Source organism: Burkholderia anthina, assembly GCF_902498995.1.
In the GTDB taxonomy this organism is placed as follows: Bacteria; Pseudomonadota; Gammaproteobacteria; order Burkholderiales; family Burkholderiaceae; genus Burkholderia; species Burkholderia anthina.
This window is the reverse complement of the sequence record NZ_CABVLY010000014.1, coordinates 1-114,967: the sequence shown is the minus strand read 5'-3', so window position 1 is coordinate 114,967 and position 114,967 is coordinate 1. Positions and strand designations below refer to the sequence as shown.

At 66.8% G+C, this 114,967-nt stretch carries 96 protein-coding genes and 2 pseudogenes; 44 read left to right on the top strand and 54 right to left on the bottom strand.

Annotation, left to right across the window (positions count from 1 at the left end):
- Window positions 1–479: 479 nt before the first annotated feature.
- Window positions 480–935 (bottom strand): DUF1269 domain-containing protein, encoded by a 456-nt coding sequence (locus tag BME24068_RS18895; protein WP_096509049.1) that lies wholly within the window; start codon window positions 933–935, stop codon window positions 480–482.
- Window positions 936–1,027: 92 nt separating this feature from the next.
- The gene (locus BME24068_RS18890) at window positions 1,028–1,501 is read right to left on the bottom strand and encodes a phosphate-starvation-inducible protein PsiE (protein ID WP_174927007.1); all 474 of its coding nucleotides are present in this window, start codon (window positions 1,499–1,501) and stop codon (window positions 1,028–1,030) included.
- A 491-nt stretch (window positions 1,502–1,992) separates the two neighbouring features.
- Between BME24068_RS18890 and BME24068_RS18885 the strand changes: the two genes are divergently transcribed.
- From BME24068_RS18885 to BME24068_RS18865, 5 genes are all read left to right on the top strand, one after another.
- Window positions 1,993–3,078 (top strand): Dyp-type peroxidase, encoded by a 1,086-nt coding sequence (locus BME24068_RS18885; protein WP_174927006.1) that lies wholly within the window; start codon window positions 1,993–1,995, stop codon window positions 3,076–3,078.
- Window positions 3,071–3,886, top strand: coding sequence for a family 1 encapsulin nanocompartment shell protein (locus tag BME24068_RS18880; protein ID WP_174927005.1), 816 nt, complete (start codon window positions 3,071–3,073; stop codon window positions 3,884–3,886). Before BME24068_RS18885 ends, BME24068_RS18880 begins: the two co-directional genes overlap by 8 nt.
- 100 nt (window positions 3,887–3,986) lie before the next feature.
- The gene (locus BME24068_RS18875) at window positions 3,987–4,256 is read left to right on the top strand and encodes a hypothetical protein (protein ID WP_174927004.1); all 270 of its coding nucleotides are present in this window, start codon (window positions 3,987–3,989) and stop codon (window positions 4,254–4,256) included.
- A 602-nt stretch (window positions 4,257–4,858) separates the two neighbouring features.
- Window positions 4,859–7,705: an ATP-dependent Clp protease ATP-binding subunit gene (locus BME24068_RS18870; RefSeq protein WP_174927003.1), complete on the top strand. Its 2,847-nt coding sequence runs from the start codon at window positions 4,859–4,861 to the stop codon at window positions 7,703–7,705.
- 123 nt (window positions 7,706–7,828) lie between these two features.
- A complete protein-coding gene (locus BME24068_RS18865; protein ID WP_174927002.1) occupies window positions 7,829–10,108 on the top strand; it encodes an FdhF/YdeP family oxidoreductase in 2,280 nt (759 codons plus the stop codon).
- A gap of 118 nt (window positions 10,109–10,226) precedes the next feature.
- On the opposite strand, the gene BME24068_RS18860 is transcribed toward BME24068_RS18865, so the two are convergent.
- Window positions 10,227–11,648: a purine-cytosine permease family protein gene (locus tag BME24068_RS18860; RefSeq protein WP_096508839.1), complete on the bottom strand. Its 1,422-nt coding sequence runs from the start codon at window positions 11,646–11,648 to the stop codon at window positions 10,227–10,229.
- Window positions 11,649–12,012: 364 nt separating this feature from the next.
- Here BME24068_RS18860 and BME24068_RS18855 point away from each other — a divergent pair, with 364 nt between their 5' ends.
- Window positions 12,013–12,936, top strand: a complete 924-nt coding sequence (locus BME24068_RS18855; RefSeq protein ID WP_096508841.1) for a LysR substrate-binding domain-containing protein — start codon at window positions 12,013–12,015, stop codon at window positions 12,934–12,936.
- Window positions 12,937–13,031: 95 nt separating this feature from the next.
- On the opposite strand, the gene argE is transcribed toward BME24068_RS18855, so the two are convergent.
- The 4 genes from argE to BME24068_RS18835 form a co-directional block, all read right to left on the bottom strand.
- Window positions 13,032–14,195: an acetylornithine deacetylase gene (argE, locus tag BME24068_RS18850; protein WP_174927001.1), complete on the bottom strand. Its 1,164-nt coding sequence runs from the start codon at window positions 14,193–14,195 to the stop codon at window positions 13,032–13,034.
- Complete coding sequence (locus BME24068_RS18845) at window positions 14,188–14,865, bottom strand: DUF1028 domain-containing protein (protein WP_174927000.1); 678 nt, start codon at window positions 14,863–14,865, stop codon at window positions 14,188–14,190. Before BME24068_RS18845 ends, argE begins: the two co-directional genes overlap by 8 nt.
- Window positions 14,862–15,311: a RidA family protein gene (locus BME24068_RS18840; RefSeq protein ID WP_174926999.1), complete on the bottom strand. Its 450-nt coding sequence runs from the start codon at window positions 15,309–15,311 to the stop codon at window positions 14,862–14,864. The genes BME24068_RS18845 and BME24068_RS18840 overlap by 4 nt, the downstream gene beginning before the upstream one ends.
- A 127-nt stretch (window positions 15,312–15,438) precedes the next feature.
- Window positions 15,439–16,785 (bottom strand): flavin-containing monooxygenase, encoded by a 1,347-nt coding sequence (locus tag BME24068_RS18835; protein ID WP_174926998.1) that lies wholly within the window; start codon window positions 16,783–16,785, stop codon window positions 15,439–15,441.
- Window positions 16,786–16,886: 101 nt separating this feature from the next.
- On the opposite strand from BME24068_RS18835, the gene BME24068_RS18830 reads away from it, so the two are divergent.
- The 5 genes from BME24068_RS18830 (at window position 16,887) to BME24068_RS18810 (ending at window position 20,194) form a co-directional block, all read left to right on the top strand.
- Complete coding sequence (locus BME24068_RS18830; protein ID WP_174926997.1) at window positions 16,887–17,213, top strand: hypothetical protein; 327 nt, start codon at window positions 16,887–16,889, stop codon at window positions 17,211–17,213.
- Window positions 17,214–17,553: 340 nt separating this feature from the next.
- Complete coding sequence (locus BME24068_RS18825) at window positions 17,554–17,709, top strand: hypothetical protein (RefSeq protein WP_172441956.1); 156 nt, start codon at window positions 17,554–17,556, stop codon at window positions 17,707–17,709.
- Between the two features lie 205 nt (window positions 17,710–17,914).
- Window positions 17,915–18,928: a tryptophan--tRNA ligase gene (gene trpS / locus BME24068_RS18820; protein WP_174926996.1), complete on the top strand. Its 1,014-nt coding sequence runs from the start codon at window positions 17,915–17,917 to the stop codon at window positions 18,926–18,928.
- A gap of 317 nt (window positions 18,929–19,245) precedes the next feature.
- Entirely contained in the window at window positions 19,246–19,581 is a 336-nt protein-coding gene (locus tag BME24068_RS18815) for a DUF1493 family protein (protein WP_239007992.1), read from the top strand.
- A gap of 172 nt (window positions 19,582–19,753) precedes the next feature.
- On the top strand, window positions 19,754–20,194 hold the full coding sequence (locus tag BME24068_RS18810; RefSeq protein ID WP_174926995.1) for a nuclear transport factor 2 family protein: 441 nt from the start codon (window positions 19,754–19,756) through the stop codon (window positions 20,192–20,194).
- 33 nt (window positions 20,195–20,227) lie between these two features.
- Here the strand turns inward: BME24068_RS18810 and BME24068_RS18805 are convergent, their stop codons facing one another.
- The 4 genes from BME24068_RS18805 to BME24068_RS18790 form a co-directional block, all read right to left on the bottom strand.
- On the bottom strand, window positions 20,228–20,614 hold the full coding sequence (locus tag BME24068_RS18805; protein WP_174926994.1) for a VOC family protein: 387 nt from the start codon (window positions 20,612–20,614) through the stop codon (window positions 20,228–20,230).
- A gap of 49 nt (window positions 20,615–20,663) precedes the next feature.
- On the bottom strand, window positions 20,664–21,584 hold the full coding sequence (locus BME24068_RS18800; protein ID WP_174926992.1) for a bestrophin family protein: 921 nt from the start codon (window positions 21,582–21,584) through the stop codon (window positions 20,664–20,666).
- Between the two features lie 171 nt (window positions 21,585–21,755).
- Window positions 21,756–22,763, bottom strand: coding sequence for a cytochrome d ubiquinol oxidase subunit II (gene cydB, locus BME24068_RS18795; RefSeq protein WP_096508828.1), 1,008 nt, complete (start codon window positions 22,761–22,763; stop codon window positions 21,756–21,758).
- Between the two features lie 3 nt (window positions 22,764–22,766).
- Window positions 22,767–24,167: a cytochrome ubiquinol oxidase subunit I gene (locus BME24068_RS18790; RefSeq protein WP_174926991.1), complete on the bottom strand. Its 1,401-nt coding sequence runs from the start codon at window positions 24,165–24,167 to the stop codon at window positions 22,767–22,769.
- A gap of 408 nt (window positions 24,168–24,575) precedes the next feature.
- Here BME24068_RS18790 and fdhD point away from each other — a divergent pair, with 408 nt between their 5' ends.
- The 5 genes from fdhD to moaD all read left to right on the top strand — a co-directional run bounded on the left by fdhD (window position 24,576) and on the right by moaD (window position 28,912).
- Complete coding sequence (gene fdhD / locus BME24068_RS18785; RefSeq protein ID WP_174926990.1) at window positions 24,576–25,448, top strand: formate dehydrogenase accessory sulfurtransferase FdhD; 873 nt, start codon at window positions 24,576–24,578, stop codon at window positions 25,446–25,448.
- Window positions 25,445–26,659: a molybdopterin molybdotransferase MoeA gene (locus BME24068_RS18780; RefSeq protein ID WP_174926989.1), complete on the top strand. Its 1,215-nt coding sequence runs from the start codon at window positions 25,445–25,447 to the stop codon at window positions 26,657–26,659. Before fdhD ends, BME24068_RS18780 begins: the two co-directional genes overlap by 4 nt.
- Before the next feature lie 184 nt (window positions 26,660–26,843).
- On the top strand, window positions 26,844–27,974 hold the full coding sequence (moaA, locus tag BME24068_RS18775; RefSeq protein WP_174926988.1) for a GTP 3',8-cyclase MoaA: 1,131 nt from the start codon (window positions 26,844–26,846) through the stop codon (window positions 27,972–27,974).
- Between the two features lie 46 nt (window positions 27,975–28,020).
- Window positions 28,021–28,584 carry a molybdenum cofactor biosynthesis protein MoaE gene (locus BME24068_RS18770; protein WP_174926987.1) on the top strand — a complete coding sequence of 188 codons (564 nt, stop codon included), beginning with the start codon at window positions 28,021–28,023 and terminating at the stop codon, window positions 28,582–28,584.
- A gap of 70 nt (window positions 28,585–28,654) precedes the next feature.
- Complete coding sequence (gene moaD / locus BME24068_RS18765; RefSeq protein ID WP_096508822.1) at window positions 28,655–28,912, top strand: molybdopterin converting factor subunit 1; 258 nt, start codon at window positions 28,655–28,657, stop codon at window positions 28,910–28,912.
- Window positions 28,913–28,970: 58 nt separating this feature from the next.
- On the opposite strand, the gene BME24068_RS18760 is transcribed toward moaD, so the two are convergent.
- Complete coding sequence (locus tag BME24068_RS18760) at window positions 28,971–29,633, bottom strand: glutathione S-transferase family protein (RefSeq protein WP_174926986.1); 663 nt, start codon at window positions 29,631–29,633, stop codon at window positions 28,971–28,973.
- Window positions 29,634–29,744: 111 nt separating this feature from the next.
- Here BME24068_RS18760 and BME24068_RS18755 point away from each other — a divergent pair, with 111 nt between their 5' ends.
- Window positions 29,745–30,722 (top strand): helix-turn-helix transcriptional regulator, encoded by a 978-nt coding sequence (locus BME24068_RS18755; protein WP_174926985.1) that lies wholly within the window; start codon window positions 29,745–29,747, stop codon window positions 30,720–30,722.
- Between the two features lie 165 nt (window positions 30,723–30,887).
- Entirely contained in the window at window positions 30,888–31,535 is a 648-nt protein-coding gene (locus BME24068_RS18750; RefSeq protein ID WP_174926984.1) for an HNH endonuclease, read from the top strand.
- Between the two features lie 39 nt (window positions 31,536–31,574).
- On the opposite strand, the gene BME24068_RS18745 is transcribed toward BME24068_RS18750, so the two are convergent.
- Window positions 31,575–31,955, bottom strand: coding sequence for a nucleotide pyrophosphohydrolase (locus BME24068_RS18745; protein ID WP_174926983.1), 381 nt, complete (start codon window positions 31,953–31,955; stop codon window positions 31,575–31,577).
- A 165-nt stretch (window positions 31,956–32,120) separates the two neighbouring features.
- On the opposite strand from BME24068_RS18745, the pseudogene BME24068_RS18740 reads away from it, so the two are divergent.
- Window positions 32,121–32,273: pseudogene (locus BME24068_RS18740) on the top strand (WCX domain-containing protein); the annotation flags it as partial.
- A gap of 94 nt (window positions 32,274–32,367) precedes the next feature.
- Here the strand turns inward: BME24068_RS18740 and BME24068_RS18735 are convergent.
- Entirely contained in the window at window positions 32,368–32,991 is a 624-nt protein-coding gene (locus tag BME24068_RS18735; protein ID WP_174926982.1) for an ABC transporter ATP-binding protein, read from the bottom strand.
- A gap of 9 nt (window positions 32,992–33,000) precedes the next feature.
- The gene (locus tag BME24068_RS18730) at window positions 33,001–34,197 is read right to left on the bottom strand and encodes a DUF6136 family protein (RefSeq protein WP_239007989.1); all 1,197 of its coding nucleotides are present in this window, start codon (window positions 34,195–34,197) and stop codon (window positions 33,001–33,003) included.
- A gap of 439 nt (window positions 34,198–34,636) precedes the next feature.
- On the opposite strand from BME24068_RS18730, the gene acnB reads away from it, so the two are divergent.
- The 5 genes and pseudogenes from acnB to BME24068_RS18705 form a co-directional block, all read left to right on the top strand.
- On the top strand, window positions 34,637–37,222 hold the full coding sequence (gene acnB, locus BME24068_RS18725) for a bifunctional aconitate hydratase 2/2-methylisocitrate dehydratase (RefSeq protein ID WP_174926980.1): 2,586 nt from the start codon (window positions 34,637–34,639) through the stop codon (window positions 37,220–37,222).
- 270 nt (window positions 37,223–37,492) lie between these two features.
- A complete protein-coding gene (locus tag BME24068_RS18720; protein WP_174926979.1) occupies window positions 37,493–38,740 on the top strand; it encodes a PIN domain-containing protein in 1,248 nt (415 codons plus the stop codon).
- Between the two features lie 377 nt (window positions 38,741–39,117).
- Entirely contained in the window at window positions 39,118–39,825 is a 708-nt protein-coding gene (locus BME24068_RS18715) for a hypothetical protein (protein WP_174926978.1), read from the top strand.
- Between the two features lie 342 nt (window positions 39,826–40,167).
- Window positions 40,168–42,195 (top strand): RNA polymerase sigma factor RpoD, encoded by a 2,028-nt coding sequence (gene rpoD, locus BME24068_RS18710; protein WP_239007988.1) that lies wholly within the window; start codon window positions 40,168–40,170, stop codon window positions 42,193–42,195.
- 105 nt (window positions 42,196–42,300) lie between these two features.
- Window positions 42,301–42,528 (top strand): annotated as a pseudogene (locus tag BME24068_RS18705) (LysR substrate-binding domain-containing protein); the annotation flags it as partial.
- A gap of 269 nt (window positions 42,529–42,797) precedes the next feature.
- On the opposite strand, the gene BME24068_RS18700 reads toward BME24068_RS18705, so the two are convergent.
- Window positions 42,798–43,721, bottom strand: coding sequence for a LysR family transcriptional regulator (locus tag BME24068_RS18700; protein ID WP_174926977.1), 924 nt, complete (start codon window positions 43,719–43,721; stop codon window positions 42,798–42,800).
- Between the two features lie 67 nt (window positions 43,722–43,788).
- Here BME24068_RS18700 and BME24068_RS18695 point away from each other — a divergent pair, with 67 nt between their 5' ends.
- Window positions 43,789–44,406 carry a LysE family translocator gene (locus tag BME24068_RS18695; RefSeq protein ID WP_174926976.1) on the top strand — a complete coding sequence of 206 codons (618 nt, stop codon included), beginning with the start codon at window positions 43,789–43,791 and terminating at the stop codon, window positions 44,404–44,406.
- A gap of 21 nt (window positions 44,407–44,427) precedes the next feature.
- Here BME24068_RS18695 and BME24068_RS18690 read toward each other — a convergent pair whose 3' ends face one another.
- Complete coding sequence (locus BME24068_RS18690) at window positions 44,428–45,564, bottom strand: succinylglutamate desuccinylase/aspartoacylase family protein (RefSeq protein ID WP_174926975.1); 1,137 nt, start codon at window positions 45,562–45,564, stop codon at window positions 44,428–44,430.
- Window positions 45,565–45,618: 54 nt separating this feature from the next.
- The gene (locus tag BME24068_RS18685) at window positions 45,619–46,767 is read right to left on the bottom strand and encodes a succinylglutamate desuccinylase/aspartoacylase family protein (protein WP_174926974.1); all 1,149 of its coding nucleotides are present in this window, start codon (window positions 46,765–46,767) and stop codon (window positions 45,619–45,621) included.
- Window positions 46,768–47,051: 284 nt separating this feature from the next.
- Between BME24068_RS18685 and BME24068_RS18680 the strand changes: the two genes are divergently transcribed.
- Together BME24068_RS18680 and BME24068_RS18675 are read left to right on the top strand one after the other, a co-directional pair.
- Window positions 47,052–47,834 (top strand): ABC transporter substrate-binding protein, encoded by a 783-nt coding sequence (locus BME24068_RS18680; RefSeq protein WP_174926973.1) that lies wholly within the window; start codon window positions 47,052–47,054, stop codon window positions 47,832–47,834.
- Between the two features lie 85 nt (window positions 47,835–47,919).
- Window positions 47,920–49,044: an aminotransferase gene (locus tag BME24068_RS18675; RefSeq protein ID WP_174926972.1), complete on the top strand. Its 1,125-nt coding sequence runs from the start codon at window positions 47,920–47,922 to the stop codon at window positions 49,042–49,044.
- An 85-nt stretch (window positions 49,045–49,129) separates the two neighbouring features.
- Here the strand turns inward: BME24068_RS18675 and BME24068_RS18670 are convergent, their stop codons facing one another.
- Window positions 49,130–50,554 (bottom strand): aminotransferase-like domain-containing protein, encoded by a 1,425-nt coding sequence (locus tag BME24068_RS18670; protein ID WP_174926971.1) that lies wholly within the window; start codon window positions 50,552–50,554, stop codon window positions 49,130–49,132.
- A gap of 375 nt (window positions 50,555–50,929) precedes the next feature.
- On the opposite strand from BME24068_RS18670, the gene BME24068_RS18665 reads away from it, so the two are divergent.
- Complete coding sequence (locus BME24068_RS18665) at window positions 50,930–51,310, top strand: helix-turn-helix domain-containing protein (RefSeq protein ID WP_174926970.1); 381 nt, start codon at window positions 50,930–50,932, stop codon at window positions 51,308–51,310.
- Window positions 51,303–53,477 (top strand): DUF4132 domain-containing protein, encoded by a 2,175-nt coding sequence (locus BME24068_RS18660; protein ID WP_174926969.1) that lies wholly within the window; start codon window positions 51,303–51,305, stop codon window positions 53,475–53,477. The genes BME24068_RS18665 and BME24068_RS18660 overlap by 8 nt, the downstream gene beginning before the upstream one ends.
- 10 nt (window positions 53,478–53,487) lie before the next feature.
- Here the strand turns inward: BME24068_RS18660 and BME24068_RS18655 are convergent, their stop codons facing one another.
- Window positions 53,488–54,900 (bottom strand): aminotransferase-like domain-containing protein, encoded by a 1,413-nt coding sequence (locus tag BME24068_RS18655; protein WP_174926968.1) that lies wholly within the window; start codon window positions 54,898–54,900, stop codon window positions 53,488–53,490.
- Between the two features lie 231 nt (window positions 54,901–55,131).
- Between BME24068_RS18655 and BME24068_RS18650 the strand changes: the two genes are divergently transcribed.
- Entirely contained in the window at window positions 55,132–56,361 is a 1,230-nt protein-coding gene (locus BME24068_RS18650; RefSeq protein ID WP_174926967.1) for an NAD(P)/FAD-dependent oxidoreductase, read from the top strand.
- A gap of 36 nt (window positions 56,362–56,397) precedes the next feature.
- Window positions 56,398–57,549, top strand: coding sequence for a branched-chain amino acid ABC transporter substrate-binding protein (locus tag BME24068_RS18645; protein ID WP_174926966.1), 1,152 nt, complete (start codon window positions 56,398–56,400; stop codon window positions 57,547–57,549).
- Window positions 57,550–57,590: 41 nt separating this feature from the next.
- Here BME24068_RS18645 and BME24068_RS18640 read toward each other — a convergent pair whose 3' ends face one another.
- The 9 genes from BME24068_RS18640 to BME24068_RS18600 form a co-directional block, all read right to left on the bottom strand.
- Window positions 57,591–58,502, bottom strand: coding sequence for a hypothetical protein (locus BME24068_RS18640; RefSeq protein WP_174926965.1), 912 nt, complete (start codon window positions 58,500–58,502; stop codon window positions 57,591–57,593).
- Window positions 58,503–58,559: 57 nt separating this feature from the next.
- Window positions 58,560–58,883 (bottom strand): TfoX/Sxy family protein, encoded by a 324-nt coding sequence (locus BME24068_RS18635; protein ID WP_098553782.1) that lies wholly within the window; start codon window positions 58,881–58,883, stop codon window positions 58,560–58,562.
- 89 nt (window positions 58,884–58,972) lie between these two features.
- Entirely contained in the window at window positions 58,973–60,709 is a 1,737-nt protein-coding gene (locus BME24068_RS18630; RefSeq protein ID WP_174926964.1) for a site-specific integrase, read from the bottom strand.
- A gap of 122 nt (window positions 60,710–60,831) precedes the next feature.
- On the bottom strand, window positions 60,832–62,097 hold the full coding sequence (locus BME24068_RS18625; protein WP_174926963.1) for an MFS transporter: 1,266 nt from the start codon (window positions 62,095–62,097) through the stop codon (window positions 60,832–60,834).
- Between the two features lie 15 nt (window positions 62,098–62,112).
- Window positions 62,113–62,901, bottom strand: a complete 789-nt coding sequence (locus tag BME24068_RS18620) for a peptidylprolyl isomerase (protein ID WP_174926962.1) — start codon at window positions 62,899–62,901, stop codon at window positions 62,113–62,115.
- A 9-nt stretch (window positions 62,902–62,910) separates the two neighbouring features.
- Window positions 62,911–63,594, bottom strand: coding sequence for a respiratory nitrate reductase subunit gamma (narI, locus tag BME24068_RS18615; protein ID WP_174926961.1), 684 nt, complete (start codon window positions 63,592–63,594; stop codon window positions 62,911–62,913).
- A 24-nt stretch (window positions 63,595–63,618) separates the two neighbouring features.
- Window positions 63,619–64,314 carry a nitrate reductase molybdenum cofactor assembly chaperone gene (gene narJ / locus BME24068_RS18610; RefSeq protein WP_174926960.1) on the bottom strand — a complete coding sequence of 232 codons (696 nt, stop codon included), beginning with the start codon at window positions 64,312–64,314 and terminating at the stop codon, window positions 63,619–63,621.
- Complete coding sequence (narH, locus tag BME24068_RS18605; RefSeq protein WP_174926959.1) at window positions 64,311–65,840, bottom strand: nitrate reductase subunit beta; 1,530 nt, start codon at window positions 65,838–65,840, stop codon at window positions 64,311–64,313. Before narH ends, narJ begins: the two co-directional genes overlap by 4 nt.
- Entirely contained in the window at window positions 65,837–69,610 is a 3,774-nt protein-coding gene (locus BME24068_RS18600; RefSeq protein ID WP_174926958.1) for a nitrate reductase subunit alpha, read from the bottom strand. The genes narH and BME24068_RS18600 overlap by 4 nt, the downstream gene beginning before the upstream one ends.
- Before the next feature lie 446 nt (window positions 69,611–70,056).
- Here BME24068_RS18600 and BME24068_RS35050 point away from each other — a divergent pair, with 446 nt between their 5' ends.
- Window positions 70,057–70,707 (top strand): hypothetical protein, encoded by a 651-nt coding sequence (locus BME24068_RS35050; protein WP_239007987.1) that lies wholly within the window; start codon window positions 70,057–70,059, stop codon window positions 70,705–70,707.
- On the top strand, window positions 70,662–71,114 hold the full coding sequence (locus tag BME24068_RS35045) for a tetratricopeptide repeat protein (RefSeq protein WP_244110682.1): 453 nt from the start codon (window positions 70,662–70,664) through the stop codon (window positions 71,112–71,114). Before BME24068_RS35050 ends, BME24068_RS35045 begins: the two co-directional genes overlap by 46 nt.
- 34 nt (window positions 71,115–71,148) lie before the next feature.
- On the opposite strand, the gene BME24068_RS18590 is transcribed toward BME24068_RS35045, so the two are convergent.
- The 5 genes from BME24068_RS18590 to BME24068_RS18570 all read right to left on the bottom strand — a co-directional run bounded on the left by BME24068_RS18590 (window position 71,149) and on the right by BME24068_RS18570 (window position 76,137).
- On the bottom strand, window positions 71,149–71,340 hold the full coding sequence (locus BME24068_RS18590) for a DUF2964 family protein (RefSeq protein ID WP_096508537.1): 192 nt from the start codon (window positions 71,338–71,340) through the stop codon (window positions 71,149–71,151).
- A gap of 15 nt (window positions 71,341–71,355) precedes the next feature.
- A complete protein-coding gene (locus tag BME24068_RS18585) occupies window positions 71,356–71,835 on the bottom strand; it encodes a universal stress protein (RefSeq protein ID WP_096508538.1) in 480 nt (159 codons plus the stop codon).
- A gap of 195 nt (window positions 71,836–72,030) precedes the next feature.
- Window positions 72,031–73,836 carry a right-handed parallel beta-helix repeat-containing protein gene (locus tag BME24068_RS18580; protein WP_174926957.1) on the bottom strand — a complete coding sequence of 602 codons (1,806 nt, stop codon included), beginning with the start codon at window positions 73,834–73,836 and terminating at the stop codon, window positions 72,031–72,033.
- Entirely contained in the window at window positions 73,833–74,966 is a 1,134-nt protein-coding gene (locus BME24068_RS18575) for a 2-dehydro-3-deoxygalactonokinase (RefSeq protein WP_096508540.1), read from the bottom strand. The genes BME24068_RS18580 and BME24068_RS18575 overlap by 4 nt, the downstream gene beginning before the upstream one ends.
- Window positions 74,967–75,015: 49 nt before the next feature.
- Window positions 75,016–76,137 (bottom strand): porin, encoded by a 1,122-nt coding sequence (locus BME24068_RS18570; RefSeq protein WP_096508541.1) that lies wholly within the window; start codon window positions 76,135–76,137, stop codon window positions 75,016–75,018.
- Between the two features lie 308 nt (window positions 76,138–76,445).
- Between BME24068_RS18570 and BME24068_RS18565 the strand changes: the two genes are divergently transcribed.
- On the top strand, window positions 76,446–77,432 hold the full coding sequence (locus BME24068_RS18565) for a LacI family DNA-binding transcriptional regulator (RefSeq protein ID WP_240327449.1): 987 nt from the start codon (window positions 76,446–76,448) through the stop codon (window positions 77,430–77,432).
- 100 nt (window positions 77,433–77,532) lie between these two features.
- On the opposite strand, the gene BME24068_RS18560 is transcribed toward BME24068_RS18565, so the two are convergent.
- From BME24068_RS18560 to BME24068_RS18525, 8 genes are all read right to left on the bottom strand, one after another.
- Window positions 77,533–79,914: a glycosyl hydrolase family 95 catalytic domain-containing protein gene (locus tag BME24068_RS18560; protein ID WP_174926956.1), complete on the bottom strand. Its 2,382-nt coding sequence runs from the start codon at window positions 79,912–79,914 to the stop codon at window positions 77,533–77,535.
- Window positions 79,915–80,050: 136 nt separating this feature from the next.
- On the bottom strand, window positions 80,051–80,950 hold the full coding sequence (locus BME24068_RS18555) for an SMP-30/gluconolactonase/LRE family protein (protein ID WP_174926955.1): 900 nt from the start codon (window positions 80,948–80,950) through the stop codon (window positions 80,051–80,053).
- A 70-nt stretch (window positions 80,951–81,020) separates the two neighbouring features.
- The gene (locus BME24068_RS18550; protein WP_096508545.1) at window positions 81,021–82,100 is read right to left on the bottom strand and encodes an ABC transporter ATP-binding protein; all 1,080 of its coding nucleotides are present in this window, start codon (window positions 82,098–82,100) and stop codon (window positions 81,021–81,023) included.
- A 31-nt stretch (window positions 82,101–82,131) separates the two neighbouring features.
- Window positions 82,132–83,277, bottom strand: a complete 1,146-nt coding sequence (gene dgoD, locus BME24068_RS18545; protein WP_174926954.1) for a galactonate dehydratase — start codon at window positions 83,275–83,277, stop codon at window positions 82,132–82,134.
- On the bottom strand, window positions 83,274–84,062 hold the full coding sequence (locus BME24068_RS18540) for an SDR family NAD(P)-dependent oxidoreductase (RefSeq protein WP_096508547.1): 789 nt from the start codon (window positions 84,060–84,062) through the stop codon (window positions 83,274–83,276). The genes dgoD and BME24068_RS18540 overlap by 4 nt, the downstream gene beginning before the upstream one ends.
- Before the next feature lie 4 nt (window positions 84,063–84,066).
- Complete coding sequence (locus BME24068_RS18535; protein ID WP_096508548.1) at window positions 84,067–84,969, bottom strand: carbohydrate ABC transporter permease; 903 nt, start codon at window positions 84,967–84,969, stop codon at window positions 84,067–84,069.
- Window positions 84,966–85,835, bottom strand: a complete 870-nt coding sequence (locus BME24068_RS18530) for a carbohydrate ABC transporter permease (protein ID WP_096508549.1) — start codon at window positions 85,833–85,835, stop codon at window positions 84,966–84,968. Before BME24068_RS18530 ends, BME24068_RS18535 begins: the two co-directional genes overlap by 4 nt.
- 70 nt (window positions 85,836–85,905) lie before the next feature.
- Window positions 85,906–87,141, bottom strand: a complete 1,236-nt coding sequence (locus BME24068_RS18525; protein WP_174926953.1) for an ABC transporter substrate-binding protein — start codon at window positions 87,139–87,141, stop codon at window positions 85,906–85,908.
- 381 nt (window positions 87,142–87,522) lie between these two features.
- Between BME24068_RS18525 and BME24068_RS18520 the strand changes: the two genes are divergently transcribed.
- Window positions 87,523–88,284 carry a 2-keto-4-pentenoate hydratase gene (locus BME24068_RS18520; RefSeq protein ID WP_174926952.1) on the top strand — a complete coding sequence of 254 codons (762 nt, stop codon included), beginning with the start codon at window positions 87,523–87,525 and terminating at the stop codon, window positions 88,282–88,284.
- Window positions 88,285–88,515: 231 nt separating this feature from the next.
- On the opposite strand, the gene BME24068_RS18515 is transcribed toward BME24068_RS18520, so the two are convergent.
- On the bottom strand, window positions 88,516–89,433 hold the full coding sequence (locus BME24068_RS18515) for a LysR family transcriptional regulator (RefSeq protein WP_174926951.1): 918 nt from the start codon (window positions 89,431–89,433) through the stop codon (window positions 88,516–88,518).
- A gap of 109 nt (window positions 89,434–89,542) precedes the next feature.
- On the opposite strand from BME24068_RS18515, the gene BME24068_RS18510 reads away from it, so the two are divergent.
- Window positions 89,543–90,142, top strand: a complete 600-nt coding sequence (locus BME24068_RS18510; protein WP_174926950.1) for an NAD(P)H-dependent oxidoreductase — start codon at window positions 89,543–89,545, stop codon at window positions 90,140–90,142.
- A 141-nt stretch (window positions 90,143–90,283) separates the two neighbouring features.
- The gene (locus BME24068_RS18505) at window positions 90,284–91,699 is read left to right on the top strand and encodes a 3-deoxy-D-arabino-heptulosonate 7-phosphate synthase (protein ID WP_174926949.1); all 1,416 of its coding nucleotides are present in this window, start codon (window positions 90,284–90,286) and stop codon (window positions 91,697–91,699) included.
- 153 nt (window positions 91,700–91,852) lie between these two features.
- Here BME24068_RS18505 and BME24068_RS18500 read toward each other — a convergent pair whose 3' ends face one another.
- Together BME24068_RS18500 and BME24068_RS18495 are read right to left on the bottom strand one after the other, a co-directional pair.
- On the bottom strand, window positions 91,853–92,689 hold the full coding sequence (locus tag BME24068_RS18500) for an alpha/beta fold hydrolase (RefSeq protein WP_174926948.1): 837 nt from the start codon (window positions 92,687–92,689) through the stop codon (window positions 91,853–91,855).
- 347 nt (window positions 92,690–93,036) lie between these two features.
- Window positions 93,037–93,870, bottom strand: a complete 834-nt coding sequence (locus BME24068_RS18495) for an oxidoreductase (protein ID WP_174926947.1) — start codon at window positions 93,868–93,870, stop codon at window positions 93,037–93,039.
- A 94-nt stretch (window positions 93,871–93,964) separates the two neighbouring features.
- On the opposite strand from BME24068_RS18495, the gene BME24068_RS18490 reads away from it, so the two are divergent.
- The 3 genes from BME24068_RS18490 (at window position 93,965) to BME24068_RS18480 (ending at window position 97,033) form a co-directional block, all read left to right on the top strand.
- On the top strand, window positions 93,965–94,936 hold the full coding sequence (locus tag BME24068_RS18490; RefSeq protein ID WP_174926946.1) for an AraC family transcriptional regulator: 972 nt from the start codon (window positions 93,965–93,967) through the stop codon (window positions 94,934–94,936).
- Between the two features lie 190 nt (window positions 94,937–95,126).
- Entirely contained in the window at window positions 95,127–95,984 is an 858-nt protein-coding gene (locus BME24068_RS18485; protein WP_174926945.1) for a PhzF family phenazine biosynthesis protein, read from the top strand.
- A gap of 371 nt (window positions 95,985–96,355) precedes the next feature.
- Window positions 96,356–97,033, top strand: a complete 678-nt coding sequence (locus tag BME24068_RS18480; protein ID WP_174926944.1) for a hypothetical protein — start codon at window positions 96,356–96,358, stop codon at window positions 97,031–97,033.
- 28 nt (window positions 97,034–97,061) lie between these two features.
- On the opposite strand, the gene BME24068_RS18475 is transcribed toward BME24068_RS18480, so the two are convergent.
- The gene (locus tag BME24068_RS18475) at window positions 97,062–98,351 is read right to left on the bottom strand and encodes an MFS transporter (RefSeq protein WP_174926943.1); all 1,290 of its coding nucleotides are present in this window, start codon (window positions 98,349–98,351) and stop codon (window positions 97,062–97,064) included.
- Window positions 98,352–98,513: 162 nt separating this feature from the next.
- Entirely contained in the window at window positions 98,514–99,659 is a 1,146-nt protein-coding gene (locus BME24068_RS18470) for a mandelate racemase/muconate lactonizing enzyme family protein (RefSeq protein ID WP_096508570.1), read from the bottom strand.
- 394 nt (window positions 99,660–100,053) lie between these two features.
- Here BME24068_RS18470 and rbsK point away from each other — a divergent pair, with 394 nt between their 5' ends.
- From rbsK to BME24068_RS18455, 3 genes are read left to right on the top strand one after another with little or no spacing between them, the layout of a single operon-like run.
- The gene (gene rbsK, locus BME24068_RS18465; RefSeq protein WP_174926942.1) at window positions 100,054–100,980 is read left to right on the top strand and encodes a ribokinase; all 927 of its coding nucleotides are present in this window, start codon (window positions 100,054–100,056) and stop codon (window positions 100,978–100,980) included.
- A 43-nt stretch (window positions 100,981–101,023) separates the two neighbouring features.
- Window positions 101,024–102,400, top strand: a complete 1,377-nt coding sequence (gene fucP, locus BME24068_RS18460) for an L-fucose:H+ symporter permease (RefSeq protein WP_174926941.1) — start codon at window positions 101,024–101,026, stop codon at window positions 102,398–102,400.
- Window positions 102,401–102,402: 2 nt separating this feature from the next.
- Complete coding sequence (locus BME24068_RS18455) at window positions 102,403–103,473, top strand: aldose 1-epimerase family protein (RefSeq protein ID WP_174926940.1); 1,071 nt, start codon at window positions 102,403–102,405, stop codon at window positions 103,471–103,473.
- A 22-nt stretch (window positions 103,474–103,495) separates the two neighbouring features.
- Here BME24068_RS18455 and deoR read toward each other — a convergent pair whose 3' ends face one another.
- Window positions 103,496–104,266: a DNA-binding transcriptional repressor DeoR gene (gene deoR, locus BME24068_RS18450; protein ID WP_096508562.1), complete on the bottom strand. Its 771-nt coding sequence runs from the start codon at window positions 104,264–104,266 to the stop codon at window positions 103,496–103,498.
- A 146-nt stretch (window positions 104,267–104,412) separates the two neighbouring features.
- On the opposite strand from deoR, the gene deoC reads away from it, so the two are divergent.
- Window positions 104,413–105,093: a deoxyribose-phosphate aldolase gene (gene deoC, locus BME24068_RS18445; protein WP_174926939.1), complete on the top strand. Its 681-nt coding sequence runs from the start codon at window positions 104,413–104,415 to the stop codon at window positions 105,091–105,093.
- 132 nt (window positions 105,094–105,225) lie between these two features.
- On the opposite strand, the gene BME24068_RS18440 is transcribed toward deoC, so the two are convergent.
- From BME24068_RS18440 to BME24068_RS18415, 6 genes are all read right to left on the bottom strand, one after another.
- Window positions 105,226–108,747 (bottom strand): pyruvate carboxylase, encoded by a 3,522-nt coding sequence (locus BME24068_RS18440; protein WP_174926938.1) that lies wholly within the window; start codon window positions 108,745–108,747, stop codon window positions 105,226–105,228.
- Window positions 108,748–109,211: 464 nt separating this feature from the next.
- Window positions 109,212–109,634, bottom strand: a complete 423-nt coding sequence (locus BME24068_RS18435; protein WP_174926937.1) for a hypothetical protein — start codon at window positions 109,632–109,634, stop codon at window positions 109,212–109,214.
- 131 nt (window positions 109,635–109,765) lie between these two features.
- Window positions 109,766–111,022, bottom strand: coding sequence for an aromatic ring-hydroxylating oxygenase subunit alpha (locus tag BME24068_RS18430; RefSeq protein WP_174926936.1), 1,257 nt, complete (start codon window positions 111,020–111,022; stop codon window positions 109,766–109,768).
- A gap of 153 nt (window positions 111,023–111,175) precedes the next feature.
- Window positions 111,176–112,102, bottom strand: coding sequence for a LysR substrate-binding domain-containing protein (locus tag BME24068_RS18425; RefSeq protein ID WP_174926935.1), 927 nt, complete (start codon window positions 112,100–112,102; stop codon window positions 111,176–111,178).
- Between the two features lie 125 nt (window positions 112,103–112,227).
- Entirely contained in the window at window positions 112,228–113,373 is a 1,146-nt protein-coding gene (locus BME24068_RS18420; RefSeq protein WP_096508567.1) for a porin, read from the bottom strand.
- Window positions 113,374–113,557: 184 nt separating this feature from the next.
- Window positions 113,558–114,559, bottom strand: coding sequence for a LysR substrate-binding domain-containing protein (locus BME24068_RS18415; protein ID WP_096508568.1), 1,002 nt, complete (start codon window positions 114,557–114,559; stop codon window positions 113,558–113,560).
- Window positions 114,560–114,967: the final 408 nt, after the last annotated feature.

Genomic DNA, 114,967 nt, shown 5'->3' with positions numbered 1-114,967 from the left:
CGGCGGCACGCGGCGTTCTCGTGTGTCGTCCGTTTCTGCAGCGTGCATGCTGCTGTCGAAACGTGGCGCGACGTCGCAACGTCGTGCCCTGTCATCGTGCGGCATCGATCCGTGCGTGCCGCGTCACGCGCGAATCGATGCGCGGCATTCCCGATCGTCGTGTCGTGCAACGGCGACGCGATGCGCGCGCGGGCATTCGAAGTGTGCGAATGCGCACACTTCGGCGATGTCGTCGACGCGAAGATCGATCGGCCGCGCTCATTCATCGACAACGCGCGTCGGGAATGAACGCCGTGGTTCGATTCGATCGGCTCACGGCTCTACGGTCGATCGCCCGCACCCGGCCCGGCAACGCGAGCGGGATCGCAGGCCGCCGCATCGACGCTCACAGCCGCGATTGCAGGAAGCACGGCGGTAGCGTCACCGCGATGCCGGGCGCAATGCGCGGCACATTCGCGCCCGGCTCGAACGCGCCCCGCCTACCCGAGCGCGTGACGCACGACCTTGCCGCCGAACCCCGTCACGACGTTGTCGACCGAGAACGGCGTGGCCTCCTCCGCCTCGAGAATGACCGCGGCGCTGCCGGGCACGAGCTGCGTCGCGACCGATTCGACGAACCGGCCGTCGAGCAGCGCGTGGCCGGCCGCATCGGCGACGGTGCCGAACCCCGCGCCGGCCGCCATGCCGGTCGCGACACCGAGCGGCCCGGCGAGCATCCCGAGCAGGCCGCCCGCGATCGCGCCGATCAACCCGCCCTTGAACGGCGGCGCTTCGGCGTCGAGCACGGCGAGCTTGCCGGCCGCGTCCTTTTCAACGGCGACGCCGTTATCGATATGAAATCCTTCGTGCTTCTCCGACAGCGCGTCGAAATCGTTCGCCGCGCGACGGGCCGTGTCGGCATTGCCGAACACGGCGACGATCAGTTGCCTGGCCATTCGAACCCTCCTGCATTGGCGATCCGGGCGACCGCCGCCGATCGACGGTCATCCGCGGACGATTCGTGCCGCGTGCGTTGCGCACCCGGCATTCAAGCATTCCACTCCCCGTCCCGCAGTCGGGCCCCGCGCGCCTGCGCATCGAGGCCGGCGTCGTCGGCCTCGATCGGGAATCGGTGCTGCCCGAAACTGAGGATCAGCACGCCCACCGCGAGCAGCACGATCCCGAAGGTGGTCATCAGCATCCGCTCGGGGCTGTCGGTTGCGCCGCGCAAGATCAGATCCCGCGCGAGCGACGTCATCGCGATGAACAGCGGAAAACGCACCGGCAAGCGGCCGAGCCGCAGATAGCGCACGTCCATCGCGAGCACTTCGAGATACAGGAACATCAGCAGCAGGTCCGTCAGCGACACCTCGCCGGCGAGTATCACCTTCCACGCCTCCTGCGCCATCGCGAACACCGTCGCGAGCCCGATCACGATCAGCCCGCCCAGCTCGGCGGCGTGAAGGAAATGACCGAAGCGGCGGCGCAGGTGTTCGGCCGGCGGCCAGGAAGCGGTGGACATGTTCGACGTGTCGGGCGATGGAATGACGGGGACCGGAAAACAGCGTTGCCGCCGATTTCACCGGCGCGCGCATCGTCGCGAATCGTCACGCATCGCGAGCGAACCCAATCTACCGCGCACGCCACGCGGCCTCAAGAGCACAGCGTCGCACGCGTCAGGAGCACAGCTGCGCGAAGCCCGCACAAACCGTTCGTTGTTTGACCCATTCGAATGACAGATTGACGATACGTGTTCCAAAGACCCGCCGAAGCTGCTAGATTGCATGCTCGACGACGTTACGCGGTGCGGACAGGTCACGCGCCGGGCGAACGCGCGGCCACCCTGCCTGCCTGCCCTTTTCGCGCCCGGGCGGCAGGCCGCCGCCGCTGCGGCCCGTTGCGCGATGCCCGCGCAACGTCCTTCATCCGCATGTCACACAGAGAACAGTCGCATGACACAGTCCTACCGTTCGCCCTCGCGCGCCGCGGCATCCGCGGGCCGTTCGTCCCGACATGACTGACCGGCAGGCCGCGATGCAAACCCGTCCCCCGCTTTCCCAGGCCGTCCACGACACGATCACGCGCAGCGCGATCTTCCTCGTCGCCACCGTCAACCCCGGCGCCGACCGCGCCGACACGATCCGCGGATGGTGCGGCGACATCGCCGCGCTGGTGCGCTCGGTCGGCAAGCGCGTGCCGGGCGGCAACCTGTCATGCGTCTGCGGCTTCGGCGCCGACGCATGGGATGCGCTGTTCGGCGCCCCGCGCCCGGCGTCGCTGCATCCGTTCCGTGAATTCGGCGCCGGCCAGCGCGTCGCGGTCGCGACACCCGGCGACATTCTGCTGCACATCCGCGCCGACGCGATGGACCTGTGCTTCGAGCTCGCGACGCAACTGCTCGGCGCACTCGGCGACGCGGTCACGGTCGTCGACGAAGTGCACGGCTTCCGCAATTTCGACCAGCGCGCGATGATCGGCTTCGTCGACGGCACCGAGAACCCGGAAGGCCGCGAAGCGGTCGACTTCACGGTGATCGGCGACGAGGATGCCGAATTCGCGGGCGGCAGCTACGTGATCGTGCAGAAGTACCTGCACGACATGGCCGGCTGGAACGCGCTCGCGGTCGAGACGCAGGAGCGCATCATCGGCCGCACCAAGCTGTCCGACATCGAGCTCGCGCCGGACGTGAAGCCGTCGTGCTCGCACAGCTCGCTGACCACGCTCGACGAAAACGGCCAGGAAGTGAAGATCCTGCGCGACAACATGCCATTCGGGCGGCCCGGTTCCGGCGAATTCGGCACCTATTTCATCGGCTACGCGCGTTCGCCGGCGCCGATCGAACAGATGCTCGAGAACATGTTCGTCGGCCGCCCGCCGGGCAACTACGACCGGCTGCTCGACTACAGCCGCGCGGTTACCGGCTCGCTGTTCTTCGTGCCGTCGGCCGACCTGCTGGAAGCGCTCGCCGATCGCCCGGCGCCGGCCGCTGCCGACGCCGACGCTGCCCCGACCGCCCAGCCTGAACCCTCATCACCCGAGTCGCGCCGTGACGGCTCGCTGAACATCGGATCGCTGAAAGGAGCCAAAGCCTATGAATAACCTGCATCGCGAACTCGCACCGATCTCGTCGCCGGCCTGGGAACAGATCGAGGAAGAAGTGGCACGCACCTTCAAGCGCTCGGTAGCCGGGCGTCGCGTGGTCGACGTCGAAGGCCCGGCGGGTCCCGAGCTGTCGGCCGTCGGCACCGGGCACCTGCTCGACGTGGCCGCCCCGCGCGAGCAGGTCGGCGCGCGGCTGCGCGAAGTCCGCACGATCGTCGAGCTCACGGTGCCGTTCGAACTGAGCCGCGACGCGATCGACAGCGTCGAGCGCGGTGCGCGCGACGCCGACTGGCAGCCGGCGAAAGACGCCGCGCAGCGGCTGGCCTTCGCCGAAGACGGCGCGATCTTCGACGGCTACCAGGCCGCGGGCATCGTCGGCATCCGCGAAGGCACGTCGAACCGCAAGCTCACGCTGCCGGCCGACGTCGGCGCGTACCCGGACGCGATCAGCGACGCGCTCGAAGCGCTGCGGCTCGCCGGCGTCGACGGCCCGTACTCGGTGGTGCTCGGCTCGGACGCGTACACGGCGCTCAGCGAGGCGCGCGACCAGGGCTATCCGGTCCTCGGCCACATCAAGCGGATCGTCAGCGGCGAGATCATCTGGGCGCCGGCGATCAGCGGCGGCTGCGTGCTGTCCACCCGCGGCGGCGATTACGAGCTGCACCTCGGCGAAGACGTGTCGATCGGCTACACGAGCCATACCGACAAGGTCGTCCGCCTGTACCTGCGCGAAACGTACACGTTCCTGATGCTGACGAGCGAGGCATCGGTGGCCGTGGCGCCGCAGGGCAACGCGGCGGCCTGACGTCCCGCTCGCGCGCGATGCCGGCCGGGCGTCGCGCGCACCGGCCGCCTCGCCGGCCGCACGTTCGTCGCCGACCGAACCATCCCGCATGGAGCGCGAAATGAGCGAATCGAATGACGCATTACAGGCGCTGCAAGCGTCGATCGACAACCTGAAACAAGCCGTCGACGCCAACGCGAGCCGCCAGGCCGGCGACACCGCCGTGCTGTTCACCGTCGTGTCGCTGATGCTGGCCGAGCTGCCGCCCGACACCCGCAACCTGATCGAGGATTCGTTCTCCGTCTGGGCCAATGGTCTGCAGAATGCGGCACTGTCAACCGACGTGAAGCAGATCGCGCGGCAGCGGCTCGCGATGACGCTCGCGGACTGACACCCCACCACGGTCGCGCCATGTCCGGCCCATACCGTGCAACCCGCCCTCCCCGTCATCGGCGCCGCGCCACGCACCGGTGGCGGTGCGCGCGCGGCGCAACGTAACGCCCCCTCGTACGCTGCCGCACCGCACCGTCGCGCCGATGCGTGCGCACCGCGTTTCCTCCCGCCTCCGCCTTCCCGTTTGCCGACTGCCGGCGCCCTGCGCGCCGATGCCGCACCGCGCTTCGCGCGTGTCGCGCGCCGGCATTTTTCCGCATTGCGCACGCCGCAGCCGCATGCGCGCGCCGCTGTGCTCCTTGCCGCACGCGCACGCACGCATGTGAGGGTGCAATTCGCGGCCGGGCCGGCGCGGAACTGTGTCTTGGAGGCCCCCGGCCGATTCGCTATTTTGAACGCAGTCGCAGTGATGTTGCGGGCTATGCGCGGCACCGGTGCCGCCGGCGTCGGCCACGGCCGTGCGCCGCACCGGCGCGCGCTGCGCGATCGGGCGGGCGCGGCGCGCGCACCACCGGTCGCGGCGCGGCCGGTACGCCACGGCGTCGTACCGCATCGGCACTTCCCCTTCGATCCACGTTCATTGACAGGAGCCAGACCACCATGCCCGCACTTTGCGATATCTGTCACGTCCGGCCGGCCGTTGCGCGCGCCACCGTGATGCAGGACGGCGAGCGCAAGACGATCTCGATCTGCGACTACCATTTCCGTCAGCTGATGCGGCATCAGAGCATGCTGAACCCGTTCGATTCGCTGCTGGGCGGCGGCGGGTCGTCGCTGTTCGGCGAGCCCGGCGACGAATCGCCGCTCGCCGCCGAGATTCCGCGCGAATCGGTCGACCCGACCGACGCGTTCAGCGAGCAGACGCTCGAACTGCTGCAGCACGCGGCCGAAAAGGCACACGAGCTGCGCCGCACCGAACTCGACACCGAACACCTGCTGTACGCGCTCGCCGACACCGACGTATGCGCCGCGCTGTTGAAGGAACTGAAGCTGTCGCCGCAGGACATCAAGGCCTACATCGACGCGCACGCGCACACCGGCACCGCGTCCCCCGACGCGTCGCTCGACAAGCTGTCGATCTCGCCGCGCGTGAAAAAGGCCGTGCAGTACGCGTTCCAGGCATCGCGCGATCTCGGCCACTCGTACATCGGCCCCGAGCATCTGCTGATCGGCCTCGCATCGGTGCCGGACAGCATCGCCGGTACGCTGCTGAAGAAATACGGCGTGACGCCGGAGGCGCTGCGCCAGAAGGTCGTGAAGGTGGTCGGCAAGGGGGCGGAAGACGGCCGCGTCGATGCGCCGACCGGCACGCCGAACCTCGACAAGTTCGGCCGCGACCTCACCGCGATCGCGCGCCAGGGCAAGCTCGACCCGGTGCTCGGCCGCGCGCAGGAAATCGAGAGCACGATCGAGGTGCTCGCGCGCCGCAAGAAGAACAACCCCGTGCTGATCGGCGAGCCGGGCGTCGGCAAGACGGCGATCGTCGAGGGGCTGGCGCAGCGGATCGTGAACGGCGACGTGCCCGAGGTGCTGCGCGGCAAGCGGCTCGTCGAAGTCAACATCAACTCGATGGTGGCCGGCGCGAAGTATCGCGGCGAATTCGAGGAGCGCGCGAAGCAGCTGATCGACGAAGTGACTGCGAAGCATGACGAACTGATCCTGTTCATCGACGAGCTGCACACGATCGTCGGCGCGGGTCAGGGCGGCGGCGAAGGCGGCCTCGACATCGCGAACGTGCTGAAGCCCGCGCTCGCGCGCGGCGAGCTGAGCCTGATCGGCGCGACCACGCTCAACGAATACCAGAAGCATATCGAGAAGGACGCCGCGCTCGAACGGCGCTTTCAACCGGTGTTCGTGCCGGAGCCGAGCGTCGAGCAGACCATCGTGATCCTGCGCGGGCTGCGCGACAGCCTCGAGGCCCACCATCAGGTGACGTTCGCCGACGACGCGTTCGTCGCGGCCGCCGAGTTCGCCGATCGCTACATCACGTCGCGCTTCCTGCCCGACAAGGCGATCGACCTGATCGACCAGGCCGCCGCGCGCGTGCGGATCGGCGCGACCTCGCGCCCGGTCGACATCCAGGAAGGCGAAGCGCAGATCGCGCAACTGAAGCGCGAGCAGGACTACGCGACGTCGCGCAAGCGCTTCGACCAGGCGAAGCAGTTCGAGGAGCAGATCAACGAGAAGCAGCAGTCCCTCGACGAGAAGATGGAAGCGTGGCAGCGCAAGACCGGCTCGGAAACGCTCGAAGTGACCGTCGAATCGGTCGCCGAAGTCGTGTCGCGGCTGACCGGCATCCCGGTGTCCGAGCTCACGCAGGAAGAGCGCCAGAAGCTGCTGAAGATGGAAGAGCAGCTGCGCGAGCGCGTGGTCGGCCAGAACGACGCGGTGGTCGCCGTCAGCGACGCGGTGCGGCTGTCGCGCGCGGGGCTCGGCCAGACCCACCGGCCGATCGCGACGTTCCTGTTCCTCGGGCCGACCGGCGTCGGCAAGACGGAGCTCGCGAAGGCGCTGGCCGAAACCGTGTTCGGCGACGAGCAGGCGATCATCCGCATCGACATGTCCGAGTACATGGAGCGGCACGCGGTCGCGCGGCTGATCGGCGCGCCGCCCGGCTACGTCGGCTACGACGAAGGCGGCCAGCTCACCGAGCGCGTGCGGCGCCGGCCGTACAGCGTGATCCTGCTCGACGAGATCGAGAAGGCGCACCCGGACGTCTACAACGTGCTGCTGCAGGTGTTCGACGACGGGCGCCTCACCGACGGCAAGGGCCGCGTGGTCGACTTCAGCAACACGATCATCATCGCGACGAGCAACCTCGGCGCCGCGATCATCATGGACAACCTCACGCAGCCGGAAGCCGCACGCAAGACCGACAAGGCGATCCGCGAGCAACTGATGCAGGTGCTCAAGGGCCACTTCCGCCCCGAGTTCCTGAACCGGATCGACGAGGTGATCGTGTTCCATGCGCTGTCGAAGGAGAACATCCGTTCGATCGTGCAGATTCAGCTCGACCGCGTGGTGCGCACCGCCGCCGCCCAGGACATCACGCTCGTGATGGGCGACTCGCTCGTCGAACACCTGACCGAAGCCGGCTACCAGCCCGAGTTCGGTGCGCGCGAACTGAAGCGTCAGATACGCCAGATCATCGAGACGAAGCTCGCGAAGGAGATCCTCGCGGACAAGCTGAAGTCCGGCGATCGGTGCGAGGTCGATTACGACAAGGCCGACGATGAAGTGAAGTTCAACAAGCTCGCGCCGCCCGAAGCGAAGGACGCGAAGGACGTGAAGAAGGACGCCGACGGCAAGGAAAAGGCGAAGCCGAACGGCAAGGCGACCAGGGCATCGGACGATGCAAAGGATGGCGAAGCAAAATCCGACGCACCGCCGCCCGCCGCGAAGCCATCCGGCAAGAAGGCTTCCGGTACGAAGAAGGACGCGCACTGACACCGCGCAAGTGCGGATGCCCAGGCACGCATGACCGGCTCCGTCCACCGGACGGAGCCACCCCACGCCGCGATGCGGTGCAACCCGAGCCGCCGGCAGCAGAACCGGCTCAAGGAGATTCACATGACAAATCGACGCGAAGTGCCAGGCATCAGGAAGTACGATGGGCCCGCCGGCGGTTGGGGCGCGCTTCGCGCGACAGCCGAGGCCGTGCGCACGCAGATGGAAACCATCGAGGCGCCGATCGTGCTGATGCGGACCAACCAGCCCGACGGCTTCGACTGCCCGGGCTGCGCGTGGCCCGACAAGGAACACAAGTCGACGTTCCAGTTCTGCGAGAACGGGGCGAAGGCCGTCACCTGGGAGGCGACGACCAAGCGCGTGACGCCCGAGTTCTTCGCGGCGAACACCGTGGCGTCGCTGCTGCGCATGTCGGACTACGCGCTGGAGAACATGGGCCGGCTCACGCATCCGCTCGTCTACGACCGCGCGACCGACACGTTCCGCGCGGTCGCATGGGACGACGCGTTCGCGCGCATCGGCGAAGTGCTGCGCGCGCTGCCGCCCGAGCAGGTCGAGTTCTATACGTCGGGCCGCGCATCCAACGAAGCCGCGTATCTCTATCAGCTGTTCGCGCGCGAGCTCGGCACCAACAACTTCCCCGACTGCTCGAACATGTGTCACGAGCCGACCAGCGTCGGCCTGCCGCAGTCGATCGGGATCGGCAAGGGCACCGTCTCGCTGGAGGATTTCGACCACTGCGAGCTGATCATCTCGATCGGCCACAATCCCGGCACCAACCATCCGCGGATGATGGGCACGCTGCACGAGTGTTCGCGCCGCAACGTGCCGATCATCGTGTTCAATCCGCTGCGCGAGCGCGCGCTCGAACGCTTCGCCGATCCGCAGGACATGATCGAGATGGCGTCGTTCGGCTCGACGCGGATCGCATCGACGTACTACCAGGTCGATGCGGGCGGCGACGCGGCCGCGCTCAAGGGCATCATGAAGGCGCTGCTGCAGCTCGAAGCCGAGCGCGGCGACGTGCTCGACCGCGACTTCATCGCGCAGCATACCGAAGGTTTCGATACGTTCTCCGCCGACCTGCAGGCCACGCCGTGGAATGACATCGAGCGCGCGAGCGGCCTCGCCCAGGCGCAGCTCGAGCAGGTCGCGCTCGCGTATGCGAAGTCGAACGCGACGATCGTCACGTACGGGATGGGCGTCACGCAGCACAACAAGGGCACCGCCACCGTGCGCCTGATCGCCGACCTGCTGCTGATGCGCGGCAACATCGGCAAGCCCGGCGCGGGCGTGTGCCCGCTGCGCGGCCACTCGAACGTGCAGGGCAACCGCACGGTCGGCATCACCGAGAAGCCGTCGGCCGCGTTCCTGCAGAAGATCGAGGAGGTGTGCGGTTTCAAGCCGCCCGCGCATCACGGGCACGACGCCGTGCAGGCGATGCAGGCCATGATCGACGGCCAGGCCAAGGCGCTGCTGTGCCTCGGCGGCAACTTCGCGGTCGCGCTGCCCGATCCGGACCTGTCGTTCCCGGCGATGGCGAAGCTCGACCTGAGCGTGCATCTCGGCACGAAGCTGAACCGCTCGCACCTGCTGGTCGCGAAGGAAACCTACATCCTGCCCGTGCTCGGCCGCACCGAGCTCGACATGCAGGCGAGCGGCCGGCAGTCGATCACCGTCGAGGATTCGATGTCGATGGTGCACGCGTCGGCCGGCAAGCTGAAGCCTGCGTCGGACGAGCTGCGCTCCGAGCCCGCGATCGTCGCGGGGATCGCCCATGCGACGCTGCCGGCCAGCAAGGTCGCGTGGCTCGACCTGATCGCCGACTACGACCGCATCCGCGACCTGATCGATCGCACCGTGCCCGGCTTCGAAGCGTTCAACGAGCGCATCCGCACGCCCGGCGGCTTCCGGCTGCCGCTGCCGCCCACCGAGCGCGTGTGGCCCACGCCGACCGGCAAGGCGATGTTCTCGGTCTACACGGGCGTAAAGGAAGACGCGGACGTGCTCGGCGGCGAGCAGGTGCTGCGGCTCATCACGCTGCGCAGCCACGACCAGTACAACACGACGATCTACGGGCTCGACGACCGCTATCGCGGCGTGTTCGGGCGCCGCGACGTGCTGTTCATGAACGTCGCGGATCTCGCGAAGTACGGGCTCGAGCACGGCGACCTCGTCGACATCGAGACGATCACCGCGTCGGGCCGCACGCTGCGCCTCGAGAAGATCACCGCGATCGAGTACGACATCGCGCCGGGGTCGGTCGGCGCGTATTACCCGGAAGCGAACGTGCTCGTGCCGCTCGACTACATCGACAAGGAAAGCGGCACGCCGTCGTACAAGTCGGTGCCGGTGCGCGTCGCGCGCGCGGCGGTCGTCTGACCGGCGGGCCGGCTCGCAACGCACGCGAGCCGGCCCGCCGCATCCCTGCCCCTTCCCACGGCCGGCGCATCGTCATCGATGCGCCGGCCCTTTTGCATCGCGTCGCGAAACGCGCCGCTTACCGCGCCGCCGACGGCGGCAGATGCGCGCCGGTCTGACGACGCCGGTACGCGCTGTCGCGCGTCGCGAGCCAGTAGTACAGCGGCGACGTCAGCACGAGCCCGACGACCCACGACAAGTCCGCGCCGCCGAGATGCGCGGGAATCGGGCCCGCGTACATCGGCGTGTTCATGAACGGAATCTGCACGAGAATCCCGATCGCATACGCGAGCAGCGCCTGCGGATTGAAGCGGCCATACACGCCGCCGTCGGCCATGAAGATCGACTGGATGTCGTACTTGCCCTTGTGGATCACGTAGAAGTCGATCAGGTTGATCGCCGTCCACGGCACCAGCACGACCAGCAGCGCGAGCACCAGGTCGACGAGATTGCCGACGAAGTTCGTCGACGCACCGATCGCCGCGTAACAGCATCCGACGAAAATCACCACCGACACCACCGCGCGCGCTTTCGCGGTCGGAATCCACTTGTACGCGAACGTCTGCACCGACGTGATCACCGCGAGCACCGCGCCGTACAGGTTCAGCGCGTTGTGGCTGATCACGCTCAGCAGGAACAGCACGAGCATCAGCGGCCCGAGCGGGCCCGTCGCCTGCTTCACCGCATCCATCGTGTCCGCGCCGGCCGGCACCGCGAGCACCGCGACCGCGCCGAAGATGAACGCGAGCGTCGAGCCGATCGTGCAGCCGAGATAGGTCGCCCAGAACGTCGACGCGACGCCGACGTCTTCCGGCAGGTAGCGCGAATAGTCCGACACGTACGGCGCGAACGCGATCTGCCACAACGCCGACAGCGACACCGTCGCGAGCCAGCCCGCGAAGTCGAAGCCGCCGCGCGTGAGGAAATCGGCGGTGCTCACGTGCGACAGGATCATCCAGAAGCCGACGAGAATGCCGATGCCGAGCACCCACGTGCCGATCCGGTTCAGGATGTGGATGAACCGGTAGCCGACGATCCCGATCAGCCCCGAGCCCACCGCGCCGATCACGATCCCGACCGGCACCGGCACCGACGACGCGATGCCGTGCACCGACTTGCCGGCCAGCACGATGTTCGATGCGAAGAAACCGACGTACATCACCGCCGCGATCACCGTGACGAGCAGCGCGCCCCACGAGCCGAACTGCGCGCGGCTCTGGATCATCTGCGGGATGCCCATCTGCGGGCCCTGCGCCGAATGCAGCGCCATCAGCACGCCGCCGACCGCCTGGCCGACGACGATCGCGACGATTCCCCACATCAGGTTCAGGTGAAAGATCTGCACGCCGAGCGCGCCCGTCACGATCGGCAGCGGCGCGATGTTGCCGCCGAACCAGAGCGTGAACAGGTCGCGCACCTTGCCGTGGCGCTCGGCCGGCGGCACGTAGCCGATCGTGTGTTTCTCTATCATGGGGGACGCGTTGCGGTCCGCGGTGGTCATGGCGATGTCTCCTGTCTGGCGCGCGATGCGCGCTTTCCGTGTCAGCCGGCGCGACGGGATGCGCGCCTGCAAGCGGGTCCGGATACGCGGGCGACGACGTGCCGATCGCGCCCCGTGGCGCGATGCCTGCGGGGACGAATGAACACGCCGCCAGCGCGTGTGCGGCGCCGTTGCGATCCAGGTTGCAGACGATGGTGCGCCATGCATGAAGCGACCGGAAAATACTAAAAATATTTTCGGGACATACGAAAAAACTCTGTAGCGGAAATTCCGGCACGACGCTTCTTCGGGTAAGGTGCTACGCACGGAAATGGACAGATGCGCGCCGCGGCGTCATGCGGCGGCGCCGGTATCAGAGGTGCTCGTGGCTCACTACACTTTGCGGCAACTGAAATATTTCGTGACGACGGTCGAATCCGGCAGCGTCGCCGAAGCGTCGCGTCAGCTCTTCATCGCACAACCGTCGATTTCCAGCGCGATCAAGGGTCTCGAGGAAAGCTTCGGCGTGAAGCTGTTCATCCGCCATCACGCGCAGGGCGTGTCGCTGACGCCGAGCGGCACGCGTTTCTACCGGAAAGCGCAGGAGCTGCTGCGCATCGCGCACGAATTCGAACAGAACGCGCTGGCCGACAACGACGTCATCACCGGACAGATCGACATCGGCTGCTTCGAGACGGTCGCGCCGCTCTATCTGCCGCAGCTGATCGCCGGGTTTCGCGAGCGCTACCCCGGCGTCAACATCCGGCTGCGCGACGGCGACCAGCAGGAACTCGTGCAGGGGCTGACCGCCGGCACGTTCGATCTCGCGTTCCTCTACGACCACGACCTCGACGGCACGATCGAGACCGAACCGCTGATGCCGCCGCAGCAGCCGTACGTACTGCTGCCCGAAAATCATCGCTTTGCCGGGCAGGCGCACGTGTCGCTGCGCGATCTCAGCGTCGAGCCGATGATCCTGCTCGACGTGCAGCCGAGCCGCACGTACTTCGTCAGCCTGTTTCACGAACTCGGGTTGACGCCGAACATCGTGTTCGGCTCGCCGTCGATCGAGATGGTGCGCGGCATGGTCGGCCAGGGGTTCGGCTTCTCGCTGCTCGTCACGCGGCCGCATTCCGAATACACGTACGACGGCCGGCGCGTCGTGACGATCGGTCTGAGCGAAACGGTGAGCCCGTCGGGGCTCGTCACCGCGCGCCTGAAGCGCGGGCAGCTCACGAAGCAGGCGCAGTCGTTCGTCGATTTCAGCCGCGAGCGGCTTGCGCAGCTCATCGAGGCATCGGCGCGCTGACGACGGACGCAAAAGCAAAACCGCACGCGCCGCCAAGCGGCAGCGTGCGGTTTTTTGCGGCTTGATGCGGCCCGCCGCAGCCCGATGCAGCCCGGTCAGTCCGCTGAAGCGAGATACGTCACGAGACGCCCCAGCATCGCGTCGCATCCGTGCAGCTGATCGAGCGTGACGAATTCGTTGGGCTTGTGCCCCTGATCCATGCTGCCCGGCCCGCACACCACCGTCGGAATGCCGGCCTGCCCGAACAGCCCGCCCTCGGTGCCGAACGCGACGGTGCCGAACGCGTCGGAACCGCTCAGCATCGCGAGCAGCCGCGCGGCTTCGCTGTCCGGCGACGTCGCGAGCCCCGGGTACGCGCCGAGCGGCTGCAGACGGATATCGGTATCGGCCTGCACCGCGCGCATCGTCGGCAACAGTTCGGATTCCGCATAGTCCTGCAGTTTTCTCGGCACGTCGTGCGCATCGAACGCCGGCAGCGCGCGCACCTCGAAATCGAACTCGCATTCGGCCGGCACGATGTTCAGCGCGCGGCCGCCCTTGATCAACCCCGTCTGCACGGTCGAGAACGGCGGATCGAAGCGGCTGTCGTGATGCTCGGGCCGCGCGAGTGTCGCGCCGATCTCGCCGAGCCGGCCGATCAGCTTCGCCGCGTAGTCGATCGCGTTGACGCCGAGCGGCGCATACGCGGAGTGGCACGCCGCGCCCTTCACGTGACAGCGCATCGCCAGCTTGCCCTTGTGGCCGAGCACCGGCTTCAGCTCGGTCGGCTCGCCGATCAGGCACAGGCGCGGCCGGTGTTCGCGCGCAGCCAGCGCGTCGAGCATCGGCCGCACGCCGAGACAGCCGACTTCCTCGTCGTACGAGAACGCGAGATGCACCGGCAGGCTCAGCGGCCGCGCAACGAACGCCGGCACCGCCGCGAGCACCGACGCGATGAAGCCCTTCATGTCCGCCGTGCCGCGCCCGTACAGCCGGCCGTCGCGCTCGGTCAGCCGGAACGGCTCGACCGTCCACGCCTGCCCGTCGACCGGCACCACGTCGGTATGGCCCGACAGCGCGATGCCGCCGCGATCGCGCGGCCCGATCGTCGCGTACAGGCTCGCCTTCGTGCGTTCCGCGTTGTAGAACAGTTCGCTCTCGACGCCGAAGCCGTCGAGATAGTCGCGGATGAACGCGATCATCGCGAGGTTCGAATCGCGGCTGACCGTCGCGAAGCCGACCAGCCGTTCGAGCAGCGCGCGGCTCGATGGATCACTCATCGCCCGGCACTCCGTAGCTCGGCGCGACGGTCGGATTCAGCGCGCGCGTCTGGTAGTCCTGCATCTGCGGGCGATAGGCCTGCCACAGTGCATCGAGCTGCCCGATCGGGTCGGCATCCGCCCAGTCGATGCGCAGGTCGACGATCGGCCAGATCACGTCGCCCGCCACCTTCAGCGCGGCCGAATGCACCGGCCCCGCTTCGCCGCCCGCCGCGATCGCCGCATGCATCGCGGCCAGCAGGCGATCGGCGAGCAGCCCGGGCGCCTGCTCGAATGCGCGCGCCATGGCGTCGATCACGGCCGGCGCGGCCAGCAGGTTGCCCGCCGCCACGCATTGCTCGCCCTGCACCGCATGATGCGTGCCGAGCGCTTCCTTGCCCGTGAAGCACGCCGTCTGTCCCTGCCCGTCGATCACCGTGACCTGCCGGTACTGGCTCCAGCCGTTCGCGCTCAGCGCGCGGTCGAGCGCGGCGGCCGGCGCGAGCTGTTCGTGCTCGACCAGATCGAGGATCTGCGGGCCGAGCGCCGGCAGCGTGACGTTCTGCGTCGCGACCGCGCCAACGCCCGCGCGCACCCACGGACAGCGCGCGCCCACCGCGATGCTCGACGAACTGATCGCGATCCCGAGCTGGCCCGTTTCCGGGCAGCGCCCGACGATGGAGAAAGTCATCTCGCCTCCGATGCGCGGTTCGACTGCCAGTTGTCCGGGATCACCGCGATCACGTCGATCTCCATCAGCCACTGCGGCTGGCCGAGCGCCGACACGACGAGCCCCGTCGAAATCGGGTACACGCCCTTCAGCCACTTGCCGACTTCCTGGTACACCGGCTCGCGATAGCGCGGGTCGATCAGATAGGTCGTCGTCTTCACGATGTGCGTGATGTCGCTGCCGGCTTCGTCGAGCAACTGCTTCACGTTCTTCATCGCCTGCTCGGCCTGCGCGCGCGGATCGCCGAGGCCGATCAGGTTGCCGTCGAAATCGGTGCCGACCTGGCCGCGCACGTAGACGGTGTTACCGGCCCGCACGGCCTGGCACAGGTCGTTGTCGAGCGTCTGGTTCGGGTAGGTATCCTTCGTGTTGAACATGCGGATACGCGTGTGGGTAGGCTGGCTCATCGAGGTCCTTCGAATGTCGGTGGGTTCGCCCGCCGGGCCGGAAGCGGTCGCGGCGTGGCGGGGTTCGGGTTGGCGCGGCGTCGCGTCCGGGCGTCGTATCGGGCACGGGCCGCGGCGTGCATGCGGATCAGCCGATCGCGTCGACCAGCGGGCGGGCATCGGCCTGTGCCCCGTGCGTCGTGTCGTCCTGCCCCGTGCGCGTTTGCGCGCGGCGTTGCGACGCGTCGTGATAGTCGAGGTACTTGCGCTGCGTGACGATGTGGTCGGCGATGTGCTTTGCGTCGTGCCACACGCCCCAGATGAAGCTGGAGCCGCGACGCGACAGCCACGGCAGCCCGAGGAAATAGATGCCCGGCTCCTTCGACACGCCGCGTTGATGCTGCGGCTTGCCGTTCGCGGCGAACGCGTCCACCTTCAGCCAGTCGTAGTCGACCGCATAACCGGTCGCCCACACGATCGACGCGACGCCGGCACCGGCCAGGTCGAGCGCGAGGATCGGCTGCGTCACGCAGTCCGGATTCGGCAGGATGCGGCGTGCTTCCGGCTCTTCCGGCAGATCGAGGCCGTTGCGGGCCACATAGGCGTCCGCCGCGTCGAGCAGCGACAGGTAGTTCTCGTCGCCGCGCGCGAGATTGACTGCGAGATCGCGTTCGAACACCGCGACGCCGCCGTCGAACGACTTCGTCAGCCCGACGAGCGTCACGCCCTGATGCGCGAGTGCGCGGAAATCGACCGTGTGACCGCCACGCGCGCCGCTCACGGCGATCGTCACGTGCTCGCGGCCGGGCGTCGCGACCTCCTTGTCCCATTCGCCGAGCACGCCGAGCCACCAGCAGAAGTCGCGGCCGCGATAGGCGCGCGGCGGCCGGTCGTGCGGGCCGACCGACAGATAGACCTGCCGGCCCGCACGCTGCAGCTCGTCGGCGATCTGCACGCCCGACGAGCCCGCGCCGACCACCAGTACCGCGCCGTCAGGCAGTTGCGCCGGGTTGCGGTAGTCGGCGGAGTGGATCTGCACGAGGCTGGTGTCGTCCGGTGCGATCGGCGGAATGACCGGGCGCTGGAACGGCCCCGTCGCGACGACCACGCGGTTCGCCTCGATCGTGCCGTCGGACGTCTCGACGACGAAGCCCGGCTTGCCTGCGTTGCGCGTGACCTGCTTCACTTCGACGCCGGTGCGGATCGGTGCATTGAACTTGCGCGCGTACGCTTCGAAGTAGTCGGCGACCTGGTCCTTCGATGCGAACGCATCGGGGGCGAGCCCGTCGAATTCGAGCCCCGGGAAGCGGTCGTGCCACGCGGGGCCGTTCGCGACCAGCGAATCCCAGCGCCCGGTGCGCCAGCGTTCGGCGATGCGGTCGCGCTCCAGCACGAGATGGGGCACGCCGAGCTTGCCCAGGTGCTCGCTCATGGCCACGCCGGCCTGCCCGGCGCCGACGACCAGCGTATCGATTGAAGTTGTTTGCACTGCCACGGCTGTCTCCTTCTGAAGTGCGGCTCGCTGCGGCACGGGGGGTGCCCGTTATCGTGCGAGTGGGAATGGAGACATTCTGCTGACAGGCAGACCTGGGCGAAATGATGTTTTTTGTGGTTGTTGACGAGCAAAAAGCTGGGGCGGGTGCGCGTGGCAAATGGCGTCGGCATCCTGGCGCGCGGTGCGCCGCGCTTTCCACGACGATCGACGGCCGCGTTTGGCGGCATCACGACAGCCGCGCTGCGGCGTACGGAATTGCGCGTCCGGCAGCGCAGCTCGACGCCATCGCGGCGGGCAGCGAATTGCGCGAATACGTGACGACCCACTACTTGCTGCTCTACGCGCTGATCGAGGACACGGTGCATCTCCTCGCCATTCGCCATCAGCGGCAGGTGTCGTTCGATCCGGCCAGTCGCTGGCCGACGTGAGCCAAACGACACGGGAAACCCCTCCGCCAGTCGATCGGACACACCGATCGCGGCACCACGGCGATTCATGCGACACTGCCCCCGGCAGCCACGCCCCTCACACAATTCTTGACTGTGCCCGCCCCGCCGACCTGTTAGGATGCCGGTCTCCTGGCCTGGACCGCAGGCAACGGACCTTCGATCGTCCCCTTTTTTTGCACCTCCGACCGATCCGGCCGTCGCCCCGGTCGACAAGGCGCGCCGAACGGCCGCCTGCCCCGTAAAACCCGCAACACCCCGGCGCCGGCCCATCCGGCCCGTTGCAGCAACCGTTGGAGTGGCGCACGTTGCGCCAGCAAGCATGAAGAAACTGAAGCAGCACATCCGTACCCTGCGCGAGAAGGACAGTACGCCCGTGGTACGCGCCGGCGCGCTGCTGCTGATGGCCGGCCTGCTGTACCTGCTGTGGCCGTCCGCCGAAGTCGCGCGCCTCGCGCTGGAATCCGTCGTACGCTAACGCACGCCCGTCTCCGCTGCGCTATACTTTCGAGATGGAAACCAAACCCGCCTCGCCGAACGTGCATTGCTGGTGGCGCGCCTGACCCAGGCGGCCCGTTTCCTTTTGCATGTCCCGAACGTGATGCCGCCAGCCATGGCGGCATTGTCGTTTCTACGCTCATGTCATGGCTGGCGGCTTCGATAACCCGGAGCCCACCCATACCATGACGCACCCGACCCGACCGACCATTCTCACCGGCGACCGCACGACCGGCCCGCTGCATCTCGGCCACTACATCGGCTCGCTGCGCGCACGCGTGCAGATGCAGCACGAAGCGACGCAGTTCCTGCTGCTCGCCGACACGCAGGCGCTCACCGACAACATGGGCCGCCGCCAGCGCGTCACCGAGAACGTAATCGAAGTCGCGCTCGACTATCTGGCCGTCGGCATCGACCCGGCGATCTCGACGATCGTCGTCCAGTCGCAGGTGCCCGAGCTCGCCGAGCTGTCGCAATACCTGCTGAACCTCGTGACGGTCGCGCGCCTCGAGCGCAATCCGACCATCAAGGAAGAGATCCGACTGCGCGGCTTCGAGCGCGACATCCCCGCCGGCTTTCTCACCTACCCCGTGAGCCAGGCAGCCGACATCACCGCGTTCAAGGCGACGCACGTGCCCGTCGGCGACGACCAGTTGCCGATGATCGAGCAGACCAACGAACTCGTGCGCCGCTTCAACGCGACCGTCGACAAGCCGGTGCTGGTCGAATGCGAAGCCGTGCTGTCGGCGGTCACGCGGCTGCCGGGCATCGACGGCAAGGCGAAGATGAGCAAGTCGCTCGGCAACGCGATCACGCTCGGCTCGACGCCCGACGAGATCGCGCAGGCCGTGAAGGACATGTATACGGACCCGAATCACCTGCGCGTGAGCGATCCGGGCCAGGTCGAGGGCAACGTCGTGTTCACGTTCCTCGACGCGTTCGAGCCGGACGTGCAGAAGGTCGACGAGCTGAAGGCGCACTATCGCCGCGGCGGCCTCGGCGACAGCGTCGTGAAGCGCGTGCTCAACGAACGGCTGCAGGCGCTGATCGAGCCGATTCGCGCGCGTCGCCGTGAGTTCGAGGCGGACAAGGCGGAGGTGATGGCAATCCTGAAGCGCGGCACGATGCATGCGCGCGAGGTGGCGGGGGCAACGCTGGCGGAAGTGAAGGGCGCGATGGGGCTTACGTATTTCGATTGAGTGGGGAGGGTGACGCGCGTCGCCGTCTCGCGACGCGCGCTTCCGAAACGGGTGTCGGGGCGAGATGCGATCGTTGATGGTTGAAAACATTTCACGCCAACCACCCTTTCAACGGCAACGGTCGATTTCGCTGGCACCGCCATGCCGCTCGCCCCGCCACCACGCGGCAAGCGACCGCAATCCCGCCGCTCCCGGCCAACTCGTCTCCCGGCGCAAACGTCACCGGCGGCTTCTCGTGAAATTGACCGGCAACGAGCCATTCCTTAGATTGGCCCGTCAACGACAACGACGGCGATTCTGTAATGGACGATAGTCACATGTGGCGCGCGCTGGAAGCGTTCGTTCGCCAGGAAGCCGCCGTACCAGACACCCGCCGGATGACGGGTGAGACGTCGATATCGGACGACCTGGGGCAAACCGGAGACGACGCCGACATCTTCATGGCGCGTTTTTTCGCGCGGTTCGACGTAGCCCGTGGCGACTACGACTTCGGACGCTACTTCCTGATGGAAGGCGAAGGGTTCCTGTATCACGTCCTGAGAAAATATCTCCTCGGAAAACCCCATACGTTCAAGCGACACGCATTGACCGTCGGTATGCTGCACCGAGCCATATTGCTTGGAACCTGGGACACCGAGGCGATCGAGCAGTAGCCGTTCACGGGCATTCCGTGCCGCCCGCAATCCGTTTCCGGGCATTCACCTCCAACCTCGCCGATGCGCGCAACCGGCCGCGATCCGCGTGCGCCCTTAGTCCAACCCGCCGATGCCGCCTCCCCTTCCGCCCGCTATCGTTTCCCCGTCATCCACGCTCCCTCACGCCATCATGACGCCACAGGAAATGATCGACCGTCTCGAGATCCACGATCTGCTGACGCGCTACTGCCACGCCGTCGACCGGCGCGACTGGCACGAATTCGAGCGACTCTTCGCCGGCAACGCGATGCTCGACTACGCGGCGTTCGGCGGCCCCGTCGGCAACCGCGCGGACATCGCGGCCTACCTGAAACGGGTGACGGCGTCGATGCGCAGCACGCAGCACACGATCTCGACATCGCTGCTGATCGTCGACGGCGATGCGGCCACCGCGCGCACGGCCGGCCAGGTGATGATGGTGTCGGCCGACGATGCCGGCGACGATCGCGTCTGCTTCGTCGGGCTGTGGTATCGCGACCTGCTGGTCAGAAGCGAATGCGGGTGGCGGATCCAGCGCCGCATGCAGGAGCGCAGCTGGATGCAGACCGCGCCGCCGGTCGCGGCGCACTGAAACACGCATCGCCCGCCGCGCGTTCGCGCCGCATCACTTCATCTGCATCAGCTGCACGAGGTTCCCGCACGTATCGTCGAGCACCGCGACGCGCACCGGCCCCGCATCCATCGGCGCCAGCGTGAAGCGCACACCGAGCGCGTCGAGGCGCGCGAATTCCGCGTCGAGATCGTCGACCTGGAACGAGGCCGCAGGAATGCCGTCCTCGTAGAGCGCCTGTTTGTAAGGCCCCGCCGCGCGATGATGGCTCGGCTCGAGCAGCAGTTCGGTGCCGTCCGGCTGGTCCTTCGACACCACCGTCAGCCAGCGAAACGCGCCCACCGGCACGTTGTTCTTCAGCCTGAAGCCGAGCGTGCCGGTATAAAACGCCAGCGCCTTGTCCTGATCGTCGACGAAAATGCTCGTCACATAGATACGCATTCGTTCCTCTTCCGGATGATGCGCGCCGCCGCGCGCGTTGCTGTTCCGCTTACGTGATCTGATACGTCGACGCCGGCACGAACTCCTCCGGCATCGCGCGATCGCCGAGCTCCAGCACCGACCGCTCGACCGTGCGCGTCATCGCATCGAGCGCCAGCGCATTCGGCGCGAGACCGAACGGCTCCGCGACCTCGTTCGCGATCGCTTCGAGCGCGATCAGCGTGTACGAGATGAACACGCAGATCAGCGGCGTAAAGAACTCCGTCGAATCGACGAGACCGAACGGCAGCAGCACGCAGTACGCATACACGGTACGGTGCAGCAGCACGCTGTACGAGAACGGAATCGGCGTCGTCAGAATCCGCTCGCAGCCGCCCACCGACTTGCCCAGCTCGACGAGTTGCGCATCGAACATCCAGCACGTGGCTTCGCTGCCGGGTGCGCGACCGAGCGCGCGCACGATGCCGCCGCGCAACGCGTCGAGAATCGCGACCGGCTGGTAGCGCTTGTTCGCGAACGCGGCGGCACGTTCGGCGCCGAGGATGCGCTGCAGGTCTTCCGACGCATCGGTATGGCGAAGCTCGTGCTTCAGCGCATACGTGAACGCGATCAGCAGATCGGCGAGCCGGTTGCGTTCGGCTTCGCCGACGCTGTCGGGCAAGTAGCGCTGCAGTTGCGACGTGACGGTGCGCGCCGCGATCAGCAGGTTGCCCCACAGATGCCGCGCCTCCTTGAACCGTTCGAAGCTCGCGTTGTTGCGAAACGCGAGGAAGATCGCGAGCGCGAGGCCGAACAGCGTGAACGGCGCGGTATTGAGCGGAATCTTCTCGCCGAAGATGCGCCCGTTCGTGAACACCGCCAGCGTGCTGACGATCGCCATGAACACGAGTTGCGGAATGATCGATTGCAGCACCGAGCCGTTCCACACGAACAGCATCCTGAGCCAGTTTTGTCGTGGTCTGACGATCATGATCTTGTCTCGACTGCCCAAGGAATACGCAATACAAACGGCGCGCCCGATGCGAAACGGCCCGCGCGTGGCGGGCCGCTGTCGCGTCGATACCCGGCCTGACGACGGGATGCACGGCACTGCGCGTGATGATACGCCCGCACCGGCCGTGCCCGTCGCCGGGCGCACCGGTCAGTGATAGCCCGCGTCGCCCTCGCGCACCTTGCCGCGGAACACGCGGTACTGCATCGCGTTGTACACGAGGATGATCGGCAGCACGATCACGGTGCCGACGAGCGCGAACAGCTGGCTCGAATGGCTCGACGACGCATCCCAGATCGTCAGCGACGGCGGCACGATGTTCGGCCAGATGCTGATCACGAGCCCCGTGTAGCCGAGAAACACGATCGCGAGCGTCAGCAGGAACGGCGTCGCCTCGTGCCGCTGCTTCACCGTGTGGAAGATGCCCCACACGCATGCGACGACGAGCACCGGCACCGGCAGGAACCAGCCGAGATTGCCGCTGCCGAACCAGCGATGCGCGACGGCCGGCAGGCCGATCACGGTCCACAGGCTGACCACGCCCATCACGGCCAGCAGCACGCCCGTGAGCGGCTTCATCAGAAGCCGCATCTTGCGCTGCAGCTCGCCGTCGACCTTCAGGATCAGCCAGCCGCAGCCGAGCGTCGCATAGGTGACGAGCACGCCGATCCCGCAGAGCAGGCTGAACGGCGACAGCCAGTCGAACGGCCCGCCCGCGAACTGGTTGTTCTCGACCTTGATGCCCTGCAGCAGCGAACCGAGCACGATCCCCTGGCAGAACGCGGCGAGCGCCGAGCCGCCGATGAACGCGAGGTCCCACATGTGCTGCGTGCGGGTGGCTTTCGCGCGCAGCTCGAACGCCGCACCGCGGAAGATCAGGCCGACCAGCATCAGCACCAGCGGCAAGTAGTTCGCGGGCAGCAGCGTCGAATACACGACCGGGAACGCGCCATAGAGGCCCGCGCCGCCGAGCACGAGAAAGGTCTCGTTGCCGTCCCACACCGGCGCGACGGTATTGAGCATGACTTCGCGTTCGGCCTTTGCATCGAAGAACGGAAACAGCAGGCCGATGCCGAGGTCGAAGCCGTCCAGCATCACGTAGATGAACACGCCGAGGCCGATGATCGCGGCCCACACGACAGGAAGATCGATCTGCATGGCTTACTCCGCTTCGGTGACGTTCAGCGGCGTGGACAGCGCGCTCTTGCGCAGCCCCGGATGCCGGTGCATCTCGATATACCCGGCGTGCGCGGCCGGCCCGCGCTTCATCAGTTTCAGCATGTAGTAGATACCCGTTCCGAACACCAGGAAATACACGATCACGAAGATCAGCAGCGACACGCCGACCTGCTGCGCGCTGAGCGGCGCGACCGAGTCGACGGTACGCAGCACGCCGTACACCGTCCACGGCTGCCGCCCGACCTCGGTCGTGATCCAGCCGGCCAGCAGCGCGACGATGCCCGACGGCCCCATGCACACGACGAACCACTGGAACCAGCGCGTTTCATACAAACGTCCGCCCTTTCTGAGCAGCAGCCCGAGCAACGCGGTGAGCAGCATCAGCATCCCGAGGCCGGCCATGATGCGGAACGTCCAGAACACGATCGGCGAATACGGGCGGTCCTGCGGCGGGAATTCCTTCAGCCCGCGAATCTCGCCGTCCCAGCTGTGCGTGAGGATCAGGCTGCCGAGGTGCGGCACCTGGATCGCATAGCGCGTCGTTTCGGCCTGCATGTCGGGCAAGCCGACGAGGTTCAGCGCGGTGCCGCCCTTCTCGGTTTCCCACAGCCCTTCGATCGCGGCGATCTTCGCCGGCTGGTATTCGCGCGTGTTCAGGCCGTGCGCGTCACCGACGGCGATCTGGATCGGCGCGAGCAGCAGCAGCATCCACAGCGCCATCGAGAAGCTGCGCTTCACCGGCTCGTCGCGGCGCCCCTTCAGCAGGTGCCATGCGCCGCACGCGGCGACGATGAAGCCCGCGACGATGAACGCCGCGATCGTCATGTGCACGAGGCGGTACGGAAACGACGGGTTGAAGATGATCTTGAACCAGTCGACCGGCACGACGAGGCCGTTCTCGATCTTGTAGCCTTGCGGCGTCTGCATGAAGCTGTTCGACGCGAGGATCCAGAACGTCGAGATCAGCGTGCCGACCGCGACCATCAGCGTCGCGAAGAAGTGCGCGCGCGGACTCACGCGCTGCCAGCCGAACAGCATCACGCCGAGAAAGCCGGCTTCCAGGAAGAACGCCGTCAGTACTTCGTAAGTCAGCAGCGGGCCGGTGATGTTGCCCGCGACGCGCGAGAAGCCCGCCCAGTTCGTGCCGAACTCGTAGGCCATCACGACGCCGGAGACGACGCCCATCCCGAAGCCGATCGCGAAGATCTTCGACCAGAACTGGAACATGGATTTGTAGGCGGCGTCGCCGGTGACGAGATAGCGCCATTCCAGCACCGCCAGGAAGCTCGCCATGCCGATGCTGATCGCGGGAAACACGATGTGGAACGACACCGTGAACGCGAATTGCAACCGGGCGAGATGGAACGCATCGAAGATTTCCATGACCGTAATTTGCTCGTGGTTGTGAGGACGTCAGCTCGAAGCAGGAAATCGCGCGACGGCTTCGCGGCGGCACGTGCAAACACGGACGGATCGCACAGTGCACGGCAACGAAGCGTGAATGACGATATCGCGTTTCCGACGATACTCGCAATCGCGCAAACGTGCGCTGAAACTGTGCTTTTCCGGGGGCCGGAGATGTGTGTACGGAAAACACATTTCGGCGCCGCAAGGCCGTCAGCTGTACTGCTTTGCGCAGTGCAACGCTGTATATCCGCGGCATGGCCGCACGCTCGTACCATCGTCCCGAAGCCTGCCGATGGCAAACGAGCGCGACGTCGCGCCCCGCCCCGGCAGAATCCGTTCCCGCCGGCCGGCGCACGCGCCTGCCGATCCCCTGGAGAAAACCGCATGGAACCCGGCAACCGCCCCGACGAGCCCGCCGGCAGCAGCGCGTGTCAGGTGACGCGCCATCGCGCCGGCGACGCGCGGGACACCGTCGATCGCGTCGTCGACGAGACGCCGGTTGCACTCGTGTTCAACGGCATCGCGCACACGGTGATGATGGCGACGCCGATCGATCTCGACGCGTTCGGGCTCGGCTTCGCGCTGAGCGAAGGCATCGTCGAGCGCGCGTCCGACGTCTTCGACATCGAAAGCGAATGCCGGCCCGGCAGCGCCGAAGTGCGGCTCACCGTGTCGCAACAGGCGTTCATGGCGCTGAAGGCGCACCGGCGCGCGCTGGCCGGCCGCACCGGCTGCGGCGTCTGCGGAATCGAAAGCATCGCGCAGCTCGACCTGCATCCGCCGCGCATCGCGGCGGCCGGCGCGGCGGCGGGCATCGGCGCCGACGCCGTCGCGCGTGCCGCACGCGCGCTGCCGGAGCAGCAGATCCTGATGCGCGCGACCGGCGGCATCCACGCGGCCGCATGGTGCGACCGCGACGGTACCGTGCTCGACGTCTTCGAGGATGCCGGCCGCCACAACGCGCTCGACAAGCTGATCGGCCGGCTCGCGCGGCGGCGCGCCGATCTGCGCGCGGGCTTCGTGTTCCTGTCGAGCCGCGCGAGCTACGAGCTCGTGCGCAAGGCGGCACGGGTCGGCATCCCGATGATCGCGACGATCTCGGCGCCGACGTCGCTCGCGATCGACGTCGCGCGCGAGGCCGGCGTGCGGCTGCTCGGTTTCTGCCGCAACGACGGCTTCGTCGAATACGTGTCGCCCGACGCGCTCCCGTCACCCGAACCGACGCATGCACAACCGCGTGCGCTCACCGCTCGATGAAACCCCTGACCGATTTCGATACCGCCCAACGGCATTTCGCCGGCACGTTCGCGCCGCTGCAAACGACCGTCTCCATGCCGGTCGCGCAAGCCGCCGGCCAGGTACTCGCCGCGCCGCTCACCGCCGCGCTCGACCAGCCGCCGGCCGACCAGAGCGCGATGGACGGCTACGCCGTGCGCCACGCGGATCTCGCGCACGGCGAGCCGCTGCGCGTCGCCCAGCGCTGCTATGCGGGCGACACGCCGGCACCGCTCGCGCCGCGCACGGCCGCGCGCATCTTCACCGGCAGCGTGATTCCGCCCGGCGCCGACACCGTCGTGATGCAGGAACACGCGCGCGAGAACGACGGCTGGGTCGCGTTCGATGCACCGCAGCGCAGCGGATCGCATATCCGGCGCCGCGGCGAGGAAGTCCGCGCCGGCGATCTGCTGATGCCGGCCGGCGTGCGGCTCGGCGCGATGCATGTGGGCGTCGCCGCGGCACAGGGTTGCGCGCGCATCGACGTGCGCGCGCCGCTGCGGGTCGGCATCCTGACGACCGGCGACGAGCTCGTCCCGTGCGGCCAGCCGCGTGCGCCGCAGCAGATCTACAACAGCAATGCACCGATGCTCGCCGCGCTGGTCGCGGGCACCGGCGCCCTCGTCGCGGCGAACGAGCACGCGGCCGACACCGCGGCCGCGGTCGATCAGGCGCTGTGCGGGCTGGCCGCGCGCTGCGACATGGTCGTATGCGTCGGCGGCGCGTCGGTCGGCGACAAGGATCTGCTGCGCCCCGCGCTGACCGCGCTCGGCGCATCGTTCGTCGTATCGGGCGTGCGGATGAAGCCCGGCAAGCCCGTGGCGCTCGCGCGGCTCGACGCGCGGCCCGTCGTGCTGCTGCCCGGCAATCCGGGCGCCGCGATGATCGCGTTCGCGCTGTTCGTCGCGCCGCTGATCCGCCGCCTGCAGGGGCGCGACGATTGCGTGCCGGACGTACCGTCGCTGCCGATCGACATCGACGTCGAGCCGGATCCGCAACGCGAACGCTTCGTGCGCGTGCGCCGCAGCATCGGTTCCGGCGGCGCGCCCGTGCTCGACACGCTGCGCCAGCAAGGCGCCGGCACGCTGCAGTCGCTCGTGCAGGCGAGCGGGCTCGCGCGGCTGCCGGCGGGCCGGCGCATCGCGCGCGGCGACGCGGTGCCGTATTACGATTTCGCGCACTGGCTCGCATGAATCGCCGCACGCTGCCTGCTCGCCGCGCACGCAGGAGCACGAACTGTATTCCTGCATTTCGCGCGGGATTGTGTCTCTGCCGGGAAATTCCGGCGGACTATTCTCACGATGAGGCTCGCCACGACCTGTGCGCCGACATGTCGACGCAATCGCGGCCGATCGGCGACGCCACCCCGCTCACTTCATGCAGGCAGACGCACCGATCGTGAATGCCATCGTTTCCGCCGCACCGGCCGCCGCCGCTTCCGCTTCATCCGGCGGCAGTGCGCCCGGCACCTTCTCCCGCGCGCTCGACACGCTCGAGCGGCCGCTGCGCGATTTGCGGCTGTCCGTCATCGATCAGTGCAATTTCCGTTGCGGCTACTGCATGCCGCGCGACAGCTTCGGCACGGACTATGCGTTCATGCCGTCGTCCGAGCGGCTGTCGTTCGCGCAACTGGAGAAGATCGCGCGTGCGTTCGTCTCGCTCGGCGTCGAAAAGATCCGCCTCACCGGCGGCGAGCCGTTGCTGCGCCGCAATCTCGAAGCGCTGATCGAGCGGCTCGCGACGCTGAACACCGTCGACGGCAAGCCCGTCGAAATCGCGCTGACGACCAACGGCTCGCTGCTCGCCGCGAAAGCGCGCTCGCTGCGCGACGCGGGCCTGACGCGCGTGACCGTGAGCCTCGATGCGATCGACGACGCCGTGTTCCGCAGAATGAGCGACGCCGACGTACCCGTCGCGCGCGTGCTGGCCGGCATCGACGCCGCGCAGGCGGCCGGGCTTGCACCGGTGAAGGTCAACGCGGTGATCGAGCGCGGCGCGAACGACAACCAGATCCTGCCGCTCGTGCGCCATTTCCGTCATAGCGGGGTGGCCGTGCGCTTCATCGAATACATGGACGTCGGCGGCGCACACCGGTGGTCGGGCGACACGGTCGTGCCGGCCGCGCGGATGCGCGCGCTGATCGAAGCACGCTATCCGCTCGTGCTCGTCGGCGAGCCCGCGCACGACGCTACCGCGATCCGCTGCCGGCACATCGACGGCGCGGGCGAAGTCGGTTTCATCGCGAGCGTGTCGCATCCGTTCTGCGGCACGTGTTCGCGCGCTCGCGTATCGGCCGACGGCCAGCTGTACACGTGCCTGTTCGCGACGCAGGGCACCAACCTGCGGCCGTGGCTCGACGAAGCCGCGCCGATCGACCGCCTCGCCGCTGCCGTGCGCGATCGATGGATGCAGCGCGACGATCGTTATTCCGAGCGGCGGGCCGCGCGTGCGGCCCGGCCGTCGGGCAAGACCTATCCGACCGTGCGCATGTCGCTCGTCGGCGGCTGACGGGCTGCCGTGCGAAGCGCGACGCACCGCCTACTGGAGAATCGTCATGACGAGTTTCACCGAATCCCGTGCCGCGCCACCCGACGATCCGTCGCGTGCCGGCAGCCCTCCCGATTTCGCTGACCCGCACACCGAACTGTCGCCGTCGATTGCCGCCGGCTTCGAAGTGCGCGTGCAGCATGCCGCGATCGACGCCGGCGCCGAGCTCGCGCCGATCGTTCGCAATCCGAATGTCGGCGCGGTCGTGAACTTCCTCGGCGTCGTGCGCAACGAAGGCGACGTCGACGATGTGATCGCACTCGAAGTCGAGCACTACCCGACGATGACCGAGCAGGCGCTCTGGAGCATCGTCGAGGAAGCCAGCGCGCGCTGGCGGCTCGAAGCGGTGAAGATCGTGCACCGCGTCGGGCGCATTCCGCTCGGTCACGCGGTAGTCATCGTCGTGGTGGCCGCCGCGCATCGCGCATCGGCGTTCGACGCGTGCGAGTTTCTGATGGACTTCCTGAAGACGCACGCGCCGTTCTGGAAGAAGGAGATCCGGCACGACGGCGTGGCCGGCTGGGTCGAGCCGAAGGCGCACGACGATCAGGCGATGCGGCGATGGGGCTGAACGTGCCGGCCGTGTTCCTTCGGCTTGCGCCGCTTTCTCCGACTCCGTCGATCGGGCTCCGGACTTCGCCATGAAACTGACGATCAAATACTTTGCGAGCATTCGCGAACAGTTGCATACCGACGAGGAAATCGTCGAGATCGACGCGCGGGAACTCACCGTCGACGCGTTGCGCGGCACGCTCGCCGCGCGCGACGCGCGCAGCGGGGAAGCGCTGCGGATGGACCGCCCCGTGCGCGCGGCCGTCAATCTCGAGATGGTGACGGGCGGGTTCGTCGTGCGGGAGGACAGCGAGGTGGCGTTCTTTCCGCCGGTGACGGGCGGGTGATTCGCTCGCATCGGGCGGCGGCCGGCAGGTTGCCTGCTGCGCCAAGCATCGCGGACAGCTAGTACAGCCCGCGAAGAAAGCCCGGGACGGGATGGTCGATCGAGGCCAGATAACCGGCCATCGCGCCGGCCACTTTTCGCACGGCCGGACGCGCGGTCATCCGTTCTCGCCAGGCCAGCAGGTTCGGCGTCTCCGCCGTCATCGGCGCGCCCTTGCGCGCGCCGAACAACTGCGCCATGTAAAACGCGATGTCCGCGTACGAATAGGTTTCCGCGAGAAACGCCCGATCCGCCAGCACGCGTTCCATCCGTCGATAGTATTGCGCTGCTTCGTCGCGCGCGGCCTGCGCCGCCGGATGGTCCGGTGTGTCCTCCAGGCCCATCAACCGGATCACGTGCGGAAAATAGACTTCATCGCTGCAATGTTCGAGCTGACGCGCAACCGCGCGCGCCTTCGGCTGCGCGGGCCATAACGCGGGATCGGGCGTGCGGTCTTCGAGATACTCGAAGATCTGCGTCGAATCGAATATCTCCAGTTCGCCATCGATCAGCACCGGTATCTGACGCTTCGGGTTGATGCGTACGACGTCCGGATGCCTCGGTTCGTAGCCGCGCTGCTGGCTGAACGACACCATCACGCGCTCGAATGCGATACCCTTCTCGTGCGCTGCGATCTCGACTTTCGCGCCGAACATGCTCAACGGGCCGGTCATGATTTTCATCTGTCGCGCCTCCATGGATGTCGCTTCAAGCCCCGGACGCAGGGAATGCGACAGATAATAGGTCCGTTAACATGACAACCCGTGTCATATATTCGGAGCAAGGTGCCGCACATGAAAGCCAGCCGCCTGTTGTCGATCATGATGATGCTGCAGGCGCGCGGACGCATGACCGCGCCGGCGCTGGCCGAGGCGCTGGAGGTGTCCGAGCGGACGATCCTGCGCGATATCGACCAGTTGTCGACGGCCGGCGTGCCGATCTGGGGCGATCGCGGCCGCAACGGCGGCTTTCAGTTGCGGGATGGCTGGCGCACCGATCTCACCGGGCTCACCGAGCAGGAAGCGCACGCGCTGATCCTCGCGGGTTTGCCGGGGCCGGCGGGAGAACTCGGGCTGGACGGGATCGCCACATCCGCACGACTGAAGATGATCGCCAGCCTGCCGCCGGACTCGCGCGAACATGCGGATCGCGTCGCCAGCCGATTGCACGTCGATACCGTCGACTGGTATCGGGCGCAGGAAACGCCGGCATTTCTGCGTGAAGTGGCCGATGCGGTGTGGAATTCGCATCGGATCGACGTGACGTACGAAAGCTGGCGCGGCGTATCGCGTCGCGCACTCGATCCGCTCGGGCTGGTGCTCAAGGGCGGTGCTTGGTACGTGGTGGCGAAGATTGCGGGCAAGCGCGATCCGCTGACTTTTCGGCTTGCGAATATCCGCGAGCTCGGCGCATCGCGCCGCCGGTTCAAGCGGCCCGCGCGGTTCGATCTGGCAAAGCACTGGCGGGATGCGATGAGCCGGTACGAGACGGAGCTTTATCGGTTGACCGCGCATGTCGCGGTGTCGGCGCGCGGGGAGAACTGGCTGGTCAATGCGCGGATCAAGATCGCGCCGGTCGTGGAGCAGGCCGGGCGCGCCGCGGTGCCGCCAGGATGGAAGGAATACCTGATGCCGATCGAATCGATCGAGCACGGTGCGAGAAAGCTGCTGGGGTTTGGTGCGGAGGTGAAGGTGCTGGGGCCGCGGGAGCTCGTGGATGCGTTGAGGGCTCAAGTGGAAGCGCTGAAAGATCTGTATGAGCCGGATGTATAGTGGACAGCATGATCTCCCGGGGTCCTGCAAGCTAACAACCCGCGAAACGAGATTGATATCCCGACTCGATGGTATGGACAAAAGATATCAAACGACAAACAACACGCGTTATGTTAAATTTCCACCTCGCATCCCATCCATAATAAATCGATCGAGAAAAATCAAATGGCAACGTGGACCGAAGATATAGCACTCGCCTTAGAGCAGCTAGGCGGCATTGCCCCTCTTTCTGAAATTTATGAACGAGTTGCAGCTATACGACCTAAACCACATCCAGCAGATCTGGGTGCCTCTGTTCGAGGAGCTATTGAGCGAAACTCTTCAGATTCGACGGTTTTTTCCGGGAAAGATCTGTTCTTTTCCGTACATGGAATTGGCGGTGGAGTGTGGGGACTAAGATCAATGGAGAAGCCCACACCACTGGCTTCTGATATCAACGCTCTCGGAGACGAGACACCTCAAAGGCAACACCAGGAAACATATCGTATTCTTCGAGACACCGCACTATCTCGTCAAATAAAGCTTCTACATAAAAACAAGTGCCAGATATGCGGGGAATCGATCAGACTTCCTAGCGGAGACTTCTACTCCGAGGCACATCATATACAGCCCCTTGGAAATCCACACAAAGGACCAGACACATCAGAAAATATTATTGTTTTGTGCCCCAATCACCATGTAATGCTCGATTACGGCGTCATCTCAATTGACCCACTAAAAATCAAGCTGCACGAAAAACATAAAATTGGAGCCAATTTCATTACTTACCACAATGAAATTGTCATGAAACTCGAACGCAAAACAGGAAAATAGATATTCGTGTGGTCGATTTTCTACGACTCATACATCAAATCATTTATTTCGGTTTTTATACTCAGAATATTTTCGTGAATCGCCCCTCACTTTATCAGCAGGATACTTCGCTCGGTTGATTTCCATTTTCTCCAGCACCGCCTGAAAAAGGTCGACATCCATCTTATCCGCGAGGCGAACCAGATAAACCAATACGTCAGCCATCTCGTGACGAACGGCCATCAGGTTTGCCTCGCCAAGCTCACTCTTTTCACCTGAAACAAGCCACTGAAAGGGCTCCAGCAATTCGCTTGCTTCAACGCTAAGCGCTGTAGCCAGATTCTTTGGAGTGTGAAACTTGTCCCAGTCCCGTTCACCAACAAACTGCCGGACAAGTTCGCGCAACTCCCCTAGATCATTCCGCAACTCAGACTTTTCCACGTAGCGACTCCCTACTGCATATCAGGAACTATTGAGGCCGTCGAGGGCATGTGGGCATGAGAAATCTACTGCCCTGCTTGCAAGCACAGATACCCAGGACCGACTGCCGGAATGATATAGGAACCGGAACAGGCAGCGGATCGAGCAACACTATCAGGATGGAAGGAATACCTGATGCCGATCGAATCGATCGAGCACGGTGCGAGAAAGCTGCTGGGGTTTGGCGCGGAGGTGAAGGTGCTCGGGCCGCGGGAGCTCGTGAATGCGTTGACCGAAAATCTTGCAGCTATGAAGGCGATATACGAGCCGCAGATGTAGTTCGGCTGCGAGCCAAAGTGGGCGACCGCGGCCCTCATGCGGACGGTGTCCAGTCAACAGTCCTCGCGCCAACCGACAGCCGCCAACCCTCCCCTCACACCGACATGCCAAGCTCGGCGAAACCGATTTGCCTGGCGCCGCAGGCCTGAGCCAATTGCATATCGTGGCTCGAGAAAAACACCACGCGATCCTTCGACAACGTTTTGAACAGGTCGATCAGCACGGCGCGCGCACCGGCATCCAGTCCGTTGCCGGGCTCGTCGGCAATGACGACGGCCGGCTCGCCCAGCGAGACCGCGGTCAGGAATATCTTCTTGCGCGTACCGAGCGACATCTGCTCGAAACGCTTGTCGAGATGCGGCGCGAGTCCGAAGCGATGCGCGAGATCCAGCGTCCTGTCGTCGACAACCGTCTTTTTGGCCGACGCGACCAGTTCGAGAAACGCCCGCCCGGTCTGGAACGGGTACGCCATGCAGTCGTCGGGCACATAGGCGAGCACCGATTTCGCCTTCAGCGGCGCGGCGCGCAGCGAATGTCCGTCGAGCCAGACCTCGCCTTCGTCGGCGTCGACCGTGCCGGCAAGGATGCCGAGCAACGTGGTCTTGCCGCTGCTGTTTTCGTCGCAGAGCGCGACGCATCCTGCGCCGAGATCGTGGTGCAGTCCGTGGAAAATGACACGCTCGCCGTAGCGTTTCGAGAGGTTTTCGAATCGAAGCATGATGTATCGTCAGATGAAGATGGGCCACATGACGGCGACCCACAGTGCAGCCAGTGTCGCGCCGAGCAAGATCGCTTGCCGCGGCAGATGGCACTGCGGCAACCGCAGCAACGCCAACAGCGGCGCCCCGGACAACAGGATCGCGGCCGCGCGCGGGAGCGACAGCACGCCGTGCGCCGCCAGCATCATCGGCCCGACGGCCGCGAATGGCAATGCCAGCACCGCGACGGTCAATACATCGGCGCCGACCTGTGCGGCCCCCGCGCGGGGCAGCGACCGCATGAACGCGGCGGCATAAGCGTGGGCCGTACGCAGATCGCGAAAGGTCGTCGCGGCGATCGACGCGATGGCCGCTTGCGAGATCAGCGTCAACGGCACGACGCGCGCGTCGAAATCCCAGATTCCGTACAGGAAGCACGTCGAAATCGCAGCCGCGCCCATCATCACGCACCTGCCGAGGTTGGCGGCGGCGCCATGCCGGATGATGCCGGCCTGAAGCCTGACCCATGGCGGCAGGATGAAACCCGAACGGGCAAGCAAGTCGCCAGGCGCGCCCTGCGCGAACACCCGACGGCGTGCGCGCCGGGGCGACGCCGTCGGCACGCGGGCCACCGCGAACACCGCAACCGCCAACGCAATGGCCAGCAACGCGGCCCGCAATGCGCCATCCGCTTCCAGACCGCCGATCAGGATGACATTGGCGACGATCAGCACAGGCCCGTTGCGCGGCTCGCGCGACAGCGCCATCAACTGCGCGCCGAGCGTAATCAGCAGCAGATCGAGCACGTACAGATAGTTGGACAGTTGCTGCGGCAAGAACGCCAGCGCGATCGTCGCGGCCAGCACGGGCACCAGAAGCGGCGTACTCGCGATCAGCACGACGGCGGCATCGACGGCACGGCGACGCCCTTCGGATGTCGGCAGCGACTTGAGGTAAACGGCAAACGGGCCGCCGGTGACGGCCGCGCGCTGCGCCAGCACCCACAGCACGCCGACGGCTTCGAGCAGATGCACCCATGCGAACCGCCATTCGATCCCGTGTGCGGGCGCCAGCACGGCAAGCACCGGCGCGCCCAGCAGACGCGTCTGCGCAAACACGGGCATCGCGGGCAACAGCAGCAACGCGGACAGGAACAGCGCCTGCCAATGCCGATGCAGCGCGCGGGATGTCGCCAGTACGTACCAACGTAGTCGCCAGGACAGCATCGTTCTCCCACGCCTCCAAATGCAATGGCGCTAACGCGCCGATCGCCGAACTCGCTATCGTGTCACTTCTGCTGACACACGACAACCGCGTACCGTTTCCCGCGATGACGAAGCGGCCGCCCGCCCTCGCCCCGACAACCATCGCACGGCAACGTGTCGGCTACATGCCGCGAACCGCGCCGGATTCCGTGCGCTATCGCCGAAGTAAATCTGTCCCCTTATGGGCCGACGCGCTCCTGCAAACCGCCCGGACCGCCCCGCAAGGAACACGCCAATTTCCGGCATCTCTCCATCAAGTCTTATATAAGACATAAGACATTTGACGCTTCACCATATTGCGATTAGAATCCCGTCCAAAGCAATGAAGCAGTGTCCGGAACAGCAGCCTCGGCGTGCCTGGAAAGCCCTTCCCCTGAAACGCAATCTCAGCAGGTCCCCCATGCTTGAAAACTTTCGTGCTCACGTGGCCGCCCGCGCCGCGCTCGGTATTCCCCCCCTGCCGCTGACGGCTCAACAGACCGCCGAACTGGTCGAACTGCTGGCGAACCCGCCCGCGGGCGAAGAGCAGACGCTGCTCGACCTGATCACCCACCGCGTGCCCGCAGGCGTCGACGAAGCCGCTCGCGTGAAGGCCGGCTTCCTGGCCGCCGTCGCGAAGGGCGAGACCGCCTGCCCGCTGATCTCGCGCGAACGCGCGACCGAACTGCTCGGCACGATGCTCGGCGGTTACAACATTCAGCCGCTGATCGAACTGCTGTCCGACGAAGCCGTCGCGGCGGTCGCTGCCAACGCGCTGAAGAAAACCCTGCTGATGTTCGACCAGTTCCATGACGTGAAGGAACTCGCCGACAAGGGCAACGCACATGCACAGGCCGTGCTGCAGAGCTGGGCCGACGCGGAATGGTTCACGAGCCGTCCGGAAGTGCCGGAAAGCCTGACCATCACCGTGTTCAAGGTCACGGGCGAAACCAACACCGACGACCTGTCGCCGGCGCCGGACGCCACCACCCGCCCGGACATCCCGATGCACGCGCTCGCGATGCTGAAGAACGCGCGCCCCGGCATCACGCCGGAAGAAGACGGCAAGCGCGGCCCGGTCAAGTTCATCGAATCGCTGAAGGAAAAGGGTCACCTGGTCGCCTACGTGGGCGACGTGGTCGGCACCGGTTCCTCGCGCAAGTCGGCCACCAACTCGGTGCTGTGGTTCACGGGCGAAGACATCCCGTTCGTCCCGAACAAGCGTTTCGGCGGCGTGTGCCTCGGCGGCAAGATCGCTCCGATCTTCTACAACACGATGGAAGATGCCGGCGCGCTGCCGATCGAACTCGACGTATCGCAGATGGAAATGGGCGACGTGGTCGAACTGCGCCCGTACGACGGCAAGGCACTGAAGGACGGCAACGTGATCGCCGAATTCCAGGTCAAGTCCGACGTGCTGTTCGACGAAGTGCGCGCCGGCGGCCGCATTCCGCTGATCATCGGCCGCGGCCTGACCGCGAAGGCGCGTGAAGCGCTGGGCCTCGCGCCGTCGACGCTGTTCCGCCTGCCGCACCAGCCGGCCGACAGCGGCAAGGGCTTCTCGCTCGCACAGAAGATGGTCGGCCGCGCATGCGGCCTGCCGGAAGGCCAGGGCGTGCGCCCGGGCACGTACTGCGAACCGAAGATGACCTCGGTCGGCTCGCAGGACACCACGGGCCCGATGACCCGCGACGAACTGAAGGATCTGGCGTGCCTCGGCTTCTCGGCCGACCTCGTGATGCAGTCGTTCTGCCACACCGCCGCTTATCCGAAGCCGGTCGACGTGAAGACGCACCAGACGCTGCCGAACTTCATCAGCACGCGCGGCGGCATCGCGCTGCGTCCGGGCGACGGCGTGATCCACTCGTGGCTGAACCGCATGCTGCTGCCCGACACCGTCGGCACCGGCGGCGACTCGCACACGCGCTTCCCGATCGGCATCAGCTTCCCGGCAGGCTCGGGCCTGGTCGCCTTCGCGGCCGCCACCGGCACGATGCCGCTGGACATGCCGGAATCGGTGCTGGTCCGCTTCAAGGGCAAGATGCAGCCGGGCGTCACGCTGCGTGACCTGGTCAACGCGATTCCGCTGTACGCGATCAAGCAGGGCATGCTGACGGTGGCGAAGCAAGGCAAGAAGAACATCTTCTCCGGCCGCATTCTCGAAATCGAAGGCCTGCCCGACCTGAAGGTCGAGCAAGCGTTCGAACTGTCGGATGCGTCCGCGGAACGTTCGGCCGCCGGTTGCTCGGTGCGCCTGAACAAGGAACCGATCATCGAATACCTGAACAGCAACATCACGCTGCTCAAGTGGATGATCGCGCAGGGCTACCAGGATCCGCGCAGCCTGCAGCGCCGTATCGCCGCGATGGAACAGTGGCTGGCCGACCCGCAACTGCTGTCGCCGGACGCGGACGCCGAGTACGCGGCCGTCATCGAGATCGACCTCGCCGACATCCACGAGCCGATCGTGGCATGCCCGAACGACCCGGACGACGTGAAGACGCTGTCGGACGTCGCTGGCGCCAAGATCGACGAAGTGTTCATCGGCTCGTGCATGACCAACATCGGTCACTTCCGTGCCGCGTCGAAGCTGCTGGAAGGCAAGCGCGACATTCCGGTCAAGCTGTGGGTCGCGCCGCCGACCAAGATGGACCAGAAGCAGCTGACGGAAGAAGGTCACTACGGCGTGTTCGGCACGGCCGGCGCGCGTACCGAAATGCCGGGCTGCTCGCTGTGCATGGGTAACCAGGCGCAGGTGCGCGAAGGCGCGACGGTGATGTCGACGTCGACCCGCAACTTCCCGAACCGCCTGGGCAAGAACACGAACGTGTACCTCGGCTCGGCGGAACTGGCGGCGATCTGCTCGCGTCTGGGCAAGATCCCGACCAAGGAAGAGTACATGGCCGACATGGGCGTGCTCACCGCCAACGGCGACAAGATCTATCAGTACATGAACTTCGACCAGATCGAAGACTTCAAGGAAGTCGCCGACACCGTGCAGATGTAAGCATGCTGTCGCGCTGCGGCGGGCTGGGCCCGTCGTAGCGGCACGCAATGGCGCCGCGGGCTTAATGCCTGCGGCGCTATTTTTTTGGTTTGTCGTGGAATTTCGGAGGAACGCCGGGGAGGAGCGTCGGTATTCGGCCATGAGCGGTCATTCGAGGCCATTGGGTAGATTGTCGACAATGTCGGGAAACAAAATTCTGTTGAAATTGAAGGCGCCTCACCAACCGGAGGGCGTGGCAATATCACGGAAAACATCGCGCCGGAGTTGCTCATGGCAATGCACTTGTTCATCGACACGAACATCTATCTCAGCTTCTACCATCACTCCAAGGACGATCTTGGGAGCTTGGAGGACTTGATGATTGAGATCGTGGACGATCATATTGTGCTTCACCTCCCGCAGCAGGTATCCGACGAGATTGAGCGCAACCGTGACGTGAAGCTGAACACTGCCGTCAACGAGTTTAAGAAGATACCGCTAAATGTAGCTATCCCGCGCCATATGCAATCGATGGCGACGGCCGAGACCTATGCAACGGCGATCGCGGATGCCAAGCAAGCTCGCGACCACCTCATCGCGCAGGCCACGGCAAAGGCGCGCCTCCTAGAGCTCGACGTGGACATCTGGCTGAGTCACCTATATAGCGTTGCCAAAAGTCACGAACACGATGACGCACTTTTTGCGCGCGGCAAGCTCCGTGCCGAAAGAGGTAATCCGCCAGGGAAAAACGGCAGCTTGGGTGATCAATACAACTGGGAAATGCTACTGGAGAAGTTGCCCGACACTGACCTCTATATTGTCTCTAGAGACGGCGACTACATGTCCGCGTTCGAAGGGGGCGATAGCGCTGTCTATCCGAATGCCTTCCTGAAGCGCGAATGGGCAACGCGCAAAGGCGGAAAGGCTCTATACGTCTTTGAGACCATCAAGAGCGTCCTTGACCACTACACAAAGATCCTCGCGCAGGCCGAAGCGCCTAAGGACGCACCCGCAAAAGAGAAGGCGGGGGCCAAAGAACCAAAGGATGCGAAAGACCAATTGGAAGCGCATGGCGCTGCTGCAGTCAAAGCAACGTCCGACTTAAGTGACATCCAGAGCAGCTACAAGTCGAGCGTTTTCAAGACCCACTTCGGATCACAGGACGAATCCAAGCCGAAGCTTTTGAAAGAGCAGAATGATGAAAAAGAGGCAGCAATCAAGGCGCTCGAAATAAGCCCCAACTTTGCGACCACTCACGCCGTCATCAAAGAGCTTCAGAAGTTTGGTGACCACTTTTCCACCGATGAGGTGAATGCACTGTTTAAGACAGCCATCGCGAACAATCAGGTTGGGTGGATCATCGAAGACGACGATGTGAACAAGTTCTACCTTGGCTTGGTATCCAGCCACATCGCCGACGCCGACTCGGACCTCGTCGATGCCATCATTCACAAGCTCAAGCTCTCGACGGATGAGGAGAGTCCCGGTGAGGATCCGCAGCCCGATGACGGCACTTGGGGCGACCTCCTGAAGCCCTGAGCCGCAATCGATGGTGTTCATCGATTCTGCGCCAATACTGCCTAATGTGAACGTCTGCGTCGGGATGAATAAAGGACCGTTTCGGGTCGAACACGGTCGGCCGCCGTCCTACGATGCGCGACCGTCGCAGACCGGCCACAAGCCGTCGCTCGTCTGGACTGACGCTTCGCGTTCAGACGTCACTTCATCCGCAAGTCGTGGTTCCCGAATGGCCGTTGTAGTTTGGAAACCGCTGAATATGCGGTGCTGGATGGGATGTCGGAAACGGATCGGCAACGGTCGACCGCGTCGGGCGGCAATCGGCCAGGAACAGTCCGTCAAGCTATATTGATTGTCAGAGCGTTGCTCGGCGACCCACAAAAATAAGAAGGAGAATCATGGCGATCAAGCAGTGGCTTCATCTCAGCGAGCTCGGCAGCGATCCATGGGTGCTGCCCATCTATACGGCATGGAACAAAGCCGTTGACGAGAACCGTGTGGCGCCCCGCCCGGACGTGGTCACCGAGGCGGGATTGCACATCACTACCCGACTGAATCTGGTTCGCCACATCATGCGCCGTCTGAGGCGGGACTTCTTCACGTTGGTGAAAGAGGTCGACAAGTACGTTACAAAGGAGCACCAGTACACACCGGACCACGAAGGCATCGCGCTGTCAGTCGACGATCACATGAAATACCTGATGATTGCCGACTTTCACTCCATCATCTCGGAGGTCGACGCCTGTATCGACCGGATGAAGGTTTTCATGGAAGCGCTACACGACCATGTTGGCCAACACATCACAGACAAGCAGCGCATCGCGATGATCAATTCGTGGATGAAGGCGCGTGCCATCGACCCCACATGGTTTAACCGACTAGCCAGCGCCCGCAACTTCATCGCGCACGTTGGCGCGTTCTATCTAGCCCTAGATACATCCGAGGCCTCTTGGGACCTCCTGCTGGTCAAAGGGAATACCAAACAGTTCGATGACCCGAGCACCTACGTGCGGGTCTCCAGCGTGATGGATATCATCAACGGTTTCGTGGAGTGCCGAGACGCGATGCAGGCGCACCTCATCGCCTTGCTCGAAACCGCGAAGTGATCACACTTTCGTGCACTACCCACTGGTCATGGTGAATGTCCGCGCACTATTGATGGACATCGGCATTAAAACGGAAACCGTATGTCCGGAATGGGTCGACAGCACGCATTCACTGCCAGGGACAGGGGCGACTGCTCCCCCCTTTGTCGCAGCTAGAGCGGGCTACACCGGTAAAGTGGATGGAAGTGCAAGGGCTCCGTGTTGCACCGCACAATACATTCCGGTATCATTCACGCCCCCCACAAGCTGCGCATACGGATTTCGAGCGAGGCGTCCCGGCCTCGACCATCTGTGCGTATCACGATTCCGTTCGCATCCCGGCAGGCAACCCATTCTGGCGTCATGCTCGCGACGATCGTCGGCTCATCTGTCGAGGAGCATGTATTGGCAATTCCTGATCGAAACGATTCCACATCCCCTGAAATCACAGCCACGGCAAAAGCCGGCCGGCGTGTGTCAAAGGGAAAGGCCCAGGCCCCGACGCCGACGGACATCGCGTCACTGGCACGCCAGAATGAGGAGCGCCAGCACCAGATGCGCGCGTTGATCGCGCTCGGTCGTGAGCGCGGCTATCTCACCCACGCGGACATCAACGATCACCTGCCCGACAACTTTGCCCAAACGGCGGCGATGGACACCATCGTCAGCACGTTCAGCGACATGGGCGTGGCCGTGTACGAACAAGCGCCGGACGCCGAAGCGCTCCTGCTCACCGACGCTGCGCCGGCCGTGGCATCCGACGATCAGGCGGACGAGGAGGCGGAAGCTGCGCTATCGACCGTCGATTCCGAATTCGGCCGCACCACGGATCCGGTTCGGATGTACATGCGTGAGATGGGGGCCAGCGAACTGCTGACCCGCGCCGGTGAAATCGAGGTCGCGAAACGGATCGAAGAGGGTCTGCAGGACATGATTCAGGCGATTGCCGCGTGTCCGTCGATCGTGTCCACGATTCTTGCCGATGTCGACCGCATCGTTGCAGGCGAGCTCCGCATTGACGAACTCGTCGATGGCATCAGTGTCGACGCCGATGAAAGCGAAATGACGCAGGAGTCCCAGGAAGAGGATGCGGAAGCACTCGCCGCCGCCGATGATGCGGACGAAGACGACGTCGAAACGGACGCCGAGGATTCGGAGAAGGTGAACGCGGCACGCCTCGAAGAACTCACGAACGACAGTCTCGTGATTTTCGCGCGCGTGCGTGCGCTGTTCGAGCAGTTGCCGGATGTGGCTGTCACTGGCGATGCCCGTTCCGCAGCCGCTGCGCAAGTGCGCACGGCGATCCAGCGTGAACTCGCACCGATCCGCTTTACCGCCAAGACCATCGACCGCCTGTGCGCAATTGTGCATGGGCAAGTGACTGAGGTTCGCGCGATCGAGCGCAGTATCCTGGCGATTGCTGTCGACCGTTGCGGCATGCCGCGCGACGCGTTTGTCGAATCGTTCCCGGGCCACGAGACCGATCTTGAATGGACCACCCGAGCGGCGGCGACCTCGCAGCAGTTTGGCGCAGCGCTCGAGCGACATCAGCCGGCGATTCAGGCGGCGCAGCAGAAACTCGTCGACATCGAGTCCCAGGTCTCGTTGCCGCTCCAGCAGCTCAAGCAGATCAACCGCCAGATGAGTGCCGCGGAACTGAAAATGCGGCAAGCCAAGCGCGAGATGATCGAGGCGAACCTTCGTCTTGTCATTTCAATCGCCAAGAAGTACGTGAACCGCGGCATGCAGTTCCTGGATTTGATCCAGGAGGGCAATATCGGCCTGATGAAGGCCGTGGACAAGTTCGAATACCGGCGCGGCTGGAAGTTCTCGACCTACGCGACTTGGTGGGTCCGGCAGGCTGTCACGCGTGCGCTCGCCGATCAGGCGCGGACCATTCGCGTGCCGGTCCACATGATCGAAACGATCAACAAGCTGAACCGGATATCGCGCGAAATCTTGCAACAGACAGGGCAGGAAGCGCATCCCGCAGTGCTAGCAAAGCGCATGGAGATGTCCGAGGAGAAAGTGCTCGGTATCCTCAAGATCGCCAAGCAACCTGTCTCGCTCGAAACCCCGGTGGGTGACGACGCCGATGCAACGCTCGGCGACATGATCGAGGATGTCTCGGCGAGCTCACCGGCTGAGGCGGCGATTCGCGCGAGCATGCGCGCGGCGATCGACGAGGCACTCGGCGGGTTGTCGCCGCGCGAGGCCAAGGTTCTGCGGATGCGATTCGGGCTCGACACAAACTCCGATCACACGCTTGAAGAGGTCGGCAAGCAGTTCGACGTGACCCGCGAGCGGATCCGTCAGATTGAGAGCAAGGCGATGCGCAAGCTGATGCATCCCAGCCGTGCAGACAAGCTCAGGCCCTTTCTTGATCGCTGAGGCAAGGCAGGCGTAGTCTCCCTTCGACGCCCGACTCCGGACTTGCAGCGATCACGCGTCGGCCTGATCGTTGCCCTGACCGGACGTGTTCGCTGCAGGGAAAACTTACCCACTCTGCTCGACGGCCTCGCGATCGCCGAGCTGCCCGAAGTCATCGCCGGCGAATATCTGGCCGATGGCCGTCTCGAAGCGATCCTCACCGACTGGTCGTTAACGAAGGGCGGTCTTTACTTCGTCACGCCGTCGGCGCGCGCACGTCCTGCGAAGGTGGCTGCGCTGTCCGATTTCTTTGTGGAACATCTCTCCAAGCCATCGTGGCGATGGCCGAAGTAGCGCGCTGGCCGACGCAATGGCTACCAGGATGGCCAAAGCTGATAAGGGGCGCGCTCAGGTTTCTTTTCCGTCATCGCCATGCGCGGTTGTCCCGGTGGGCGGTCGCTCATGTACGCCAAGACACCTCAGCGCGTGATTGACAGGCCAGCGAACGGCTGCCTGCGAGCCACTTGAAAGACTGGACGGGGTCCGAAAGCGACGCCCACGGAAATCCACGAAGAACCATTTCTCGCATGTCGGCGGCGTCGCGCAACGCTCTGCCGCACCCGTCAGGCCATCGTCCTCAGCCAGTCGAGCAGATCCGACGGCGCGCTGCCGGCCGTCACGGGCTGCGGCGTCAGCAGGCAATATTGCGAACCGTCTTCGACGAACCCCATCGGCGCAACCAGCACCCCGCTGTCGAGATCATCGCGCACGAGATGCCACGGACCGATCGCAACACCCAGCCCCGCCACAGCCGCCTGCAGACTGAAATAGAAATGGTCGAACACCTGCCCGCGCCCGCTTCCCGCCGGCCGATGCGCCGCCGTCGCCCATTCCTTCCACGCATCCGGCCGTGTGCGGGTATGCAGTCGCGGCGCGCTCCGCTTCAACGCACGGTCGTCCCGACCCCCTGAAAACCACGACTCGACCTTGTCCGGCCGGCACACCGGCCCCACCCTCTCTACAAACAGCCTCTCCGCGTGATAACCGGCCGGCCAAGCAAAATCGTTGCGCCGGATCGCCATGTCGATGCCGTTGTCGAACGAGAATGAACCACCGGCCGCGGCGAGCTGGATATCGACGCCCGCGTAAGTCGCCTGGAAATCCGGCCAGCGCGGAATCAGCCAGCGCATCAGCAGCGTGGGCTCGCACGACAGCACCCAGCGCTGCGCGCGCGCCGCGTCGGCCCGCACCTCGTTTGCCGCCTGCTTCATCAGATGCAGACCGTCGTGAACGGCCTGCGCCAGCTTGCGCCCCGCGTCGGTCAGGAAGACACGACGGCTGCGCCGCTCGAACAACGCCACACCCAGATCGTCCTCGAGCAGACGCACCGCGCGACTGACGGCGCCGTGCGTCAGATGCAATTCGTCGGCCGCCCGGCTGAAATGCTCATGGCGCGCCGCGGCCTCGAAACAGCGCAGCGCCATCAACGACGGCAGATTGGTACGCGCCTCACGTGAGTCAAACTCACCATTCCGGTCAGAAATCATCGCTTTTCCTGGCGAATCAGGGTCCCTAATATTCGCTCATCACGATGAAAATCAAAAGGACGATGCAATGACGGAATGGATAGTCGTAGTCACCATCACTTTACTGGCCGTCATCAGCCCAGGGCCGGATTTCGCGATGGTCACGCGCAACAGCCTGATGCTGTCGCGCCGCTCGGGATTGCTCACCGCGTGGGGAATCGGGCTGGGCGTGACGATTCACGTGAGCTACACGCTGCTCGGCGTGGGCCTGCTGATCCGCCAGTCGCTGTGGCTCTTCAACGCCGTCAAGCTGGTCGGCGCGATCTACCTGATTTACCTCGGCGCGAAGATGCTCGCAGCCAAGTCCGCCGACGGACGGCCCACGACGCAGGCCGTGCCGCTGTCCGATCTGGCGGCGCTGCGCACCGGTTTTCTGACCAACGTGCTGAATCCGAAAACCACCGTGTTCATCGTCAGCCTGTTCATGCAGGCGGTGCGCCCCGACACGCCATTAGTCATCCAGATCGGCTATGGCCTGTTCATCGCGCTGGCGCATGCAGGCTGGTTCAGCCTGGTGGCCGTCTGTTTCTCCGCCGATGCCGTCCGGGATCGTTTGCTGTCCTTACGTCACTGGATCGACCGCACCTTTGGCATCCTGCTCGTCGGCTTCGGCGTAATGTTGGCCATCGCGCGCGGCAGTCGTTGAGCGGCGCGTTGCCGACCAACATCAATCCGGCAACAGCGCCCCGCTCACCCGCCCCGGTATCGCATCGCGGCCGGCAATCATCGCGATGCGCTGCCCGGCCAGCACGAAGGGCATGTGCATCCTCGCCACCAGCATGCCCGATGGGCGTGAGCGCACAGCCACGCGATGCTGCGCGCCGTCCGCCGCCGCGTCGACGATTTCCGCGATCACCGCATCGGCGTCGACGTGCTCGCCCACGGGCACCTTCCAGCACACGATGCCGGTACGATCGGCCTTCACGTGATCGACCGCCTCCAGCGCGGCCACGGCCGGCGCCGCATGCGCGAGCGTCGCACTGCGATCGGCAACGATCGCCTCGGTTCGCAGGAACTCGATCAACCCGTCCGCATCGCCGCGGGCGAGCGCATCGGATACGTCGCGCTGCCCGCGCAGTTCGACGACCGCCGAAAAACCCGGCCCCGCTTCATCGTCGCGCCAACCCGGCATGCCATGCTTGCGCAATTGCGCCCACGCATCATGAAACGCCTGGTCGAACGTGCCGCCGCCCGCATGGTCCTCGAGCAGCAGCATCGGCGCATCCAGGCAGCGCGCCAACGCCGTCGCGCGCGCCTCGTGCGCCCAGTTGCCGTACACGTGCATCACCGCCGTCTTGTCGCAATGCAGGTCGAGCGCGATGTCGTGCGCGAATGCACGATGCAGCAGCATCGCCTTCAGATAGTCGACCGGATCGGCGGCGTCAGCCGGCGGCGTCGATAACGCCGTCAGCCACGCCTTCGCGTCCGGCACGCTGCGCGGCACGTCGCCCGCCTCGATCCGCCGCGCGACCGCGGCCCGCATGTCGGGAAAGCGCCGATCGAAATTGCCGCTGCCCGCGCAATCGAAACGCCCGGTCAGCGCGCCGCCGATGCACTGCTGCATGCCGATCGGATTGGCCCACGTCATGACGGCCACGCGCCCGCCCAGCATGCCGGCACGCTCGAGCGCGGCGAGCCGTTCAAGCAGATGCTGGATGACCAGCAGCCCCGGTACTTCTCCGGCGTGCAGCGCGGCCTGAACGTAAAGCGAGCGCGCGGCGCCCGCAGCGCCGAACGTGTATTCGCGCAACGCGATGCGCATGCCCGGCACCGTTCCCGGCAGCGGGATTTCCAGCTGTTCCATCCGGCACTCCTGTCGTCGGATCGATACGATACGTGCGGATACGTGCGGCCGATCTCAGAAATCGAGCAGCAGGTTCCCGGGATCCCGCTCCGCGAGCACGGTGTCGCCGGCGATCAGCGCGGCCCGCTGCCCGGGCCGCACCAGCTTCTGTAGTTGCCGCACGACCATCACGCCGTCGATCGGGCTGACCACCGGCATGCGCGCGTTGATCCCGTCGCCGTCGAGACGCACGACTTCCGCGAACGTCTCGCCCGCGGCGATGCGCTCGCCCGGCGCGCGCCGATAGGCGATCACGCCCGCACACGGACACCGCACATGCGCGGCGCCCTGCAGCGGCAACACGGCCGGCGCGACGTCGGATCGCGCTTCGTCATCACCGGTTTCCGGCAGCGACAGGATCCCTTCGGCGTGCGCGAAGCGCAGCAGGTTGCGCGCGTCGCGCCGCGCCAGCGCATCGTCGACATCGGCCTGGCCGCGCAGCTCGATCGTCGCCGAGAAGCCGCCCTGCGCTTCGTCGAAGATGCCGGCCTGTTGCAGCGCGCCCCACGCGCTCGAATGCGTCTGGTCGAACGCGCCGCCGCCGGTGCCGTGCGGCTCCAGCATGACCACCGGCGCGCCGATCATCCGCGCGACCGTCTCGGCCCGCGTGCGCTGCAACGTCGATGCGTAGACATGCGCGATCGCGTCGGTGTCGCAATGCAGGTCGAGAACGATGTCGTGATCGACCGCCAGTCTCGCCAGCGCGAGCTTCATCGCGGCCGCCGGCGTCAGTTCGCTGCGCGTGCCGAGCAGTTCGCGGAAAAACTGCTTCCAGCCCTGCCGCGTCAGGTCGCGCGCGTCCGGCGCGTCGAGACGCTGCGCGACGGCCCGCTCCAGCAGCGGGAAATTGCGATTGAAGTTCTCCCCGTTCTCGAAGTCGAAGCGCCCGACGACCGGCCCGAACAGGCGCTGCGACATCCCGATCGGGTTCGCATACGGCACGACCGTGACGGCCCCGGCGATGCGTCCGTCGCGATCGAGCGCGTGCAATTCATCAAGCAGATGCTGGAGCACGAGCAACCCCGGATGTTCGTCCGCATGCAGCCCGGCCTGCAGATACAGGCTGCGCCCGGCGTCGGGATGGCCGAAACGGTGTGCGGTCAGATGCAGCGCGACGCCGGGTGCCGGCGACGGCAAAGGCAGTTCGATACGTTGATAGGTCACCTGCTGTCTCCTCGAACGGATTTCGGTGCGCAGTCGCGAGAGGCCCGAACGCGTGCTTCGCGGCACGCCGCCGACTGGCTCGACACGCGTCGGCACCCTCGCCACACCATCCAAAAACGTAGATTTTTAGTCTACTATGGACAATTCGTTTTTGAAAGAAGATACTTGGCAGCACCGTCCGTCATGGACGACCTGTCCCGCCTCAGGGTGCGCCGCAGCAGATTTCACGGCGCCGGCCGGCCTCGTGCGACGGTCCCCGTTCGATCACCCTTATCGGAGCTGGCATGAACCTCAAGCATCTGGTCGTCGCAGTCGCGTTGTCTGCGGGCCTGTCCGGGCTGGCGTGCGCGGACAACACCGCGACGCTCAGGATCGGCATCGAAGCCGCCTATCCGCCGTTCGAGAGCAAGACGGCATCCGGCCAGTTGCAGGGCTTCGACATCGACATCGGCAACGCGATCTGCGCGAAGATGAAGGTTCGCTGCGTGTGGGTCGAGAACGTCTACGACGGCCTGTTGCCGGCGCTGCACGCACGCAAGTTCGACATGGTCAACTCGGCGATGAACATCACGCAAAAGCGCAAGCAGATCGTCGCTTTCACGCCGCCGGTCTACGCGGTGCCGATGGTGTTCGTCGCGCGCAAGGATTCCGGGTTGCTGCCCGATCCGGCACGCCTGAAGGGCAAGCGCATCGGCGTCTTGCAGGCGTCCGCGCAGGAGGATTTCCTGAAGCGCAACTGGGAGCCGCGCGGCGTCGCGATCACGTCGTATTCGGACCAGAACCTCGTCTATGCGGATCTCGCATCCGGCCGCCTCGACGCCGCCGTGCAGGAATCGCAGACGGCGCAGGAAGGCTTCCTCGACAAGCCCCAGGGCCACGATTTCGCGATCCTCGGCGAGCCGATCCGCGATCCCGCGACGCTCGGCGAAGGCGTCGGGATGGCATTCCGCAAACAGGACACCGAACTGCGCGGCAAGGTCACCGCGGCGCTCGACGCACTGAAGAAGGACGGCACGCTGAGCCGGCTGTCGGTCCAGTATTTCAAGCGCGACATCGTCGTCCGGTAGCGCGCGCCGCCACCGGGCCTGCCCGTTTCCATCCCTATGCGGCGCGGACGTGCCGCACCCAACCCAACCCGACAAAGGAACGAACATGAAGATCAAGGAATTCGGCGTCGAACGCTGGATGGACCTGTACGAAAACCGTTGTACGTACAACCTCGCGGAAACGTGCGTCGAATCGCTGACGGTCGACCAGCTGCTGACCATGACCGGCAAGCAGGACACGCTGCTCGACGAGTTGCGTCCGATGAAGCTGACGTACGGCGCGATCGAAGGCACGCAGCGTCTGCGCGAAGTGATCGCGTCGACTTACGCGCGCCAGTCGGCATCGAATGTGATCGTCACGCACGGTGCGATCGGCGGCAATGCGCTGATCTACGAAACGCTGGTCGAACCGGGCGATACGGTGGTGTCGGTGTTGCCGACCTATCAGCAGCACTACTCGATTCCGGAAAGCTACGGCGCGAACGTGAAAGTGCTGAAGCTGCGCGAGGAAAACGCGTTCCTGCCGGATCTCGAAGCACTCGCGTCCCTCGTCGACGACAAGACGCGCCTGATCGCGATCAACAATCCGAACAACCCGACCGGCTCGCTGATGGACGAAGCGATGCTCGGCAAGATCGTCGAGATCGCGAAACGGTGCGGCGCCTACGTGCTGTGCGACGAGGTCTATCGCGGCACCGATCAGGTCGGCAGCGGCTACAGCGCATCGATCGCCGATCTGTACGAGCGCGGGATCAGCACGGCGAGCATGTCGAAGACGTACTCGCTCGCCGGGCTGCGCCTCGGCTGGATCGCGGGCCCGGTCGAGCTGATCCACGCCGTGAGCGTGCATCGCGACTACAACACGATCAGCGTCGGGATGATCGACGACTATCTCGCGACGCTCGCGCTCGAACACCGTGACGTGATCATGCAGCGCAATCACGACATCGTGCGCACCAACCTGGCCATTCTCGATGCGTGGGTCGAACGCGAGCCGGCGATTTCGTGGGTCAAGCCGAAGTCCGGCACGACGGCGCTGCTCAAGTATGCGTTCGACATGCCGTCGCGCGCGTTCTGCACGGAGCTGATCGAAGCGACCGGCGTGATGTTCACGCCGGGCAGCGCGCTCGACATGGAAGGCTACGTGCGGATCGGCTATGCGAACAACCGGACCGTGCTCGAGCAGGGGCTGGCGCACGTGTCGGCGTTTCTGCGCGCGAAGGCCGGCTGATCCGGGACTCGCGACGTTCGGGCCGGCAATGCGGCCCTGACGTCCGCGCGAAAAGGCCGGTCCGCCGCGCGTACCGGCCTTCGTTTTATCGCATGCACGACGCCGCGAGCTTGCCGACCGCGATCACCGCCTGCTCGATTTCCGGCGACCACGGGCTGCTGTAGTTCAGCCGGATGAAGTTCCGGTAGTTGTCCGTGATCGAGAACATGTAGCCCGGCCCGATCGTGATCCCCTGCTCCAGCGCAAGCTGGTACAGCCGCATCGCATCGACCTGCGCCGGCAACTCGACCCACAACACGTAGCCGCCCGCCGGGCTCGAGATGCGCGTGCCTTCGGGGAAGAACCGCGACACCATCGCACGCATCAGGTTCGCCTGCTGCGCATACGCCTTGCGCAACCGCCGCAGATGATGCTCGTAGCCGTCCCGTTCGAGAAACTCGGCGATCGCGAGCTGCGGGATCGACGGCGTCGCCAGCGTGTTCAGGAACTTCAGCTTCTCGACCTGATCCCGGTAGCGGCCCGGCAAGGCCCAGCCGATCCGGTACGCGGCCGTCAGGCTCTTCGAGAACGACGCGCAATGCAGCACGATCCCGCCGCGGTCGTAGGACTTCAGCGTGCTCGGATGCGAATCGCCGAAATACAGTTCGTTATACACACCGTTTTCGATGATCGGCATGTCGACACGGGTGGCGAACTCGACCAGTTCGCGCTTGCGCTCGTCGGGCATCTGGAAGCCGAGCGGATTCTGGAAGTTCGGCATCACCATGCACGCGGCGATCGGCTGCGACTTCGCGATCGCCGCCAGCGCCGCGATGTCGATTCCGTATTCCGGGTGCGTCGCCACCTCGATCGCCTTCATCCCCATCCGCTCGATCGCGTGCAGCATCGCGTAGAACGTCGGCGACTCCACCGCGATCGTGTCGCCCGGCTTCGCGACCGCCTGCAGGCACAGGTTGATCGCCTCGGTCGCGCCGACCGTCACGATGATCTCGTTCGGGTCCACCGACATCCCGTTTTCCAGATAGCGGCGCGCGATCTGCCGGATCAAGCGCGGATGGCCGGGCGGCAGCCCGTCCGTCACGCCCCATAACGACTTGTCGCGGCCGGCCGCGTACGCATAGCGGTTCAGCTTCTCGAACGGAAACAGGCTCGGGTCCGGATACGGCGAGCCGAGCGGCACTGCGTCGTCCGTGCCGATCGAGCGCAGCGTCGACAGCACGAGCCGGCTCATGTCGACCGACGACGACACCGCGATCGGCTTCGACGGCCGCAGGTCGCGCACCGGCGCGTGGCTGTCGTCGCGGCGCAGGTTCACGAAGTAACCCGACTGCGGGCGGCTTTCCAGCAGCCCGCGGCTTTCGAGCAGCAGGTACGCATGCAGCACGGTCGTAATGCTGATCCGGTGCTGCTGGCTCGCCTGCCGCACCGACGGAATCCGGTCGCCGTGCCGGTACACGCCCTGACGGATCAGGCGCTCGATGTCGTCCGCGAGTTTTTCGTAGAGCTTCATCGCGCGCTCCTTGCCGGCCTGCGCATGTACGCCGCCGCCTCGTGCGCGTCCGAAACGCGCGTGTTCTGCCCGCCGACCGGGCTGTCGTGATGCCTGATAGCTTCCTCCGGTTTTGCCTTTTCCATCGCAGTGGCTCGCTTTTGAAGATGCGCCGGGAGGCCCGTGACGTCCGGGTCCGCGGCACTGTGCACTTGATGGTTGAATCTTAAAAGCAGAACAGTTTGCCCGGAGTACACACATGGAACGCGCACACAAGAGTACAGTTCGGCGCCAATCGATGACTTCCGGCGAACTGTACGTCTTATGAAAAGGCGGCCGGATGGCGATCGGAGTGCAATACTGTGCGACCGCACGGTTTTATCGACGGAGTTCCGCATGCAGCACCCGATCGAACAGGCATCCGACCTCGGCGGCGTGATCCGCGCCGCCCGCAAGGCACAAAAATGGCGCCAGAACGATGCGGCCGAACGCGCCGGCGTCAGCGAGTCGTTCATGGTCAAGGCCGAACGCGGCGCGGACACCGTCCAGTGGGGCAAGGTGTTCGGGCTGCTGCAGCGGCTCGGCGTGCGCGTCCTCGTCGAACTGCCCGACGCGGGCGGCGAACTGCTCGAACGGGAAACGGCGCAGGCGCGTCGTCGCGCCGACGCGCGTGCGGCACGTACGGCACGTGCGGCCAAGGTCGATGCGCGGCCCGCGTCACGCGTCGCGGCCGCCGACGGCACACCGCGCGCCGGCCAGGAGCCGACGCATGACTGACGACACCCTCGTCGCGCTGCTCGTTGCGCGGCTGACCGACACCGCCGACCACCCGCGTTTCACCGGCACGCCGATCGACCTGTCGGCACTCGACGCGCATGCGCTCGGTGCGGTCTGGCCGGCGCTACGCCGCGCCGAGCGGCGGATCATCCAGCACGAACTCGCGTACGACGATCCGCGTGCCGGGTTCGTCCGCTGGCTGCGCGAGCAGATCGAAGCGCTCGGCATCGCGCCGCTGATCGGCGCCGATGCCGCGCTCGAACTGTTCCGCGCCATCCCGGCCGGCGCGCAGACGCTCGCGCTGCAGGAATTGCCGTACCTCGACGCACTGCCATCGCCCGCGCTGCAGGCCGAACTCGCACGCATCGCGGACGGGCCGCCGCAACCGGGCCTGCATGCCGGATCGCCGTACGGCGCCTATGCGCTCGACTGGTTCGCGGGCCGTCGCGACTTCTCGGCCCGGCGGGAAGCCTGCGCGCAGTCGCTCGCCGATTCGCCGTTTCGCGTGCGCGAGCTCGACGTGCTTCCCGAACTCGGGCCGGCATCGCTGCTTGCGCTCGCCGCTACCAACGACGGCTATTTCGCGCCGAAGCGGCTGTGGATCGATGCCGACGATCCGGCCGTCACGCTCGCGCAAGACGCGGCCTACGTCGCGTTCGCGCACGACGCGCTGGTCGAGGCCGCGCAACAGGTCGCCGCGATCCATGCCGGCACCGTTCCCTATCAGGCCGATCGCGCGTTCACGACCGACGATGCGCAGGTCGTCGCACGCGCGGCGCGCGTGGCCGCCTGGCGCGACGAAGTGTGGCTGCGTCCGCTGATCGGGCCGCTGCTGAGCGGCGTATGCGTCGCGCCCACGGCCGCGAAGACCGCGCCGTCGCAATCGCTCGCGATCGCGCTCGGCCACGCGATCGAGACGATCCCGACGCCGGAAAGCGTACGCGCGCTGCGCGACGCGCTGGCCGCCGTGCGTCATGCCGGCGTGCAGAAGAAGCTCGCGCGCAACGTGAAGCCGGCCGAGCGCGCGCTCGGCGAGCGGCCGCGCACCGCGCTGCGCATGACGCTCGGCGCGAAACCGGACAAGAAGCAGCTCGCGATGCTGGCCGTCTGCATGGAAGCGAGCTTCTGGCAGCCGATGACGCTCGATTACGCGGAATGGCGCGAACGCCTCGTCGATGCGCCGGCCGGCGCCGCATTCTCGACGCGGATGATCTGGCAGGCGCGCGCGCCCGACGGCACGCCGCGCTCGTTCATGCCCGACAGCGCGAAAGGCAACGTCGTGCTGCGCGACGCGGCCGGGAATCCGTGCGACATCGACACGAACGGCGAGATCCGGCTATGGCATCCGCTGCGCGCCGACGCGGCCGAACGGCTCGCGTGGCAGCACGCGATCGTCGGCCGTGCGATCCGGCAGCCGGTCCGGCAGGCGTTTCGCGAGTGCTACGTGCCGGCCGATAGCGACGTCGCCGCGAGCGAGTCCGCGATGTTCGAAGGCCACGTGCTCGCGACCCGGCCGCTGATCGGCGTCGCGCGCAGTGAAGGATGGGCGCTGCGGGCATACGACGACGGGCTCGTGCGCGAGTTCGGCGACGTGCGCGCGACCTTCGGCGTCGACGCCCCGCTCTATCCGGGCGCGGACAGCCACGGCACGTCGCGCCGGCTGCACGTCGAGCGCAGGCGCGAACGCCATTGGGCGCCCGTGCCGATCGGCGAGGTCGACCCTGTGGTGTTCTCTGAAATCGCGCGTGCAGTCGACCTGCTGGTGAGCGTCGCGGCCTTCGCGCTCGACGACGACGCCACGCACGCCGCGACCGCATCGCTCGCGCCGGACCCGGTGCGCCGCCGCGCGATGGAAGCGGAACGCTGGAATCGTCTGAACCGGCTGTCGGATCTGCCGCTGGGCGTGATGGCGGCGCATCGCCGGCACGTGCTGTCGCTCGTGTTCGCCGACGCGATCGCGCAAGGGCGGATCGCGCTCGACGAACGCCATGTGCGTGTCGGCGAATGGTCGGTGCATTGCGCAACCGGCCGCGTGATGCGTGACGGCAAGCCTGTCGATACGCCGGTCGAGCCACCAGCGTCGCCGCTGCGCGCGGTGCCGTGGCTGCCTTACGACGAAGCGCTGCTGCAGCGGATCGTCGATGTCGTGGCGGGGTTGCTGGACTAAGGCGCGAGCGTCAGATCGAACCGAACAGCGCGCGCGGCCGGTCCTTCAGCGTACCGGCCAGGATCCGCAGCCCGTTGACGAGCTCGTCGCGCGTCGCCGGACACGCGAGATTGATGCGCACGCCGTGCTCGATTTCCGCGCGATCGACCGCGAACGTCGACGACGGCATCACGATCACGCCGCGCGCCCTCGCGTTCGCGGCAAAATCGTCGGCGCGCCACGGCGGCGGCAGCCGCAGCCACACGAACATGCACGCGGGATCCGCCTTCAGTTGACCGGCCGGCAGCAGTTCCCGCGCGAGATCGACGCGCGCGCGGATCTCCGCCAGCTGCGCGCTCATGATCCGCGCGGCGGTGCCGTTCTCGATCCACACCGTCGCGATCAGCATCGAGGTCGGCGCGGGCATCCACGCGGTGGTGCGCACCGCTTCCGCGCACAGCGCGACGCTGTCGCGCGGGCAGCCGAGGTAGCCGAGGCGCAGCCCGGGCGCGAGAATCTTCGACGTCGCGCCGATATGGAACGTGAGTTCGGGACACAACCCCGCGATCGCTGGCAGCCGGTCGCGCACGAGCGGCCCGTACACGTCGTCCTCGATGATCGTCACGTGATGGCGGCGCGCGACGTCGACGAGCGCCATGCGGCGCGCGAGGCTCATCGTCGTCACGGTCGGGTTCTGCAGGTTCGGCACGACGAAGATCGCCTTGACGGGCATGCGCTGGCAGATCCGTTCGATCTCGTCGGGCAGCAGGCCGTCGTCGTCGGCCGGTGCGCTGACGATCTCGAACTGGAACACCGGCGCGAGCGCCTTCAGGCCGTAATACGTGAGGCGGTCGGCGACGATCACGCCGTCGGTACCGATCAGGCTGTTCAGCACCGCGTAGAGCCCGTGCTGCGCGCCACTCGTGACGACCACTTGGTCGGGCGACGGCGTGAAGCCGGGCGCGGCAAGCCATTGCGCGCCCGCCGCACGCGCCCAGTCTGGGCCCTGCGGCGGCTGGTATTCCTGCAGCGACGCGAAACGCGGATCGCCCGGCAGCGTACCGAACGTCTGCGCGAGGCTCGCGAGGAACTCGCCGGTCGCCGGCCGGTTCACCGTCAGGTCGATCACGCCGTTGCCCGCCGCGAGCGACGCACGGGCCGGTTCGATACTCGGCATCGCGCCGCCGGTGACGAGCGACCCGCGCCGCTTGCTGCCGATCACGAGGCCGCGCAGTTGCAGCTCCTTGTACGCACGCGACACGGTCGACACGTTGATGCCGAGTTCGGTCGCGAGCTGGCGCTGCGGCGGCAGGCGGCTGCCCGGCGGGTACATGCCGTTGCGGATTTCCGCCTCGATCGAGCTTGATACCTCGACATAGGTCGGCCGCTTCGCCTGCGCCGGCGCGCCGTCGTCGCGCGCTCCGGAAAATTTGTCTGCTGCCATGTATCGCCCACACCCACACAAAAAGCGTTTGTCTGCCGTTTAAACTTGCCCAGCGATTGTATATGACATCCCGCCCCGGTCAAACGTCTGCCAAAAAGTCTGCTGAATCATCTAGTTAGAATCGGGTAAACGCTAGCACCACACAATCGTTTTTTGATTGCATACAAAAAATTACTGTGTGATTCTTAATCCCATCTTTGTGTGAATCAGGTGTGCCGGAGGGGAGGCGTCATGGCGACCATCGCCATCGTGGGTGCAGGCTTCATCGGGCTCGGCGCGGCGACATGGCTGCAGCGCGACGGGCACCGCGTCACGCTGTTCGATCCGGCCGGCGTCGGTCACGGCGCATCGTTCGGCAACGCCGCGACGTTCGCGCCATATGGCTGCGTGCCCGTCAATGGCCCGTCCGTGTTCCGCGACATGCCGCACTTCCTGTTCGCCGCCGACAGCCCGCTGCGCATCCGCTGGCCATACCTGCTGCGCGGCGCGCCGTGGCTCGCGCGGTTCCTTGCCGCGTCGACGCCCGCACGTCACGCCCGCAGCGCCGGCGCGCTGGCCGCGCTGCTGTCGCGCGCCGCCGACGGCTATGCGCCGTTGCTCGCCACCACGCGGCTCGCGGCATACGTGCGGCCGCGCGAATGCCTGTACCTGTACGCACGGCAGGCGTCGTTCGACGCCGCGCAGCCGTCACTGGCGCTACGGCGCCAGCTCGGCGTGCCGTTCGATACGCTCGACGCGAGCGCGATCCGCCGGCTCGAGCCCGCACTCGCGCCGATCTTCGCGCGCGGCGTGCTGTTCCACGGAAGCTGGCATTTCTCCGATCCATGCGGGTTTCTTGGCGAATTGTTCGCGCACCTGTCAGCCGACGGCGCGACGCTCGAACGCGCGCAGGTCGACCGGATCGAACCGGCCGGCGACGGCGTGAACCTGCATGCGGGCGGCGCGGTGCGCACGTTCGACCATGTGGTGATCGCCGCCGGTGCCCGCTCGCGCGCATTCGCCACCGCGTGCGGCGACCCCGTGCCGCTCGATACCGAGCGCGGCTACCACGTGCAGTTCGCCGCGCGCGAGCAGATCGTCACGCGGCCGGTCGGCTGGGCCGAGCGCGGCTTCTACATGACACCGCTCGACGAAGGATTGCGCGCGGCCGGCACCGTCGAACTCGGTGGCTTCGAAGCGGGCATGAACCGCTCGCTGGTCGCGCTGCTCGCGCGTTCCGCGCGCGAAGCGCTGCCGTCGCTCGGCGCCCCGACACGCAACTGGCTCGGCTTTCGGCCCACGCTGCCGGACGGCGTACCCGTGATCGGCCGCGCGCGGCGCAGCGAACGCGTAATCCATGCATTCGGCCACCAGCATCTGGGCGTCACGCTCGCCGGCATCACCGGGCAAATCGTCGCTGATCTTGTCGCACAGCGCGCGCCGCCGCTGGATCTCACGCCATACCGGGCGACGCGATTCTGACGCGCGTCGCCACCCTCACCCCTGCAAGGAGGCATCATGAATCGTCGTAACTGGCTGGCATGGCTGGCCGTCTGCTCGATCGGCACGGTCGCTGCGTCCGCGCAGGCCGCGGATCCGGAAACCATCAAGATCGGCTTTGCCGGCCCGCTGACGGGGCCTGTCGCGCGTGTCGGCAAGGATCTGCAATACGGCGCGCAGCTCGCGCTCGACGAGGAGAACGCGAAGCATCCGACCGTCGGCGGCAAGCCCGTGCGCTTCGTGCTCGACGTGCAGGACGATCAGGCCGATCCGCGCATCGCGATTCAGGTTGCGCAGAAGCTCGTCGACGACGGCGTGGTCGGCGTGGTCGGCCACTACAACTCGGGCTGCAGCATTCCCGCATCGGCCGTCTACAAGCAGGCGAACGTCGCGATGATCACGCCCGGCTCGACCAATCCGCAACTGACGATGCAGGGCTTCAAGAACGTCTTCCGCACGATGGGGCACGACGGCGTCGGCGGCGTGGTCGCCGGGCGCTTCGCGGTCGAGCAGTTGAAGGCGAAGCGGATCGGCATCATCGACGATCGCACCGCATTCGGCCAGGGGCTCGCGGACGCATTCGAGAAAGGCGTGAAGGACGCGCACGGCAGCATCGTCGACCGCGAATACACGAACGACAAGGCCGTCGATTTCCGCGGCATCCTGACGACGATGAAGAGCAACAACATCGACCTGCTGTTCTTCGGCGGCCTCGACGAACAGGGCGCGATGCTCGTCAAGCAGATGCGCTCGCTTGGCATCCGCGCGCAACTGTTCGGCGCCGGCGCGCTGAAAAGCAACGCGTTCCTGAAGATCGCCGGCAGCGCGGGTGAAGGCACGCAGGATCTCGAACCGGGGCCGGCGCTCGACAAGCTGCCGTCCGCCGTCGCGTTCGCGCAGCGCTACAAGGCACGCTTCAACCAGGACGTCGAGCTCTATGCGCCGTTCGCGTACGACGCGGCGCTCGCGATGATCGCGGCGATCCACAAGGCCGATTCGGCCGATCGCGGCAAGATCGTCGCGAGCCTGCCGAGCGTGTCGGTCACGGGCGTGACCGGGAAGATCTCGTTCGACGCGCGCGGCGATCTGATCAAGCCGCCCTACACGCTGTTCCGCGTCGAACAGGGGCAGTGGCACAGCATTCGCACGGTCGGCGGCGCGTCGAACTGATCGGCGCCGGGCAGCCCGGCAGCAGGCGGCGCCTATCGCGCCTATCGCGCCGTCTGCTGCCGCTGCGCCTCCTGCGCCTTCATCTGCAGATACGCGCTCCGCTCGACCTCGTGCAGTTGCTGCGGATACTGCTCGGTCGCGTCGAACCAGCGCGCGAAGCGCTGGTCGAGCGGCTTGTCGAGCGTCGCGAGATACGCGTCGATCGCTAGGTAGTAGCGCATCGTGTTGCGCTCCAGCAGCCCGCGCACGCCGCCGATGTATTGCGGCTGCGCGGCCGACGCACCGCTCGCGAGCGTGAACCCGACCTTGTCGCTGCCGATCGTCGCGAGGTAGGTCTTCATCGCCATGCGGCCGACCGTGCCGAAGCCATACGCATACGTCAGGTGCAGGAACGTGCGCGACGCGCCGACCGGCACGGCCTCCAGCGCGATCCGGTAGTCCTTCGTGCCCATCGGGCCGCTGTCGGCGCTCAGGTCGACCTGGAAATAGTCGGACGTCGCGGCGGCCACGCGATAGCGGAACTGCACGCGATAGGTCTCCGACAGCTTCTGCTCGACCTTGCGGCCGAGATTCACGTCGAGCACCGGGCCGTTGCTGCCGGCCGATGCATGACAATACTTCGTGTTCAGGTGCAGGATCAGCACCGCGCACCAGTTCGCGGGGCCCTGCGCGGGATCGTCCAGCTTGCCGCTCACGACCGAGTACGGATAGTCGACGACCGCGTAGATATCGCCCTTCAGCGATGACGAAGCCTCGGACGATTCGAGGTACAGCGGACGATGGAACGGGTTGTTCTTCAACTGCTCGCCGAGGCTGTGATAGCGGTCGAGCAGCGCCGCGCCGCCGTTCGCGCCGAACGACAGCGCGCTCCAGCCCAGGCATAAGGCCGCAACGAGCGCGCGCCATGCGCGGCGCGCGTCGCGCGGGGCTTGCGGATCTGAGGACGTCTCCATTCGTGTGCTCCAGCGGGAGGCGCAGTGCGTGCGCGCATGGACGGAATACGCCGATCGCTATCGGCCCCGTTTCACCGGCACCGGCAATTGCGCGGCAGTGATCCGGATCAGCGTCGACAACCATTCGCGGTCATCCCAGCGCTCGCCTGCAATGACCAGATGCGGCTTCGCTGTCGGATACGGCGGCGCTTCCTCGCAGATGCCGAGAAACGCACGCCCATCGGGCGTCGGCTTGACGAACAGCCGATCGTCGCAGACCAGCGCGACCATCTTGCCGTCGCAGTAGACCCCGTATTCGCCGAACATCTTGCGGGCCGACACCGTGCCGGCCGCGGCCATCTGCTCGACGATGAAATCGACGGTTCCCTGACTCGATGCCATCCGCCCGCTCCGTTGTCGAATAAACGTTCTGACCGTCACCGATGCGGTGTCGTTCCGTTCAATTCCCGCGCAACCGCTCGCGCGCCGCGCTATTTGTCTGCCGAAAACGCGCTCGACATCTGCCGCGCCCGCTTCACATCGTCCCCGTGCAGATAGATCGACGTCGTCGAGATCGACGCATGCCGCAGGTTGTCGCGCACCGTCGTCAACTCCGCGCCTCGCGCGAGCGCATGCGTCGCATGCGTGTGCCGCATCCAGTGCGGGCTCGCCTGCCGCAGCTTCTGCGCGAGCGCCGGGTTGTCCTCGTCGACGAGCGCGGCCGTCTGCGCGAAGAAGCGCTGCATCACCTTCCACAGCCGCACACTCGTGATCCCGGCCGCACCGTCTTCCGCGAGGCTCGCGATCAGCGGCGTATCCGGGCGCCAGCGCACCGGCGTCACCGGCAGCCGCCGCGCGACCAGATGACGATCGAGCGCCGTGCGCGCGAGCGGCGGCAGCGCGACGCGCGCGGCCTTGCGGCCTTTGCCGATCACCTTCAGCCACGCATCGCCGTGCGCGTCCGTCTCGATGTCGCCGAGCGTCGCGCCGACCAGCTCGCTCGCGCGCAGCCCGGTCGCGTAACCGAGATCGAGGATGAAGCGCAGCCGTTGCGCGGCGGCCGGCGTCCAGCCTGACTGCGGCGCGCTCGACGACGTGTCCTTGCGGAACTCGAGCCCGTCCGCGATCGTGCGCACGAGCAGCCACTCGCCTTCGGTGAACGCGTGCGACGTGTCGAGCGCATTCGCGCCGCGCGTGTCGCGCACCTTGACGCCCGCGAACGGATTCGCGAGCAGGTAGCGCTGCTCGATCAGCCAGCGGAACAGCGCGCCGAGCACCGACAGCGTGTACGCGGCCGAACGCGCGGACAGCCCGCCCGAGAACGGCCGCCAGTCCGGCGCGCCGCGCGGCCGCACCGGGCCGACCCAGCGCGCGTGCGGCGTCGGGCTGCGCAAGAACGCGCGATACGCGACCGCATCCTCGGTCGTCAGCGACGACAGTGCGCGCCCGCGCTCGACGATCGCCCACAGGATCAGCCGCTCGGCCTCCTTCCGGTACGCACGCCGCGTCGCGGCCGATTCGTGCAGCGACAGCCATGCATGCACGGCCGCGTAATCGTTGTCCGCGTCGAGCGTGCTGGTCGCGCGCGGCGCGCGAAACGTGCCGGCCGACCCGTCGACTTCGTGCGGCAGCTTCAGGTGCTCCCACGGCACGATGCTGCCGCGCGGCGTGGCGGCAATCAGCGCGCGGGCGCGCTCGGTCAACTCGGGATGCGCGGCGAAGAACGCTTCGACGTGCCGCGCGCTCGCCACGCCGAGCCCCGCGATCGCGCGCCACCATTGACGCCGGCGCGGAATCCGCACGGTCAGGTCGGCCAGCGTCGCGATCCCGTGCGCGCGCAGCGCGACCACCGCCCGCGCGGGCAGCCACAGGCCGACGTCGTCGCTGATCTGCGGCACCGGCGCTCGCGCATGACGCAGCATGCCGATCGCCTCGGCCATCGCCCTGGCCATCTGCGTGCGTTCGCCGTCGGCATGACCGAGCTGCGCCGCGAGATCGGGCCGCCCCGCCTGTCGCGCGACGCGCACGAGGCGGCGGCGAATGCCGCCGATCACGCCGCGCGCCGAGCGCCCATCGCCAAGACGACCGGGCAGATAGCGCTCGACCGCCCGGCGCACGGTCATGCCCGCGTACCACGCGCGCAACGCGGCCAGTTCGTCGGCGTCGGGAAAGCCTGCGGGCGCAGGCGCGGAGTCGGAGGAAGGCGGCGAAGCGAGGCGCGGTTTCATGGGCGCCAGTTTGACAGAACTGCGCGCGGCAGAAAACGCCTGCGGGACGGTGAAACGCAGGCGAAACACCGGCGCGATGCCGGACACATCCGGCATCGCGCGAACCCGTCGAACGGAAACGGTCAGCCCACCACGGGCGTGCGCCGCACTTCGGACAGGTAGATGAGGATCAGCGACACCCACACGATCCCGTACAGGAACATGAAGCAGGTCGTGCGCACGCGCAGCAGGTCGAGCAGCGCGCCGAACAGGATCGGCAGCAGGAAACCGCCGAGCCCGCCCGCGAGGCCGACGATGCCCGTGACGACACCCATGTTGTCCGAGAAATCGTCCGCGACGTACTTGAAGGTCGACGCCATCCCGAGCGCGAACACCGCGCCCAGCACGAAGGTGAGCGCGACGAAGCCGGCAACCGGCATCGCGACGTTCAGCGTCGCGGTGCCGTCGATCGTGTGGATCACGAAGTCGGTCGCCGGATACGACAGCAGGAACAGCGCGATCCATGCGACCCACAGCCCCCACCACGTGACCGCATGCGCGCCGAAGCGGTCGGACAGCGCGCCGCCGAGCGCGCGCAGCACGGAGCCCGGCAGCGAGAAGCCCGCCGCGAACGCCGACGCCATCACGAGCGACATCCCGTATTCGCTTTTCAGGTACTGCGGGATCCACAGCGACAGCGCGGTGAAGCCGCCGAACGTGATCGAGTAGTACTGGCACAGCCGCCACACGCGCGGATCGCGCAGCACCTTGAACGATTCGAGCCACGAGCCGCCGCGCTTGCCCGCGCCCGGATCAGGCGCCGACGCGAACCAGAAGATCACGGCCGTGACCAGCAGCGCCACCGCGTACACGCGCGGCACGAAGCGCCAGCCGTATGCATCGAGCAGCAGCGGCGTGACGAACAGGTTCACCGCCGCGCCGCATGTGCCCGCGCCGAACACGCCCATCGCGAGACCGCGCCGTTTCGGCGGGAAAAAGCGCGCGACATACGGCGTGCCGACCGCGAACGATGCGCCGACGCAGCCGAGGAACAGCCCGATCGCGAGGAACTGCCAGAGCTGCGTCGCGTAGCTGACGATGTAGACGGGAATCGCGCACACGACGAGCAGCACCGTCATCACGATGCGCCCGCCGAAGCGGTCGGTCCACGTGCCGAGCGGCAAACGCATCAGCGCGCCGGTCAGCACCGGGGTCGACGTGAGCAGCCCGAACTCGGTGCTGTTCAGGCCGAGATCGGTGCGCAGCTGCACGCCGAGCACGCCGAACATCATCCACACGACGAAACACACCATGAACGCGAGTGTGCTCGCGGCCAGCACCGACCACGCGCGCAGCGGGATCGCCTGCGAATCCGCGGCCGACGCGGCGTTACCTTGTCGAATTGCCATACGCAAAACCCCGTTTCATTGGACCAGCGGCCCGTTCGCGCCGTCGAAGCTCACGCCTTCGACCCGCGCGCCGCCCGCGAGTATCGCCACGTACTGCCGCATCGCCCGCTGCCGCACGCGCTCCGACAGGTACGCGGCGATCTGGCCGGCCGCTTCGTCGAACGGCACGGCGTCGCCCGGCACGCGGCGCTCGATGCGCACGATGTGAAAACCGAAACGCGTGTTGACGAGTTTCGGCAGCACGCCGATCCCTTCCGTATCAAACAGCGCGGCCTCGAATTCCGGCACGGTGTCGCCGCGCAGCAATTGCCCGAGGCTGCCGCCGACCTGCGCCGACGGGCAGTTCGACGCGGCGCGCGCAACGGCTTCGAACGTATCGGGCGCGGCGACCACGTCGGCGAGCGCGCGTTCCGCGCGCTGCCGCAGCGGCGCGAGCGGCACGCGGTCGGTCACCGCGAACAGCACGTGGCTCGCATAGACGATGTCGTTGCGGCGAAAGCGCGCCGGATGCTGCGCGTAGTAGCGCTCGCAATCGGCGCGATCCGGTTCGGGCACGTGCGTGAGCTCGCGTTCGAGCAGCGCGTCGACCGCCGCATCGCCGAGCGGCACGCCTTCTTCGATCAGCGCGAGCGACACCGCGCGTTGCCGCAGCAACTCGCGCACCGCGAGCGCATGCCGGGCCGCGTCGAGCGGATCGGGGGCATCGTCGTGATGCTCGGCTTCGGCCGCGATCGACGCCGCGTCGATCTCGACATCGTTGACGATCAGCGGCGCCGTCGCGACTTCGGAGAGAACGTCGTTCATGCCGCCTCCTCAGCGCTTGCGCACGAGTTGATACGGCCGGATCAGGTACGCGACCGATGCGATGCCGCTCCAGATGTGCACCATCCGCGTGAACGGCGACACGAGGAAGATCGTGAAGCCGAGCAGGATATGCAGCCGGTACGTCAGCGGCACGCCGACGAGCAGGCTCGCGATGTCCGGCCGGAACGTGACGACGCCCTTCACGTAGTCGGTGAGCTGCTCGAACATCGCGCCGTCCATGTGGCGCGTCGACAGCACGACGGTGCCGAGCCCGAGCGCGAGCTGCACCCACAGCATCAGCACGATCAGGATGTCGGACTTGCGGCTGTTGTTGCGGATGCGCGCGTCGCCGAGACGACGCCAGATCAGGATCGTCAGGCCGATGATCGCCGCGACGCCGGCCGTGCCGCCCGCCACCATCGCGACGAGCTGGTGCCCGGACGCCGACAGGAACGGCGACACGAGCCAGTGCGGCGCGAGGAAGCCCGCGAAGTGCCCGAGCACGACGACGAGGATGCCCCAGTGGAACAGGTTGCTGCCGAGCCGCAGCATCCCGTGGCGCAGCAGCTGCGACGAATCGCTTTTCCACGTGTACTGATCGCGGTCGAAGCGGATCAGGCTGCCGATCAGCAGCACCGCGAGACAGATGTACGGGTAGATCCCGAACAGGAACTGATGCAGGTAAGCGTTCATGTCTTTCCCCAGTTGGGCCCGCGCTTACGCGCCGCGGGCCGGCCGCTTGTCGTGGAATCGCACCGTCTGCTCGGCCGGCGTGGCCGCGCCGACGAAGCGCACCGCTTCATCCGCATACGACGCGTCGAGCGCGCGGTAATCGTCGGCGCTCGGCCGCTCCGCGGCGACGTCGTCGTCCGCGGCGGCCGGCGCGTCGACCGGCGCGAGGCCGGCCATCGGCAGCAGCGCGCCGACGACGAAGCTGTAATGACTGCCGCGCTGCGCGAGCTGACCGGCCAGCGCGCGCAGGATCTCGCCGGTTTCGGCAAGCAGGTTGCGCGCGTCGGACGCCGGCAGCCGCGACAGGTATTCGAGGAACACGGGCAGATAGTCGGGCAGCTCGCCCGGGTTCAGCGCCAGCCCGTGCCGCTCGTACATCTGCAGCAGATCGACCATCGCCTGGCCGCGATCGCGCGATTCGCCATGCACGTGTTCGAACAGATGCAGCGACGTCGCGCGGCCGCGATCGAACAGCGCGACATAGTTCTCCTGCAACGTCAGCAGGTCGCGCTCGCGCACGTACGCGAAGAACCGGTCGAGACCCGCGCGCACCGCTTTCGGCACGCGCGCGCGTTCGCGGAGGTGGTCTTCGATCGAATCGAGCACGTCGACGAGCGCTTCGCCGGGATAGTCGAGCAGCGCCGCGAACGCCGCATAGGTCGGGTCGGGTGCGTTGCTCATCGGGATGCCTCGTGGATCGGAATCGTCTTGCTGCCCTTCTTCGGGCTGAACAGGCTCGCTTCGGAACGGCCGTCGGAACAGCCGTTGCCGAACGAGAAGCCGCACGACGCGCGCAGGTCGTACGCGTTCTCCGCATACTCGCGATGCGTCGTCGGGATCACGAAACGATCCTCGTAGTTGGCGATCGCGAGGTAGCGGTACATCTCCTCGACCTGCGCGAGCGACAGTCCGACCTGGTCGAGCACGCCGCGCGCGTCGACGCCGTCGACGTGACGCGCGCGCATGAACGCGCGCATCGCGAGCAGCCGCTCGAGCGCGAGCTTCACGGGCGCTTCGTCGCCGGCCGTCAGCAGGTTCGCCAGATAACGCAGCGGAATGCGCAGCGATTCGACGTCCGGCAGGTAGCCGTTCATCCCGAGCGCGCCGCTGTTCGCGGCCGAGTTGATCGGCGACAGCGGCGGCACGTACCAGACCATCGGCAGCGTCCGGTATTCCGGATGCAGCGGGAACGCGATCTTCCAGTCGATCGCCATCTTGTAGGTCGGCGAGCGCCGCGCGGCGTCGATCCACGCGGCCGGCACGCCGTCGCGCTCGGCCTGCGCGATCACGGCCGGGTCCTCGGGATCGAGGAACAGCGACAGCTGCGCTTCGTACAGGTCCTTCTCGTTTTCCGCGCTGGCGGCTTCGCTGATCCGGTCTGCGTCGTACAGCAGCACGCCGAGGTAGCGGATGCGGCCCACGCAGGTTTCCGAACACACGGTCGGCTGGCCGGCTTCGATCCGCGGATAACAGAAGATGCACTTCTCGGCCTTGCCGCTCTGCCAGTTGTAGTAGATCTTCTTGTACGGGCATCCCGACACGCACATGCGCCAGCCGCGGCACTTGTCCTGGTCGATCAGCACGATGCCGTCTTCCTCGCGCTTGTAGATCGAGCCCGACGGGCACGACGCGACGCACGCCGGGTTCAGGCAGTGCTCGCAAAGGCGCGGCAGATACATCATGAAGGTGTTCTCGAACTGCCCGTAGATGTCCTTCTGCACGTTCTCGAAGTTGTAGTCCTTCGCGCGCTTCTCGAACTCGCCGCCGAGGATTTCCTCCCAGTTCGGCCCCCACTCGATCTTCTCGAGCCGCTGGCCGCTGATCAGCGAGCGCGGGCGCGCCACCGGCATCGCGCGCGTGTTGCCGGCTTCCTGCAGATGGCCGTAGTCGAACGTGAACGGCTCGTAGTAATCGTCGATCTCGGGCAGATGCGGGTTCGCGAAGATCTGCGCGAGCAATCGCCACTTGCCGCCGAGACGCGGCTCGATCTTGCCGTCGGCGCGCCGCTGCCAGCCGCCGCGCCAGCGGTCCTGGTTCTCCCAGTCCTTCGGATAGCCGATGCCGGGTTTGGTTTCGACGTTGTTGAACCACGCGTATTCCATCCCTTCGCGGCTGGTCCACACGTTCTTGCAGGTCACCGAGCAGGTATGGCACCCGATGCACTTGTCGAGGTTCAGCACCATCGCGATCTGTGCACGTACTTTCATGACGTTTCTCCAGCGCGAACCGCGTATTGCGTGGTGGGGTCGACCGCGGTTTCTTCTCCGTCGAGCCAGTCGATCTTGCTCATCTTGCGCACGATCAGGAACTCGTCGCGATTCGAGCCGACCGTGCCGTAGTAGTTGAAGCCGTACGACAGCTGCGCGTAGCCGCCGATCATGTGGGTCGGCTTCAGCGCGATGCGCGTGACCGAGTTGTGAATGCCGCCGCGCGTACCGGTGATCTCGGAGCCCGGCGTGTTCACGATCTTCTCCTGCGCGTGGTACATCATCACCATCCCGGACGGAATCCGCTGGCTCACCACCGCCCGCGCGCACAACGCGCCGTTCGAGTTGTAGCACTCGATCCAGTCGTTATCGACCACGCCGATCGCCTTCGCGTCGTCCTCCGACATCCACACGATCGGGCCGCCGCGCGACAGCGTCAGCATCAGCAGGTTGTCGGTGTAGGTGCTGTGGATCCCCCACTTCTGGTGCGGCGTCAGGAAGTTCAGCACGCGCTCGGGGTTGCCGTTCGAGCGCTGGCCGACCATGTGCGCGTAGCTGCCCGTGTCGACCGGCGGCTTGTACGCGCACAGCGACTCGCCGAACGCGCGCATCCACGGATGATCCTGGTACAGCTGCTGACGGCCCGTCAGCGTGCGCCACGGCACCAGCTCGTGCACGTTCACGTAGCCCGCGTTGTACGACACGTGCTCCGATTCGATCCCGCTCCACGTCGGCGACGAGATGATCTTGCGCGGTTGCGCCTGGATGTCGCGGAAGCGGATCTTCTCGTCCTCGCGCGCGACGGCCAGATGCGTGTGATCGATGCCCGTGATGCCGGACAGCGCGCGCCATGCCTTCACCGCGACTTCGCCGTTGGTTTCCGGCGCGAGCGCGAGGATCACCTCGGCCGCATCGAGCGCGGTGTCGATGCGCGGACGGCCCTGCGCGGCGCCGTCGGCGACCTTGTAGTTGAGCGCGCCGAGCAGCTTCACTTCGTCCTTCGTATCCCAGCCGATGCCCTTGCCCGCGTTGCCGAGCTTGTCCATCAGCGGGCCGAGCGACGTGAAGCGCGCGTAGGTGTTCGGATAATCGCGCTCGACGGTGATCACCGCCGGCATCGTGCGGCCCGGCACCGGCTCGCATTCGCCGCGTTTCCAGTCCTGCACGTCGAACGGCTGCGCGAGCTCGCCCGGCGTATCGTGCGCGATCGGCGCGAGCACCACGTCGCGTTCGACGCCGAGATGCCCGTCGCACAGCTCGGAGAAGCGCTTCGCGATCCCCTTGAAGATCTCCCAGTCGCTCTTCGATTCCCACGCGGGATCGACCGCCGCCGACAGCGGGTGAATGAACGGGTGCATGTCGGACGTGTTCATGTCGTCCTTCTCGTACCACGTCGCGGTCGGCAGCACGACGTCCGAATACATGCAGGTGGTCGACATCCGGAAGTCGAGCGTGACGAGCAGGTCGAGCTTGCCGCGCGGCGCTTCGTCGTGCCACTTCACTTCCTCGGGCCGGGCGCCGCCCGTCGCGCCGAGATCCTCGCCCTGCACGCCGTTGGTCGTGCCGAGCAGGTGCTTCAGGAAATACTCGTGGCCCTTGCCCGACGAGCCGAGCAGGTTCGAGCGCCACACGAACAGGTTGCGCGGGAAGTTGTCCGGGGCGTCCGGATCCTCGCACGCCATCTGCAGCGTGCCGGCCTTCAGTTGCCGCGCGACGTCGGCGCTCGCCTGGGCGGGGTCGCCGAGGGTCGCGCCGACCTTCAGCGGATTCACCGACAACTGCGGCGCGGACGGCAGCCAGCCCATCCGTTCGGCGCGCACGTTGTAGTCGATCGGCGCGCCGTGGAATTGTGTCTTGTCCGCGAGCGGCGACAGCAGCGCGCTCGGGTCCATCGTGTCGTAGCGCCACTGGTCGGTGTGCGCGTAGAAGAACGACGTCGCGTTCATGTGGCGCGGCGGCCGGCTCCAGTCGAGCGCGAACGCGAGCGCGGTCCAGCCCGTCTGCGGACGCAGCTTCTCCTGGCCGACGTAATGCGACCACCCGCCGCCCGGCTTGCCGATGCAGCCGCACATGATCAGCATGTTGATGATCGCGCGGTACGACATGTCCATGTGGAACCAGTGGTTGATCCCCGCGCCGATGATCACCATCGACTTGCCTTGCGTCTTGTGCGCGTTTTCCGCGAACTGCCGCGCGACCGAGATCACGTCCGCGCGCTTCACGCCGGTGATCGTTTCCTGCCAGGCCGGCGTGTACGGCAGATCGTCGTCGTAGCTCGCGGCCACGTCGCGCCCGCCCAGCCCCTGGTCGAGCCCGTAGTTCGCGACGAACAGGTCGTAGACGGTCGCGACCAGCATGTCGCCGTTGCGCGTCGCGATGCGCCGCACGCCGATCCGGCGCGACAGCTCGGAGGCGTGCTCCGTCGACTTGAAGTGCGCGTGCGGCTGGTTGCCGAAGTACGGAAACAGCACGTCGACGACCTCGTCGTGCGCGGCCGTGCACGACAGCCGCGGCGACAGCGCCGCGCCCTTCGACGTTTCGCCGCGCAGGTTCCACTTGCCCTTGTCGGCGTCCGCCTGCTGCCCCCAGCGGAACCCGACCGAGCCGACCGGCACGACGAATTCGCCGGTCGCGTCGTCGATCGTCACGGTCTTCCAGTCCGGGTGTGCCGCCTCGTCGAGCGCATCGTCGAAGTCGGACGCGCGCACGAGGCGCTCGGGCACGTAGCCGTCGCCGTGCGGCACGAGGCGCACGAGCGACGGCATGTCCGTATAGCGCTTGCAGTAGTCGATGAAGTAGTCGCTCTTCCCGGCGAGATGGAACTCCTTCAGGATCACGTGGCCCATCGCGAGCGCGAGCGCCGCGTCGGTGCCCTGCTTCGGGTGCAGCCACAGATCGCCGAACTTCGCGCCTTCCGAGTAGTCGGGGAACACCGACACGACCTTGGTGCCGCGATAGCGCGCCTCGACGAGGAAGTGCGCGTCCGGCGTGCGGGTCTGCGGGACATTCGAGCCCCACATCATGATGAACGTCGAGTTGTACCAGTCGGCCGATTCCGGCACGTCGGTCTGCTCGCCCCAGGTTTGCGGCGACGCGGGCGGCAGGTCGCAATACCAGTCGTAGAAGCTCAGGCACACGCCACCGATCAGCGACAGGTAGCGCGAGCCTGCCGCATACGACACCATCGACATCGCCGGAATCGGCGAGAAGCCGACCACCCGATCGGGGCCGTGCCGCTCGACCGTGTAAACGTTTGCGGCCGCCACGATCTCGTTGACCTCGTCCCAGCTCGCGCGCACGAAGCCGCCGAGCCCGCGGCGGCTCTGGTACGCATGCCGCGCGTCGTCGTCCTCGACGATCGAGCGCCACGCGTCGACGGGCGCGAGCGTGCGGCGGCGTTCACGCCACAGCTTCACCAGTGCGCTGCGCACCATCGGATGCTTGAGCCGGTTCGCGCTGTACAGATACCAGGAATACGAAGCGCCGCGCGAACAGCCGCGCGGTTCGTGGTTCGGCATGTCGGGGCGCGTGCGCGGGTAATCGGTCTGCTGGGTTTCCCAGGTGACGATCCCGCCCTTGACGTAAACCTTCCACGAGCACGAACCCGTGCAGTTCACGCCGTGAGTCGATCGAACGATCTTGTCGTGCTGCCAGCGAAGCCGGTAGCCGTCCTCCCATTTCCGGTCCTCGTCCGTGACGGCGCCGTGTCCGTCGGAGAAGCTCGGCCTCGTGGTGGAGAAATAACGCAATCTATCCAGGAAATGGCTCATGGGGATCTCGTTTTTCCGGTCTCTTGGCAGACCCTGATTATTTAAGGAGGCGAAATACCGGTTGTAAAGGACGATCGGATTTCGCCTGTTCCGTCCGTATTCGTTTCTTTCGTCCGGATCGAGGGAATTGTCTTTCGGATCAACATATCACGGCTTGATACAAATCACGAGATCGTTCGCCCGTGCGCAACAACTTGAAATGGGGACCGACTGAGCCGTATCCCCCGCTATGCTGCGCGCGGGAAGGTGCTTTCCCGGTCCGCTCCGCGGGTATCCCCGAGCATCGAAACGTTGGGCGGCGCCCGTGTCGAATCGCGCTGAACGACCCGGCGGTTTCCATCGAAAATGACCGGCCATGGCGCGCCGTTCCTAGAAGACTGCGCAACGCATTCGATGCATTACCGGCCATCGGTCAATTACACATTTACAGATAAAACCGCATTCATATGACATCGCGCTTTTTCGCCGCATGCATTGCCGCCGCCATCGGCTGCGCCGCGCTGCCCGCGGCCCACGCCCGCACCTGGCTCGCGCCGGCGGCGTCGCTCGGCAAAGGCGCTTACGTTCATCGGTTCGTGCTGCGCGACCCCGTCACGCACCAGCCGCCGCCGAATGCGCGATACCGGCTGTTCCTGCCGGGCCAGGTCATCGCGGGCCTGCCCGTCAAGCCGGGCCAGCACGACAGCGTGATCTTCGGCACGACCGATGCCGCCGGGCGCACCGTCCGGATCCGTCTGCCGACATCGCATCCGCAAAAGCAATGGGTGTTCAACCCGATCATCGGCGAAGGCGACCTGGGCGAATCGTTCCGGCTGGTCGGCCCGTCCGGCGACACGCCGCTCGGCAGCTTCCCGTACGTACTGGATGTCGAGCATGAATATCTGGCGTGCGGCTACTCGGATGCGAACGGCTACACGTACTACGTGCAATCGCGCACGCCGCGCAACGTCAATCTCCATACCGGGATGCTGGGCGGATCGGCAGCGCACTGCGGCAACAGATCGTCGCCAAGCTGCTGTCGCTGGCGATCGCGCAACGCGACGCCGGCCGCGTGGCTGCCGTGCTCGACCTCGGCGAGATTCCCGACAACCGCCTGAACGACATCGGCTACCGGCTCGTCGACGCGGGCGTCGAAGTCGATCGCGGGCTGGCGATGATCGACGCGCATCTCGCGCAATCGCCGGACGATGCGTATGCGCTCGACAGCAAGGGCTGGGCGCTGTATCGCCTCGGCCGCAACGACGAAGCGCTCGCGTGGTTCGACCGCTCGATCGCGATCTTCGCGAAGGACGACGACGGCGATGCGCGCGATGCGCGGGCGACCGGCCTGACGCACAAGGGGGAAGTGCTGTGGAAGCTGGGGCGGCAGGATGAAGCGCGCGATGCGTTCGCGCAGGCGCGCAAGATCGAGCCGCAGAATGCGGAGCGGGCGGAAACGTTGAAACGGCTGAATGTGCCGGCTGGCCCCGAGCGGGCGGCGGCGTCCGATGCGCGCGGCACGTAACTGCGCACGTATCGCACGTATCGTGCGTATCGCGTCACCCTTCGCCTTTCGGCCCCGGGTTGAGCATCACGACAAAGCCGGCCACGCCGACGATCAGCGCGATCGCGCCGCCGCGCAGCGCGACCGGATTATCGAACAGCAGCCCGCTCACCACGGCCATCATCCCCGTGAGCGACACGAACACGGCGATCGCCGCGACGACGATCCGGTACTGGCGACGTATCATCGCGCACCCGCCGCATCAGGCCGCAGCGGCGGCGGCCGGAACGTCGGCATCGTCGCCGCGAATCAGCAGCACCGGGCAGTTCGAGCCGCGCAGGAAACGCTCGGCGACGCTGCCGAGCAGCACGCGCCGGAGCCCGCGCCGCCCGTGCGTGCCGACCACCGCGAGATCGATCCCGTGTTCCTTCACGTAGCGCTGCAGGCGCTCCGCGACGTCCTCGCCGATGCTTTCGGTCTCGACGAGCTCGGCTTCGCCCTTCGCGCCGGCCAGCGCGATGATCTGTTCGGCTTCGCGCAGCACCTTGATGCCGTCCTCGCGAATTTCCTCGACGAGCGCATGCGGGTCGAAACGGCCGGCATACGTGAACAGCACCGACTTGTCGACCACGTACACGACGCTGACGTGCGTGTCGCCCGCCAGCGCCACCTTCACTGCCTCGGCCAGGGCCTGCTTCGACGAAGCGCTGCCGTCGACGGCCACCATGATCTTCTCGTACATGCGAACCTCGCTGGGGTGAGTTGCCGCGCGCGGGAGCGCGCGACCCTGTCACCATCATCGGCGGGTGGCGGGTTTGGACCTTGACGACGATCAAACCGGGCGGCCGTCCGGCCTGCGACCCGCTGACACGGACAGCGGGTCGCGCGCGGCAGCGGCGTCGGACGTCGCCGCGCATCGGCACACCCGCCCGTACCGTCAGTGCACGCGCGGCGCGCGATACCGGTTCCGGTCGAACCCGCTCGCCGCGAACCAGGCACCGGCTGCCGCGTCGACGTTCTGCCCGGCGAAAGGCTGGACCGTATCGGGCTCGGCGCCATGGCGATAGTTCGGCCCGGCGAACTCGGGATCCGCCGCATAACCGAAGTACGCGTTGCCGCTCCACACGATGTTCGCGTAGCTGCCTTGCGGATTCTTCGTCCGGAAGATCGCGCCGCTGTCCGATGCGTTGTAGAAGCGGTTGCCTGTCACCTGGAACGCGTTCGCGTAGCTGAGGTTCTCGACGATCGGCGTCACGAGGCCCGGCGTGCGCGTGATCACGACGTTGTCGCGCACGACGGAGTCGGCCGACCCGGCGGCGGAGATGATACGCCGCTTGTCGTTCAGGCTCAGGTTGTTGTCGACGATCGCACCGGTTTCCTGCGCGACGTGACCCAGTCCGTCGGATCCGCATCCACAGAACAGCATCAGCCCGCCATCGTTGTCGTGGCTGAAGTTCGCGGTCACCCGCGTATTGCGCGTGCCGAGATCCGCGTCGAACGCCATCCCGTCGCCGGCCTCGATGTTGTTCTGGAGCCGCACGCCGTTGACTTCGTTGTAGCGGAACAGCGCGTCGTCGGTGTTGATCGCCCACGCACCGGCACTGTTGCCCGGCGCGCGCATCCAGATGTCGTACAGGTGGTTCGCCTCGACGACCGGCGCGGTTGCGGTGCGCACGATGATGCCGTCGCCGCCGACGTTGTGGATCAGGTTGTTGCGCAACACGACGCGCGTCATCGGCAAATACTCCGACGCGGCCTGCGTGGCCGGGTTCGTGAGGTACGCCGGGTTGCCCTTGTACGGCGGATAGTCGCCGCACGGCGCGCCGCCCACGCGGCACATCCATGCGGAGCGGGTCGACAGCGCGACCGCGTCGACGTTGTAGATCTCGCTGTTCTCGACCGCGATGTCGTCGAAGCCGGTCGGCTTCTCCTTCGTGCCGACCACCTCGTTGTCGCGCGTCACCTCGAACAGCATCCCGCCCGTCGTCTTGTACGAGCCGACCGTATTGCCGGCGACGTCCTGCAGATAGCCGCGAACGTGATGCACGTACACGTCGTCGACGTGATAGTGACTGCCCGTGCCGTAATCCTCGAGCCGCACATACAGCCCGAGGCGCCCGCCGGGCGTCGTCGCGTCGTTGGTCAGCTCGAGCGAGCGGATGTCCCAGTACTGCGTGTTGTACAGATAGATGGCCGCGCGGTTCACGGTCGGGTTGTCCGACTTGCACAGCGAGTAATAGCCGCTGAATCCGCTCGCCGTCTTGTGCTGCTCGGTGAGCGACTGGTCGGGGTCGGTCGCGGCATCGGTGCAGCCGGCCGCAATGACGGGCCGCGGCGCTTTCGGATCGCCGTACGCGTCGACGACGATCGGCGCACCGGCCGCGCCCGTGCTGCCGGCCGCCGGTGAAAAACTGCCGTAGCAGGTCGTGCCGCGCTTGAAGCGCACATGCGTGCCGGGTGTGAGCACGATCCGGTTCAGCGTGGCTAGATCGTCGACCGGATGGGCCGGCGTGCCGAGCGTCGCGGGCGAGGCTTTCACGTTGCCGCTCCCATTCCCGTTTCCGTTACTGCCCGACGAGCAATCGACGTACAGCGTGCCCGGCGTCGCGCCGGCCTGCTGCCCCGCAGCGGGCGCGGCAGCCAGTTGCTGCCCCGTGACTGCCGCGCCGTCCGGCGATTCTCCGCCGCCGCATGCGGCAAGTGCGCCGACGAGCGGCGCGACGACCATCTTCCAGTGTTTCAACGTGAGTCTCCCGAAATGTTGCATGCGTTATCCGGCACCGGATCGACTGCCTGTCGATCGTCGTGCCGCCCACCCAGTGCGGCAGCCGGTTCGTCGAGACGAACCGCCGCCCCCTCGCTTGCCGCCGCCAGCAGCCCCGCCCGCTCGGCCAGCACCCACAGGCCGGCCGCCGCCGCGCCGTCGATCGTATCGACGGGCGGCCAGCCGAACAGCGTGGCCGCGTGCCGGTACCGCGCGCACAGCGCGGCGTCGCCGATCAGCATCGGCCGCGGCGCATCGGCACCGGGCGCGCCGGCCGGCCCGTCGCCTTCGGCGGCCAGCCCCGCAAGCTCGTGGCCGATCAGCACGCCCGACAGGTAATCGGCCTGCTCGTGCGGCGCGAGCTCGCCGGCCAGCAGCCGCGCGCGGCTGCCGAAGATCGTCGCGAGCAGCCCGGTCGCATGGCCGGCCTGCGCGGTGCGCACGCCACGCTCGAACGCCGCCTCGACGAACGCCGGCGCCGGCCGCATCGTGCGGCCGAGCAGGCTGTGCGTGCAGAGCAGCGCATACAGCTCGCCCGTCATGAAAGTCCGGAAGCGCTCGATCCGCGAGCCGCGCACCGCGACCCACTTCGAATGCGTGCCCGGCAGGCCGATCCAGCGCGTCGCGGCCGCTGCATGCGCGGCGCCGCCCGCGTGCAGCGCGCCGACGATCTGCGTCTCTTCCCCGCGCATCACGTTCGCGAGCTCGCCGCGCTGGATCAGCCCCGGCACGATGTGCACGGCCGCGCCGCGCCGCGTGCGCACCGCATGCAGCGCGGCGCCGAGCCGGTCCGCGTCGATCGGCACGTCCGCATACGGCGTATCGCGCCAGCCCTGCGCGCTGCCGACCATGCCGGCCGCGACGACCGGCAGCGCCGGCCACGCATCGAGCCACGCGCCGCACACGTCTTCGAACGCCCCATCGCACGCATCCGCGATCGCGACCTCCGCGCCGCCGATCTGCATCACGCCCTTGGGCGCGGCGCGCGCGTCGAGCACCATCCGCGCGTCCGCCATCAGGTACGCGCGCAGCGACGTGGTGCCCCAGTCGAGCGCGATCAGGCGCGGCGGATTCGATGGTTCTCGATGTCGCTTGCTTGCTGCTTGCATAGGATTCCTCTATTTGACGTATGCGATTTGCCGTACGGTTCCGTATCGATCAGAAGAGCGTCTCGATACCGGCGTAAACACCCGTCTGGCCATGCCCCGGCATCGGCGACGCCCCGAGTCCGTTGCCGTTGCCGAGCCCCGGCGACTGCGGGTTCACGCCCAGGTTCGCATTCGCGCTGTTGAACACGTGCGCGGCGGTTGCATACAGGAACGTGCGCTTCGACAGGTCGTACATCGTGCCGAGGCCGATGATCGTCGAGCGCCCTTCGCCGCTGTGATCGGCGGTCCACTTGCCCGCATCGATCTTCATCGAGTAGACGGCGCCCTGCAGATGCAGGAACGGCGTCGCGTCGTAGGTCACGCCGCCCCAGTAGTAGTTCGCGGTGCGCGACAGGCCGGCCGGCGTGTCGGGTGCGCTGTAGCGCGTGTAGCCGAGCTGCACCAGCGCGGGGCCGAAGCGGTCGCGTACGCCGATGAACGCCTCCTGCGACGCGGTGAACAGGTTGTCCTCGCGGCCGTACTGGTTGCGGATCTCGTTCCAGATCGCGCGCACTTCGAAGTCGCCGTGCGTGTACGCGAGCGTCGCGCCGTCGGACAGGCCCGTGGCGTTCACGTTGCCCGTCGAGCCGCGCAGCCAGCCGTCCGAGCTGTTGCCGAGGTTCGCCTGCAACGCGAACGAGAAGCCGCCGAACTTCGGCGACTCGTAGCGGATCCCGTTCGACAGCTTCGGCCCGTTGCGATACGACGTCAGCGACTCGACCGAATAGTTTTCCTCCAGCAGCGGATCGTACGACCAGATGTAGCTGTTGATGAACGACCCCTGCCCGAGCCGCAGGAAGCCGTAGCGCTCGTTCTTCAGCCCGACCCACGCGCCGCGCTGGAACAGCACGCCGCCGCCGTAGTTGCCGTTCGCCGCGTTGATCGCCGATTCGAGCCAGAACACGGCCTGGTTGCCGCCGCCGAGATCCTCCTTGCCCGTGAGGCCGAGGATGCTCGTCCCCCAGTCGTTGCCCTCCGAGAAGCGCGAGCCCGTCGAATGCGGGCCGTTCTGCACGCCGCTCAGGTACTGCACGTCGCCGCCGACCCGCCCCCATACCGTCACGCTCGATTCGGCCTGCGCCGCGGCGGGCACCGCCAATGCGAGCGCCGCGATCCACCCATACTGTCGCATCAAGATCTCCTCCTTGTTTTCGTCTGAATTGGGAAAGCGCTTTCCCGTCACGGCAAAAAAATTTCGCGGCGGTTGTCGAGCGTCGTTTTCCGATACGTTTCGAACGGAATGCGCGCGTGCTATGCTCGCGAAAAGGGAAAGCGTTTTCATTGTCGGTGTGCGATGGCGCTTTTTCAAGAAAATTCTGGCCCTCCAAGGGATACTACCGAGTCCGGCCGCGCGGCATGCATCCAGCATTGCCGCACGGTCGCCGCCGTCGGCGCGCATGCTATGCTCGCCGGCAAAATGCACTGACACACACTTTCATCGTGGCCAAGATCAACGAAGTCGCCGCCGCAGCCGGCGTCTCCATCGGAACCGTCTCCAAGTTCATCAACAAGACGAAGCGCTTCTCGCCCGACGTCGAGCGCCGCATCGCCGAGGCGATCGCGCAGCTCGGTTACGAGTCGAACCCGCTCGCGCGCTCGATGGCGACCGGCCAGACGGGCGCCGTCGGCGTCGTGATCCAGGACATTCTCAACCCGTACTTCACCGCGATGGTCAAGGGCGTGAACCGGATCGCGCAGCGCAACGATTTCGTGGTCCTGATCGTCGATGCCGACGAGAACCGCAAGGGCGAACGGCCGGCGTTGACCAAGCTGAGCCGGCGCGTCGACGGGCTGATCCTGAACACCAGCATGCCCGACGACGACCTGCGCTGGACCGCGAGCCTCGGCAAGCCGGTCGTCGCGGTCGGCTCCGCGCCGCGCGACGGCCTGCTCACGCTCTGCTCCGATTCGACCCGCGCGGGCGAACTGCTCGCGCAGCACCTGCTGATGGAAAAGTATCAGCGCTTCGCGTACATCAGCCTGCCGAACGCGCGCGCCGACAACGAACGGCGTGCTGGCGCGGCGCAAGTGCTCGCGCGTGCCGGGCTGCCATTGAAGACGTTCAGCGTGCCGCGCGCGACCGTCGCCGACGGCGAGCGCGTGTGCGCATCGGTGATGCTGTCCGCCGACCCGCCCGACGCGGTGATCTGCTACAACGACATGATCGCGGCCGGCTTCATCAAGGAAGCGGAACGGCTCGGCATCGCGATCCCGCGCGACGTCGCCGTATGCGGCTTCGACAACCTCGAGCTCGGCAAGCTCACCTCGCCCACGCTGACATCGATCGACACCGAAACCGAGCGCGCAGGCGAAGTCGCGATGACGACGCTGCTCGATGCGCTCGCGGGCAAATCGCCCGCGTCGCATACGATGCTCGATGCATGGCTCGTCGTCCGTGAATCGACAGCCCGGTCGCGGCGCACGTGATGGACGCGATGCGCGGCGTCCCGGGGTGCTACGACGCGACCGGAACGGCCGGCCCGCGGCCGACGGCCGGAATAGCCGGCCCGCCTGCCGAACGCGCACCTTACAGGCCGATCTGAACCGGGCCGAGATGTTTCGCGGCCGTCGCAACCGTTCCACTGACCGGCGCGGGCGGCAAACTCGCGACAGCAGCACTTCTCATGACGATCGCATGCGTCCCGCCGGGTTGCAGTATCAGGTTGGCGCCCTGCGTCGTGACGGGCAGGCGCTGTCCGGCCGAAGTTGCCGTGACGGCAGTGCCGGGCCACGGATTGCGCACGGTCAGCGCGGCATTCGAACCTGGCTCGATCACGACGGTCACCGGAATGCCATGGCGAACCTGCACGTTGACCCGCGTATTGCCGCGCACAAATACCGTCCCGTCATAGTCCCACCCGCCGGGCACGGCCGGCGCAATCCGGATGACGCCGTCGTAGTCCTGCACGAGCGACTCCGCCAGGGCCGCCGCGACCACGCCGGTCTGTTCGACATACGGCTCGCCCGAGCCGGCGAATTGCGCGAAGCCGCTCGGATACTTCTGATACGTTTCCGTTAGCGTGATCAGCGTCTGCCTGACTTCGTCGCCGAGCCCGAGCCGGGCCGCGTGGATCGGGTCGAAACTCCAGTCGTTCGTCGTCTTGTATGGACGACTGACGAATGTCCGCCGTGCCACGGCATACAGCGCCGACGTATCGCCGATCTGGTCGAACGGCCAGAGCGGCTCCAGACCGATGTTTTCGGAATTCCGGTTGGCCGCCGCCGGCAAGTACGAATCGGCGATCACATCCGTGCCGGCCGAATCGGCCGATGCGGGCAGCAGCGTCAGCGCCCCCGACGACTGCGTGCGCGGATAATCCGGCGTCAGCGGCAACGCCGCGTCGAGCTCGCTCACGAGCGTGCCGTCGATCGACTGACCGGCGCGTTTCAGCACCTGGCTCGCATTCAAGGTATCGGCGTAAAGCGTCCGGATCGCGGCGAGATCGGTGGTCGAATCCCGGACGTCCCATTGCGTCTCGTGCGCGTTGGTCGGAGCGGTATGGCGCAGCGTGTCCACGCCGACACGCTGATAGCCGAGCATGAAGCGGGCGGCCGCCACCATGAACGGATAGTGCCTGGCCAGGAAGCCCAAGTCGTCGGTCGCCAGGTACTGCGACCAGATGAAGTGCGACACCTCCGCCCCGGTCGACAGCGTGCGGGCGTTGTAGTTGGCCCCCGCACTCGCGCTGCAGTTCGACACCAGTACCCCGGCACTGTTGATCTGCTTTCCGTTTCCGTTGAACCGCATGGTCTCCGGCACGCAAGCGCTCGTTCCGTCTCCGCCGATATTGGCCTGGGTCCACGCCTTGATACTGGCCAGGTTGTCCCGATAAAGATTGAAGTACGGCGCATTGAGATCGGGCAGGCCGGCCGACAGGTTCGCCGCGACCTGCATGCGCAGATTCCAGTGCCAGTATCCGGCCGGGTCCCAGCGATGGGCATCGCCTGTCCAGGCAAACAAGTCGCCGACACCGGCCTGCGAGCCGGGATACGTATCCTTGTTCTCGGCCTGCGCCGAATAGAGATAGAAATTCCGCAGATTCTCCATGTATTCGCCGCTACCGTCCGACGAAGTCAGCTTGATCAACCCGGTCCGCGCCCAAAAGGCGTTCCACGATTGCGCATGCGCCGCCGGCGCGGTGTCCGAGACACTCGCGCTCGCCAGTGCCGGCACAGCCTGGCTGCCGTCGTAGTGCGGCGCGCCGACGACGATATGAAACGTTCCGTCCGCGTTCGGCGTGAAACCGACCGTCGCCGAGAGCGAGTCGGCCGCCGTCGAAACGGTGACGTTCCGGCCCACTGCGGTGATCGCGGCCAGCGCGCCGAAGGCGTGTCCGGAACTGCCGTCCGCGTCGCCCGCCTTGCCGTCGACCCACGCTTGCGACAATACGCCGATCGACTGTCCCGCGACGCTCGCCGTGGGTGTGCGCGGCGACCACAGACGCAGGGTGGCCGTCTGCGGCCTGGCCGGATCGGCACCCGTCACATCGATCACCAGCGCATCGGTGTCGGGTTGAATGTAGGCCGTGGCCGTCATGCCGCCGCCGCTTTCGCGGAATTCGCCGTTATACAGATCGAGAACGCCGCGGTAATCCGCGGCACGCGTGATCGTCGACAACCCTGGAACGACCAGTTGACCGGGCGAAAGCCGCTTCGGCAGCGTGTCGCTGCGATTGAGCTGGACGGTCAGGCCGTTTTCCGACCAGACAGCCGCGCCCAACCGGCCGTTGCCAAGCGGCATCGCCTGCGTGTTCGACAGATTGGGGCTGCCGAGCACGATATTCGAGCGGCCCACGACGTTGGGCCGGTCCACCTGAAATGCAGCCGCTTCCGGCACGCCGGCGCTTTGACTCATACCCGGCACGCTGTCCGCTTCGCCGCCGCACCCCGACACGATCAAGCCAAGCATTCCCGACATGACCAGAACATGGCCCGCTCGAACATATGACATTGCTACCCCCGTTTCAGGTGACGTCGATCGGCAGGATCGAGAGCGATCTGTCTGCCTGCCGCCCTTCCAGAATTCGATACCGGGCTTGCCGTGTTCACCCGGACGTCGTCGCGGCCTCGGCCCATTCCGCGGCGACGCAATGCGGCGCAAGCCCGGCCACGCCCGGCCGCGTCTCGAACAAACTGCCCGCGAGCGGCCCGCGCAACAACCCGTCCGCACTGACGTTGACCGATGCCGAGGTGACGAACAACGTCGCGCGATCGGCGCCGCCAAACGCGACACTCGTCGGCCGCTGCACCGGCATCTCGACGACCGCGTCCAGCGTGCCGTCCGGCGCATAGCGATGCAGCCGCCAGCCGTCCCAGATCGCCGACCACACGCCGCCTTCGGCATCGACCGCGAGCCCGTCGGGCACGCCGCGCGCATCGTCGAACGTCGCGAACGGCCGCGCGTTCGACAGTTGCGCCGCGTCGACATCGAAGTCGTACGCGAAGATCGTGCGGCGCCCGGAGTCCGTCACGTACATCGTCGTGCCGTCCGGACTCCAGCCCATCCCGTTCGCACATGCGAAGCCGGCCACCGCGACGCGCGACGCACGCGCGTGTTCGAAGCAATGCAGATCGCCGGGGCCGTCGCCGTCGTCGGCCATCGTGCCGACCCAGAAACGCCCGCGCGCATCCACCGCGCCGTCGTTGTAGCGCAGCGACGGCCGCGCGTGCCCGGCATCGGCCAGCCGTTCGAGCGCGCCGCATGCGGGGTCGAACAGGTGCAGGCCGCTTTTCAGCGCGACGAGCAGCCGCCCGTCGTCGACGCTCGCGACGCACCCGGCCAGCTCCGGCAGCAGCCAGAAGCCCGTCTGGCCCTGGCCGGGCGTGTAGCGGTAGAGCGCGGTGCGCTTGATGTCGATCCAGTAGAGCGACGCCGAGCGTTCGCACCACAGCGGGCCCTCACCCAGGATCGCGTTCGCGCCCTGTACCAGTTTTACTGTCGTCATCGAATGTCTTGTTTATGCGTGACTTCGGCCGCCCGCCGAACGGCGGGCGGAACCTGCGTGCCGGCCGGATTCAGAGTGCGCGACCCGCGTCGTCGAAAAAGTGCGCGTGCCGCATGTCGACGCGCACGCCGACCGGCTGCCCCGCTGCGACCGTGTACGCGTCGCGGTTCTGCCGGACCGACAGCGGCCGGTCGTGGCCCGCGAGCTCGACATAGACGATCGTCGCGTCGCCCAGATGCTCGGCATGCGTGACGCGCCCGTCGAGCCCCGTGCCGGGCGCGCCGACGACGAGGTTCTCGGGCCGGATGCCGAGCTGCAACGCGCCCGACGGCCATGCGCGCGGGTCGTCCGGCGTCGCGGCGAGCGAGCCGCCCGGCACGTCGAAACGGATCGCATCGGCGCCGCCGTGCGCATGGCACGGCAGGAAGTTCATCGACGGCGAGCCGAGGAACGACGCGACGAAATGATTGGCCGGCTGCTCGTACAGCGACAGCGGCGAACCGACCTGCTCGATGCGCCCGCCGTTGAACACCGCGATCCGGTCGCCGAGCGTCATCGCTTCCACCTGGTCGTGCGTCACGTAGATCATCGTGCTGCCGAGCTCGCGATGCAGCCGCGCGAGTTCGAGCCGCATCCCGCCGCGCAGCGCCGCATCGAGGTTCGACAGCGGTTCGTCGAACAGGAACACGCCCGGCTTGCGCACGATCGCGCGACCGATCGCCACGCGCTGCCGCTGGCCGCCCGACAGCGCCTTCGGCTTGCGCTCGAGCAGCGCGGACAGCCGCAGCGCTTCGGCCGCCTGCCCGACGCGCGTGCGTGTCTCGGCGGCGTCGACGCCGGCGAGCTTCAGGCCGAACGCCATGTTCTCGAACACCGTCATGTGCGGGTACAGCGCGTAGTTCTGGAACACCATCGCGAGCCCGCGCTTCGCGGCCGGCACGTCGTTGACGCGGCGGCCGTCGATCAGCAGGTCGCCCGACGTGATCTCCTCGAGCCCCGCCAGCATCCGCAGCATCGTCGACTTGCCGCAGCCCGACGGACCGACGAACACCATGAATTCGCCATCCTCGATGTCGAGGCTGACGTCCTTGATCACGTCCGCGCCGTCGTCGTAGCGCTTGCGGATCTGTTTGAGCGTCACACTTGCCATGATTGCGTTTCTCCTCGTCCGTTCGTGCCGGTCACCATTCGGCCACCGAACCATCCTCGCGGCGCCACACCGGATTGCGCCAGCGGTGCCCCGTCGCGGCGGCCGCTCTCACCTTCTCCTCGTCGATCTCGACGCCGAGCCCCGGCGCATCCGGACGCGCGACGTAGCCCGCGTCGAACGCGAACGGGATGCCGCGCGTGTACGCATACATCGCGTTGTCGTCGTGATAGGCCACATTGGTCGACTGCTCCTGGATGAACGCGTTCGGCGTGCAGAAATCGATCTGCAGCGACGCCGCGAGCGTGAGCGGGCCGAGCGGGCAATGCGGCGCGACCGCGACGTCGTACGCTTCGGCCATCGCCGCGATCTTGCGCAGTTCCCAGATGCCGCCCGTGTGGCTCACGTCGGGCTGCACGATGTCGACGACGCCTTCCTGCAGCAGTTCCTTGAACTGCCAGCGCGTGAAGAGCCGTTCGCCGGTCGCGAGCGGCACCGCGCAGTCGCGTGCGACCTCGCGCAGCGCATCGTTGTGTTCGGGCAGCAGCAGTTCTTCGTAGAACATCGGATCGAACGGCGCGAGCGCCTTCGCGAGCGCCTTCGCCACCGGGCGCCGCACGCGGCCGTGGAAGTCGATGCCGAGCCCGACCTCCTTGCCGATCGCGTCGCGCACCGTGCCGAAGCGGGCCACCGCGCGATCGATCGACGCGGGCGACTCGATCCAGTCGGTCGCGTTGACCACGCCCATCTTCAGTGCCGTATAGCCGGCTTCGACGAGCTGCCGCGCATTCGCGGCCATCTCGTCGGGCGTGTCGCCCTTCACGTGCGCATAGACGCGCGCCTTGTCGCGCACCGGGCCGCCGAGCAGGTCGTAGACGGGCACGCCGAGCGCGCGCGCCTTGATGTCCCACAGCGCCTGCTCGATACCCGAGATCGCGCTCGTGAGGATCGGGCCGCCGCGATAGAAGCCGCCGCGATACATGACCTGGAACAGGTCCTCGATGTGCCGCGGGTCACGGCCGATCAGGTAGTCGGCCAGTTCGTGCACGGCCGCGGCGGTCGTGGCCGCGCGCCCTTCGACGATCGGCTCGCCCCAGCCGGCCAGCCCCTCGTCGGTGCCGACCTTCACGAACTGCCAGCGCGGCGCGACCGCGAATGTTTCGATTTCGGTGATCTTCATGTGGATGAACGTGTGCGGTTGAACAGCAGCGCCGACATGCCGTTGTCGGCGACGAGATCCGCGCCGGCGATGCCGATCGCCGCGTCCGACAGCAGGAACGCGGCGATCCGGCCGATATCGGCCGGCTCGTTGATGCGCTGCGCGGGGTGCAGCGCGCGATACGCGTCGAGCAGCGCGGGATCGCGCTCGAGCGCCGCGCCGATCGGCGCGTTCAGCGTGAAGCCGGGGCTCAGCGTGTTCACGCGGATGCGCTGCGGCGCGAGGCTCGTCGCCATCGCGCGCGACATCGCGACGATGCCGCCCTTGGTCGCCGCATACATCTCGAAGCCCGGCACGCTCGCGCCCGCATGATTCGACGCGATGTTGACGATCGCGCCGCCGCCGGCGCGCGCGATGCGCGGCGCGGCGAGCTGCGCGCACTGGAACATCGATCGCAGGTTGGTGCGGTACAGGCGGTCGCAGTCGTCGAGCGAAAACGCGTCGAACGGGCCGTGCAGCGTGATGCCCGCGTTGTTCACGAGCCCGTCGAGCCGGCCGTGATGCGCGTCGACGCGCTCGAACAGCGCGGCAACGCTCGCGGGGTCGGCCACGTCGGTCGCGACGAACAGCGCGTCGCGGCCGCCGAGCCGTTCGCGCACCGCGTCGGCGCGCGCGGCGTTCTTCTCCGCGACGACGACTTGTGCGCCGCATTGCGCGAGCACATCGACGATGCCGAGGCCGATGCCGTCGCCGCCGCCCGTGACGACGACCACGCGGCCGTCGAGCGATTCGAATGGATTCATCATGGTTTTACCCCTTGACCGCGCCGGCCGTGATGCCCGCGACGATCCTGCGCTGGAGCAGGAAGAACAGGACGAGCAGCGGCAGCGTGCCCATCACGGCCGCCGGGAACAGCTTGGTCGGATCGATGTCGTTGGTGCCGATGAAGCGGAACACCGCGACCGTGATCGTGAACTTCGACGAGTCGGTCAGGAACAGCAGCGGATAGACGAGGTCGTTCCACACCGACAGCGTGACGAACATCGCGAGCGTGCCGGTGATCGGCCGCAACAGCGGCAGCACGATGTACCAGTACACCTGCAGCGGGCTGCAGCCGTCCATCACCGCGGCTTCCTCGAGTTCGAGCGGAATCCGCTTCAGGAAGCTCGTATAGAAGAACACGCCGAGCGGCAGGCTCTGCACGGTGTACGCGAGCACGACGCCGAGATACGTGTTGAGCAGGTGCAGGTCGCGGAACAGCACGTAGAGCGGCGTCAGGCTGACGAACATCGGGATCGTCAGGCCGAGCGTCAGCACGATGTAGACCGCGGTCGACAGCCGGCCCTTCACGCGAGCGAGCGGATACGCGGCGAGCGACGACAGCAGCGCGACGAGGAACGTGACCGCGAGCGTGATGCCGATCGTGTTCGCGACGCTGCGCCAGTAGTTCATCTGCGTGAACACGGCCGCGTAGTTGCCGAAGAACACGTGGTCGGGCAGGCCGAGCGGGCGCGCGATGATGTCGTCGCCGGTGCGCAGCGACATCAGCACCATGTAGATCGTCGGCAGCAGCACGATCGCGACGATCGCGATTGCAGCGACGAGCCGCGCGAACCCCGGCATGCGGCGCAGCAGCGCGGCCGCGCGCAGCCCGCCGCCCGACGTGCCGGCGGCCGGATGGTCCGCATGAAAGCGTTGACGGATGACGTTCACAGGTTGTCCTCCCGGCGGCGCAGGATCGTGTTCTGGGTGGTCGCGACCACCACGACGATCGCGAGCATGATCATCGACAGCGCGCTCGCGAAGCCGAACTTGTAGTCGTTGAACAGGCTGTGGAAGATCTGCAGCCCGAGCGTGGTCGTCGCGCCGTCCGGCCCGCCGTTGGTCAGCACGAGCGGCAGCTCGAAGGTCTTCAGCGTGCCGATCGTGCTCAGCGTGATGTTCACGGTGAACGCCGGCGCGAGCAGCGGCAGGTCGATCCGCGTGAAGCGCACCCATGCATTCGCGCCGTCGAGCTTCGCCGCGTCGTGCAGCTCCGACGGAATGTTCAGGTAGCCGGCCAGGAAGATCGCCGTCGAATAGCCGACGTACATCCACACGTGCACGGCCGTGACGGCCGGCAGCGTGACCGACGGATCGCCGAGCCAGACCTGCTGCAGCGCGTCCAGATGCACCAGGTGCAGCAGCTCGTTGATGCCGCCGCCGAGCGGCGAGTACAGGTACTCCCACACGAAGCCGGCGATCACCGCCGAGAACATGCTCGGCACCAGCAGCCCGACGCGCAACGCGCCGCGCAGCCGCGGCAGCGAGAACAGCAGCGCGGCGAACAGCAGCCCGAGCCCGTTCTGCACGATCACGACGATCGCCGCGTACGCGAACGTGACCGCGAGCGTATGCAGGCTCGCCGGATCGCGAAACGCCGCGACGTAGTTCGCGAGCCCGATCCAGTGCGCGTCGCCCACGCCGGAGAAATCCGTCAGGCTCATCCGCGCGGCCTTGAACAGCGGATACAGGCTCAGCAGCGCATAGAGCGCGAGCGCCGGAACGGCGCACCACAACAAGGTCCGGTTGCGCTTCATCACGCGCCTCCTTCGTCGAACCGCGCCGCGCGACGGGGCGCGGCACGGGAAATGTCAGCGGGCAGACGGTTCATCGCGCGGCGGCATCCCAGCGGGCGAGCAGCTTGGCCGGGTCCTGCCCGATGTCGAGGAAATACGCGGACATCGAATTCCAGATCGCCGTGAACAGCCCGCCGCTCCATACGCCCTTCGGATACAGCACGACGTGCCCGTTCTTCTGCACGGCCGCATACGGCTGCGCCTGCGGCGGCATCGCGTCGGCACCGCCTTCGAACGGGCTGAACCCGGCTTCCGCGTCGAGGAACTGGCGATCGTTGTCGGGGCGTGCCCAGAACGCGAGCCACTTCTTCGCGGCATCGGCCTGATGCGTCGCCGCATTGATCGCCCACGCGGTGCCGAGCATGTCGAGCGCGACGGGCCCGTTGCCGGACACGAGCGCCGGCAGCGGCGCGAACTGGAACGACAGCCCCTTCGTCGCGCTGAACTTCGCGATGTTCCACGCGCCCTGCGGCATCATCGCGACGCGCCCGGCCTGGAACTCGGTCAGCCCCGTGCTCCACGCGCTCACGCCGTCGTTCAGGCGCGGCACGAAGCATTTCGCGTCGGCCAGCACCTTCAGCGCCGCCACCGACTGCCTGAAAGCGGGATCGGCCGCGAAGCGCGCGCTGCCCGCGCCGACGAACGACTCGGCGCGCGCATCGGCATCGCCGCCGCCGGCCGACAGCCCCGACGCGATCACGAGCGCGGCCGGCGCCCAGCCTTCCTTCGCGGGCAGCAGCATCGGCGTGACGCCGGCCGCGGCCAGCTTCCCGCATGCGGCTTTCAACTGGTCGACGTCGGTCGGCACCGTCGCGACGCCCGCGCGCTTGAGCAGGTCGAGGTTCGCGAACAGGCCGATCCCGACCAGCTCCATCGGCAGCATGTAGGTCTTGCCGCCGATCTGCGTATGCGCGCGCACGCCGCGCCAGATCGTCGGCACCCATTTCTCGCCGCTCAGGTCGAGCAACTGGTGCGCGCCCTGCCACTGCCGCATCAGTTCGCGATCGACCATCAGCACGTCCGGCCCGTTGCCGCCCTGCAGCCGCGACGACACGACCGTCGTCGTGTCGTTGCGCGACATGTACTCGAACTTGATCCTGATGTCGGGGTTTTCCTTCTCGAACTTCGCGATCAACGCCGCCATGTTGGCGGGCTCGGCGCCGCCGCCCTTCCAGCCCGTCACGTCGAGCGTGACCGGCGCGGCGCAGACTTGCGCCGCCAGGACGGAAAGGACTGCGAAGGTTGCCGTTCGAAGCCTGTTGAACATCTGCTGTCTCCACGTTGTTGTCGAATCGTTGCGTGAGGCGAGCGGTCGACAGCCGCGATGCATCGCGCAAGAAGCTTGCGTTTCCCGCCCGGTCCTTCATTTGGGAAAGCGCTTTCCCTATTGTGTCGCACAAAGCCTCCGGCATGCAAGCGCCGGTGTGTCCGGATCGATTAGGAGATACCCGCAGACGCGCCGGCCGGACGGCTGCCAGCCGGAGGCGCCAGGCAGGCGGCGTGCGGCTGGGCGGCGTGCAATGGCGCGCCACGGCGCCATGATGTGCGTTCCCGACCGAGCGGTCGGCACGCCGAAGGCGCTATCATCGATGTTGCGACCTTCGTCCGGCCCTTTTTTGCCGGCTCACTTTCAACTCGCTCAACCGACATGACAACGACTACCGAACGCGTGGACGGCGCCGCCCAGCATCTCGTCGCCGCCCGCCATGCCGGCGTGCCCGGCCCGCTGCTGCCCGACGCCTTGCGCCCCGAGAACGTCGAGACCGCGCTCGCGATCCAGCATCGCGTCGCCGACCTGCTCGGCGAATCCGTCGGCGGATGGAAATGCGCGCTGCCGCCGCCCGACCGCGTGATCGTCGCGCCGATCTTCGCGTCGACGATCCGCGAAGCCGATGCCCCGTACCGCGTCGTCGGCGGCCCGATCGTGCGCATCGAGCCGGAAATCGCCTTCGTGCTCGATCGCGACCTGCCCGCGCGCACGCAGCCGTACGACGAGAGCGACGTGCGCGGCGCGATCCGCGAAGTGCGCATCGTGCTCGAGGTGCTGGGCTGCCGCTTTGCGGAGCCCGCGCGCGCGTCGAAGTTCGAACTGCTCGCCGACGGGCAATTCAACCAGGGGCTGTGCGTGGGCCCCGTCGTGCCCGACGGGCTGAACGTGCCGCTCGCGACGCTCGCGCTGTCGTTCGAGGGCGCGCTGAACCGCACGATCGACGGCCGCCATCCGGACGGCGATCCGCTCAAGCCGCTCGTGTGGCTCGTCAATTTCCTCGCGTCGCGCGGCGACGGCGCGCGGGCCGGCCAGATCGTGACGACCGGTTCGTATGCGGGCGCGATCGACGTGCCGCTCGGCGATGCGCTGACGGTGCGCTTCGGCGAACTCGGCAGCCTGTCGGTGACGCTGACGGCGTGACGCCGGGGGCTGTGCGGGTGTTCGCCACCCGCCGCGTCGATGTATCCGCCAACGCCGTCTCCACGACGCAGACGACGCCCCCCAATTCTTTTTCAAATCCGCAGACGCGGCGATACGCGTTGTCGTCCGCGTGCAGCGGCACATCGGCGGCGACTCGGCGCAAGACGACCGCCGGCCGAGGCCGGCCGCACGTTCATCGTCGCGTTCGCAGCCCGCACCCGGCGCAACGCGCTACGCCCGCGCCTCCACCGCCGCCAGTCTCGCCGGAAGCTGGCTCACGAGCGCATCGACCGCCGCCCGGACCTTCAGCGGCAGGTGCGACGCATAAGGCCACACTGCATGGATCGCATAGGTGACGCCCGGCTGATCCGGCAGCAGTTCCCGCAACGTGCCGTGGCGAATCCCGTCGCGCACCAGCCAGTACGGCAGCCATGCAATCCCGAGCCCGGCGACCGCGGCATCGAGCACCGCGCGCAAGTCGTCGGACAGCAGGCGGGCTTGCGGCTGCAGTTCCTCCGTCCTGCCGTCGACGACGACTTGCCAGCGATGCACGTGACCGTGACGCGTATAGGCGAGCGCCTTGTGCCGCACGAGCGCATCGACGGTCGCGGGTTCGCCGCTGCGCTCCAGATACGCCGGCGACGCGCAAAAAGCCATCCGGTGCTCGCCGAGCGCACGCGCGACGAGGCCACCGCTGTCGGGCAGCGTGCCGACCCGCACCGCCAGATCGACGCGCTCCTCGACGAGATCGATCGTCCGGTCGCTGAACGACAGGTCGAGATCGAGTTCGGGATGCTCCCGCGCGAGGTCGATCAGGATCGGCGCCACGCACAGATGACCGAACAGCGCCGGCATCGACACGCGCAGCCGCCCTTTCATCTGCCACTTGCCGCTTTCCAGCAGCGCCTCGCCCGCGTGGATCGCCTCCACCGCGCGCAGGCAGTGCTCGTAGAACAGCGCGCCCTCGTCCGTCAGGCTCTGGTTGCGCGTCGTGCGCTGGAACAGCACGACGCCCAGCCGCGCCTCGAGCCGCGCGATGCTCTTGCCGACCGCGGAACGCGTGATGTGCAGCGCGTCGGCGGCCTGCGCGAAGTTGTCCGCTTCCGCCGCCGCGACGAACACGGCGATCCCGTTCAGGTTGTTTCGCATGCGATTGGAGATAAAAACACTACATTGAGCGGAAATAGTATCGCTTTTTGAGACAAAAAGTGGGTGATAGGATCGGTTCCATTGATCATCGTCGAACGGAGCGATTCAGATGGCCCGCATTCTCGTACTGAAATCCAGCCTCAACGGCAGCCGGTCGCAGACCAACGCGCTGATCGACGCGTTCGTCGCGCAGCGCAAGGCCAACGGGCACCAGGACGACGTGGTCGTGCGCGATCTCGCCGGCCTCGACCTGCCGGTGCTCGACGGCGCGCTGTTCCACGCGCTGCGCGGCGCCCGCGCGGAAAGCGGGCGCGTGCAGCAGGCGGTGGCGTTGTCCGACCGGCTCGTCGCGGAATTGAAAGCCAGCGACCTGCTGCTGATCGGCGCGCCGATGTACAACCTCAACGTGCCGACACCGTTGAAGAACTGGTTCGACCTGGTTGCGCGCGCACACGTGACGTTCCGCTACACGGAGACTTACCCGGCGGGGCTCGTCGAAGGCGTCGACGCGATCGTGTTCAGCTCGCGCGGCGGCGTGCACGTCGGGCAGGCAACCGACGCGGTCACGCCGTATCTGCGCGCCGTGCTGGGCCTGATGGGTATTCGGCACGTGCAATTCGTCTATGCGGAAGGGCTCGACATGAAGCCGCACGGCTTCGACGCCGGGCTCGCGAACGCACGCAGGCAGATCGACGCGCTGCACGCGTGACAACGCATGCCCATGGCGGCCGCGCCGGCCGGCGCATGACGACGGGCGCGCCACGCCCGGCCCTGCATGCCGGCGCTGCGTGATACCGTTGCACATCGCAAGTCACGAACGCGCGCCCCGCGTTCACCGCCGCCATTCGCCATGCCGCCGACACCGTTGCCCGCCCTGCTGGATGAAGTCCTGTGCTCCGTCGATCGCCGTTTCCGGCTGCCGCCGCTCGTGCGCGCGGCGTCGCTGACCGACGCCGCGAATCCGGCCACCGTCATCGCGATCGTGATCGAGGAAGCGCGCCGCGTGCGGGCCGACGGCCGCACGCCCGGCCCGGAGCTGCAACATCGCTTCGTCGATGCGCTCGCGCGGATGATCGGCGACGCCATCGACGCACGATCCGGCGACCCCGCGTTTCAGGCCGCGGTGCTGCGGCACGGCGCGACAGCCGTGCGCGAGTACGCGTCGCTCGCCGCGCATGCGGAGCAGGACCGGCGCAGGCTGCGCTCGGCCGTCAACACGATCGCGCATCCGGCCCGGCTCGAGCGTCACGCACAGGCGTGGCAACGCGCGCCGCTCGCGCGGCTGCATGCGGCGGCGGCCGATGCGTCGTGGCACGATCTCGACGCCACGCTGCAACAGTTGCTCACGCAACCGGAAATGGCAACCGACACCGCGTTCGAACAGGACATCGTCAAGCTGAAGGACAACCCGGCGCTCGGCCGGCTGCAGCGTCTCGACGCACTGCTGCCGGATCCGGACGTCCGGCAATACCGCACGCTGTGGGAACGCCAGGGCCCGCTCGAAGGCAGCGCGCTCGCCGTCGCGCAGGGTGCGACGTCGCAACAGCGCGGCGCGGCCGTCGAAGCGCTGGCCGCGCAGGCGCTCGACGCGCTGGCGGCCCAGCTCGACGCGGACGATGCGAAACGCACGTATCGCGTGGTGACGTCGATGCGCGTGCCGTCGTCGATACCGGGCAAGCACGATCGCGCGAAGACCGAATGGGATGCGGTGCTGCTCGACCGCGCGCGCGGCGACGATCCGTCGGCCGCGTGGCATGTCCGGTTTCTCGTCGAGGCGAAAGCGTCGGCCGATGCGGCGACGACCGATTTGCCGCGTCTCACGCGCGGCCTGAGCCTGCTCGCGCAAGCCGATCCGGATACCGTCTACGCGTTCGACACGCGCGAAGGCGCGGTGCGGCTGCACGGCGCGTCGCTGCATGCGCTGACGATCGACGATGCGGCGCTGCAACGCGAGGTGCTGTACTGCTGCGATGCAGCGGCAGATCCGACGCCGCGCCTGCTGGGCGCCGCGAGCCGCATGCAGTTGCTGTCGGCGCCGGCGAGCCTCGAATATGCGAGCGCGCTGGCGCAGCGAGCGGATGCCGATCGGCACGGCCTCGGCGTCATCTGGCAAGCGCTGCTGGAGCAGCCGTCATGGCGCGCCGTGCTGCATCAGTACGAAGCGCTGCGTCAGGTGCGCGCGCTGATGGTGGGCGTCGACGATCTGATGGCCGCGATCGAGGGCGAACTCGGCAATCCGGGCGACAGCGCCGCGAACGAGGCGTGACACGCCGCGCAACATGCGAACCGGCTGAACGCGCATGCGCCGCGGTTCTCTTTCTGCATCACGCACGATTCACGCAAGCCCCGCGAAAACGAAACGGCCGGCGTTGCCGGCCAGCACGGCGCAGCCCGCCGAAGCGGGCATGCGCCGCGCGCGTTACGCCTGCACGAACGCCAGCAGGTCGGCGTTCAGCACGTCCGCATTGACGGTCAGCATCCCGTGCGAATAGCCCGGATACGTCTTCAGCGTGCCGTTCTTCAACAGCTTCACCGACTTCAGCGCCGAATCCGCGATCGGCACGATCTGGTCGTCCTCGCCGTGCAGCACGAGCGTCGGCACCGAGATCGCGCGCAGGTCTTCGGTCTGGTCCGTTTCCGAGAACGCCTTGATGCCTTCGTAGTGCGCCTTCGCGCTCCCCTCCATGCCCTGACGCCACCAGTTCCGGATCACGCCCTGGTGCACCGTCGCACCGGGCCGGTTGAAGCCGTAGAACGGGCCGGACGGCACGTCGAGGAAGAATTGCGCGCGATTGTCGGCGAGCGCCTTGCGGAAGCCGTCGAACACGTCGAGCGGCAGGCCTTCCGGGTTCGCGTCGGTCTTCAGCATCAGCGGCGGCACCGCGCTGACCAGCACGGCCTTCGCGACGCGGCCGGCTGGCTCGCCGTGGCGGGCCACATAGCGTGCGACTTCGCCGCCGCCGGTCGAGTGACCGATATGAACCGCGTTGCGCAGGTCGAGGGCTTCGACCACCGCGAACGCATCGGCGGCGTAGTGATCCATGTCGTGACCGTCGGATACCTGCGCCGAGCGGCCGTGGCCGCGACGGTCGTGCGCGATCACGCGATAGCCGTTCCGGACGAAGAACAGCATCTGCGCATCCCAGTCGTCGGCGGACAGCGGCCAGCCATGATGGAAGACGATCGGCTGCGCATCCTTCGGGCCCCAGTCCTTGTAGAAAATATCGACGTTGTCCTTCGTGGTGATGTACGGCATGGCTGCTGGCTCCTTTGGGATAGGTAGACATTGCGTACCGGCCGACCGCCCGGGCGGGGGTCGGTGTCGGGCTGCGGCGCGGCGGCACACCGCGCGAGTCGACGCAGCCCTCCTCGTTGTAGCGGAAAACCGCGACGGTGTCATGAAGCGGATGCGGTTCCGGCACGAGCGGCATGCCGGCGACGCGACGCGCCCCAATATCGCACCGGATGCCCTGTTCCGACCCGCTCGCGTCAGTCTCCAAACTCCACGTGGGCGACGTCACGTGCATCGAGCGCCGATAACGGACAGTCGCCATGCAATGCAACTAACCGTACAAGTACACGACGCCGCACGAAAATCGCGCCTCAACCGTCCGTGGAAACCGTCACCGCCTCCCATGCGCGAATTTCGTCTTCCAGTGCCGACAATTTGCCGCGCACCAGTCCAAGCGCATCGCTACCGAGCAGCAGATGCGCGGGCGGCCGTTCCGCGTCGATGATCGCGAGCATCGCGCGCGCCGCCTTCACGGGATCGCCGGGTTGCCGCCCGCTTTTCTCCTCGCGGGCACGGCGGATCGGATCGAAGATCGCATCGTAATCGGCGATCGCGCGCGGCGTTCGCGTCATCGAGCGGCCGGCCCAATCGGTGCGGAACGAGCCCGGCGCGACCGCGGTCACCGCAATGCCGAACGGTTCGAGCTCCTTGCCGAGCGCTTCGGAAATGCCTTCCAGCGCGAACTTGCTGCCGCAGTAATACGCGATGCCTGGCATCGTGATGTGGCCGCCCATCGACGTGATGTTCAGAATCCGGCCGCGGCGACGTTCGCGCATGAACGGCACGACCGCCTTCATCATCGCGACGGCGCCGAACACGTTCACGTCGAACTGACGGCGCAGCTCCGACAGCGGCGACTCCTCCATGATGCCTTCGTGCCCGTAGCCGGCGTTGTTCACCAGCACGTCGACGGGCCCGATGCTTGCCTCGATGTCCGCGACGACGCCGTCGATGCGCTCGAAATCGGTCACGTCGAGCACGCGCGCGAACGCCGCGTGCGCGGACAGCGCTTCGAACGCCGCCCGCGCCTCTTCGCTTCTCACGGTGCCGACCACCGTGTGACCCGCGGCCAGCGCCTGTTGCGCAAGCGAGCGGCCGAAGCCGCTGCTGACGCCGGTGATGAGGATGAGATTGCCGGATGCCATGTGAGCTTCTCCTGAATATCGATCGAAGCATGCATGTTAGTCTGACGCACTACGCCGAATAAGCCGGAATCCGCTAATCTTCTTGTATAAAACTATGAGCGCTGCCGCCCTCCCCGCCTCATCGTCGTCACTGTCCGTGCGCAGCCGCAAACGCCTGATTGCGCTGCTGAACGCACTGGCGCCCGACGAAGGCTACAACCTGACGGCGCTGCCGAGCGTGCGCATCCTGCGTTCGAACCGCGCGCTGTCGCGCACGCCGGTGCTGTACGACCCGGGGATCGTGATCGTCTGCCAGGGCAGCAAGCGCGGCTACTTCGGCGGCGAACGCTATCTGTACGACGCGGATCATTACCTGGCCGTATCGGTGCCCGTGCCGTTCAGCATGGAAACCGATGCGACGCCCGCGCGGCCGCTGCTTGCGCTGTATCTGCACCTCGATTTCACGATGGCGGCGGAGCTGGCCGCGCAGATCGACGGCGAAGGCGCCGCGGAACCCGTGCAGGCGCCCCGGAGCATGATGTCGACGCCGATGGACGAAGCGATGCAGACGAGCGTGCTGCGTTTCGTCGAGGCGATGCACCGGCCGCTCGAAGCGGCGGTGCTCGGCCCGGCGCTGCTGCGCGAGCTGTATTTCCGCGTGCTCACCGGCGCGCAGGGCAGCGCGATGAGAAGCGCGCTCGCGATGCGCGGGCAGTTCGGCCGGATCGGCCGGTCGCTGCGCGTGATCCACACCGGCTACGCGCGCTCGCTCGACGTGCCGCAGCTGGCCGCGGAAGCCGGGATGAGCGTGCCGAGCTTCCACAGTCACTTCAAGGCGATCACGCAGGTGTCGCCGATCCAGTATCTGAAATCGACGCGCCTGCATCAGGCGCGCCTGTTGATGGTGCGTCAGGATCTGACGGCGGAAGCCGCGTGCTATGCCGTCGGCTATACGAGCCCGTCGCAATTCAGCCGGGAATTCAAGCGGCTGTTCGGCCTCACGCCCGCGCAGGAGACGAAGCGCATGCGCGAACGCTTCGCGCTGCCGGAGGCGTTCGAGGATGCCGTTTATGTATCGTCGCATTGAGATCGGAAACGGCGCTTCGACAGACACATTCGTTGTGCCCGCATCGAAATCGCCGGCCCGATTCCGCAGGCGCGGCAGATCGCGGTCGCGCGACACCTGCTGCGCGTCTTCGAGGCACAATGACGGATCGCACGACGACGGTATCGCACCGAACGAGCGCCGTTGCGTCATGCCACACCGAGAGATTCGAATGACCACGTACGCGTTCCGCCTGCTCAATGTATTCGCCGAATCCACGTTCGGCGGCAATCCGTTATGCGTGTTCGAGGATGCGCGCGGCATGGACGACGCGACCATGCAGGCGCTGGCCGTGCAGTTCAACCTGTCGGAAACGACCTTCGTGCTGCCGTCGGATCGCGCGCATGCGCGCGTGCGCATCTTCACGCCCGGCTACGAGATGGCGTTCGCGGGCCATCCGACGCTCGGCACCGCGCACGTCGTGCGCGACACGCTCGCGGCAGGCAACGCGCTGTCGCTCGAATTCAAGGCCGGCGTGGTCGACGTCGATGCGAGCGGCGACGTGTGGACGTTCACCGCGCCGCACACGGGCATGCCGAAAACCGCGCCCTGCGCATTGCCCGATACCGACACCGCGGCCATGCTCGGATTGACGACGGACGATCTGCTCGCGCCGCCGCTCTGGGTCGACACCGGCGCGGACCAGCTGCTGGTCGCCGTCAAGACCCCCGCGGCCGTGCGCCGCGCACGGCCCGACAGCACGTACCTCGATCGCTGGCCGGCCAGCAGCCTCGGCCGCAAGACGGCCTATGTGTTCGCATTCGATCCGCATCGTCCCGGGAAAGTGGTCTCCCGCTATTTCTTTGCGAAACAGGGCGGCATTTCGGAAGACCCGGGCACCGGGTCGGCCTGTGCGAATCTGGGCGGCTGGCTGCTTGCCGCGCGTCATGCGCTGCCCGCCGCGTTCGAGATCGAACAGGGCGAAGCCGTCGGCCGGCCCTGCCTGCTTCGGTTGTCGGTCAGCGAGCGTGGCGCGATCGGCGTCGGCGGCCGTGTGGTGGCACTCGGACGCGGCGTGATCGACGTATAGCGGCCGCTGTCGTTCAACCCGTTGGACGTATGGAACCGCAGCCCCGGCTGCGTCGTGTACCGCTCGAGAAAACGTCCCGGCGCGGGATCGTAATGATGGAAACATCCGGCGCCGTCGATGCGACGCACGCGCACAGTCCGAACGTTGCGAACGCACGGATCGCGAGCACCGGGTGTCGCGGCGAGCGCCGGTTGTTCAAGAACGACTCCGAAGCTGTTCGCCGAGGCGCACACACGTTGCGTGCCCGCGCGGCGCACGACGCGTCGTCGAAAAACAAGCCCGGGAGATAGCGGAAAACGATGCGTCGAAGCGCGGCATGCGCGGCGCGTTTGCTATGCTGCGCGCATTATCCGCCCGAGCCGATCACCGACATGAACGACCTCGCCCCCGACCTCGCGCATACGTTGCGCGCCGCCTGCGACGCGTGCTTCGGCACGCCCGCCGTCTGGCCGCTCGTCGAGCGCGCGTATCGCGAGCCGCAGCGCTTCTATCACACGCTCGCACACCTCGCGGAACTGTTCGAACATCTCGCGCCGTATCGTGCCGAGCCGCTGTGGCCGGCGATCGCGCTGGCCGTCTGGGCGCACGACATCGTCTATGCGACGACACTGCCGGACTATGCGGAAAACGAAGCGCGCAGCGCGCAATGGCTCGTGCAGATCGTGCAAACGCACTGCGCTGAAGCGTGGCGGCATGCGCACGCATCGCACGTATCGATCGCGCACGAACTCGTGCTCGCGACGAAAGCGCACCGGCTGCCCGACGCGTTCGAAGCCGATCCCCACGTGCAGCGCGCCGGACGCATTTTTCTCGATGCCGATCTCGCGATCCTCGCGGCCGCGCCCGAGCGGCTGCGCGAATACGATCGCGCGATCGCCCGCGAATGGGCGCAGGACCCCGACGCGCCGTCGGCGGCATTCCGCACCGGGCGCAGGCAAGCGCTCGAACATCTGCGCGACCAGGATCCGCTGTTTCAGTCCGCGGAATTCGCGCCGCTCACGCCGGCCGCCCGACGCAATCTCGACACGCTGATCCGCGCCTACGCATGAGCGCGATACGCGCCGCCGCACCGCTTCGTCAGACCGCGCCGCGCATCTGCGCGACGGCCCGCGCGCGCACCGCGAACGTCAGGATCACCGCGCCGGCGAGCGCCGACGCGCCCGCGAGCACGAACGCGCTCGCATAGCCGCCGCCGTACTGGACGAGCCAGCCGGTCACGCTCGGCGACAGGATCCCCGCGAGATTCGCGAGCAGGTGCACGAAGCCGCCCGCCGAGCCGACGCGTTCGCGCGGCACGATCTCCTGCAGCAGCGACCAGCACGCCTGCGGCGCCATGAACGCGAACAGGCTCGCGATCGCGATCAGCGTGACGGCCGCGCCGAGCGAACTCACGCGCGATGCGAGCAGCACGCACGCCGCCGCGACGGCCAGCCCGACGACGATCACGACCTTGCGCGCGAACAGCACGTCGCCGGTGCGGCGATAGATGCGATCCGACACGGTGCCGCCGGCCACGAAGCCGACGGTCGCGCCGAGCCACGGCAGGATGCCGACGACGCTCATCTGCTTGATGTTCAGATGCTGATAGTCGGTCAGGTAGCTCGGCAGCCACGACAGGAAGAAATACAGCACGTAGTTGAAGCTGAAGAACGCGAGCGCGACGCCGAGCACCGGGCGCGACAGCAGGTCGCGCAGCAGCGGGCGGGCGGCACGATCGGGGGCGTGCGCGTCGGGCGCGACGTCGATCATCCGGTCCGACACGATCTCGCGCGCCTCTTCGGGCGACACGCGCGGATGGGTCGCCGGATCGTCGCGGAACAAGGTCCACCACGCGGCAAGCCACACGAAGCCGAGCGCGGCAATCACGACGAACGACACGCGCCAGCCGAACTGCAGCGCGACGAGCCCGACGCTCGGCGCCGCGATCGCCGCGCCGAGCGGCTGCCCCGCGTTGGTCCAGCCGACCGCGCGGCCGGCTTCGCGGCGCGGGAACCAGTTCGAGATCGCCTTGTTCGTCGTCGTCCCCATCGGCCCTTCGCCGATCCCGAACGCAACGCGCACGACGAGCAGGTGTGCGAACGAACCGGCCAGCGCGGTCGCGCCGCAGAACAGCGACCACACGCCGGCCGCGCAGGCGAACACGCGCCGCGGTCCGAACCGGTCCGCGGCCCAGCCGCCGACGAAACAGAACACGCAGTAGCCGATGAAGAAACTGCTGAACAGGATGCCCATCTGCGCGTCGTCGATGCCGAGTTCGCGCTTGATGATCGGCGCGACGACGGACAGCGCCGCGCGATCGAGATAGTTGAGCATGCCGGCGCCGAACAGCAGCGCGCCGATCCACCAGCGGTAATGCGTTTTTTTCATGTCGTCTCCTGTTGACCGGGGCAAGCGCGTCGATGCGTGCCCGGCTTCATGGTTTTCGGTTGCGGCGCCGACGCCGGCGGCCGCTTCATGCGCTTCATGCGCTTCGATCCGGTGCGATGCGCTTCATCGCTGTCGGCCGCGCGCCGCGCCGCGGGCCCGCGCTCACGCGAGCGTCGCGCGCGCGATCGTGTTGCGCGCCAGCACGGCAGCGTCCGGCGCGAACCCGAGCCCGGGCGTGTCGGGCAAACGCAGCCGCGCGCCGGGCCGCTGCGCGTCGTGCAGCCGCTCGGGCCAGTCGAGATACGGAATTTCCAGCGCGACATCGTCCGGCAGCGTCGCGACGACGTGCGCGGTCGCGAGCAGCCCCGCGCCGTAATAGAAGCAATGCGGCACGACGCGCACGTCGTGATGCGCGGCGAGCGCGATCACCTCGGCCATGCCGGTCGGCCCACCGATCTTCGCGATGCTCGGTTGCGCGACGTCGAGCGCGCCGTGTTCGAACAGGTCGCGAAAACCCGCGACGCCGGACGCGTTCTCGCCGGCCGCGACCGGCACGCCCGTGCCGCGCACGCGCGCGATTCCGTGCGTGTCGTCGCACGGCCAGACCGGCTCCTCGATCCAGCCGAGCCGCAGGTCGGCCAGCTCGCTCACGCGCCCGAGCGCCTCGTTCGCGGTCCACGGGCAGTTCACGTCGACCATCAGTTCGCCGCCGGCCGGCAACGCGTCGCGCGCGGCCGCGATCGCCGCGCGCTGCGTCTCGTGCAGCTTGATGCGCCGGAACCCTTCGTCCCACGCGCGTCGCACATGGCGGGCGACTTCGTCGGGCGCGTTGTCGTAGCTGACGAGACTCGCATAGACGTCGATCTCGTCGCGACGGCCGCCGAGCCAGCGATACAGCGGCAAGCCGGCCGCCTGTGCGGCGAGGTCGTGCAGCGCCGTGTCGATCGCGGACAGCGCATACAGCACCGGCCCCGTGCGCCCGAACGCATGCAGCGCGCGGTCGGCCGCGTCGCGCAAGGCGGCGATCCCCTGCCGCGTCGGCTCGAATTCGGCCCCCTTGAACCAGCGGCCGACCGGACCTTCGAGCGCCGCGTACGTCACGGGGTTGATCAGATGGCCGAACGCCTCGCCCCAGCCGACGCGGCCCGCGTCGTCGGTGAGCCTGACGAGCAGCGATTCCATCCGGCGCAGCGTGCGATCGGCGGCGTTGTAGGTATCGGCGGCAGCCTGTTCGGCGCCGGTGACGGGACGACGGCCCGCGTCGAACGCGAGCGACAGGCGGATGACTTCGATGGCGGCGATTTTCACGAACGGATTCCCGATGCGGCGGGTCGGCGGCACGTATGCGGCCGACTGCGAAAGGCGCGATATGACGGGCGAGCCGGTGCGTTGCGCGCGAGCGCGGCGCGGTGGGTCGCCCAAATGATCGGTCATCATATGACTTGGACCACGCAAATACAAGTGATCCGCTTGTAAAACCCTACATGGCAGCCGGGATTTGTTCGCCATATCTCATGCGACATCCTACAACATCATACGCGTCGCCTTCGTGACGGCGATCCCGCCTGCGCATCCTTCCCACATAGTGACCCGACTAACATTACAAGATTGCATTCTCACATTTATTGTGATTTTATTATCATTCGTTGCGGCTGCTGCCGATCGCGCACGCGGCCCACCCCATTCCAAGGAAGAGACGCAGATGGAGACAATCGCCGTCATCGGCAGCAACATGGTCGACCTCGTGACCTATGTCGCCCGCATGCCCGCCCGGGGCGAAACGCTCGAGGCGCCGAACTTCGAGCTCGGCTGCGGCGGCAAGGGCGCGAACCAGGCGGTCGCCGCCGCGCGCCTCGGCGCGCGCGTCGTGATGGTCACGAAGGTCGGCGACGACGTGTTCGCCGACAACACGATCCGCAACTTCGAGCGCGAAGGCATCGACACCACGCACGTGCGCAAGGTCGCCGGCGTGCCGAGCGGCGTCGCGCCGATCTTCGTCGAGCCCGATTCGGGCAACAGCATCCTGATCGTCAAGGGCGCGAACCGCCACCTGCGGCCGGCCGACATCGACGTGGCCGCGCCGGCGCTCGTCGAATGCGCGCTGATCGTTCTGCAGCTCGAAATCGAGCTCGACACCGTCTATCACGCGATCGAATTCGGTGCGAAGCACGGCATTCCGGTGCTGCTGAATCCCGCGCCCGCCGTCGCCGATCTCGATTTCGAGCGGATCCGCTCCGTCGAATTCTTCGTGCCGAACGAAACCGAACTCGCGATCGTGTCCGGAATGCCGGTCGATTCGCGCGAAAGCGCGACCCGCGCCGCCGAATCGCTGGTCGCGCGCGGGCTGAAGCACGTGCTCGTCACGCTCGGCAGCGAAGGCTCGCTGCTGGTGTCGCGCGACGGCGCGCGGCACGTGCCGGGCGTCCCGGTCGACGCACGCGACACGACGGGCGCCGGCGACGCGTACATCGGCTGCTTCGCGCGCTGCTATGCCGCGTCGCGCGACGCGGTCGACGCGATGCGCTATGCGTCGGCGTACGCCGCGCATTCGGTCACGGGCCTCGGCACGCAGAAGTCGTACGCCGACGCCGCGACGTTCGAACGCTTCCTCCGCGACGCCGGCCACTGAGCGCGGCGCCTACATCGACGAGACAACCGGGAAGGAGACACCCATGCGCCGAGCCAGAATCGAACACACACCCGACGGCTACTACCTGAACCGCACGCCCCTCTTCGCGTTCACGCTGCTCTGCTGCCTGTTCGCGCTGTGGGGCACCGCCGCGAACCTGAACGACGTGCTGATCGCGCAGTTCAAGAAATCGTTCTTCCTGTCCGATTTCGAATCGGCGTTCGTGCAGTCCGCGTTCTATCTCGGCTACTTCTTCCTCGCGATTCCCGCGGCGACCGTCGTGAAGAAGTTCAGCTACAAGACGACGATCCTCGTCGGCCTGCTGCTCTACACGACCGGTTGCCTGCTGTTCTTCCCGGCCGCGTCGATGGCGAAATACGGGATGTTCCTCGTCGCGCTGTTCGTGATCGCCGCGGGGCTGTCGTTCCTCGAAACGGCATCGAACTCGTATTCGACGCTGATGGGCCCGCGCGACACCAGCACGCGCCGCCTGAACATCTCGCAGACGTTCTACCCGTTCGGCGCGATGGCGGGCGTGTACATGGGCAGCTTCCTGATCTTCAAGGAAGGCGACGCATCGCACGCGCAGCTCGCGGCGATGTCGGCGGCCGAGGCGCACCTGCACCAGCTCGCGATGATCCAGGCGACGCTCGAACCGTACAAATGGCTGATCGTCGTGCTCGCGGCCGTGTTCGTCGTGTTCGCGCTGACGCCGTATCCGGCCTGCAAGGGCAACGGTGCGGGCGCAACCATGCACCGGATCGACGCGCGCGGCACGCTCGCGCGGCTGTTCGGCAACCGCCGCTTCGGCGCGGGCATCGTCGCGCAGTTCCTGTACGTGGGTGCGCAGGTCGGCGTGTGGAGCTTCACGATCCGGCTCGCGATGCAGATCGGCGGGCTCAACGAGCGCGGCGCATCGCACTATCTGCTCGCGACGTTCTTCGCGTTCTTCGTCGGCAAGCTGATCGCGACGCTCGTGATGAAGCGCGTCGGCCCGGCGAAGGTGCTGATCGTCTACGGCGTGCTGTGCATCGCGCTGCTCGCGTACACGATCGGCGTGCACAACATCACGGCCGTCTATGCGGCGGTGTGCGTGAGCGTGTTCCTCGGCCCGTGCTGGCCGACGATCTACGGCCTCACGATCGACGGCCTCGGCAAGGACACCGAATACGGCGGCTCGATCCTCGTGATGAGCATCGTCGGCGGCGCGGTCGTGCCGCTGATCCAGGGACTGATCTCCGATCACACGGGCGGCAACATGCAGCTCGCGTTCGTCGTGCCGCTCGCATGCTTCGTCGTGATCGTCTACTACGGCGTCTACTGCCTGCGCCACCTGCCTGCCGCGACGCCCGACACGGCAGGCGAAGAAGGCAGCGCCTCCGCGCGCTACGTCGACACGCGCAACACGTCGGGAGCCTGACGATGCGAGGCGAAATCGAACTGCGCCGCGACGACTTCCGCGACACGCCGCGCACGCTGTATCGCGCCGACGGCGTCGCCGTCACCGCGTTCGCGTATCCGTCCGGCGTCGAGGCGCTGAAGCTCGAGAACCGCCGCGGCCACGTCGTCGTGCTGCCGTATCTGGGCCAGATGATCTGGGCCGCCGCGTTCGACGGCCGCGACCTGACGATGAAGCACATGTTCCGGCAGCCGAAGCGCGCGGCGTCGATCATCGATACGTACGGCTGCTTCATGTTCCACAGCGGGCTGCTGCGCAACGGTTGCCCGGGCCCGGACGACACGCACGCGCTGCATGGCGAGATGCCGTGCGCGCCGATGGATCGCGCCAGCCTCGTCGTCGGCACGGATGCGCGCGGCGCGATCGTTGAAGTGACCGGCGAGTACGAGTACGTGCAAGGCTTCGGCAGCCACTATGTCGCGCGAGCGTCGGTGCGGCTCGCCGAGCACGACGCGCAGATGACGATCGGGATGGACGTGACGAATCTCGGCGGCACGCCGATGGACCTGATGTACATGGCGCACCTGAACTACGCGTACGTGCCGGGCGGCCGCTTCGTGCAGTCGCTGCCGCGCGGCGGCCTGCGGCTGCGCGACAGCGTGCCCGCGCACGTGAAGCCGACCGCCGCGTGGCGCGACTACACGGCCACGCTCGCACGCGAACCGGAACGGCTCGCGACGCTCGATGCCCCCGCGCTGTACGACCCGGAAATCGTGTTCTTCATGAACGGCGCGGCAACGGATGCGCACGGCGTCGCGCATTTCCTGCTCGCGCATCCGGACGGCGGCGCATTCCACACCGCGTATCGTCCCGAGCAGTTTCCGCACGCGACGCGCTGGATCCTGCACAACGCGGATCAACAGGTGGCCGCGTTCGCGCTGCCGTCGACGTGCGAGCCGGAAGGCTATGAAGCCGAGCGCCGCAAAGGCCACGTCGCGGCGCTGGCGGCGGGCGCGACGCGCCGCTTCGAGGTCGTCACGGGCTATCTGAGCGCGGCGGAAGCGCGCGCGGCGACGGAACGGCCCGATGCGTAACGCGATGCGCGGCCGCCCGCCGTCAGGTCACGAGCGCGATCCCGTGTTCGCGGATCGTCGTTTCGTACCGGCTGCTCAACTGCCCGTCGGAGATCACGTAGTTGAAGTCGGCGAGCTCCGCGAAGTACGCGGCGCGCACTTCGTCGAACTTCGTGTGATCGACGAGCAGGAAGCGGTTCTGCGCGCGCGCCATCACCTTCTTCTTCGCATCGACTTCGTGGAAGTTGAAGCACGTGACGCCGCAGCGCTCGCTCACGCCGGCCGCCGAGATGAACGCCTTCGACACGCGCACCGTATCGAGGATGCCCGTCTCGGCCACCGACTCGAACACCATGTTCTTGCGGTGATACGCGCCGCCGCACAGGATCACGCTGCAATGCGGTTTCTGCTGCAGCTTCGCGAACACGTTCAGCGAATTGCAGACGGCGGTGAATTCGAGGTCGTCCGGAATGAAGTCGACGACGAACGGCGTGGTCGAGCCGCAGTCGACGAAGATCGTGTCGCCCGTCTTCACGAACTGCGCGGCGAGCTTGCCGATGCGGCGCTTCTCCTCGGTCTGCCGGTTGTTCTCGTCGCTGATCAGGTATTCGCCGATGTCGCTGCGCTGCGCGGCGAAATGGCGCGTCACGTAGCCGCCGATCAGGCTCAGGCCGTGCGGGTTGTCCGCGAGATCGCGGCGGATCGTCATTTCCGACACGCCGAACAGGTCGGCCACTTCCTTCAGATGAATCGCGTTCTGCCCTTGCAGCACGTTCATCAGCGTCTTGATCCGTTCGCCCTTCTTCGTTTCCATGCCTGTATCCTGCCTGCCCGTCACACGCGTCGCCCGCCGTGCCGGGCGCGCGGGCCCGGCCGGAATGTCGTATTTGTAACAAACCGATGTGAAAACATCAACTTTCCGTGTGCCTTTCCGGCGCACGATCCGTGGAGTCCTGACACATGCCGCTTTCCAACGCCCAACTCGCCCAAACCATCGATCACACGTTGCTCGCGCCCGACGCGAGCGACGCGCAGATCCGCGAACTCTGCCGCCAGGCGGCCGAGCATCGCTTTTACTCGGTCTGCGTGAATTCGGCGAACGTGCCGCTCGCCGCGCGCGAGCTGGCCGACATCGGCGTGCTCGTTTGCGCGGTGGTCGGTTTTCCGCTCGGCGCGGGGCTGTCCGCCGCGAAGGCGTTCGAGGCGTCGGCCGCGATCGCGGCCGGCGCGCGCGAGATCGACATGGTGATCAACCTCGGCGCGCTGAAGAGCGGCCGCGCCGACGACGTGCAGGCCGATATCGATGCCGTGCACCGCGCCTGCGGCACGGTGCCGCTCAAGGTGATCCTCGAAACGGGGTTGCTGACCGACGACGAGAAGGTGCGCGTGTGCGAGATGTGCCGCGCGCTCGGCGTCGCGTTCGTGAAGACGTCGACCGGCTTCGGGCACGGCGGCGCGACGCTCGCCGACGTCGCGCTGATGCGCCGCACGGTCGGCCCGACGCTCGGCGTGAAGGCGTCGGGCGGCGTGCGCGATCGCGCGACCGCGCTCGCGATGCTCGAAGCCGGCGCGACGCGGCTCGGCACGAGCTCGGGCGTGGCGATCGTCACCGACAAGGACGGCAGCGACGCGGCGTACTGACCGCACAGCGGCCCGGCTTGCCTGCGCGTCGTCAGGTCGCGACGTGCAGGCAGCCGGCGCCGAACGGTTCGACCGGCACGCCGGTTGCGACGCCCGGCACCAGTCAGTACGGACGACCGGTCGCGGCAACGCTCATTGCGCAGGGTCTTTCAGCTCGATCAGCAGATCCTTCGCCGCCACCCGCTCGCCCGGCTTCACGTGCACGGCCGCGATCTCGCAATCGCGCTCCGCCGCGATGTGGGTTTCCATCTTCATCGCCTCGAGCGCGATCAGCGTCGTGCCGGCCGCCACGCGCTGCCCCGGCTGCACGGCCACCGTGACCACCGAGCCCGGCATCGGCGCCGCGACGTGCAGCGGATTGCCCGGATCGGCACGCTGCAGCCCATGCCGCTCCTTGCCCGCCTGCGCGATGGTCTTCTGCTCGACCAGCGCGGAACGCGACTGGCCGTTCAGCTCGAACAGCACCTTCACGATGCCGTCCTGCGCATCGGCGTGCTGGCCCTGCAGCGCCACCAGCAGCGTCTTGCCCGGCTCGATGTCGATCGCCACTTCCTCCTGCGGCTGCAGCCCGTACAGGAACGCCGGCGTCGGCACCACCGACGTGTCGCTGTACGCGCGAACGTGCGCGTAGTAGTCGATCGTCTGCTTCGGATACATCAGGTACGACGCCAGTTGCCGGTCGTCCAGCGGCTGCTCGCACGCGGCCTCGGCCTGCCGGCGCGCCGCGTCGAGATCGACCGGCGGAATCTGGTCGCCGGGGCGATACGGCGCCGGCGGCTCGCTCTTGAGCACCTTGCGCGACAGCTCCGCCGGGAAGCCATCGGGCGGGAAGCCCAGCTCGCCCTTGAACAGCGACACGACCGACTCGGGGAACGCGATGTCCTTGGCCGGGTTGCGCACGTCGTCCACGGCGAGATCGTTCGCGACCATCATCAGCGCCATGTCGCCGACCACCTTCGACGTCGGCGTGACCTTCACGATGTCGCCGAACAAGCGGTTGACGTCCGCATACGCGCGCGACACCTCGGTCCAGCGATGATCGATGCCGAGCGAGCGCGCCTGCTCGCGCAGGTTCGTGTACTGGCCGCCCGGCATCTCGTGACGGTAGACGTCGGCCGTGCCCGCGCGGATCTCCGATTCGAACGGCGCGTAGTAGCGGCGCACGCCTTCCCAGTACATCGACGCTTCGTGCAGGCGATCCTGATCCAGCCCCGGGTCGCGTTCGCTGCCGGCCAGCGCGGCCGCGATGCTCGACAGGTTCGGCTGCGACGTGAGGCCGCTCATCGCATCGAGCGCGCCGTCCACCGCGTCGCAGCCCGCACCGACCGCCGCGAGCACCGACGCCGCGGCGATCCCGCTCGTGTCGTGCGTATGGAAATGCACCGGCAGCCCGGTTTCTTCCTTGAGCGCCTTCACGAGCGTCGCGACCGCCTGCGGACGGCAGATGCCGGCCATGTCCTTGATGCCGAGCACGTGCACGCCGGCTTTCTGCAGTTCGCGCGCGATGCCGACGTAGTATTTGAGGTCGTACTTCGAACGCGACGTGTCGAACAGGTCGCCGGTGTAGCAGATCGCGCCTTCGCACAGCATCCCGCTCTCGCCCACCGCGTCGATCGCCACGCGCATGTTGCGCACCCAGTTCAGCGAGTCGAACACGCGGAACACGTCGACGCCGGCACTGGCGGCCTGCTGCACGAAGAAGCGCACGACGTTGTCCGCGTAGTTCGTGTAACCGACCGCGTTCGAGCCGCGCAGCAGCATCTGGAACAGGATGTTCGGCACGCGTTCGCGCAGCAGCGCGAGCCGCTCCCACGGGTCTTCCTTCAGGAAGCGCAGCGCGACGTCGAAGGTCGCACCGCCCCAGCATTCGAGCGAGAACAGTTGCGACAGCTCGCGCGCGTAGAACGGCGCGACCGGCAGCATGTCGGCCGTGCGCATGCGCGTCGCGAACAGCGACTGGTGCGCGTCGCGCATCGTCGTATCCGTCAGCAGCACCTGCTTCTGGTCGAGCATCCAGCTTGCGAACTTCTCCGGGCCGAGCGCGCGCAGGCGATCGCGCGTGCCGGCCGGAATCGCCACCGCCGTATCGACCTTCGGCAGCACCGGTTTTTGCAACGGCAGCGCCGGCAGCGTGCGGCCCTTCATCTCCGGGTTGCCGTTCACGCTCAGCTCGCCGAGATAGCGCAGCAGCTTCGTCGCGCGGTCGCCGCGCTTCGCGAATGCGAGCAGCTCCGGCGTCTTGTCGATGAAGCGTGTCGTCACGTCGCCGGCGATGAAGGCCGGGTGATTGATCACGTTCTCGAGGAACTGCAGGTTCGACGTGACGCCGCGAATCCGGAACTCGCGCAACGCGCGATCCATCCGGTGAATCGATTCGGCGGCTGTCGGCGCCCAGGTCGTCACCTTGACGAGCAGCGAGTCGTAGTACGGCGTGATCACCGCGCCGCCATACGCAGTGCCGGCATCGAGACGCACGCCGAAGCCCGCCGCGCTGCGATAGGCCGTGAGCCGCCCGTAGTCGGGCAGGAAGTCGTTCTCCGGATCTTCGGTCGTGATCCGGCATTGCAGCGCGTTGCCGTTCAGCGGAATCGCGTGCTGTTCCGGCACGCCGGCCGCGCGCGCGACGAGCGCGCCGGCGCCGTCCGTCGCGTCTTCGGCGAGGCCGATCCGGCCGCCTTCGGTGATGCGGATCTGCGCCTTCACGATGTCGATGCCGGTGATCATCTCCGTCACCGTGTGCTCGACCTGGATGCGCGGGTTCACCTCGATGAAGTAGAACTGGCCGGTGTCGGCGTCCATCAGGAATTCGACGGTGCCCGCATGCGTATAGCCGACCGCGCGCATCAGGCGCAGCGCGGATTCGCACAGCGCTTGCCGGCCGTCGTGATCGAGGTACGGCGCCGGCGCACGCTCGACGACCTTCTGGTTGCGCCGCTGCACCGTGCAGTCGCGCTCGTACAGATGCACGACCGTGCCGTGCAGGTCGCCGAGCACCTGCACCTCGACGTGACGCGCATTGCGCACGAGCTTCTCGACGTACACCTCGTCGTTGCCGAACGCGGCCAGCGCCTCGCGCCGCGCGACGGGCAGCAGCGTCTCCAGGTCGCGTTCGTTCTCGAGCACGCGCATCCCGCGTCCGCCGCCGCCCCAGCTCGCCTTCAGCATCAGCGGATAGCCGACTGCCGCGGCCAGCGCGCGGCACGCATCGAGATCGTCCGGCAGCGGCGCGGTTGCAGGCATCACGGGCACGCCGGCCGCGATCGCCGCATTGCGCGCGGCCACCTTGTTGCCGAGCGTGCGCATCACGTCGGGCGACGGGCCGATCCAGCGGATGCCGGCGTCGATCACGGCTTGCGCGAACTCGGGGTTCTCGGACAGGAAGCCGTAGCCGGGATGGATCGCGTCGACGTTGGCCTGGCGCGCGACGCGCAGGATGTCGTCGATGTCGAGATACGCGGCGAGCGGCTTCTTGCCCTCGCCGATCAGGTAGCTTTCGTCCGCCTTGAAGCGATGCAGCGCGAGGCGGTCTTCCTTCGAATACACCGCCACCGTACGCATGTTCAGTTCGGCGGCGGCACGCATCACGCGGATCGAGATTTCCGAGCGGTTCGCGATCAGGATGGACTGGATGGGGGTGGGCGTCACGGCAGCCATGGATAGTGAAGAGTTGAATTAAGCACGCCGACGCGCCGTCCGCCACCCGCCTGCTTCACTGGGCGGCGTGCGGATCGTCGCATCGGTCATTCGCGGTTGCATCGTCCCGGCTTTCGCCAGTCGACATGTTCGCCATATCGCCCGAGGGCCGCTATAACCGTCGCGACGATGAATGGTATCCAGCCGACCAAGCGGAAACGAGGAGCCGGCCGGGCGTTGGCGGACACACGGCGCGCCCGTGCCACGGCCGGGCGCGCGACAGGATCAGTCTCGGGGGTCGAAAAGCGGTGCGTGATCCATCCAGTCGTAGCCTGTCGCGCCTTTCGCCCAGGCCCAGTTCGCCTCGCGGCGTCGTTCGCCGAAGCCTCCGGATGTCATGGCAGATGGATTCGCGTCCGTCGCGTGTTCCCGCACAACGCGATGCGCGTCGTTCCCGGATACCGGGTGTCGTTTGCCGTAGCCTGTCATTGCATCACCTTACGATTGGAAAGCGGGCCGTCCGTCGAGCTGCCGGGTTCGTTTCGTTCCGTGCGGAACGACCGGCCGGACGAGCGGACATCGAGCATGTCGCTCCGGTGATGCAAAAAGCAGGCCACGTCGCCGACCGGACGGACGGCGTTGATGGACGGTGGCCGGACGCGCGATCCGATCCCGTGCCGGCTCAGGGATGAAATCGAGATTTCAATTCTGAAATCGGCGAATCCCGTCGCAACGTGTTGCGATGGCGGTGCGGATGCCGGAACGGCGCGATCGACACGACCGTGCCGGTTGGGTCCGGAATCGCCTCGGTCCCGGTCGGCGCGAAACCCGAACGCGCCTGCATCCTGTCGACGCATGCGGCGCGGGATGAACCGGCCCGCGCAGAGGATCGCGAACCATCGCGCCATGTCGGCCAAATGCGGCGGACCGGCTGAGCGGAGCCGCCGCCGTGCGCAGCCGGTCCTGCCCGGCCGGATCTGCCGTCAGGACACCTGCGCGACCCGCCCCGGCGCCCTCCTTTTCATTCCAGCCCGCCCCCTCAAACCCCATGCGCATTCAACCGCGCCGCATACCAGCGCGAGAACTGATCGACATAGGCTTCCGTGAACGGCGAGAACACGCCCGGCGCATACGCCGGATCCTGCGTGCCCGCATGCGTGATCTCGACGAGGTGCTTGTCCTGCGTATTCGTCGCGACCCACACTTCGGTCAGATCCGACAGCGTGTAATCGACACCTTCGACCGCGTCCGCATGCACGAGCCATTTCGTGCGGACGAGCGTTCTGTCCGGCGCGAGCGGGATGATGTACGAAATCACCGCGTGATCGCTCATCACGTGGGTCCACGAGTTGTGCGTCCACAAGTGCGCATCGCCGAGATCGCGCCGCTGCAGGTTGCCGAACAGCTTCGTGCTCGCCACCTTGGTGCTCATCGTCTGCGATTCGCCCTCGCCGGCGATCACGAGCTGCTGCGTGCGGAACTGCGTGACGGCGTCCTCGTCGAGCCATTCGACGGTCGCGCCGATGAAGCCTTCGTTCTCCCAGTTCGTCTGGCAGACGGCATTGCGCGCCTTGTATTCTTCGAACGCCTGAAGCTGCGCTTCCGTCAGGTTTTCCGGGCAGAAGCCGAAATCCTCGGGCAGGAACGACGCGGTCAGCTCGGGGTGCGTGCCCGCGCAGTGATAGCACTCGCGGTTGTTCTCGATCACCAGCTTCCAGTTGCCGTTCTCGATGATCTCCTGCTCGAACGCGATCTTCGTATTTTGCAGGTCGTACGGTGCGAAGCGCGGCACCATCGTTTCCTCGAGCTTCGCGATGTCGGCCGGCGGATCGTCGGCGAGGCACACGAAGATGTGCGTGCCGACGATGCGCGTGTGCACCGGAATCAGGCTGCGGCATTTCGCATCGAAGTCCTTGCCCATGTGCGTCGCGTGGCGCAGCGAGCCGTCGAGATCGTAGGTCCATTGATGATAAGGACACACAAGCATGCCGACCGTCGACTTCCCCGCTTCCTTCAGCCGCGCGCCGCGGTGGCGGCACACGTTCCGGTAGGCGCGGACGTTTTCGTCGTCGTCGCGCACGATGAGGATCGACGACTTGCCGATATCGACGGTCGACACGTCGCCCGGCTCCGGCACGTCGGCGGTCACGCCGACCAGAATCCAGTGCTTCGAGAAAAAGACGTCGACATCCGTTTCGAACACGTCCTGACGGCCGAACAGCTCGCCGGGCATCCCGTGCCCCGGCTGGCGGCTGCGAATCAGATCCCCATGCGTCTTGACATGCACTCCAGACATCGTCTTTCTCCAATCCTGTGTTGATGGAATCGCGCGGCTTCGGAAATTCCCGCTGTGATTTCAGTATTGGATTGACGAAAAAGAGCGTCAACGCGCTTTATTTTCGTTCTGGCATTACCTGGGATCATGCGAAACGGGCGGCGCGCAACCGCGTCAGCCCTGGGCGTCCGCGCGCAGCCACGCGACGAGCCCGTCGATCGCCGGCGTGATCGTCTTGCCGTGCGGCACCACGATGTAATAGGCGTCCGTCATCGGCAAGGATGCGATCGGCAGCCGCACGAGTTCGCCCGCGTCGAGCAGGTCCTGGACGAGCCGCCCCCAGCCCAGCGCGACGCCGTGATCATATCGGGCGGCGTCGATCGCGTCGGTGTACAGGCTGCACCGCAGCGCGAAATTCAATCGGTCGGGCCGGAAGCCCGCGGCATGGAACCACGCCTCCCAGCCCATCCAGCCCTCCGACGTCGAATCGGATTCCACGAGCGTGACGGCGGCGAGCTCCGCCAGCGATTCAGGCGTGCCGTGCCGCTGCAGCCACGCCGGCGAGCAGACGGGAAAGACGGCTTCGTCGAACAGCCGGATCGCCGTGCCGTCGGCCCAGCGGCCGTTCCCGTAGCGCACCGCGACATCGATTTCGTTGTGGCGAAGATCGGCGGTAAACATCAGCGTCGCGAGGCGCAGCTGCAACTCGGGCTGCGCGGCCTTCAGCGCGGCGAGCCGCGGCAGCAGCCGGAAATGCGAGAACGCGGCGGTCGCCGCGACGACGAGTTCCTGCCGGATCGGGCCGCTCGTCAGGCGGTCGAACACGCCGGCGATCTTCTGCATCGACTCGGCCACCACGCGGTACAACGCGGCGCCTTCGTCCGTCAGCGCGATCGAGCGATGCAACCGCAGGAACAGCCGCTGGCCGAGCATCTCCTCGAGGAACTTGACCTGCCGGCTCACCGCGGCCTGCGTGACGCCGAGCTCGTGCGCGGCGAGCGTGAAGCTGCCGAGGCGGGCGACCGCCTCGAATTCGACGAGCGCCGTCACGGACGGGATGAGCCGCCGATAGCCTTTGGGGGTTGCCGACGCAGGTTTCATCTGACGGACCAGTCGTTCGAGGTTAGGCGGATTCTATCAAGCGGCCAATCCGTCATCGACCGCCGGCCATGCGTCGTGGAGCGGCCGTCGCGCCGGCCGCTCCGGAGACCGGCGCTCGACGGCACTCAGAACTTGTGCCGCAGCGCGACGCGCGCAACGATCTGATTGCTGCCGGACGATACGCCGTCCGCGCCCGGCACGTAGGCGACATCCAGCACGGTCCCGGTGCGATCGCCGCCGACGTGCTGATAGGCGCCCTGCACGTACACGTCGGTCCGCTTCGACAGGAAGTAGTCGGCCATCAGCCCCGCGCTCTGGTAGTTCGGGTGCTGCTTGCCGCCCGTCGCGTTGAAGTCGGCACGCGTATAGGCGTACATCGCGCCGACGAAGAACGCGGGCGTGAACTGGTACTTGCCGTTGATTTCGACGTTCTGGAACCGCAGGCTCGACAACGTCCCCGCCGACGGCGTGATCGCGCCGACGTACCCCGAGCTGAGCGGATTCGCGACGTACGTGTTCGTGTACGAGATGCCGACGTTGGCCTTGCCGAACGTATAGCTCGCGCCCGCGCCGAAGATTCGCAGCCGGTCGGCGAGGAAGTTCTCGTCGCCCGCGTTGGTGATCGCGCCGGCGGCCGTCGACGACGGGTGGTCGGCCTGCAGGTACGCGGCGGCGAGCAGCAGGTCGCCGATGACGTACTGGACGCCCGCGCTGAACTGGCGGTTGTTCGCGAAGCCGGTCCCGTTGCTGAAGCTGTACGTGCCGCCGAACTGCAGGCCCGCGATCGTCGGGCTCGTGTACTTGACCGTGTTGTTCACGCGGAACGAGTTGTCCGTGTTGTCGTTGTCGTACGGATGCGAGAACAGGTAGCCGCCCCAGCTGCCGTTCGCGGTCGTCTGCGCGAGATAGTCGACGACCGAGTCGTACTGACGGCCCAGCGTCACGGTGCCGAACCGGTCCGACGCAATGCCGACGTACGCCTGGCGGCCGAACATCAGCCCGCCCTGGCCGAGGCGGCCGCTGTTGACGTCGAAGCCGTTCTCCAGCTGGAACACGGCCTTCGTGCCGGCGCCGAGATCCTCGGCGCCCTTCAGGCCCCAGCGGCTCCCCTGGACGAAGCCGCTCTGGAGTTCATAGACTTTCTTGCCCGATACGTTGTTCGTATAGTTGAACCCTTCGTCGATCAAGCCGTAGAGCGTCACGGTACTTTGTGCGATCGCCGGCGCGGCGACGGCGGACAGGATCGTGCAAGCGAGAATCTTCTGTTTCATTCAGGTCTCCGAACCTAATGTTGCGATGATTGTTATCCAACCTGGCAAACCACTGCTGAAGCAGTTCGGAGCGTATCAATCCAAATTGCGCCCGCCAGAAACATTTCCTGCGGCTTATACGATACTTTTGGTTATGCAGGCGTCGGCGAGCCGGGCGGGCGACGGCCGGCGCCGGTGTCGCGCGCTATTGACCGGCCTCGACGCCGGCATCGAGCCAGCCGCGCATCATCACGCCGACCTCGTCGCTCAGCCACTGCCGGAACAGCCGGTACTCCGGGCGCGGCTGCGCATTGCGGTGCGTGATCAGGTAATGATGGCGATCGTGAAACACCAGCACGTCCTGTACCGGCCGCACGAGCATGCCTTTCTCGATCTGCCGGTGCACGAGATGATGCCAGCCGAGCAGCGTCCCCTCGCCGCCCTCGGCCTGCGCGACCAGCAGCCGGTAGTCGTTGCTTTCCAGATACTTGTTCTCGGTCATCGTATCGGTGCCGTCGCTTTGTTGGAACCAGTTGCGCCACACGCGCCAGTCGACGTGCTCGCACACCTGCGCGCGGCCGAGCATCGACAGGTTCAGGGTCGGACTGGACAGCAGGTCCAGCGGCTTCAGCGACCGGCCATGAAAATACCGCTCGTGAAACGACGGGCTGCACACCGGATAGACGATGTCGTGAAACAGCGGCTCGGCTTCGAACTCGGGCTCGCGCGGCGGGTTCTTCGTGATGATCACGTCGGGCTCGATGAGCCCGTCCAGCTCCATGAAATGCTCGGTCACGATCACGTGCAGCCGGATGTCCGGAAACTGCTCGCGAAACGCGGGCAGCCGCGACGACAGCCACAGCGCCGAGAACGTATGCGACACGCAAACCATCAGCGCATGCTTGTCGGTCCGGCGCACCGCTTCCGCCGCCTCGGCGATGTTCATGATCGACAGGTACGACGCGTTGTAGAGAATGCGTCCCGCGTCCGTCAGCGCGATATGCCGGCCGGTACGCTCGAACAGCGCGACGTCCAGCGAATCCTCGAGTTCCTTGATCTGCCGGCTGATCGCCGCCTGCGTCACGCACAGCACCTCGGCCGCCTGAGTGAAGCTCTCGTAGCGCGCCGCCGTCACGAAACACCGCAGCGCCCGCAACGACGGCATCTGCGCGAGGAGTCGGTCTGCAAACAGTTGCTTCTTCAACATGGCTTTCACTCTCAAAACAGAAATCGGACGCTTCGTCGACGAACCCGTCGACGACCGTCCCGCCGGGTGGCCGCGGGCGGTTTCATCGCAAACCGTTCAATTATCTGAATATTGCGGCTTGCGCGTCAGCCGGGCGGCTGGCGAAGGCGGCTCAGCCGCCGTAACGGCGTCACGACGACGCCATTCTCGATCGATTGTGCACCGCGTCGCTATTATCGGAATCGATGACGGGGACTGCAAGGCGAACCGCGCGTGAGGACGCTCGCGGCCGCGCGGCGCGGCGCGTTTGCGCAACGCACCACGACACGCCGGGCGGTGCGGTCACGGCGCTACGGCGTCGCTGCGCGCGCGGCCGGGCGGATCGTCGCGGGTCGCGCGCGGCGTGCGCCCGCCGCTCGACAGGCGGTC

Bases quoted from the DNA above. Each gene is read 5' to 3' on its own strand.
- BME24068_RS18585 (WP_096508538.1), bottom strand. From the start codon at position 71,835: ATGTACGAGAAGATCATGGTGGCCGTCGACGGCAGCGCTTCGTCGAAG.
- deoC (WP_174926939.1), top strand. From the start codon at position 104,413: ATGCCGCTTTCCAACGCCCAACTCGCCCAAACCATCGATCACACGTTG.
- BME24068_RS18790 (WP_174926991.1), bottom strand. From the start codon at position 24,167: ATGGAAATCTTCGATGCGTTCCATCTCGCCCGGTTGCAATTCGCGTTC.
- BME24068_RS18645 (WP_174926966.1), top strand. From the start codon at position 56,398: ATGAATCGTCGTAACTGGCTGGCATGGCTGGCCGTCTGCTCGATCGGC.
- argE (WP_174927001.1), bottom strand. From the start codon at position 14,195: ATGAGTGATCCATCGAGCCGCGCGCTGCTCGAACGGCTGGTCGGCTTC.
- BME24068_RS18780 (WP_174926989.1), top strand. From the start codon at position 25,445: ATGAAACCCCTGACCGATTTCGATACCGCCCAACGGCATTTCGCCGGC.
- BME24068_RS18530 (WP_096508549.1), bottom strand. From the start codon at position 85,835: ATGAAGCGCAACCGGACCTTGTTGTGGTGCGCCGTTCCGGCGCTCGCG.
- BME24068_RS18815 (WP_239007992.1), top strand. From the start codon at position 19,246: ATGTGGCGCGCGCTGGAAGCGTTCGTTCGCCAGGAAGCCGCCGTACCA.
- BME24068_RS18540 (WP_096508547.1), bottom strand. From the start codon at position 84,062: ATGATGAATCCATTCGAATCGCTCGACGGCCGCGTGGTCGTCGTCACG.
- BME24068_RS35050 (WP_239007987.1), top strand. From the start codon at position 70,057: ATGACATCGCGCTTTTTCGCCGCATGCATTGCCGCCGCCATCGGCTGC.
- BME24068_RS18830 (WP_174926997.1), top strand. From the start codon at position 16,887: ATGATGTTTTTTGTGGTTGTTGACGAGCAAAAAGCTGGGGCGGGTGCG.
- rbsK (WP_174926942.1), top strand. From the start codon at position 100,054: ATGGAGACAATCGCCGTCATCGGCAGCAACATGGTCGACCTCGTGACC.
- acnB (WP_174926980.1), top strand. From the start codon at position 34,637: ATGCTTGAAAACTTTCGTGCTCACGTGGCCGCCCGCGCCGCGCTCGGT.
- BME24068_RS18475 (WP_174926943.1), bottom strand. From the start codon at position 98,351: ATGAAAAAAACGCATTACCGCTGGTGGATCGGCGCGCTGCTGTTCGGC.
- BME24068_RS18750 (WP_174926984.1), top strand. From the start codon at position 30,888: ATGGCAACGTGGACCGAAGATATAGCACTCGCCTTAGAGCAGCTAGGC.
- BME24068_RS18840 (WP_174926999.1), bottom strand. From the start codon at position 15,311: ATGAGCCAGCCTACCCACACGCGTATCCGCATGTTCAACACGAAGGAT.
- BME24068_RS18890 (WP_174927007.1), bottom strand. From the start codon at position 1,501: ATGTCCACCGCTTCCTGGCCGCCGGCCGAACACCTGCGCCGCCGCTTC.
- BME24068_RS18660 (WP_174926969.1), top strand. From the start codon at position 51,303: ATGACTGACGACACCCTCGTCGCGCTGCTCGTTGCGCGGCTGACCGAC.
- BME24068_RS18560 (WP_174926956.1), bottom strand. From the start codon at position 79,914: ATGCTTGGCTTGATCGTGTCGGGGTGCGGCGGCGAAGCGGACAGCGTG.
- narI (WP_174926961.1), bottom strand. From the start codon at position 63,594: ATGAACGCTTACCTGCATCAGTTCCTGTTCGGGATCTACCCGTACATC.
- BME24068_RS18620 (WP_174926962.1), bottom strand. From the start codon at position 62,901: ATGAACGACGTTCTCTCCGAAGTCGCGACGGCGCCGCTGATCGTCAAC.
- BME24068_RS18690 (WP_174926975.1), bottom strand. From the start codon at position 45,564: ATGGAACAGCTGGAAATCCCGCTGCCGGGAACGGTGCCGGGCATGCGC.
- deoR (WP_096508562.1), bottom strand. From the start codon at position 104,266: ATGGAAACGAAGAAGGGCGAACGGATCAAGACGCTGATGAACGTGCTG.
- BME24068_RS18665 (WP_174926970.1), top strand. From the start codon at position 50,930: ATGCAGCACCCGATCGAACAGGCATCCGACCTCGGCGGCGTGATCCGC.
- BME24068_RS18590 (WP_096508537.1), bottom strand. From the start codon at position 71,340: ATGATACGTCGCCAGTACCGGATCGTCGTCGCGGCGATCGCCGTGTTC.
- trpS (WP_174926996.1), top strand. From the start codon at position 17,915: ATGACGCACCCGACCCGACCGACCATTCTCACCGGCGACCGCACGACC.
- BME24068_RS18485 (WP_174926945.1), top strand. From the start codon at position 95,127: ATGACCACGTACGCGTTCCGCCTGCTCAATGTATTCGCCGAATCCACG.
- BME24068_RS18825 (WP_172441956.1), top strand. From the start codon at position 17,554: ATGAAGAAACTGAAGCAGCACATCCGTACCCTGCGCGAGAAGGACAGT.
- BME24068_RS18635 (WP_098553782.1), bottom strand. From the start codon at position 58,883: ATGGCATCGAGTCAGGGAACCGTCGATTTCATCGTCGAGCAGATGGCC.
- BME24068_RS18700 (WP_174926977.1), bottom strand. From the start codon at position 43,721: ATGATTTCTGACCGGAATGGTGAGTTTGACTCACGTGAGGCGCGTACC.
- BME24068_RS18415 (WP_096508568.1), bottom strand. From the start codon at position 114,559: ATGTTGAAGAAGCAACTGTTTGCAGACCGACTCCTCGCGCAGATGCCG.
- BME24068_RS18860 (WP_096508839.1), bottom strand. From the start codon at position 11,648: ATGACCACCGCGGACCGCAACGCGTCCCCCATGATAGAGAAACACACG.
- fdhD (WP_174926990.1), top strand. From the start codon at position 24,576: ATGGAACCCGGCAACCGCCCCGACGAGCCCGCCGGCAGCAGCGCGTGT.
- BME24068_RS18630 (WP_174926964.1), bottom strand. From the start codon at position 60,709: ATGAAACCGCGCCTCGCTTCGCCGCCTTCCTCCGACTCCGCGCCTGCG.
- BME24068_RS18680 (WP_174926973.1), top strand. From the start codon at position 47,052: ATGAACCTCAAGCATCTGGTCGTCGCAGTCGCGTTGTCTGCGGGCCTG.
- moaD (WP_096508822.1), top strand. From the start codon at position 28,655: ATGAAACTGACGATCAAATACTTTGCGAGCATTCGCGAACAGTTGCAT.
- BME24068_RS18845 (WP_174927000.1), bottom strand. From the start codon at position 14,865: ATGACTTTCTCCATCGTCGGGCGCTGCCCGGAAACGGGCCAGCTCGGG.
- dgoD (WP_174926954.1), bottom strand. From the start codon at position 83,277: ATGAAGATCACCGAAATCGAAACATTCGCGGTCGCGCCGCGCTGGCAG.
- BME24068_RS18480 (WP_174926944.1), top strand. From the start codon at position 96,356: ATGAACGACCTCGCCCCCGACCTCGCGCATACGTTGCGCGCCGCCTGC.
- narJ (WP_174926960.1), bottom strand. From the start codon at position 64,314: ATGAGCAACGCACCCGACCCGACCTATGCGGCGTTCGCGGCGCTGCTC.
- moaA (WP_174926988.1), top strand. From the start codon at position 26,844: ATGCAGGCAGACGCACCGATCGTGAATGCCATCGTTTCCGCCGCACCG.
- BME24068_RS18455 (WP_174926940.1), top strand. From the start codon at position 102,403: ATGCGAGGCGAAATCGAACTGCGCCGCGACGACTTCCGCGACACGCCG.
- BME24068_RS18440 (WP_174926938.1), bottom strand. From the start codon at position 108,747: ATGGCTGCCGTGACGCCCACCCCCATCCAGTCCATCCTGATCGCGAAC.
- BME24068_RS18805 (WP_174926994.1), bottom strand. From the start codon at position 20,614: ATGCGTATCTATGTGACGAGCATTTTCGTCGACGATCAGGACAAGGCG.
- BME24068_RS18800 (WP_174926992.1), bottom strand. From the start codon at position 21,584: ATGATCGTCAGACCACGACAAAACTGGCTCAGGATGCTGTTCGTGTGG.
- BME24068_RS18515 (WP_174926951.1), bottom strand. From the start codon at position 89,433: ATGCGAAACAACCTGAACGGGATCGCCGTGTTCGTCGCGGCGGCGGAA.
- BME24068_RS18555 (WP_174926955.1), bottom strand. From the start codon at position 80,950: ATGACGACAGTAAAACTGGTACAGGGCGCGAACGCGATCCTGGGTGAG.
- BME24068_RS18420 (WP_096508567.1), bottom strand. From the start codon at position 113,373: ATGAAACAGAAGATTCTCGCTTGCACGATCCTGTCCGCCGTCGCCGCG.
- BME24068_RS18640 (WP_174926965.1), bottom strand. From the start codon at position 58,502: ATGGAGACGTCCTCAGATCCGCAAGCCCCGCGCGACGCGCGCCGCGCA.
- BME24068_RS18575 (WP_096508540.1), bottom strand. From the start codon at position 74,966: ATGCAAGCAGCAAGCAAGCGACATCGAGAACCATCGAATCCGCCGCGC.
- BME24068_RS18495 (WP_174926947.1), bottom strand. From the start codon at position 93,870: ATGGCATCCGGCAATCTCATCCTCATCACCGGCGTCAGCAGCGGCTTC.
- cydB (WP_096508828.1), bottom strand. From the start codon at position 22,763: ATGCAGATCGATCTTCCTGTCGTGTGGGCCGCGATCATCGGCCTCGGC.
- BME24068_RS18880 (WP_174927005.1), top strand. From the start codon at position 3,071: ATGAATAACCTGCATCGCGAACTCGCACCGATCTCGTCGCCGGCCTGG.
- BME24068_RS18770 (WP_174926987.1), top strand. From the start codon at position 28,021: ATGACGAGTTTCACCGAATCCCGTGCCGCGCCACCCGACGATCCGTCG.
- BME24068_RS18510 (WP_174926950.1), top strand. From the start codon at position 89,543: ATGGCCCGCATTCTCGTACTGAAATCCAGCCTCAACGGCAGCCGGTCG.
- BME24068_RS18520 (WP_174926952.1), top strand. From the start codon at position 87,523: ATGACAACGACTACCGAACGCGTGGACGGCGCCGCCCAGCATCTCGTC.
- BME24068_RS18425 (WP_174926935.1), bottom strand. From the start codon at position 112,102: ATGAAACCTGCGTCGGCAACCCCCAAAGGCTATCGGCGGCTCATCCCG.
- BME24068_RS18720 (WP_174926979.1), top strand. From the start codon at position 37,493: ATGGCAATGCACTTGTTCATCGACACGAACATCTATCTCAGCTTCTAC.
- BME24068_RS18755 (WP_174926985.1), top strand. From the start codon at position 29,745: ATGAAAGCCAGCCGCCTGTTGTCGATCATGATGATGCTGCAGGCGCGC.
- BME24068_RS18865 (WP_174927002.1), top strand. From the start codon at position 7,829: ATGACAAATCGACGCGAAGTGCCAGGCATCAGGAAGTACGATGGGCCC.
- BME24068_RS18490 (WP_174926946.1), top strand. From the start codon at position 93,965: ATGAGCGCTGCCGCCCTCCCCGCCTCATCGTCGTCACTGTCCGTGCGC.
- fucP (WP_174926941.1), top strand. From the start codon at position 101,024: ATGCGCCGAGCCAGAATCGAACACACACCCGACGGCTACTACCTGAAC.
- BME24068_RS18735 (WP_174926982.1), bottom strand. From the start codon at position 32,991: ATGCTTCGATTCGAAAACCTCTCGAAACGCTACGGCGAGCGTGTCATT.
- BME24068_RS18810 (WP_174926995.1), top strand. From the start codon at position 19,754: ATGACGCCACAGGAAATGATCGACCGTCTCGAGATCCACGATCTGCTG.
- BME24068_RS18870 (WP_174927003.1), top strand. From the start codon at position 4,859: ATGCCCGCACTTTGCGATATCTGTCACGTCCGGCCGGCCGTTGCGCGC.
- BME24068_RS18500 (WP_174926948.1), bottom strand. From the start codon at position 92,689: ATGCCGTACATCACCACGAAGGACAACGTCGATATTTTCTACAAGGAC.
- BME24068_RS18525 (WP_174926953.1), bottom strand. From the start codon at position 87,141: ATGTTCAACAGGCTTCGAACGGCAACCTTCGCAGTCCTTTCCGTCCTG.
- BME24068_RS18550 (WP_096508545.1), bottom strand. From the start codon at position 82,100: ATGGCAAGTGTGACGCTCAAACAGATCCGCAAGCGCTACGACGACGGC.
- BME24068_RS18730 (WP_239007989.1), bottom strand. From the start codon at position 34,197: ATGCTGTCCTGGCGACTACGTTGGTACGTACTGGCGACATCCCGCGCG.
- BME24068_RS18430 (WP_174926936.1), bottom strand. From the start codon at position 111,022: ATGTCTGGAGTGCATGTCAAGACGCATGGGGATCTGATTCGCAGCCGC.
- BME24068_RS18625 (WP_174926963.1), bottom strand. From the start codon at position 62,097: ATGGCAATTCGACAAGGTAACGCCGCGTCGGCCGCGGATTCGCAGGCG.
- BME24068_RS18505 (WP_174926949.1), top strand. From the start codon at position 90,284: ATGCCGCCGACACCGTTGCCCGCCCTGCTGGATGAAGTCCTGTGCTCC.
- BME24068_RS18655 (WP_174926968.1), bottom strand. From the start codon at position 54,900: ATGGCAGCAGACAAATTTTCCGGAGCGCGCGACGACGGCGCGCCGGCG.
- BME24068_RS18670 (WP_174926971.1), bottom strand. From the start codon at position 50,554: ATGAAGCTCTACGAAAAACTCGCGGACGACATCGAGCGCCTGATCCGT.
- narH (WP_174926959.1), bottom strand. From the start codon at position 65,840: ATGAAAGTACGTGCACAGATCGCGATGGTGCTGAACCTCGACAAGTGC.
- BME24068_RS18895 (WP_096509049.1), bottom strand. From the start codon at position 935: ATGGCCAGGCAACTGATCGTCGCCGTGTTCGGCAATGCCGACACGGCC.
- BME24068_RS18875 (WP_174927004.1), top strand. From the start codon at position 3,987: ATGAGCGAATCGAATGACGCATTACAGGCGCTGCAAGCGTCGATCGAC.
- BME24068_RS18715 (WP_174926978.1), top strand. From the start codon at position 39,118: ATGGCGATCAAGCAGTGGCTTCATCTCAGCGAGCTCGGCAGCGATCCA.
- BME24068_RS18570 (WP_096508541.1), bottom strand. From the start codon at position 76,137: ATGCGACAGTATGGGTGGATCGCGGCGCTCGCATTGGCGGTGCCCGCC.
- BME24068_RS18435 (WP_174926937.1), bottom strand. From the start codon at position 109,634: ATGGCGCGATGGTTCGCGATCCTCTGCGCGGGCCGGTTCATCCCGCGC.
- BME24068_RS18650 (WP_174926967.1), top strand. From the start codon at position 55,132: ATGGCGACCATCGCCATCGTGGGTGCAGGCTTCATCGGGCTCGGCGCG.
- BME24068_RS18600 (WP_174926958.1), bottom strand. From the start codon at position 69,610: ATGAGCCATTTCCTGGATAGATTGCGTTATTTCTCCACCACGAGGCCG.
- BME24068_RS18885 (WP_174927006.1), top strand. From the start codon at position 1,993: ATGACTGACCGGCAGGCCGCGATGCAAACCCGTCCCCCGCTTTCCCAG.
- rpoD (WP_239007988.1), top strand. From the start codon at position 40,168: ATGCTCGCGACGATCGTCGGCTCATCTGTCGAGGAGCATGTATTGGCA.
- BME24068_RS18760 (WP_174926986.1), bottom strand. From the start codon at position 29,633: ATGAAAATCATGACCGGCCCGTTGAGCATGTTCGGCGCGAAAGTCGAG.
- BME24068_RS18675 (WP_174926972.1), top strand. From the start codon at position 47,920: ATGAAGATCAAGGAATTCGGCGTCGAACGCTGGATGGACCTGTACGAA.
- BME24068_RS18695 (WP_174926976.1), top strand. From the start codon at position 43,789: ATGACGGAATGGATAGTCGTAGTCACCATCACTTTACTGGCCGTCATC.